The sequence below is a fragment of the Phenylobacterium sp. genome, from assembly GCF_004297125.1.
Classification (GTDB): Bacteria; Pseudomonadota; Alphaproteobacteria; order Caulobacterales; family Caulobacteraceae; genus Phenylobacterium.
The window spans coordinates 1-112,432 of the sequence record NZ_SCVD01000006.1 but is presented as its reverse complement, the minus strand read 5'-3'; the positions used below and the strand labels follow the sequence as shown (position 1 = coordinate 112,432).

General features: G+C 69.1%; 110 protein-coding genes, 1 tRNA gene and 1 pseudogene (1 of these 112 cut by a window edge). 75 read left to right on the top strand and 37 right to left on the bottom strand.

The features are described 5' to 3' along the window. The 3 genes in view from EPO51_RS03565 to EPO51_RS03555 are tightly spaced (at most 55 nt apart) and all read right to left on the bottom strand, a layout consistent with a single transcriptional unit that may run on beyond the window. Positions 1-962 carry the 5' portion of a TonB-dependent receptor gene (locus EPO51_RS03565; protein WP_293346063.1) on the bottom strand. Its footprint begins 1,444 nt before the window's first position, so 962 of the gene's 2,406 nt are visible here — the first part of the coding sequence; the start codon lies at positions 960-962; the stop codon falls past the left edge of the window. 22 nt (positions 963-984) lie between these two features. Beyond that, the gene (locus EPO51_RS03560; RefSeq protein WP_293346061.1) at positions 985-1,959 is read right to left on the bottom strand and encodes a FecR family protein; all 975 of its coding nucleotides are present in this window, start codon (positions 1,957-1,959) and stop codon (positions 985-987) included. A 55-nt stretch (positions 1,960-2,014) separates the two neighbouring features. Then, positions 2,015-2,530, bottom strand: a complete 516-nt coding sequence (locus EPO51_RS03555) for an RNA polymerase sigma factor (protein WP_293346059.1) — start codon at positions 2,528-2,530, stop codon at positions 2,015-2,017. 222 nt (positions 2,531-2,752) lie between these two features. Between EPO51_RS03555 and EPO51_RS03550 the strand changes: the two genes are divergently transcribed. From EPO51_RS03550 to EPO51_RS03515, 8 genes are all read left to right on the top strand, one after another. Next, positions 2,753-3,376, top strand: a complete 624-nt coding sequence (locus EPO51_RS03550) for a thermostable hemolysin (protein ID WP_293346057.1) — start codon at positions 2,753-2,755, stop codon at positions 3,374-3,376. Then, positions 3,373-4,833: an AMP-binding protein gene (locus EPO51_RS03545; RefSeq protein ID WP_293346055.1), complete on the top strand. Its 1,461-nt coding sequence runs from the start codon at positions 3,373-3,375 to the stop codon at positions 4,831-4,833. Before EPO51_RS03550 ends, EPO51_RS03545 begins: the two co-directional genes overlap by 4 nt. Positions 4,834-4,843: 10 nt before the next feature. Beyond that, on the top strand, positions 4,844-5,515 hold the full coding sequence (locus EPO51_RS03540; RefSeq protein ID WP_293346053.1) for a TenA family transcriptional regulator: 672 nt from the start codon (positions 4,844-4,846) through the stop codon (positions 5,513-5,515). Continuing rightward, positions 5,505-6,260, top strand: coding sequence for an SDR family NAD(P)-dependent oxidoreductase (locus EPO51_RS03535; RefSeq protein WP_293346051.1), 756 nt, complete (start codon positions 5,505-5,507; stop codon positions 6,258-6,260). The genes EPO51_RS03540 and EPO51_RS03535 overlap by 11 nt, the downstream gene beginning before the upstream one ends. Positions 6,261-6,278: 18 nt before the next feature. After that, positions 6,279-6,926: a tetratricopeptide repeat protein gene (locus EPO51_RS03530; protein WP_293346049.1), complete on the top strand. Its 648-nt coding sequence runs from the start codon at positions 6,279-6,281 to the stop codon at positions 6,924-6,926. Positions 6,927-7,122: 196 nt separating this feature from the next. After that, positions 7,123-8,334 (top strand): hypothetical protein, encoded by a 1,212-nt coding sequence (locus EPO51_RS03525; protein WP_293346047.1) that lies wholly within the window; start codon positions 7,123-7,125, stop codon positions 8,332-8,334. Continuing rightward, a complete protein-coding gene (locus EPO51_RS03520) occupies positions 8,327-9,655 on the top strand; it encodes a lipopolysaccharide biosynthesis protein (protein ID WP_293346045.1) in 1,329 nt (442 codons plus the stop codon). Before EPO51_RS03525 ends, EPO51_RS03520 begins: the two co-directional genes overlap by 8 nt. Beyond that, complete coding sequence (locus EPO51_RS03515) at positions 9,655-10,803, top strand: glycosyltransferase family 4 protein (protein ID WP_293346043.1); 1,149 nt, start codon at positions 9,655-9,657, stop codon at positions 10,801-10,803. The genes EPO51_RS03520 and EPO51_RS03515 overlap by 1 nt, the downstream gene beginning before the upstream one ends. Here the strand turns inward: EPO51_RS03515 and EPO51_RS03510 are convergent. Then, positions 10,730-11,626, bottom strand: a complete 897-nt coding sequence (locus tag EPO51_RS03510) for a glucosamine inositolphosphorylceramide transferase family protein (RefSeq protein WP_293346041.1) — start codon at positions 11,624-11,626, stop codon at positions 10,730-10,732. The two genes, EPO51_RS03515 and EPO51_RS03510, sit on opposite strands and share 74 nt — an antisense overlap. Positions 11,627-11,748: 122 nt before the next feature. On the opposite strand from EPO51_RS03510, the gene EPO51_RS03505 reads away from it, so the two are divergent. The 4 genes from EPO51_RS03505 (at position 11,749) to EPO51_RS03490 (ending at position 17,563) form a co-directional block, all read left to right on the top strand. Continuing rightward, a complete protein-coding gene (locus EPO51_RS03505) occupies positions 11,749-12,705 on the top strand; it encodes a purple acid phosphatase family protein (RefSeq protein ID WP_293346039.1) in 957 nt (318 codons plus the stop codon). 251 nt (positions 12,706-12,956) lie between these two features. Next, positions 12,957-14,588: a hypothetical protein gene (locus EPO51_RS03500; protein ID WP_293346037.1), complete on the top strand. Its 1,632-nt coding sequence runs from the start codon at positions 12,957-12,959 to the stop codon at positions 14,586-14,588. Next, positions 14,585-14,866, top strand: a complete 282-nt coding sequence (locus EPO51_RS03495) for a hypothetical protein (RefSeq protein ID WP_293346035.1) — start codon at positions 14,585-14,587, stop codon at positions 14,864-14,866. Before EPO51_RS03500 ends, EPO51_RS03495 begins: the two co-directional genes overlap by 4 nt. Positions 14,867-15,076: 210 nt before the next feature. Beyond that, positions 15,077-17,563 carry a PAS domain S-box protein gene (locus EPO51_RS03490; protein ID WP_293346033.1) on the top strand — a complete coding sequence of 829 codons (2,487 nt, stop codon included), beginning with the start codon at positions 15,077-15,079 and terminating at the stop codon, positions 17,561-17,563. On the opposite strand, the gene EPO51_RS03485 is transcribed toward EPO51_RS03490, so the two are convergent. Together EPO51_RS03485 and EPO51_RS03480 are read right to left on the bottom strand one after the other, a co-directional pair. Next, positions 17,517-18,011, bottom strand: a complete 495-nt coding sequence (locus EPO51_RS03485) for a globin domain-containing protein (RefSeq protein ID WP_293346031.1) — start codon at positions 18,009-18,011, stop codon at positions 17,517-17,519. The two genes, EPO51_RS03490 and EPO51_RS03485, sit on opposite strands and share 47 nt — an antisense overlap. 107 nt (positions 18,012-18,118) lie before the next feature. Further along, a complete protein-coding gene (locus tag EPO51_RS03480) occupies positions 18,119-18,853 on the bottom strand; it encodes a response regulator (RefSeq protein WP_293346029.1) in 735 nt (244 codons plus the stop codon). A gap of 515 nt (positions 18,854-19,368) precedes the next feature. Between EPO51_RS03480 and EPO51_RS03475 the strand changes: the two genes are divergently transcribed. Next, a complete protein-coding gene (locus tag EPO51_RS03475; protein ID WP_293346027.1) occupies positions 19,369-20,256 on the top strand; it encodes a PEPxxWA-CTERM sorting domain-containing protein in 888 nt (295 codons plus the stop codon). Positions 20,257-20,679: 423 nt separating this feature from the next. Here EPO51_RS03475 and EPO51_RS03470 read toward each other — a convergent pair whose 3' ends face one another. Both EPO51_RS03470 and EPO51_RS03465 read right to left on the bottom strand, forming a co-directional pair. After that, positions 20,680-22,332, bottom strand: coding sequence for a serine hydrolase domain-containing protein (locus EPO51_RS03470; RefSeq protein ID WP_293346025.1), 1,653 nt, complete (start codon positions 22,330-22,332; stop codon positions 20,680-20,682). A 13-nt stretch (positions 22,333-22,345) separates the two neighbouring features. Further along, complete coding sequence (locus EPO51_RS03465) at positions 22,346-23,470, bottom strand: DSD1 family PLP-dependent enzyme (RefSeq protein WP_293346023.1); 1,125 nt, start codon at positions 23,468-23,470, stop codon at positions 22,346-22,348. A gap of 190 nt (positions 23,471-23,660) precedes the next feature. On the opposite strand from EPO51_RS03465, the gene EPO51_RS03460 reads away from it, so the two are divergent. From EPO51_RS03460 to EPO51_RS03380, 17 genes and pseudogenes are all read left to right on the top strand, one after another. Next, positions 23,661-25,046 (top strand): peptide MFS transporter, encoded by a 1,386-nt coding sequence (locus EPO51_RS03460; RefSeq protein ID WP_293346021.1) that lies wholly within the window; start codon positions 23,661-23,663, stop codon positions 25,044-25,046. A gap of 17 nt (positions 25,047-25,063) precedes the next feature. After that, entirely contained in the window at positions 25,064-26,434 is a 1,371-nt protein-coding gene (locus EPO51_RS03455; protein WP_293346019.1) for a leucyl aminopeptidase family protein, read from the top strand. Continuing rightward, positions 26,431-28,038: a serine hydrolase gene (locus tag EPO51_RS03450; RefSeq protein ID WP_293346017.1), complete on the top strand. Its 1,608-nt coding sequence runs from the start codon at positions 26,431-26,433 to the stop codon at positions 28,036-28,038. The genes EPO51_RS03455 and EPO51_RS03450 overlap by 4 nt, the downstream gene beginning before the upstream one ends. Next, a complete protein-coding gene (locus EPO51_RS03445; RefSeq protein WP_293346015.1) occupies positions 28,035-29,378 on the top strand; it encodes an alpha/beta hydrolase in 1,344 nt (447 codons plus the stop codon). The genes EPO51_RS03450 and EPO51_RS03445 overlap by 4 nt, the downstream gene beginning before the upstream one ends. Before the next feature lie 6 nt (positions 29,379-29,384). Continuing rightward, a complete protein-coding gene (locus tag EPO51_RS03440; protein WP_293346013.1) occupies positions 29,385-30,434 on the top strand; it encodes a LysR family transcriptional regulator in 1,050 nt (349 codons plus the stop codon). Positions 30,435-30,491: 57 nt separating this feature from the next. After that, a complete protein-coding gene (locus EPO51_RS03435; protein WP_293346011.1) occupies positions 30,492-31,451 on the top strand; it encodes an ornithine cyclodeaminase family protein in 960 nt (319 codons plus the stop codon). A 34-nt stretch (positions 31,452-31,485) separates the two neighbouring features. Next, positions 31,486-32,460 carry a pyridoxal-phosphate dependent enzyme gene (locus tag EPO51_RS03430; protein ID WP_293346009.1) on the top strand — a complete coding sequence of 325 codons (975 nt, stop codon included), beginning with the start codon at positions 31,486-31,488 and terminating at the stop codon, positions 32,458-32,460. Beyond that, positions 32,460-33,725 carry a D-serine ammonia-lyase gene (locus tag EPO51_RS03425; RefSeq protein WP_293346007.1) on the top strand — a complete coding sequence of 422 codons (1,266 nt, stop codon included), beginning with the start codon at positions 32,460-32,462 and terminating at the stop codon, positions 33,723-33,725. The genes EPO51_RS03430 and EPO51_RS03425 overlap by 1 nt, the downstream gene beginning before the upstream one ends. A 472-nt stretch (positions 33,726-34,197) precedes the next feature. Continuing rightward, positions 34,198-37,008 carry a TonB-dependent receptor domain-containing protein gene (locus tag EPO51_RS03420; protein WP_293346005.1) on the top strand — a complete coding sequence of 937 codons (2,811 nt, stop codon included), beginning with the start codon at positions 34,198-34,200 and terminating at the stop codon, positions 37,006-37,008. A 78-nt stretch (positions 37,009-37,086) separates the two neighbouring features. Next, positions 37,087-38,547 (top strand): alpha/beta hydrolase, encoded by a 1,461-nt coding sequence (locus EPO51_RS03415; protein ID WP_293346003.1) that lies wholly within the window; start codon positions 37,087-37,089, stop codon positions 38,545-38,547. After that, positions 38,544-39,851 carry a peptide MFS transporter gene (locus EPO51_RS03410; protein ID WP_293346001.1) on the top strand — a complete coding sequence of 436 codons (1,308 nt, stop codon included), beginning with the start codon at positions 38,544-38,546 and terminating at the stop codon, positions 39,849-39,851. Before EPO51_RS03415 ends, EPO51_RS03410 begins: the two co-directional genes overlap by 4 nt. A gap of 1,269 nt (positions 39,852-41,120) precedes the next feature. Then, positions 41,121-41,225 (top strand): annotated as a pseudogene (locus tag EPO51_RS28125) (PEPxxWA-CTERM sorting domain-containing protein); the annotation flags it as partial. Positions 41,226-41,257: 32 nt separating this feature from the next. Further along, positions 41,258-41,974 carry a PEPxxWA-CTERM sorting domain-containing protein gene (locus tag EPO51_RS03400; protein ID WP_293345997.1) on the top strand — a complete coding sequence of 239 codons (717 nt, stop codon included), beginning with the start codon at positions 41,258-41,260 and terminating at the stop codon, positions 41,972-41,974. 25 nt (positions 41,975-41,999) lie between these two features. Further along, positions 42,000-42,827, top strand: coding sequence for a PEPxxWA-CTERM sorting domain-containing protein (locus tag EPO51_RS03395; protein WP_293345995.1), 828 nt, complete (start codon positions 42,000-42,002; stop codon positions 42,825-42,827). 77 nt (positions 42,828-42,904) lie between these two features. Beyond that, positions 42,905-43,558, top strand: coding sequence for a PEPxxWA-CTERM sorting domain-containing protein (locus EPO51_RS03390; RefSeq protein ID WP_293345993.1), 654 nt, complete (start codon positions 42,905-42,907; stop codon positions 43,556-43,558). 216 nt (positions 43,559-43,774) lie between these two features. Next, positions 43,775-45,010, top strand: coding sequence for a DUF6880 family protein (locus tag EPO51_RS03385; RefSeq protein WP_293345991.1), 1,236 nt, complete (start codon positions 43,775-43,777; stop codon positions 45,008-45,010). A 110-nt stretch (positions 45,011-45,120) separates the two neighbouring features. After that, positions 45,121-45,894, top strand: coding sequence for an SDR family NAD(P)-dependent oxidoreductase (locus EPO51_RS03380; protein WP_293345989.1), 774 nt, complete (start codon positions 45,121-45,123; stop codon positions 45,892-45,894). 10 nt (positions 45,895-45,904) lie between these two features. Here EPO51_RS03380 and msrA read toward each other — a convergent pair whose 3' ends face one another. Together msrA and EPO51_RS03370 are read right to left on the bottom strand one after the other, a co-directional pair. Further along, positions 45,905-46,417 carry a peptide-methionine (S)-S-oxide reductase MsrA gene (gene msrA / locus EPO51_RS03375; protein WP_293345987.1) on the bottom strand — a complete coding sequence of 171 codons (513 nt, stop codon included), beginning with the start codon at positions 46,415-46,417 and terminating at the stop codon, positions 45,905-45,907. A 99-nt stretch (positions 46,418-46,516) separates the two neighbouring features. Continuing rightward, positions 46,517-46,906 (bottom strand): DUF3597 family protein, encoded by a 390-nt coding sequence (locus EPO51_RS03370; RefSeq protein WP_293345985.1) that lies wholly within the window; start codon positions 46,904-46,906, stop codon positions 46,517-46,519. A gap of 94 nt (positions 46,907-47,000) precedes the next feature. Here EPO51_RS03370 and EPO51_RS03365 point away from each other — a divergent pair, with 94 nt between their 5' ends. After that, the gene (locus tag EPO51_RS03365; RefSeq protein ID WP_293345983.1) at positions 47,001-47,546 is read left to right on the top strand and encodes a 2'-5' RNA ligase family protein; all 546 of its coding nucleotides are present in this window, start codon (positions 47,001-47,003) and stop codon (positions 47,544-47,546) included. On the opposite strand, the gene EPO51_RS03360 is transcribed toward EPO51_RS03365, so the two are convergent. Next, complete coding sequence (locus EPO51_RS03360) at positions 47,536-47,790, bottom strand: DUF2164 domain-containing protein (protein ID WP_293345981.1); 255 nt, start codon at positions 47,788-47,790, stop codon at positions 47,536-47,538. The two genes, EPO51_RS03365 and EPO51_RS03360, sit on opposite strands and share 11 nt — an antisense overlap. A gap of 12 nt (positions 47,791-47,802) precedes the next feature. Here EPO51_RS03360 and EPO51_RS03355 point away from each other — a divergent pair, with 12 nt between their 5' ends. The 7 genes from EPO51_RS03355 (at position 47,803) to der (ending at position 53,555) form a co-directional block, all read left to right on the top strand. Continuing rightward, positions 47,803-48,150 carry an ArsC family reductase gene (locus EPO51_RS03355; protein WP_293345979.1) on the top strand — a complete coding sequence of 116 codons (348 nt, stop codon included), beginning with the start codon at positions 47,803-47,805 and terminating at the stop codon, positions 48,148-48,150. Between the two features lie 188 nt (positions 48,151-48,338). Next, a complete protein-coding gene (locus EPO51_RS03350) occupies positions 48,339-48,719 on the top strand; it encodes a DUF6249 domain-containing protein (protein ID WP_293345977.1) in 381 nt (126 codons plus the stop codon). 25 nt (positions 48,720-48,744) lie between these two features. Then, positions 48,745-49,332, top strand: a complete 588-nt coding sequence (locus EPO51_RS03345) for an RNA polymerase sigma factor (protein WP_293345975.1) — start codon at positions 48,745-48,747, stop codon at positions 49,330-49,332. After that, on the top strand, positions 49,325-49,699 hold the full coding sequence (locus tag EPO51_RS03340; protein ID WP_293345973.1) for a hypothetical protein: 375 nt from the start codon (positions 49,325-49,327) through the stop codon (positions 49,697-49,699). Before EPO51_RS03345 ends, EPO51_RS03340 begins: the two co-directional genes overlap by 8 nt. 97 nt (positions 49,700-49,796) lie before the next feature. Further along, the gene (locus tag EPO51_RS03335; protein ID WP_293345971.1) at positions 49,797-50,570 is read left to right on the top strand and encodes a tetratricopeptide repeat protein; all 774 of its coding nucleotides are present in this window, start codon (positions 49,797-49,799) and stop codon (positions 50,568-50,570) included. Next, complete coding sequence (locus tag EPO51_RS03330) at positions 50,567-51,952, top strand: PQQ-like beta-propeller repeat protein (protein WP_293345969.1); 1,386 nt, start codon at positions 50,567-50,569, stop codon at positions 51,950-51,952. The genes EPO51_RS03335 and EPO51_RS03330 overlap by 4 nt, the downstream gene beginning before the upstream one ends. Positions 51,953-51,974: 22 nt before the next feature. Next, complete coding sequence (gene der / locus EPO51_RS03325; protein ID WP_293345967.1) at positions 51,975-53,555, top strand: ribosome biogenesis GTPase Der; 1,581 nt, start codon at positions 51,975-51,977, stop codon at positions 53,553-53,555. On the opposite strand, the gene EPO51_RS03320 is transcribed toward der, so the two are convergent. The 5 genes from EPO51_RS03320 to radA are packed head-to-tail and all read right to left on the bottom strand — an operon-like array spanning position 53,503 to position 58,706. After that, entirely contained in the window at positions 53,503-54,249 is a 747-nt protein-coding gene (locus EPO51_RS03320) for an SDR family NAD(P)-dependent oxidoreductase (protein WP_293345965.1), read from the bottom strand. The two genes, der and EPO51_RS03320, sit on opposite strands and share 53 nt — an antisense overlap. Before the next feature lie 11 nt (positions 54,250-54,260). After that, a complete protein-coding gene (locus tag EPO51_RS03315; RefSeq protein ID WP_293345963.1) occupies positions 54,261-55,247 on the bottom strand; it encodes a bile acid:sodium symporter family protein in 987 nt (328 codons plus the stop codon). Continuing rightward, on the bottom strand, positions 55,244-56,731 hold the full coding sequence (purF, locus tag EPO51_RS03310) for an amidophosphoribosyltransferase (protein WP_293345961.1): 1,488 nt from the start codon (positions 56,729-56,731) through the stop codon (positions 55,244-55,246). Before purF ends, EPO51_RS03315 begins: the two co-directional genes overlap by 4 nt. Continuing rightward, entirely contained in the window at positions 56,728-57,333 is a 606-nt protein-coding gene (locus EPO51_RS03305; RefSeq protein ID WP_293345959.1) for a CvpA family protein, read from the bottom strand. Before EPO51_RS03305 ends, purF begins: the two co-directional genes overlap by 4 nt. Then, positions 57,330-58,706, bottom strand: coding sequence for a DNA repair protein RadA (gene radA / locus EPO51_RS03300; RefSeq protein ID WP_293345957.1), 1,377 nt, complete (start codon positions 58,704-58,706; stop codon positions 57,330-57,332). Before radA ends, EPO51_RS03305 begins: the two co-directional genes overlap by 4 nt. A gap of 136 nt (positions 58,707-58,842) precedes the next feature. On the opposite strand from radA, the gene EPO51_RS03295 reads away from it, so the two are divergent. Continuing rightward, a complete protein-coding gene (locus EPO51_RS03295) occupies positions 58,843-60,030 on the top strand; it encodes a Yip1 family protein (RefSeq protein ID WP_293345955.1) in 1,188 nt (395 codons plus the stop codon). Positions 60,031-60,060: 30 nt separating this feature from the next. After that, positions 60,061-60,684 carry a Yip1 family protein gene (locus EPO51_RS03290; protein WP_293345953.1) on the top strand — a complete coding sequence of 208 codons (624 nt, stop codon included), beginning with the start codon at positions 60,061-60,063 and terminating at the stop codon, positions 60,682-60,684. On the opposite strand, the gene alr is transcribed toward EPO51_RS03290, so the two are convergent. The 7 genes from alr to EPO51_RS03255 all read right to left on the bottom strand — a co-directional run bounded on the left by alr (position 60,669) and on the right by EPO51_RS03255 (position 66,870). Beyond that, a complete protein-coding gene (gene alr / locus EPO51_RS03285) occupies positions 60,669-61,754 on the bottom strand; it encodes an alanine racemase (RefSeq protein ID WP_293345951.1) in 1,086 nt (361 codons plus the stop codon). The genes EPO51_RS03290 and alr overlap by 16 nt on opposite strands. A gap of 115 nt (positions 61,755-61,869) precedes the next feature. Continuing rightward, positions 61,870-63,357, bottom strand: coding sequence for a replicative DNA helicase (locus tag EPO51_RS03280; protein WP_293345949.1), 1,488 nt, complete (start codon positions 63,355-63,357; stop codon positions 61,870-61,872). A gap of 308 nt (positions 63,358-63,665) precedes the next feature. Next, positions 63,666-64,250, bottom strand: coding sequence for a 50S ribosomal protein L9 (gene rplI / locus EPO51_RS03275; RefSeq protein WP_293345947.1), 585 nt, complete (start codon positions 64,248-64,250; stop codon positions 63,666-63,668). A gap of 13 nt (positions 64,251-64,263) precedes the next feature. Beyond that, complete coding sequence (rpsR, locus tag EPO51_RS03270; RefSeq protein ID WP_293345945.1) at positions 64,264-64,545, bottom strand: 30S ribosomal protein S18; 282 nt, start codon at positions 64,543-64,545, stop codon at positions 64,264-64,266. An 18-nt stretch (positions 64,546-64,563) separates the two neighbouring features. Next, positions 64,564-64,926, bottom strand: coding sequence for a 30S ribosomal protein S6 (gene rpsF, locus EPO51_RS03265; RefSeq protein ID WP_293345943.1), 363 nt, complete (start codon positions 64,924-64,926; stop codon positions 64,564-64,566). Positions 64,927-65,129: 203 nt separating this feature from the next. Beyond that, positions 65,130-65,669, bottom strand: a complete 540-nt coding sequence (locus tag EPO51_RS03260; protein WP_293345941.1) for a peroxiredoxin — start codon at positions 65,667-65,669, stop codon at positions 65,130-65,132. A 121-nt stretch (positions 65,670-65,790) separates the two neighbouring features. Further along, the gene (locus tag EPO51_RS03255; RefSeq protein ID WP_293345939.1) at positions 65,791-66,870 is read right to left on the bottom strand and encodes a zinc-binding dehydrogenase; all 1,080 of its coding nucleotides are present in this window, start codon (positions 66,868-66,870) and stop codon (positions 65,791-65,793) included. 86 nt (positions 66,871-66,956) lie between these two features. Here EPO51_RS03255 and fabD point away from each other — a divergent pair, with 86 nt between their 5' ends. The 8 genes from fabD (at position 66,957) to EPO51_RS03215 (ending at position 73,840) form a co-directional block, all read left to right on the top strand. Then, positions 66,957-67,901, top strand: a complete 945-nt coding sequence (gene fabD / locus EPO51_RS03250) for an ACP S-malonyltransferase (protein WP_293345937.1) — start codon at positions 66,957-66,959, stop codon at positions 67,899-67,901. 8 nt (positions 67,902-67,909) lie between these two features. After that, positions 67,910-68,650, top strand: a complete 741-nt coding sequence (gene fabG / locus EPO51_RS03245; protein ID WP_293345935.1) for a 3-oxoacyl-[acyl-carrier-protein] reductase — start codon at positions 67,910-67,912, stop codon at positions 68,648-68,650. 121 nt (positions 68,651-68,771) lie between these two features. After that, positions 68,772-69,011 carry an acyl carrier protein gene (locus EPO51_RS03240; RefSeq protein WP_293345933.1) on the top strand — a complete coding sequence of 80 codons (240 nt, stop codon included), beginning with the start codon at positions 68,772-68,774 and terminating at the stop codon, positions 69,009-69,011. Between the two features lie 91 nt (positions 69,012-69,102). Then, positions 69,103-70,386: a beta-ketoacyl-ACP synthase II gene (gene fabF, locus EPO51_RS03235; protein WP_293345931.1), complete on the top strand. Its 1,284-nt coding sequence runs from the start codon at positions 69,103-69,105 to the stop codon at positions 70,384-70,386. Next, complete coding sequence (gene mltG / locus EPO51_RS03230) at positions 70,383-71,387, top strand: endolytic transglycosylase MltG (RefSeq protein ID WP_293345929.1); 1,005 nt, start codon at positions 70,383-70,385, stop codon at positions 71,385-71,387. The genes fabF and mltG overlap by 4 nt, the downstream gene beginning before the upstream one ends. A gap of 172 nt (positions 71,388-71,559) precedes the next feature. Further along, positions 71,560-72,441: a YicC/YloC family endoribonuclease gene (locus EPO51_RS03225; RefSeq protein WP_293345927.1), complete on the top strand. Its 882-nt coding sequence runs from the start codon at positions 71,560-71,562 to the stop codon at positions 72,439-72,441. Positions 72,442-72,493: 52 nt separating this feature from the next. After that, positions 72,494-73,204, top strand: coding sequence for a guanylate kinase (gene gmk, locus EPO51_RS03220; protein ID WP_293345925.1), 711 nt, complete (start codon positions 72,494-72,496; stop codon positions 73,202-73,204). A 177-nt stretch (positions 73,205-73,381) separates the two neighbouring features. Further along, positions 73,382-73,840, top strand: a complete 459-nt coding sequence (locus EPO51_RS03215) for a GFA family protein (protein ID WP_293345923.1) — start codon at positions 73,382-73,384, stop codon at positions 73,838-73,840. Positions 73,841-74,000: 160 nt separating this feature from the next. Here EPO51_RS03215 and EPO51_RS03210 read toward each other — a convergent pair whose 3' ends face one another. From EPO51_RS03210 to EPO51_RS03200, 3 genes are all read right to left on the bottom strand, one after another. Further along, positions 74,001-75,923, bottom strand: a complete 1,923-nt coding sequence (locus EPO51_RS03210) for a PAS domain-containing hybrid sensor histidine kinase/response regulator (protein WP_293345921.1) — start codon at positions 75,921-75,923, stop codon at positions 74,001-74,003. Between the two features lie 303 nt (positions 75,924-76,226). Continuing rightward, positions 76,227-76,415 carry a hypothetical protein gene (locus EPO51_RS03205; RefSeq protein ID WP_293345919.1) on the bottom strand — a complete coding sequence of 63 codons (189 nt, stop codon included), beginning with the start codon at positions 76,413-76,415 and terminating at the stop codon, positions 76,227-76,229. A gap of 40 nt (positions 76,416-76,455) precedes the next feature. Continuing rightward, the gene (locus EPO51_RS03200) at positions 76,456-76,857 is read right to left on the bottom strand and encodes a hypothetical protein (RefSeq protein WP_293345917.1); all 402 of its coding nucleotides are present in this window, start codon (positions 76,855-76,857) and stop codon (positions 76,456-76,458) included. 132 nt (positions 76,858-76,989) lie between these two features. On the opposite strand from EPO51_RS03200, the gene EPO51_RS03195 reads away from it, so the two are divergent. Then, positions 76,990-77,883: a terminase small subunit-like protein gene (locus tag EPO51_RS03195; protein ID WP_293345915.1), complete on the top strand. Its 894-nt coding sequence runs from the start codon at positions 76,990-76,992 to the stop codon at positions 77,881-77,883. Positions 77,884-77,931: 48 nt separating this feature from the next. Continuing rightward, entirely contained in the window at positions 77,932-78,252 is a 321-nt protein-coding gene (locus EPO51_RS03190; protein WP_293345913.1) for a DUF1905 domain-containing protein, read from the top strand. Positions 78,253-78,269: 17 nt separating this feature from the next. Here the strand turns inward: EPO51_RS03190 and EPO51_RS03185 are convergent, their stop codons facing one another. From EPO51_RS03185 to EPO51_RS03170, 4 genes are all read right to left on the bottom strand, one after another. Beyond that, positions 78,270-79,292 (bottom strand): hypothetical protein, encoded by a 1,023-nt coding sequence (locus tag EPO51_RS03185; protein ID WP_293345911.1) that lies wholly within the window; start codon positions 79,290-79,292, stop codon positions 78,270-78,272. A gap of 52 nt (positions 79,293-79,344) precedes the next feature. After that, positions 79,345-79,467 (bottom strand): hypothetical protein, encoded by a 123-nt coding sequence (locus EPO51_RS03180; protein WP_293345909.1) that lies wholly within the window; start codon positions 79,465-79,467, stop codon positions 79,345-79,347. Positions 79,468-79,487: 20 nt separating this feature from the next. Beyond that, positions 79,488-80,405 carry an EamA family transporter gene (locus EPO51_RS03175; protein ID WP_293345907.1) on the bottom strand — a complete coding sequence of 306 codons (918 nt, stop codon included), beginning with the start codon at positions 80,403-80,405 and terminating at the stop codon, positions 79,488-79,490. 63 nt (positions 80,406-80,468) lie between these two features. After that, positions 80,469-80,855 carry an excalibur calcium-binding domain-containing protein gene (locus EPO51_RS03170; RefSeq protein ID WP_293345905.1) on the bottom strand — a complete coding sequence of 129 codons (387 nt, stop codon included), beginning with the start codon at positions 80,853-80,855 and terminating at the stop codon, positions 80,469-80,471. A gap of 192 nt (positions 80,856-81,047) precedes the next feature. Between EPO51_RS03170 and fghA the strand changes: the two genes are divergently transcribed. Then, on the top strand, positions 81,048-81,887 hold the full coding sequence (gene fghA / locus EPO51_RS03165; protein ID WP_293345903.1) for an S-formylglutathione hydrolase: 840 nt from the start codon (positions 81,048-81,050) through the stop codon (positions 81,885-81,887). Positions 81,888-81,910: 23 nt separating this feature from the next. On the opposite strand, the gene EPO51_RS03160 is transcribed toward fghA, so the two are convergent. Genes EPO51_RS03160 through EPO51_RS03140 form a run of 5 tightly spaced genes read right to left on the bottom strand, consistent with a single transcriptional unit; the run spans position 81,911 to position 88,089 of the window. Further along, positions 81,911-82,894, bottom strand: a complete 984-nt coding sequence (locus tag EPO51_RS03160) for an NADP-dependent oxidoreductase (protein WP_293345901.1) — start codon at positions 82,892-82,894, stop codon at positions 81,911-81,913. A gap of 12 nt (positions 82,895-82,906) precedes the next feature. After that, entirely contained in the window at positions 82,907-83,707 is an 801-nt protein-coding gene (locus EPO51_RS03155) for a glutathione S-transferase family protein (RefSeq protein ID WP_293345899.1), read from the bottom strand. 54 nt (positions 83,708-83,761) lie between these two features. Next, entirely contained in the window at positions 83,762-84,352 is a 591-nt protein-coding gene (locus EPO51_RS03150) for a TetR/AcrR family transcriptional regulator (protein WP_293345898.1), read from the bottom strand. Positions 84,353-84,370: 18 nt separating this feature from the next. Then, a complete protein-coding gene (locus EPO51_RS03145; RefSeq protein WP_293345896.1) occupies positions 84,371-84,763 on the bottom strand; it encodes a hypothetical protein in 393 nt (130 codons plus the stop codon). Further along, entirely contained in the window at positions 84,760-88,089 is a 3,330-nt protein-coding gene (locus tag EPO51_RS03140; RefSeq protein WP_293345894.1) for an amidohydrolase family protein, read from the bottom strand. Before EPO51_RS03140 ends, EPO51_RS03145 begins: the two co-directional genes overlap by 4 nt. Before the next feature lie 131 nt (positions 88,090-88,220). On the opposite strand from EPO51_RS03140, the gene EPO51_RS03135 reads away from it, so the two are divergent. The 3 genes from EPO51_RS03135 to EPO51_RS03125 all read left to right on the top strand — a co-directional run bounded on the left by EPO51_RS03135 (position 88,221) and on the right by EPO51_RS03125 (position 90,396). Beyond that, positions 88,221-88,391: a hypothetical protein gene (locus EPO51_RS03135; protein WP_293345892.1), complete on the top strand. Its 171-nt coding sequence runs from the start codon at positions 88,221-88,223 to the stop codon at positions 88,389-88,391. Between the two features lie 143 nt (positions 88,392-88,534). Then, entirely contained in the window at positions 88,535-89,557 is a 1,023-nt protein-coding gene (locus EPO51_RS03130) for a sensor histidine kinase (protein ID WP_293345890.1), read from the top strand. A 44-nt stretch (positions 89,558-89,601) separates the two neighbouring features. Next, the gene (locus EPO51_RS03125; protein ID WP_293345888.1) at positions 89,602-90,396 is read left to right on the top strand and encodes an MliC family protein; all 795 of its coding nucleotides are present in this window, start codon (positions 89,602-89,604) and stop codon (positions 90,394-90,396) included. Here EPO51_RS03125 and EPO51_RS03120 read toward each other — a convergent pair. After that, entirely contained in the window at positions 90,371-90,571 is a 201-nt protein-coding gene (locus EPO51_RS03120) for a hypothetical protein (RefSeq protein WP_293345886.1), read from the bottom strand. The genes EPO51_RS03125 and EPO51_RS03120 overlap by 26 nt on opposite strands. A gap of 149 nt (positions 90,572-90,720) precedes the next feature. Here EPO51_RS03120 and EPO51_RS03115 point away from each other — a divergent pair, with 149 nt between their 5' ends. Then, entirely contained in the window at positions 90,721-92,901 is a 2,181-nt protein-coding gene (locus EPO51_RS03115; protein ID WP_293345884.1) for a penicillin acylase family protein, read from the top strand. 54 nt (positions 92,902-92,955) lie between these two features. On the opposite strand, the gene EPO51_RS03110 is transcribed toward EPO51_RS03115, so the two are convergent. After that, positions 92,956-93,648, bottom strand: a complete 693-nt coding sequence (locus EPO51_RS03110; protein ID WP_293345882.1) for a response regulator transcription factor — start codon at positions 93,646-93,648, stop codon at positions 92,956-92,958. 238 nt (positions 93,649-93,886) lie between these two features. Here EPO51_RS03110 and EPO51_RS03105 point away from each other — a divergent pair, with 238 nt between their 5' ends. The 20 genes from EPO51_RS03105 (at position 93,887) to nuoN (ending at position 112,397) form a co-directional block, all read left to right on the top strand. Beyond that, on the top strand, positions 93,887-95,938 hold the full coding sequence (locus EPO51_RS03105) for a hybrid sensor histidine kinase/response regulator (RefSeq protein WP_293345880.1): 2,052 nt from the start codon (positions 93,887-93,889) through the stop codon (positions 95,936-95,938). A 107-nt stretch (positions 95,939-96,045) separates the two neighbouring features. After that, positions 96,046-96,122, top strand: a tRNA-Asp gene (locus EPO51_RS03100). Positions 96,123-96,329: 207 nt separating this feature from the next. After that, entirely contained in the window at positions 96,330-96,707 is a 378-nt protein-coding gene (locus tag EPO51_RS03095; RefSeq protein ID WP_293345878.1) for an NADH-quinone oxidoreductase subunit A, read from the top strand. Continuing rightward, positions 96,677-97,294, top strand: a complete 618-nt coding sequence (locus EPO51_RS03090) for a NuoB/complex I 20 kDa subunit family protein (RefSeq protein WP_293345876.1) — start codon at positions 96,677-96,679, stop codon at positions 97,292-97,294. The genes EPO51_RS03095 and EPO51_RS03090 overlap by 31 nt, the downstream gene beginning before the upstream one ends. Then, positions 97,291-97,911 carry an NADH-quinone oxidoreductase subunit C gene (locus EPO51_RS03085; protein ID WP_293345874.1) on the top strand — a complete coding sequence of 207 codons (621 nt, stop codon included), beginning with the start codon at positions 97,291-97,293 and terminating at the stop codon, positions 97,909-97,911. Before EPO51_RS03090 ends, EPO51_RS03085 begins: the two co-directional genes overlap by 4 nt. Continuing rightward, complete coding sequence (locus EPO51_RS03080; protein WP_293345872.1) at positions 97,908-99,146, top strand: NADH-quinone oxidoreductase subunit D; 1,239 nt, start codon at positions 97,908-97,910, stop codon at positions 99,144-99,146. The genes EPO51_RS03085 and EPO51_RS03080 overlap by 4 nt, the downstream gene beginning before the upstream one ends. After that, positions 99,143-99,493 carry a nuclear transport factor 2 family protein gene (locus EPO51_RS03075; protein ID WP_293345870.1) on the top strand — a complete coding sequence of 117 codons (351 nt, stop codon included), beginning with the start codon at positions 99,143-99,145 and terminating at the stop codon, positions 99,491-99,493. The genes EPO51_RS03080 and EPO51_RS03075 overlap by 4 nt, the downstream gene beginning before the upstream one ends. Positions 99,494-99,500: 7 nt before the next feature. Continuing rightward, positions 99,501-100,181 carry an NADH-quinone oxidoreductase subunit NuoE gene (gene nuoE / locus EPO51_RS03070; protein WP_293345868.1) on the top strand — a complete coding sequence of 227 codons (681 nt, stop codon included), beginning with the start codon at positions 99,501-99,503 and terminating at the stop codon, positions 100,179-100,181. Further along, on the top strand, positions 100,178-100,390 hold the full coding sequence (locus EPO51_RS03065) for a hypothetical protein (protein ID WP_293345866.1): 213 nt from the start codon (positions 100,178-100,180) through the stop codon (positions 100,388-100,390). The genes nuoE and EPO51_RS03065 overlap by 4 nt, the downstream gene beginning before the upstream one ends. A 2-nt stretch (positions 100,391-100,392) precedes the next feature. Continuing rightward, positions 100,393-101,706: an NADH-quinone oxidoreductase subunit NuoF gene (gene nuoF, locus EPO51_RS03060; RefSeq protein ID WP_293345864.1), complete on the top strand. Its 1,314-nt coding sequence runs from the start codon at positions 100,393-100,395 to the stop codon at positions 101,704-101,706. Between the two features lie 3 nt (positions 101,707-101,709). After that, entirely contained in the window at positions 101,710-102,501 is a 792-nt protein-coding gene (locus tag EPO51_RS03055; protein WP_293345862.1) for a hypothetical protein, read from the top strand. After that, positions 102,501-104,540 carry an NADH-quinone oxidoreductase subunit NuoG gene (gene nuoG / locus EPO51_RS03050; protein WP_293345860.1) on the top strand — a complete coding sequence of 680 codons (2,040 nt, stop codon included), beginning with the start codon at positions 102,501-102,503 and terminating at the stop codon, positions 104,538-104,540. Before EPO51_RS03055 ends, nuoG begins: the two co-directional genes overlap by 1 nt. A gap of 6 nt (positions 104,541-104,546) precedes the next feature. Continuing rightward, positions 104,547-105,623, top strand: coding sequence for an NADH-quinone oxidoreductase subunit NuoH (nuoH, locus tag EPO51_RS03045; RefSeq protein WP_293345858.1), 1,077 nt, complete (start codon positions 104,547-104,549; stop codon positions 105,621-105,623). Beyond that, complete coding sequence (locus tag EPO51_RS03040; RefSeq protein WP_293345856.1) at positions 105,620-105,823, top strand: hypothetical protein; 204 nt, start codon at positions 105,620-105,622, stop codon at positions 105,821-105,823. Before nuoH ends, EPO51_RS03040 begins: the two co-directional genes overlap by 4 nt. Next, positions 105,823-106,314 carry an NADH-quinone oxidoreductase subunit NuoI gene (nuoI, locus tag EPO51_RS03035; RefSeq protein WP_293345854.1) on the top strand — a complete coding sequence of 164 codons (492 nt, stop codon included), beginning with the start codon at positions 105,823-105,825 and terminating at the stop codon, positions 106,312-106,314. Before EPO51_RS03040 ends, nuoI begins: the two co-directional genes overlap by 1 nt. Positions 106,315-106,410: 96 nt before the next feature. Then, positions 106,411-107,034, top strand: coding sequence for an NADH-quinone oxidoreductase subunit J (locus tag EPO51_RS03030; RefSeq protein WP_293345852.1), 624 nt, complete (start codon positions 106,411-106,413; stop codon positions 107,032-107,034). Beyond that, positions 107,031-107,339 (top strand): NADH-quinone oxidoreductase subunit NuoK, encoded by a 309-nt coding sequence (gene nuoK / locus EPO51_RS03025; RefSeq protein WP_293345850.1) that lies wholly within the window; start codon positions 107,031-107,033, stop codon positions 107,337-107,339. Before EPO51_RS03030 ends, nuoK begins: the two co-directional genes overlap by 4 nt. Before the next feature lie 6 nt (positions 107,340-107,345). Continuing rightward, complete coding sequence (gene nuoL, locus EPO51_RS03020) at positions 107,346-109,460, top strand: NADH-quinone oxidoreductase subunit L (protein WP_293345848.1); 2,115 nt, start codon at positions 107,346-107,348, stop codon at positions 109,458-109,460. After that, positions 109,457-110,956, top strand: coding sequence for an NADH-quinone oxidoreductase subunit M (locus EPO51_RS03015; RefSeq protein WP_293346201.1), 1,500 nt, complete (start codon positions 109,457-109,459; stop codon positions 110,954-110,956). The genes nuoL and EPO51_RS03015 overlap by 4 nt, the downstream gene beginning before the upstream one ends. A 10-nt stretch (positions 110,957-110,966) precedes the next feature. Then, positions 110,967-112,397 (top strand): NADH-quinone oxidoreductase subunit NuoN, encoded by a 1,431-nt coding sequence (gene nuoN, locus EPO51_RS03010; protein WP_293345846.1) that lies wholly within the window; start codon positions 110,967-110,969, stop codon positions 112,395-112,397. Positions 112,398-112,432: the final 35 nt, after the last annotated feature.

Genomic DNA, 112,432 nt, shown 5'->3' with positions numbered 1-112,432 from the left:
CGCGATCGGTCGACATTGCGCTCGCCTAGGTTCGGGTTGTCGATGTAGCCGCCTGCGATCTCCGACCAGGCGGCGATGCGGATCGCGGCGGCGGTTCCGAGGGGCTGGTTCAGGACGCCCTCCACGCCGCTGGACGCAGCGCCATGCGCCGTCGTGGCCAAGCTCGCGGAGACTCGGCCAGATCTCACGCCGGGGTCCGGCGCGTTGGGGATGACCTGCAGGATGCCGCCGATGGAACCCGCGCCGTAGAGCGACCCCTGCGGGCCGCGCAGCACCTCGACGCGGGCGACGTCGATCAGCGGCAGGTCGGGGTCCGGCGCGTTGTAGGTGAGGCGCAGGTCGCCGAGGTAGAGGCCGACCGTGGATTGCGTGTGCCCGGTCAGCGGTCCGTCAGAAAGCCCCCGCAGCAGCACCTTGTCCCGACCCGGTCCGAGGTTGGTGACGGTGACCCCGGCGGCGATCAGCGAGAGGTCGGCGACATCGGTCACGCCGCGCCGTTCCAGTTCGGCGCCGCTCATCGCGGTCAGGCCGTAGGGCGAGGCGGACAGCAGGCTCTCGGTCTTGTCCGCGGTCACGACGAGTTCGCCCAGGTCGGTCGGCGCACGCACGGTGGGCGCCGAGGACGGCGTGGGAACTGGCGGTGCGGGCGCGGGCTTTGAGCGGATCACCACGGTGCGGACATCGGGTCGGACCGCGACGCAGGCCGAGCCCGCAAGAAGCCGTCCAAGGGCCTCGTCCAGGCTCATCCGTCCGCTGACGCCCGCCCGGCCTGCGCAACGCGCGCCGGGCGCGAACCCGAGGGACAGGCCCGCCTCGCGGCCCAGGGCCATCAAGGCGCTCTCGCGGGCCTGGAGCGGGATATCGAGGGTCAGGTCGGTGGCGCGCGCGGGCGCGCTGGCGGCCGTGGCGCCGAGTGCCGCAAGCAGCCCGGCCAGGCGCCGGCGGCGTCGTGTGCGGCCCATGACCCCTGCCGACTCAGCGCGTCTAGCGACGCAGGCTCAACCGCACACTATCTGGTCGCCGCTCCACATGCACCGGCAGGAACGCCGCGAGACTGCGCAGCATGTCGTCTTCGGCCCCCAGATTGAGCGTCGCGGTCACCGGCAGGTTCTGCGCGTCCGGCGCCACCTGGATCGGCGTCTTCAAGTAGCGGTTGAGGGTGACTGCCACATCGGCGAGGCGCTGGCCCTTGAAAACCAAGCGTCCCTCGGTCCAGGCGAAGGCTGCGTCCGGGTCGGCGGGGCCGACAACGTCTCCGGCGCGGCCTTCCTTGTGTGAAAGCGACTGACCCTTGCGGAGCCGCGCCAGGGGGGCAGCCGTCGGCCGTCCGGCCGGTCGCACCTCGACAACGCCACGTCGCACGGTCACCTGCACGTCGCCGTCGTGATGCAGGACGTTGAACTCGGTCCCGACCACGCGGATCTCACGGTCCCCCGCCTGGATGAAGAATGGCCGGGCAGGGTCCTTGGCGACGTCGAAAACGGCTTCGGCGTCGGCCATGACGACGCGGCGTTCCCGGCGGCCGATGGTCGCCTCGATGTGCGATCCGCCGTTCAGGGTGATGTGGCTGCCGTCGGACAGGGCGATGACCTGCCGCTGACCGATGGCCGTGTCGTAGCTCTGGGTGGTCGGGTTGTTGGCGAGGAAGGTGACGCCGAGCAGCACCGCCGCGACGAGGCTCGCCGCGATCGCACCCAGCCACGCCAGGGAAGGCCGGCCCTTGCGCGGCCTCAGGGGGACGACGTTGGTCGCGGCGGCGAGCGGTGGAGCCTCGAGGTCGGCCCAGACCTGTTCCACCGCCTCGTAGGCGCGGCCATGGTCGGGCGATTCCGCCAACCAGGCTTCAAACGCCAGCCAGTCGGCCTCGTCCGCGGCGTCCGACGCCAGGCGCACGTGCCAGCTCACCGCGCGGTCGCGCAGCGGGTCGTCGGGCGGCAGGTTGTCGGACGGGGCGCTCATAGCCTTCTGGACTTCTCCTGGCTGATAGACGCCGCGGCCGGCGGGGGTCCACAAGTCATCGCTCGATCTCCGCCATCAGCGTCTTCAGCGCGGTCATGATGTACTTCTCGACCGAGCTGCGCGAGACGCCGAGCCGCGCCGCCACCTCGCCATGCGTCAGGCCGTCGAACTTGTGCAGCCGGAAGGCGACCGCGACCTGCGGCGGCAGCTTGTCGATCCCTGCCATCAGGCGTTCTAGCCGCTGGCGCGCCGCCATCGCCTCGTCGGCCGCCGGCTCCTGGGCGACGGGTTCAAGACCGTCGCCGACGCCTTCGCGGCTCCAGGCGTGGTCGCGCGCGACCTGCCGGCGCTGCTGCTTGGCGCGATCCAGCATCAGGTTCGAACCGATCCGGTAGAGGAAGGCTTCCGGACTGCGCAGGTCCGACGGCGTCTCCATCTCGCTGATCTTGAGGAAGAGATCCTGGACCACGTCCTCGGCCGTGGCGGCCGATCCGGTCCGCAGCGTGAAGAACCGCAGCAGGTCGGTTCGCTTACGCAGATAGGCCGCGATCAGCGGTGGCGGATCGGCCATGTCCGAGGCGGCTCCCGACGGCAGCGAAGCCCGACTGTTCGACCATCCTCCGCCGATGCGCAACGGGCCTCTTGGCCGCAACCGATCGGAAAATCTGTCGACCGCGGTTGAGGAGCTCCGCGGGGGGCGTCGTCTCAGCTTGCAGGGGCCGACCTCTGGAGACCCGAGTTGACCGAGTTATCGCCGCACCATCCCGCCGCCGCGCCGATCATGTCGCCCACGATGCCGCGCATCACGGTGGCTGACGCCAAACACCCGCAGCGACGGGCTTTCGAGCAGTTCATCGAGTCGCGTTTCGAGGCCGCGTATGGCGCCCAGCTTCCCGGACATTATCCGACCCTGATGGGCCTTTCGGCGACGGACGGAACGGTGCTGGCCGTCGCCGGCGTGCGCTTTCCCGAAGGGGGACGGCTGTTTCTGGAACAGTACCTGGACGGGCCCGTCGAGCAGCTGGTCGCCGGCGCTTTCGAGCGGCCGGTCTCGCGGGAGAGCGTCGTCGAGATCGGCTCCCTCGCCGCCGGTACGCCGGGGGCGTCGCTGGAGCTCTTCGGTGCGCTGGCGTGCTGGCTGGCCGCCGTTTGCGGGCGGCGCTACGCGGTCGCGACCGTCAGGCCGGAGCTCACACGCCTGTTGAGTCGGGCCGGATTCGGGATGCGCAGGCTTGGCGCCGCGGACCGCTCGCGTCTCGGCCGGGCCTCCGAGAGTTGGGGCAGCTACTACGACCAGCGTCCCGAGGTCTTCGTCGGGGAGATCGGTGTGTCCGGCGCGCTGCCGCTCCTGCGTCAGCGGCTGCGCGCGAAGGTCATCGAGCGAGCGGTTCGCCGGCTGCGGAGGATCGCGCCTTGAGCCTGGTCCTCGAAGCGATCCGGGCGAACGCCGCCGCGAGGCCTAACGGGCCGGCGCTGACCGGCGCCGGGGTCCATCTGACCTGGCCGGACCTTCAGCGCGAGATCGAGGCGGCGGCTGCCTGGATGCAGACCTGCCTGCGCGATCTGCCCCCTGGCGCGCCGGTCGCCGTGGCCCTCGACAACGGCCCCGCCTGGGTCGTCATCGACCTGGCCCTCGTCTTCCTCAACCGCCCCAGCCTGCCGCTGCCGCCCTTCCTGACGGCGGCGCAGCGGGACCACGCCCTCGCCGATGCGGGCGCTTGCCTGCTGGTGGGGCCGTCCGCCACGACCACCGACCCCATCTCGGCCGTCGTGGCGGGCGCCGTCGTCTCCGCCCGGGTTCTCTCTGGCGCCGAAAAGCTGCTTCACGCCGGGACGGCCAAGATCACCTACACCTCCGGATCGACGGCCGCGCCCAAGGGCGTGTGCCTGTCCCAGGCCCAGATGGAGGCCGTCGCCGCGTCGCTGGTCGAGACCATCGGAGCTGAGTTCGCAGGCCGCCACCTGGGCGTCCTGCCGCTGGGCGTCCTGCTTGAGAATGTCGCGGGGCTATATCCGACGCTGCTGGCGGGCGGCGAGTATCACGCGCGGAGCCTTTCCGATCTGGGCTTCGCCAATCCCTTTCGGCCAGACATCTCGCGTCTGGCGGATGCGGTCGAAGCGGTCGACGCCTCCAGCATCATCCTCGTGCCCGAACTGCTGCGCGGACTGATCGGATTTCTGGCCTTCACCGGCCGAAGGCTGCCGTCTCTCAAGCTGGTGGCCGTCGGCGGCGCCAAGGTTTCACCGCAGCTGATCGCCGCCGCGCGGGCCGTCGGCCTGCCGGCCTACGAAGGCTACGGCCTCAGCGAATGCGCCTCCGTCGTTGCGGTGAACACGCCGGCGGCGGATCGGCCTGGCGCGGTCGGGCGGGTTCTGCCGCACCTTCGCCTGGAGACCGCGCCCGATGGGGAGGTCATGGTCTCCCCGCGGCCCTTCCTTGGCTATGTCGGGGCCAAACCACACGAAGGCGCGCTGCGCACCGGTGACCTCGGGGTCGTGGACAGCGACGGCTTCCTCACGATCACCGGCCGAAAGTCCAACGTCATCATCACCGCCTTCGGCCGCAACGTCGCGCCGGAGTGGGTCGAGAGCGAACTGCTGGCCCAGCCGGAGATCGCGCAGGCCGCCGTATTCGGGGAGGCCGCGGCCGGCCTCTGCGCCCTGATCGTCCCGTCGCGGGCCGACCTTCCGGGGACGGCCCTGGAGGCCGCTGTCGCCGGGGCCAACGCCCGTCTGCCCGACTACGCCAAGGTCGATCGATGGCGGCTTGTTCCCCCCTTCGACCCGTCTCGCGGCGAGCTGACCGGCAATGGCCGTCCACGGCGAGCCGCCCTGCACCAGTCGCACCGCGACTTCATCGACCAACCTGCCTGAGGTGACCCAGATGTCCTTCTTCGACCGGCTCGAGCGGGAAACCGCCGCGGAGCGGCAAGCCCTCTATGCCGTGCCCCAGATCCTCGACGGTCTCGCCGGCAAGATCTCGCGCGAGACCTATGTCGCCTACCTGGCGGAGGCCTATCACCACGTCAGCCACACCGTGCCGTTGCTCAGCCTGGCCCGCGACGGCATGGACGAGGCGCACGCACGGTTCCGTGACGCCCTGGTCGAGTATGTCGCCGAGGAGACCGGTCACGAGCGCTGGATCCTGGCCGACATCGGCCACTGCGGCGGCGACGCCGAAGCGGTGAGGGCTGGCCAACCGGGCGAGGCCACCGCGCGCATGGTTGATTTCGCCTACGAGTACGTCGGCTTCGTCAATCCCATGGGGATGTTCGGCATGGTCTTCGTGCTGGAGGGCACGAGCAGCGCGCTTGCGACCTACGGCGCATCGGCGGTGGCGACCTCGCTGGGCCTGGGCCCCGAATGCTTCTCCTACCTGTCGTCGCACGGTTCGCTAGACCAGGAGCACATGGCCTTCTTCACGCACCTGATGGAGACGGTCGACGATCCGAACGACCAGGAGGCGATCATTCACGTCGCCAAGACGGTCTTCGGTCTGTTCGCGGATATGTTCCGCAGCATCCCGCATCGGACGGAGCTGGCCGATGCGGTTTAGCGCGCGGCACATCGCCATCACCGGCGGCTCCGGCGAGATGGGGCGGCGGATCACGGCGCGGCTGATCGAGGAGGGGGCAAGTGTCACGGTCTTCGATCGCCTGGCCCCCGACGGCGTGCAGGCGCGCTACATGGCCTGCGATCTGGCGGAGCCCGAAGGCCTGCAGGCTGCGGGAGAGCGGCTGGCGAGCGAGCCCTTCGACACGCTGATCAACCTGGCCGGCGTGCAGTACTTCGGACCGATCGAGGACGAGCCGCCGGCGCAGCTCGCGCGGACTCTGGCGATCAACCTGCTGGCGCCGATCCGGCTGACCCAGGCGGTGCTACCGGGCATGAAGGCGCGGGGACGGGGCCAGATCGTGAATGTCGGCTCGATCTTCGGGTCGATCAACTTCGCCCATTTCGCCAGCTATTCCAGTTCCAAGGCCGGCCTGCGCGCCTTCAGCCAGGCGCTGCGGCGCGAGGTGGCCGGGTCAGGCGTCGACGTCACCTATGTGGCCCCGCGGGCCGTGAAGACGGCGTTCAACTCGGCCAAGGTCGAGCAGTTCGCGGCCCTGACCAAGATGGCGATGGACGATCCCGGTCAGGTCGCGGCCCGGATCGTCGAGGCCGTCGCCCGCCGCCGGCGCGACGTCTACCTGGGCTTCCCGGAGGCCTTCTTCGTTCGGCTGAACGCCATCGCCCCAAACCTCGTCGACCGCGCGCTCGCCTCGGATGACCGTCGCGTCGCGCGGCTCTTCGCCTGATCCAAAGGACAGACTCCCATGCGCAAACTCCTTGTCACCACCGTCGCCCTGACCCTGCTAGCCGGGGCCGCCGCGGCCGAACCGCCGGCGCTCGACGCGCGGATCGACGCGCTCGCCCGCACCTGGGACCACGTGAACTATGAGGTTCAAGGGCCCGCCAAGGTGAACCAGCTCGCCGCCATCGCTGCCCAGGCCGACGCGCTGGCGAAGCAGTATCCGGGTCGCGCGGAGCCGCTGATCTGGGTGGGAATCGCGCTCAGCACCGAGGCCGGCGCGAAGGGGGGCATGGGCGCGCTGGGACTTGCGAAGGAGGCCCGGGCGAGTCTCGAGCGGGCCGAGAAGATCAACCCCAACGCCTTGAACGGCTCGGTCTACACGAGCCTCGGATCCCTCTATTATCAGGTGCCCGGCTTCCCGGTCGCCTTCGGCGACAAGGCCAAGGCTCGCGCCTACCTCACCAAGGCGCTCGCGGCCAATCCGAAGGGCGTCGACCCGAACTACTTCTATGGCGACTTCCTCTTCAAGGAGGGACAGTACGCGGACGCCGAGCGGGTGCTTCAGACTGCGCTCGCCGCGCCCGCGCGTCCTGGTCGTGAGGTCGCGGACCGGGGCCGTCACGCCGAAGCCGCGGCCTTGCTGGCCCGGGTGCGGGCTAAGCGCGGCTGAGCCGAGTTGACTGGCGGGACTTGCGCGCGGGCGATCGCGCGCACGGTCCTCCGCCGACCGGGGAGCGACCGTTCGTCCGCTGTGATCGCCGTGGCGATGGTTGCTCGGGGCTTGCTGACGGTCCGCTTCGAGCGTCGGACTCCGGAAATTCGCCCCGCCGTTTGAGGACCCCGCCCCGCCGCGTCGTCGGTGAGATATGCGGATCGGATTCCTCTTCAACCACGACCAGGTCCACCAGGTGGCGCACAGCCTGCCCATCGCGCTTGCCTTGGCGCGAGGCGGCATCGACGCCGAGATCGTGGTCGCCACCACCAACCCCCGCCTCAGCGCGGAGGTGATCCGGCTCGGCCAGGGCCTGATCGGGCCGTCGATCCGGCTGGCGGAACTGGGCCTCAAGCGTCGCGCCAGCCGCCTGGCCCGACAAGCGCTGGAGGCGGTCCTGCCGGCGACGAAGCTGCTGGTCTACGGCGACAACCTGGACTTCTTCCGCGACCTCGACGTCCTCGTCGTCGCCGAGAAGACGTCCCTGATCCTGAAGACCCGCTACGGCCTGAAGGACCTAAAGATCGTCCACACGCGCCACGGCGCGGGAGACCGGGCCATCGGATTCGACGCCGCCAGCGCGCGCTTCGACCATGTGTTGGTGTCGGGGCCCAAGCTGCGTCGGCGGCTGGTCGAAGAGGCCGGCGTTGATCCCGCGACCATCTCCGTGGTCGGCTATCCCAAGTTCGACTTGTCGCTCGCCCCCGCCAACCTTCACCCGCTGATCGACGACGGCCGTCCGGTGGTGCTCTACAACCCGCACGTTTCGCCGCATCTGTCGTCCTGGTACGCGATGGGCCGGCAGGTGTTGGACTGGTTCGTTGAGCATGACGACCACCACCTGATCTTCGCGCCGCATGTGATGCTATTCGAGCGACCCTTCGTGGCGACGATCGACCGGCTGCGCATCGACCGGCCAGGCCGGATCGAGGAACGCTATCTGCGGGCGCCCAACATCCACATCGACCTGGGCAGCCGCGCCTGCACGACCATGGCCTACACCAACCGCGCCGACGTCTACGTCGGCGACGCGAGCAGCCAGGTCTACGAGTTCCTGCTGCGCCCGCGCCCGTGCCTGTTCCTCAATCCTCACCGGCTGTCCTGGGAGGAGGACCCCAACTTCCTCCATTGGACCGCGGGACCGGTCATCCAGAACGCAGCCGACCTTGGCGTCGGCCTGGACCTCGCGCGAAACGACCATGGCCCGCGCCATCGACGGATCCAGCAGGCGCTGTTCGATGACAGTTTCGACCTGACGGATGAGCCTTCCGCGATCCGCGCCGCCCGCGCTGTGGCCGCGTTCGCCGGCATCGCGGCGCCGCTTCTGAAGCCCGCCGCTGTCCTGCCGATGGCCGCCCATGGCTGAGACTTCAAAGGGCGTGGTCGGCCGCATCTACGGCAACCTTGGCCGCCTGCTGGGCGGCAAGGTCGCGGCCGGCGTGCTGAGCCTGGCCTACATGGCCATCGCCGCTCGTGCGCTTGGCCCGGCCGACTACGGGGTCCTGATCCTTGTCCACGCCTATGTGATGACGGTTGGCGGGATCGTCGAGTTTCCCGGCTGGCAGGCCATCGTACGCTACGGCGCCCAGGCCCTGTCGTCAGGCGATCGGCCGCGCCTCACGCGTCTGCTGGCGTTTGCCGGGCTGGTCGAGGGCGCCGGCGGTATGCTGGCTGTGCTGGTCGCCTTCGTGGCGGGGCCCTGGATTGGCCCACGCCTGGGCTGGTCGCCGACCGCCATCGCCTTCGCGGGGCCCTACAGCCTGGCGGTGCTGGCCTCCATCCGATCGATGCCCGCCGGCTACCTCCAGCTCAGCGGCCGGTTCGACCTCCTGGGCGCTCACAACGTCGTCGCGCCGGCGGTTCGGCTGGCTGGATCGATCGTCGCCCTGATCGGCGGGGCCGGGCTGACGGGATTCCTGGTCGTCTGGCTGGCGGCGGCGCTCGCGGAGTGGTTCGCCATGTGGGCCCTGGGCGCCTACGCCGCCTGGGGCCGGCTCTCCCATCGCGATCTTGTGGGCGGTCTGCGCTCGGTCCCGCGCGAGAACCCGGGGCTGTGGCGCTTCATGCTGACGACCAACGCCGACGTGACCATCTCGGAGTTGTCGGGGCGAATGGCGCCGCTGGCGGTCGGCTGGATGCTCGGCCCCGCCGCGGCCGGCCTCTACGCCATAGCCCAGCGGGCGACCGCGGTCCTCTCCCAGCCGGCCCAGATTCTGGGCCAGGCAGCCTACGCCGAGCTCGCGCGGCTGGTGGCGAGCGGAGAGGGCGGGCTGATCCGGGGCGCGGTCTCACGCACGGTCGGCATCGGGCTGCTGGCGGCCGTGCCGGTGTGCGTCCTCGTCGGTCTGTTCGGCGGCCGGTTGGCCGTCCTGATCGCCGGGGACAGGTTCGCCCGGGCCGGTTCAGTCATGCTTTGGCTGGCGCTGGCCCGAACGCTGCTACTGGCCGGCCCGCCGATCAGCGCGGCCCTGACGGCGCTGGGCCGGCCCGGCCTTTCGGTCTCGGCCAATCTCGTGAGCAGCGTCGGCCTGATCCTGTTGCTGCCGCCATTGCTGGACTGGCAGGGGCTGACCGGCGCCGGTCTTCACGCGCTCGTCCAGGCCGTCGCCAGCGTTACGTTGCTGACGATCTGCGTCCGCTGCGAGACCGAAGCCCTTCCTGCCGCCGTCGCGAGGATTCAGGCCTGATGCGCATAGCCTACGTGATCAATTCCACCGAAGGGGGAGGCGCGGCGTCCCCGGTGCCGGCGGTGGCGAGGGTGCTTGCCGCGCAGGGCGCAACCGTGGAGGTGTTCGCCCTGACCCGCCGTGACGGCCGCGGCATCCCGGCCATGCTGGCCTCCGGTCTCCAGGTTCATGTCCGCCCCGGAGGCGAGAAGGACCACCTGGCGGCCCTGGCCTGGCTAGACGCCAGTCTCGCCGGCTGGCGGCCTGACATCATCTGGACCTCGCTCACCCGCGCGACGTTGCTGGGGCAGCTTGTCGGGCTGCGCCGCAACGTACCCGTCGTGAGTTGGCAGCACGCAGCCTTCCTGAAGCCTGCCAACCGGATGCTCCTGCGCGCCAGTCAAGGGCTGTCGCAGCTCTGGATCGGCGATTCCCACAGCGTCACGGCGCTGACCGCCGAACGGCTACGCGTGCCGTTCGAGCGTCTCGCCTGCTGGCCGCTCTTCGCCGCCGACGCCGCGGCTCCGCAGGCCCGGCCCTGGAGCCCGGGAGAGCCTGTGCGGATCGGCATGCTCGGACGGCTGCATCCGGTGAAGGGCCATGACGTTCTCATCGAGGCGCTCGTGCGACTGCGCGCACAGGGCTGCTGTGCGCTCACGCCGTTCGAAGTCCGGATCGCCGGCGATGGCGCCGGGCGCGAGGCTTTGGCGGGGGCTAGTGCGATGGCGGGCCTCGACAACGTCCGCCTGGTGGGATTTTCGGACAGCCCACGCGAATTCCTGGCGGGGCTACATCTCTACTTGCAGCCGTCCCGCTCCGAAGGCCTGTGCATCGCCGCCCACGAGGCGATGCAGGCGGGCCTGCCGGTGATCGTCTCCGCGGTTGGCGAACTACCCTATACGGTGCGCGACGGGGATACCGGGCTGATCGTGCCGCCGGGCGACGCGGACGCCCTCGCGCACGCGCTGGCCTGGATGCTGTCGCATCCGGATCGTTTGGCGCGCATGGGCGCCGCTGCGCGCGGGCGCGTGCTGGATAGGTTCGGCGCCGCAGCCTTCGCCAAGGCCGGCGCCGATATCGTTTCGCGTTTGCCGATCAGGTCCGCCAACGGCCTAGCCGCCGTCCCGCATCAATCGCGAGACCACCAAACGAGCGGTCAATCCGCTTGACGTCGATGAGGGTGACCTCTCCGCAGCCGGCCAGCGTATGCAGGCCGTCGAGGTACGGCGTGGCCGATGCCGGCGCGGTCAGCGGCGGGCCCGCCTCGGCCTCGAAGCGGCCCGGCGCAAGCTCGAGAATCCGCAGCGGGCGGATTGCGCCGCCATAGGTTCGGCTGCAGTCCTGAACCGGCAGGGTGAGGACGCCATCCTGCAGGAACGGTGTCCCGCCTGGCCGGCTGCTGGACCGGTCGATTCGCACCGGATTGCCGGAATGGGTTCGCCAAGGTCCCGCGAGGTGCTCCGACCAGGCCAGGTGCAAACGGCCCTGCTTGAAGCTCTGCGACCCTGCCGGCGAATAGGCCATCCACCAAACATCGCCATGCCGGAAGATCGTGGGGTCGATCGCCGGCGTGTCGAGATCGAGTGTGACCGCCCTCTCCCAGAGATCTGGAAACCTCGCGGCGCGATAGAGCGTGAACCTTCCCGATCGATGCGCCTCGGGCGCCATCCAGGTTTCGCCCTCCGCCTCGAAGACGAAGGGGTAGGAGAGGTGCCACGTTTCCCGCAGCACCGTGCGCCGCTCGGCGAGGTTCTGACCACCTTGGAAGCGCAGCCATTCGATCACGCCGTGGCGCGTGCGGTAGTCGTAGGCCTCGGCGAAGAGGTGCAGGTCGCCGTCCCGCCACAGGCCGAATGGATCGGCGAGGAAGGTGAAGGGCGGCTCCGGCTCCAGCCAGCGGATCGTCGCGCGTTCCAGCCCACCCGTCGCCGCTACGGCCGCGATCGGCGCATCCGCCAGACCGATACGCCAGAGGTCGGAACGCCAGGGCATGTCTTGAACTAGGGCGCCCGTCCGACCGCGGCAATGGCTCCGGGGCTTGAGGGAGCGAGGGTCCGGTGTCGTCTTCTGAACACGAGGCCTCGCTAGGGCCGGTAGATTGACCAGGAGGCCCCGTGCCCGTCTTGCCGTTGGATCGTCGCGCCGTGCTGCGGAGCTTGGCGGCGGGCGCCGCCTGGCCGGCGCAGGCCGCCGCGAAGCCCGATGACGGCGCCATCAGCTTTGTGGCCGTCGGCGATTGGGGACGCGACGGCGAGCCGTCGCAACGCGCCGTTGCAGGCGCCATGGCGCGGGCCGCGAACGAGATCGGGAGCCGGTTCGTGATCTCGGCCGGCGACAACTTCTACCCAGCCGGCGTCCAGTCGGTGAGCGACCCGCACTGGAAGCGCTCCTTCGAGGACGTCTACACTGCGCCCGCCCTGCATACGCCGTGGTATATCGCCCTCGGCAACCACGACTACCGCGGCGTTGCGCAGGCCCAGGTGGATTACAGCCGGCTGAGTCACCGGTGGCGGATGCCCGACCGCTATTTCAAGGTCGGGGGCGAGGTGCTCGGGACCCACCTCCTCGACCTCTTCGTGATCGACACCTCGCCGCTGGTCGACGGCCACAACTACGGAGAGATGTTCGAGCAGGCGATTCGGGGCCATGTCGAAGCGCGCCAGGACGCCCGGCAGATCGCTTGGCTGGAATCCGAGCTCCGTCGCTCAAGGGCGCCGTGGAAGATCGTCATGGGCCACCACCCGATCTATTCCGGCGGCCACGGGGACTCGCCCGAACTCATCGCCCAGGCGGCGCCCCTGTTGGAGCGGTACGGCGTGCAGGCCTACATCAACGGCCACGACCACGACTTGCAGCATATCCGGCGTGGGCGGGTCGACTACATCTGCGCCGGCGCCGGCGCCGAGGCGGGCCGCGTCGAGCCGATCAGCGGGACGCGCTACTGCATCTCCCGTCCCGGCTTCGCGACGTTCCGCCTCGAGCCGCAAGTGCTGCGCCTCGATTTTCGCGACCTCACGGGTCGCGTGCTCTACCGAGCGAACATCGACCAACGCACTGGTCGAATGGCGTAGCGACAACTGCCTCACGTCGGCCGCAGGCGTCCTCGGGCGAGCAAGGTTTGCACCGAGCGCCTCTGCATCCAAGCAGGAGGCCGCGGTCCATCAGCTGTGCCAATGAGAGGATTAGCGGGTCTGGGGCGAAGCGGTGGGCGTGATCGTCCAGACTTCCCGCGCCCGCGTTGGCCGGCTCGATCGCGAGGTTTGGATCGCAGTCCGGCCCGGACGGGTCCACGGCCTTCGGGTTGCGATAGGATGGACCGCCGGTGACATTGGAACTGGGATTGTTGGCGGCCGCCGTCGTCGTTCCCTCGCTCCTCATCGCCGTCACGCCGCGTCGGTGGACTGGCCGCGCGATGCTCGGGTGGGTGGTCTCGCCCTTGATCGCCTATGTCGGCGTGGTGGCCTGGGAGGGACTGACCCGCCCGGCGCAGACGATTTCCGCCCAGAATTTCCTTCTCGGCTTCTCGCTCCTCAGCGCGATCTTCATCGTCCCTTGGGGCCTCGCCTGTGCGGCCGGGTTCGCGATCGGATTCGGACTTCGACCGTTGATCCGACGCCCCGGGTCGGGCGCCGGGCCGACGCTCCAAGGGCGAACCCCGCCGGCAGGGCCCTCGAGCCGCGCGCCGGCGCCCGAAACGCCGCCGCCGAGTCTCCCGCCTGACGTCTCGCCCGACGCGGCGGAATGGCGGCCCGCGCATGTCGGCTTTGAGAACGATGGCCTGGAGATCGGCGGGCTGGGGGTCTGGACGCACACCTGGCGCGCCGTCGACGCCGCGCCCCTGCACCTCGCTCACCCGGCCCACCCCGACGAAACGCACCGCTTCCGCGTTCAGGAAATCGTGGAAGGCTCCAACCTTGTCCGCTTCGCGGTCAGCGAGGTCTCCAACGGCGTTTGGGGATTCTACGTGCCCCGATATGACGTTGTCGAAGCCTGGGGTTCGTCGGCGGATGGCTCACTGCGGTATGAACACCGCAAGCGCGAGCATGCTGAGCGCAAAGAAGAGGCGCCTGCCAGTTGGGCTGTCCTGCTCGACGCGGCGACCGGACACGTTCTGGCCGATGGCTCGGCCTGGACGGAGAGCAGGATCAGCGGCAATGCGGACGGCAGCCTGTTCCTGCGACTGCGGGATGATCCCGGCGAGACCCTGTTCCGGATCGATCCGACCGCCCGGACCTATCGGAACCAGGGCGAACCGAGGGGGGATTTTCCCCTCCTGACGCTCCCCGACGCCATCGAGCACGCCCGAAGGGAGGGCGCCCGTCCGGGGCCTGGCGCGCGTTATCGGCACATCTCACCGGACGGCGCGATCCGGGTCGACTCCGAGGCGGTCGAATGGGGCAACTCGCATTGGGTGCATACCCCGCGGGTCATAGACACGGCGAGTGGGCGCGTCCTTCTCGACCTGTGGAACACCGATTGGGACGCCACGGTGTCCTGGTCCGGTCCGCGCCGCGTCTCGCTCGACTTCAGCCGCTATCACTTCAGTGGCGACCTTACGATCGAACTCGACCTTGCGAACGAGAGCTACCGGATCACGCGCGAGCCAGGCGGGGACGCCGAACTGCCATCCGGACCGTTGGCCGAGGCGGCGAGCGCCATGGAGGCCTCGGGGCGGCGGGTCGCGGCGTTCGCGGCCGGGCACGGCGCGGCCCGTCCGGTCTGGGATGACGGCAAGCCCGGCCCCTTTGCGGCATTGCGGACGGCGCTGGTGATCCTGGTGACGGCGGCCGTCCTCATCGCCGCGGCGACGTGGCTGTCGATGACCACCGGGTCGCAACCCCCAGGCCGGCCGAAGGTGCTGCGGTCCATCCCGAGCGCGCCCGTGGCGCCTGCAAGGCCCAAGGTGCAGGCCGAACCGATCCGCGACCCCGGCGAACCTGGGGCGACGCGATGACAGCCTTCCGGATACTCTTCGCGTTCGATGCGCTGGTCGTGCTCGTTCTGGCGTACTTTTTCGTTGAAGGTCTGCAGTACGGCCGACCCGGGACGGTCCTGGCGATATGGCTCCCGGTCCTCGGCCTTCCGACCATCCTGCTCGCCGCGGCCTGGGCGTTGCGCGCGAAGGGCAGAACCCGCGTGGCGTGCTGGCTGCTTGTCGTCCTCGCGATCCCGCCGGCGGCCTTCGCGCTGCTTTTCGGTGCGCTCATCGCGGCCAATCCGCATTGGCAGTGAGGCCGGCGCAATCGGGGGCGCGGCAGGCGCGCTCCCGGCTTCCGGTCCGATCGGCTGAAACAAACGAAACGGAGTTTCAGCTCCGATAAAACATCGCCGCCATGTGAGTATGGAAGGCTCACCGCCGGGACGCGGCGGGACAAGGGGCTGGCGCGATCCAGGTCACAGGAAGGCGCCAGGACGTGTCGAACGAGGGCAGGCGGGGAGCGGATGTCTCAGGCGAGTGAAGAAGTCCTCGATGCGATCCTGCGGCATGCCCGGGAGGCTTGGGTGCTGGCGGACAGCGAGGGGCACGCCATCCGGCTGAGCGCCTCGGCCGAGGCGCTGATCGGCCACGCACCCCGTCCGACGCTTGAAGCCGCCCTCGCGGACCCGGGTGACAAGGTGACGTTTGCGGGCGTCGACAGCGACCTGACCGCTCAGGTCTGGCCGGTCGGCGGGTCTGGCCTGCGCCTCCTGCGTATCGATGCGCCATCGCGTTCGAGCGACGCGCAGCTCCGCGATTTCATCGACCACCTTCCGGCGCCCGTGGTGTTGCAGGACTCCGCCGCCAGGGTCGTCGCCGCCAATCCCCAAGCCAAGCGGCTGCTCGGGGCGGCCGCGGCGATCGGGGCTTCCCTCGCCGCCGATCCACGCTTTGCGGACCTTGAAGCCGAACGCGACGCCTGGGCCCAGGATGGTGCGATCACGACCGACGAGACCTGGGCCGTCGGCGGGGCGTCGCGTCGCTACCAGGTCGCCCGCTTCCGCATAGGGTCGGACCATGCCTCAGGGCCCGTGCTCGCCACGATCCTGCTGGATGTCACCGCGCGGCGCGACGCCGAGCAGAGGCTACGGGAGAGCGAGTCGCGCCTGGCCGCCTTCATGAACCATGCGCCCGTCGCGATGTACCTGAAGGAGGTCGGCGGGCGCTATGTGGTGGTCAACCGGCGGATGGAAGAGGTCGTGGTCAGTGGGGTAGGGGAGGTTCTAGGCCGAACGACCCGGGAGGTGTTCAACCCGATCGCCGCCGAGTTCATCGAAGCCGCCGACCGACGGGTCGTGGAGACGGGAAACGCGGAGGTGGGCGAGGAACACTACGCGGGCGCGGACGACTTCCAGTACACGTTCACGACCCGCTTTCCAGTGCGGAACGGCGATGGGCGGGTCACGCATATCGGCGGCGTGCTGATCGACACGACGCCCCTGAAACGGGCCGAGCGACGCACCATCGAGACCGAGCGACGCCTGAGCGCCTTCCTGACGCACGCGCCGTTCGGCATGTTCCTGAAGGACGCCCAGGGAACGATGCTGATCACGAACCCCGAGATGGCGCGCCTCGCCGCGGACGGCGAAGCCTTTGTCGATGGCGAGGACGCCGCGGCCGTGGCGAGGCGGGAAGCCGAGGTCATCGCCAGCGGTGAGCCCAGCGTCACCGAGTGGTTCCGTCCCGGACGCGATGCGTATGGCTCGACGCTGGCGATCCGCTTTCCGGCGCCGGGGGACGGCGGCCAGCCCCACCTCGGCGGGTTTGTGCTCGACCTCTCCGAGCGCAAGGCGGCGGAGGCCGACCTCGCCCGCTCGCAGGAAGCGCTGCATCAGTCAGAGAAGATCCGGGCCCTCGGCTCGCTGCTGGCCGGGGTCAGTCACGAACTGAACAACCCGCTGTCGGCCGTTCTCGGCAATGCGATCATGCTCGAAGAGGACCTCGTGGACGCCACCCACGTGGTGCGAGCGCAGCGGATCCGGATCGCCGCGGAGCGCTGCGCGCGCATCGTGCAGGTCTTCCTGGCCATGGCGCGGCAGAAGCCGCCCCACCGCGGCTGGACGCGGTTGGACGAGGTCGTCGCGGACGCCCTGGAAATCACGAGCTACGGCCTGCGCGTGGCGGGTATCGCCGCCAAGGCGGAACTGCCGGAGGGGTTGCCGGAGGTTTGGGCGGACGCCGACCAACTCCACCAGGTGATCGTGAATCTGATCGTCAACGCCCAGCAGGCGTTGGAGGACCAGCCGGACCCTCGCACCATCCGCCTCCGAGGCGGCGCGAGCGCGGAGGATCTGTGGCTGGAGGTCGAAGACTCCGGCCCGGGCGTGCCCGGAAACGTGGCGCCGCGGATCTTCGAGCCGTTCTACACCAGCAAGCCGCAAGGGGTGGGGACCGGGCTTGGCCTGTCGGTGTCATTGGGGATCATGGAGGCGCACGGTGGCGCGCTGGAGCTGTTGCCGTCCAACCGTGGCGCGCGGTTCCGCCTCCGGTTGCCACGCCGCGCGCCCGCGGACGAGGTTCGCCTACCGCCTAACGCCCCGGAGTCCGCCATGGGGTCCGGGCGGGTTCTGATTGTCGAAGACGATCCCGACGTGGCCGATGCGCTTGCGGGCTTTTTGCGGCGAGACGGATTCGAGGTGGAGTGGACGTCGGGCGCGGAGAGCATGACCCGTCTCACCGAGGCGGATCACGACCTCATCCTGTGTGACCTGAAGATGCCGGCGCACGACGGCCCGGCCACCCTGGCCTGGCTGAGCGGGGTGCGCCCGGACCTGCTGGACCGGATCGGCTTCGTGACAGCCGATGTGGTGGGACGGGCGGCCAGCGACTTCTTCGTCCAGTGTGGACGCCCGTACGCCGAGAAGCCGTTCACGCGCAAATCGATCCGGCGGTTGATCGCCGAACTCAGGGCGTTGGGTTCGGAGCGGCAGAACGCGCCGCCCGCATCATGACCGTGCTCAGGAACCCGTAGACCTCGATCCAGGCCTCGCGTTCCTCGGGCAGGAGGCTTCCGGTCTCGGCCTCTAGGCTCCAGATGAGTGCGGCGCCCACGGCGGCGTAGTGCGCTTCGCTGACGCCGTACGCGACGTGGCCGCGACCGAGCGCCGACACCGCGCCGCGGAGCGCCTCGAAGTCGTCGAGACCACCCACGACGACCGCCAGGGTGCTGGCCAACTTGTGCTGCTGGTCCGCCAGGCTGGATGCGAACAGGGGCCGCACGTCGGGGCGCAGGGCGAAAAGCCTGTCATAGAAGCGAGCTGTAAGCGCCTCGGCCTGTGCGACGCGGGCGAAGCTACGTTTCACCCTGTAGACGGCTTCGGAGGTGGGGAGGGCCGGCTCGTTGCCGTCCTGCGCCGGGGCACAAGGCGTATCCGCGCCGCCGCAGAGCGCGACGGCCATTTCGCGGTATGTCACGTAGGACCTGCTTCTGTGCATCGTGGACGCTATGATGCGCCGGCGAGGTTCCCGGCCGATGTCGTGGGGAGCGGCCCGCCGTTTCCTCTGTTTCAGTCAGCCGGCGCGGCGGCGGCCGGAGCGTGCAGCGCGCCGCCGGCAGGCGTGCGTTGGGGGACGAAAATGTAACCAGCCCCTCGCACCGTCTTGATCGACTGGGGCGTGGTCGGATCCAGCTCGATCTTCCTGCGGAGCCGCGTGATCCGCACATCGATCGACCGATCGAACCCGTCAAACTCCTTGTGATGCGCGAGGTCCAGCAGCCGGTCTCGCGTCAGCACGCGGTTCGGATTGTCGGCAAATGCCCGCAACAGGTCGAATTCCATGGCGGTCAGGGGGATGTCGCGTCCGTCGAGGTCGAACATCCGCCGGCTCTCGAGGTTGAGCATGCACCGCCCCATGCGGACCTCCGAGCCTACCGTCGCCGCCGGTGCGTCGGAGGTAATGCGGCGAAGCACCGCGCGAACCCGCGCCAGAAGCTCGCGCGGGTCGAACGGCTTGGCCACATAGTCGTCGGCCCCGATTTCGAGGCCGACCACCTTGTCGACGTTGTCGGTGTTGGCCGTCAGCATGATGATGCCGATAGGGCCTCGCTGGCGCAGCCGGCGTGCGATCGACAGGCCGTTCTCACCTGGCATGTTGATGTCGAGAAGGACGAGGTCCACGGCCCGCTCGGCCATCAGGGCGTCGAGCGCTGCGCCGCCGTCGACGGCGGTGACGGCGAGCCCCTGACGCGTGAGATAGTCCTGGACCGTCTCCCGGACGATCGCCTCGTCGTCGACGACCACGATGTGCGCGCTGGATGTCACGTTCGTTCCCCCGGGACGTCCTGGCCTGCGACCAGCCGTAAGCTCAGCATCCGGCCGAAGCGCCGTCGGCGGCAAGCGCGAACGCGAAATATCTGCCGCCCCCGACGGGATGCAACGTGCGCCATTCTCCAACCTCGAGGTTTCACGAGGTCGCCGCCCCAGGGCGCCGAGCGTTTCATTTGTTTCAGGGACCGCCCGCTGCTTGCTGGAACAATTGCAACACCTTTCGACGCGGCGCGACCTCTTCACGGAATATCGTGCGGCCAGACTGGCGACATGGAAACGCTGTCTCTGAACTTGGCCGCGAAGGATAGCGACGCGTCTCGACGCGTCGACGCCGCGGATGTGGCGGCGTGCCTGTCGGCCGTGCGCGAGCTGCTGTTCGATGACCACCATGTCCCGTGTCAGCGCGCACGGGCCGCGCGTGCCGACGCCGCCGAGGCGCAGGCACGGGGCGACGAGCTTAGGGCCAGGTCGCGCCGGACCTGGATGACATGGCGATGATCGCTCTCGGGAAGCAGCCTGGCCATGGGTCGGCGCATGTCCTCCCTGGGGCTTTCTCCGCACAACTGGCTTTCAAGGCGCCGAGGCGACCGCTCGGCGCTGAAACGGAAGAAACGCGTTTGCAGCGCGCACAACATACGACGGCGACGCGGGCGGTGGACACTGCAATGCACATCAACGCGGCCGAAAGCTCGGCGGCCAGAGTTCAAGAGAAGACGCCAATGATCCGGTTCCTCCGACCGTTGCTTGCCGCCACGTCCGCCGCCGCGGCCATGAGCGCGGCCGGCCCGTCCGCCGCACTGGCGATCTCGTTCCAGCCCACGGATGGCCCCCTGCCGATCGGCCAGGTCATGATCGCCGACTTCGACTCGGCCGTGGCGGCGGGCTTTCAGTTCGTCGAGGGGCCCAATACCTTCGTGCGCAGCGGCGCCCTGGGCCTCGATCCCGGCGTGAGCGCCCCGCCGCCGGGCGACACCTCCAACCATTTCACCATCACCAAAGGCGGCTTCGCGACCTTGACCGCCACCAAGGCGCTCGGCGCCTTCAGTTTCTTCCTCGGATCGCCGGACACCTTCAACAGCGTCACCTTCAGCGGCGAAGGCTTCAGCTTCACGCTTGCAGGCGATGAGATTTGGGGCGGCGCGCCGGCCGGCGCGACCGGTGATCAAAGCATCGGTCGTCGCGTCATCTACGATTTTGAAGGCCAGGCCGTGAAGGCGATCACCTTCGCCTCGAGCGGCAACGCCTTCGAGTTCGACGGCCTGGCCGGCGCCTACGCCGCCGTCCCCGAGCCTGCGGCTTGGGCGATGATGCTGATCGGCTTCGGCGGCGCCGGAGTCATCCTGCGTCGCCGTCGCGCCGTCCCCCGGTTCGCCTAGCTCCAATTCCCATACCGGGCGAATCGAACCCTCGCCGCCCCAGGCGGGGGCGCCTCCTTGCCACCCGAAGCGCGAGCCTCTCATGCCGACCTTCATCAGACCCGCGCCCTCGCGGCGTCTCCGGGCGACCGCGGCGCGGCCCTGCTCGGTCACAGATCTTCTTGTCCACACCTGGCGACGCGGCGCTGTCGGAGCGCTCACGCTTGCCATGCTGTCGATCGTCGTCATCTTCGGCGCCGCGATGATCTCAGGGGCCGGCGCGCGAACCGCTGAGACGGTCGTGAGGGCGCCGGCCAGGCTGTCCGCCGCCCTCATAGTGCGTTCGAGCTGACGGAACACGCCGTCGGGCTTCCGCAGGCGGTTCCGATGATCCCGCACATCGCGCTGACCGCATCAGGTTCGATCGACGGTCATGCCTCCGCGTCAGTCCTCCAGCCTCGCGAGCGCGAGGTTCAGGATGCGGCCGCCGCTGGCGTCGAGCAGGATAGCGACGGGTCGTCCCGAGGGATCGCGCCGGACCTTCAAACGGGCGAAGCTGGAGTCGAACATGTCCTTTGCCGAGGGCAGGAACACTACGGGATCGGGATGGCGGAGGCTGTTCATCGCCAGTCGTCCGTCGCGCACGCGGAGCTCGTAGGTGAGGTCCAGCTCCTCGCTACGATAGCTGCCTGCCAATGCGGCGAGTTCGGTAGGCGAGGGAGCCTCAATCGTGGCGCGGCGGTGAACCAGGCCATGCCCCCCCCAACGCGTGGTCTCCTCAAGGCCGGCGACCTGGCGGTTTGGGCCGTAGATGACGCGATAGCTCGTGCCGGCGGCGCCGAAGTCGAAGCGATCGTTGGCTCGAAAGACCGCCTTGGCCTCCGGCGCGTCGAAGGCGTGGCGCACCAGCGCGCCGTCGCGCAGCTCTAGCCGCATTCCCGTGCGCCAATCGTTGACGTAGTCGCCGGCCAAGGCCGTCAGCACGGCGGGAGCTGGCGTTACGATCGGCCGTGCGACCGACGTGCGGCTATTGAGGGCGAGGTCGGCCGCGCCCACCGCAAGGTCGTTGGCCGGGGCCTGGCCGCTGGCCACGAGGGCGACCACGGTGTCGTCGTCGGGGAAGGTCAGGAAGGCCGAACGGAACCCTGCGTCGGAACCGCCATGGCCGATGGACCGATGTCCGGCATCCTCGCCAATCAGCAGCCCCAGTCCGTAGTTGATCGGCGTGTCGTCCTTCAGGCGTCCCGGAACTTTCATCCGGGCGATGATCTTAGGGTCGAGGATCTTGGGGTTCATCAGCTCGCGGCCCCAGATCGCCAAATCCTCCGCGGTGGTCAGCAGGCTGGTCGCGCCCACGGTCTCGAAGTTCAGCCGGGCCAGTTCGGGCGCGCCGCCCTGGCCGGGAGCGTATGAGCTGGCGCGTCCCGGCACGAGCTCGCGGGCGTTGTCGTAGAAGAATGTCCGCTCCATACCCAGCGGCTGGAAGATCCGCTCGGTCGTGAACTCGCGCAGCGTCCGGCCGGAGGTCGCCTTCACGATCTCGGCCAGCAGGGTGTAGCCGGTGTTGGAGTAAGAGAACTGGGTCCCGGGCGCGAAGTTCAGCGCCGTCTGGCGTCGAACCATCTCCAACACCACGCCCTGGCGGCGCATGCCCTGGCCATCGTTGCCGCTGAGGGTGAAGAGACTCCACTGGTCGCGCAGCCCGCTGGTGTGATGCAGGAGGTCCAAGACCGTGATCGTCGCGCCGAAGTCCGGGACGTACGGCAGGTAGCGCCGGATGTCGGCGTCCAGGTCGACCTTGCCCTCCGCGGCCAGCATCGCGATGGCCAGCGCGGTGAATTCCTTCGAGATGCTCGCGGCGTGGAACCGGGTCTGCGGCGTTGCGGGATCGCCATGCTCGATGTCCGCGGCGCCGAACGCCCGGCTGTACGTCGTCTTGCCGCCCTGCGAGACCGCGACCGAGAGGCCCGGTCCGTCCTTGGCGAAGGCGGTGAACAGGCGGTCGAGGCGGGCGGGGTCGACGGCGGCCTGCGCCGTCGCGCTGGCCGCCAGGGTCAGGGTCATGCCGAGTAGCGGCGCGCGCATCCACCGAACCATTGTCTTCATTCCCTCAGTAGGACCGCCCCCGGGCCTCGATCGGCCAGATGTCGACCAGGGTCTCGCCGCGCATCACATGATAGGCGTCGTAGAGGTTCACGGTCGGATCGCAATGCGGCGTGACCAGGCGAACCGTATCGCCGAGCCCCAGTTGCGCGTCGCCCTGGAAGCGGACCGAGCCCTGCTCGTCGCCGACGAAGGTGTAGTCGCCTCGTATGCCGGGCGTCCGGATCAGCGGCGCGCCGTCGTCGGTGGCGAAGGCCTTCAGTCCGGCGTCTGTGGTCACGCGGCCCGGCCGGTTGGCGGAGATCACGGTGGTTTCGACGAACAGAGCCGTCTCGAACGGCGGCCCTTGGCCCGCGTGGGCGATCTCGTTGTACTGGCGATCCATGAACACGTACGAGCCGGCCTGCAACTCGGTGAGAGCGCCGGCGGGTGGGTCGATGTCGAAGGTGCCGGTCCCGCCGCCGGACAGCACGCCCGTTGCGAATCCCGCCTGCCGGAACGCGTCGCGCGCATGAGCCAGCACGGTCATGGCCGCCAGCGAGCGGGCCTTGCGGTCGTTGAACACCGCCACGTGCTGGACGTCGCCGTCGTAGCACTGGATCCCGACCAACCTCAGGCCGGCCAGAGGCGCGATCGTAGCGGCCAGGGCCAGGGCGGCGGCGCCGGGTTGCACGCCGCTGCGCCCCATGCCGGGATCGATATCCACCAGCACGTCGATCGGCTTGCCGGTCGCCAAGGCCGCCGCGGAGAGGGCCGCGGCGCTCTCGGCATGGTCGACGACCACGATCAGGCCCGACGACGTCAGGTTCAGGGCCGCCAGGCGAGCCAGGGCCTGGCGCGCCACGACAGGGGAGGTGATCAGGATCCCGCCGACGCCGCCGGCCCCCAAGGCTTCCGCCTCGCCCACCTTGGCGCAGCAGATCCCGATGGCGCCGGCGGCGATCTGGGCCTTCGCCACCGTCACCGACTTGTGCGTCTTGGCATGCGGACGCAGGGCGATCCCGTGCTCGCGGCAATGGGCGGCCATCTTCGCCACGTTCCGCTGGAAGGCGTCCAGGTCGAGGATCAGCACCGGCGTGGCGAGGCCGCGCGCGGCCTGCTGGTCGCCGATGAGATGGTGGTTGATGGACAAGGGGCCGGCCCGCCTGCAGCTTGATCGCGGCCTCGAAGGAGCGCCGGGCCGCCCGCTCACGGCAAGGCTCCTTTGGTAGGGCGCGCATTAGGCAGCCTAATGGTCCCCGCGCCGCCGCCCGGATTAGCCGGCCTAATGCGCGGATGACTTCTTATGCCTTGCCGATCGGGGTCTCGGATTGCTGACCTGAGTGTCCCGCTCAGGCGTGGCCGGCGCGGCCGTCGCCGTTGCGCGGCGCAGTATCGGGGCAGGCTTGTTGCGGGGTGCGGGATCGAGCGTCGGACCGGCGGCGGAGCGCGAGTGGTTCGGCCATCCCGCCGGCTTGTCCGTCCTGTTCCTGACCGAGACCTGGGAGCGGTTCTCCTACATCGCGATCCGGGTGCTGCTGGTCTACTACATGGTCAAAGGCCTGGGCTTTCACCCAGCCAAGGCTTCGATGATCTACGGCCTCTATTCCGGCTTCGCCTATCTGACGCCGATCGTCGGCGGGATCCTGTCGGACCGTTGGCTGGGCGCGCGGCGCTCGGTGATCCTGGGCTGTTCGATCATGGCCCTGGGCCATTTCATGATGATCTCGGAGGCGTTGTTCTACCCGGCGCTGGCCGCCATTTGCTTCGGCAACGGCCTGTTCCTGCCGAACCTGCTGAGCCAGGTGCGGCAGATCTACAAGCCTGGCGATCCGCGGGGGGCGTCGGCCTATAACGTCTACTATGTGGGCGCGAACCTCGGCGCACTCCTCGCCCCGATCGTCTGCGGCTACCTGGGCGAGACCTACGGCTGGCACTACGGCTTCGCGGCCGCGGGCGTCGGCATGCTGATCGGCATCGGGATCTACGCCGGCGGCGCTCGACACCTGCCGGTGGAGCAACCCCCGGCGGTCCACATCGCCGTACAGGCGACGCCGGCTTGGCGCGCCGATACCGCCACACGCTTCCGTCTGCTGGGCGCGGTGGCCGTGCTGATGGTGCTGTTCCGCACCGCTTATGAGCAGATCGGCAACACCGTGGCCTTGTGGGCCGACGAGGGCGTGGACCGCTCTCTGGGCGCCCTCACGATCCCGATGACCTGGCTGCAGGCGATCAATCCGCTGCTGGTCTGCTTCGCCATGCCGCTGGTGATCCTGACCTGGACCCGGCTGCGGGCCGCGGGCCGCGAGCCCGACGCCCTGGCCAAGATGGCGATCGGGTGCGCCGGCCTAGCCGCGGCCTACCTGATGTTGGCTGCGGTGGCCGCCGTCGCGGGGCCGGGGACGAAGGTCAGCTGGGTCTGGATCGCCGCCTACATCACCCTGTTGACGCTGGCGGAGATGTGGGTCTTCCCGATCGGGATGTCCCTGTTTGGCCGCTTGGCGCCGCTGGGGCTGGGCGCAACGACCATGGCGGTGTGGGGCCTGGGATCGTTCGCCGGCAACTTCATGGGCGGCCTCGTCGGCACGCTCTGGACCCGCATCGACCACGCGACCTTCTTCGCCCTCATCGCGACCTTGCCGGCCCTGGCCGCGGTGCTGTTCCTCGCGCTCGGACGGCCGGCGCGGAAAATCGAGGACGCCGCCGCCTTGGCTGCGGCCGCCACGTGAACGGGATCCGCCACACCATGCCGCTCTCCGCGCTCGCCGATCCGGATTCCAACGCCACGCCGATCCTGCTGCTAGGACCGCAGAACCTCGCCGCGTGGCGCGAGGCCCAGCCGCCAGCGGTCCAGGGCCTGCTCGCCGCCACGGGCTTCACGGGCGCCGAGGGCGAGCGCGCCTGGGCCCCGCTGGCGACGCCCACGCTCCTGGTGGGATCAGGCGGCCGCGTCCATCGCTGGATCCTCGCGGACATCCCTTCGAATGTGGAGGCGGGCGCCTATCGCCTGCTCAACGACCTGGATGCGGCGCAAGCCACCGAGGTCGCCGTCGGTTGGGCCCTGGGCGCCTACCGGTTCGACCGCTACCGGTCGCGGACGCGCGCGCCCGGCCGGCTCTGTTGGCCACAGGCGTCCGACCGGACTCAGGCCGCGCGCGAGATTTCCGCCGTCGCGCTGGCGCGCGATCTGATCAACACGCCCGCCAACGACATGGGGCCGGTCGAACTGGCCCAGGCGGTCCAGGACCTTGCGGCGCGGCACGGGGCCACCTGCCGCGTGGTGGTGGGCGAGGCGCTGTTGGACGAGGGCTATCGGCTGATCCACGCCGTCGGACGCGCCAGCGCCCGCCAGCCCCGCCTGATCGACCTGACCTGGGGCGACGAGGCCGCGCCGAAGGTCACCATCGTCGGCAAGGGCGTGTGCTTCGATACCGGCGGCCTGGACCTCAAGGCGCCCAACTTCATGCTGGAGATGAAGAAGGACATGGGCGGGGCCGCCCACGCCCTGGCCCTGACCCAGATGATCCTGGAGGCCGGCCTGCGCGTCCGTGTGCGGCTGCTGATCGCGGCGGTGGAGAACGCCATCGGCGCCGACGCCTTCCGGCCGCTGGACGTGATCGAGGCCCGGAATGGCCTGACCGTCGAGATCGGCAACACCGACGCCGAGGGGCGCCTGATCCTGGCCGACGCCCTGGTCGAGGCCTCCAGCGACCAGCCGGACCTGTTGATCGACTTCGCCACCCTGACCGGCGCGGCTCGGATCGCGCTGGGCGCCGATCTGCCCGCGGTGTTCTGCAACGACGAGGCCGTGGCGGCGGCGTTCCTGCGGCTCACCGAGGCGAACGACGAGCCGGCCTGGCGCATGCCGCTCTGGCGCCCCTACCTGGGCGACCTCAAGGGCAAGGTCGCCGACCTGCGCAACATCAGCGGCACGACCTTCGCCGGAGCCATCTATGCGGCGGTGTTCATGGAGCAGTTCGTGCGCCCCGGCACGCCCTGGCTGCACATCGACACCTATGCCTGGAACGACAAGGCCCGACCGGGCAGGCCGGAAGGCGGTGAGGCGCGCAACCTGCGCTCGGCCTTCGACTTGATCGTCGAGCGGCTGTGCGCATGAGACGGGTGGGGGTGCGGATGAAGCGGGGGTGGCGCGTGTTGCTGGCGGCGCTTGTGCTGAGCGCCCAGCCGGCCGCGGCGGCTCCGTCCGCCAAGGCGCTGTCGGCGCTGGACGCCCGCCTGCAGCAGATCATGCAGGCCTGGAATCCGGCGGGCATGGCGGTCGCCGTGATCGCGGACGACAAGGTCGTGTTCCTGCAGGGCTATGGCGTCACCTCCACCACCCGCGACGGAAGCAAGGTCGATGGCGACACGCTGTTCCAGCTGGCCTCGATCTCCAAGCCGCTGTCGTCGGCCCTGATCGGGACCTATGTCGACCAGGGCCGCCTGGCGTGGAGCGACCGGATTGTGGATCGGTTGCCCTGGTTCCGCGTGGGCGACGACGCCGTCACGGCGGACCTGCGGCTCGAGGACGCGCTGTCGCACCGGTCGGACGTGGAGGCCACGAACTGGCTGATCGACGTGCCTGGCATGACGTGGCGCGGCGCGGCCGAGCGCCTGCGCACCCTGCCACAGCAGGCGCCTGTGCGCTCGACGATGATCTACGACAACGTCATGTACTCGACCGGCGGGCTCATGCTGGTCGAGCAGGGCGAGGACTACGCCAAGGCGCTGAGCGGCCGGTTGTTCGCGCCTCTGGGCATGCGCCGCAGCCTCGGCGACTTCGAAGCCCTCCTCCAGCGCGAGGGCGTGGCGGCCTGCCACGAGTGCGAACTGGCCGACGGCCCGGGGCCGGTGGAGTCCGTGATGGCCACGCCGAACGTCGCGGTCCCCCACGTCCGAGTGCGCGACCTCCCGTCCACCCCGATCCGCTGGCGTCACGTGGCCACCACCGCGGCCAGCTCCGGCATGTCGAGCGCGGCCGACATGGCGCGCTTCCTTCGCATGATGCTGAACGGCGGGACATTGGACGGCGTGCGGGTGTTGAAGCCCGAGACCGTCGCCGAGATCCTGCGCCTCCACAGTCTCGCTAGGCCCGGCCGGACGCAGCCCATCGCCGGCTTCCTGGTAGAGCAGGCGCGGATCGCCGACTGGAGCCAGGGCTATGCGCTGGGCTGGTACGCCGCCCGCTACGCCGGCGTGGATATCCGCCACCATGGGGGCGGCCTGCTGGGCGTCGGCGGCAGCGTCATCATGGCGCCGGACCGCAAGGTGGCCGTGGTCGTGCTGACCAACGACCGGCTCTACAGCAGCAACCATGTGCTGGCCGCCGCCTACAGCGCCCTGGACACCGCCCTGGGCCTGCCGGCGGCGGACTGGACCGGCTACATGCGGATCCAGGACCAGCGCGCGGCGGCCGAGGCCGAGGCCTCGATCCCCGCGCGCGAAGGGACGTCCCTGAACCCGCCGGCTCGGCTGGCCGGTCGCTACTGCCACCCGGCCTATGGGGAGCTGACGGTCGCGGCGGACGCCGCGGGCCTCGCCATTTCCCAGGGCGAACAACGGCATGGCCGGCTGTTGCGCGTCTCGGGCGACCGCTTCGCCCTGCGCTGGGACGGCCCCCGTTTCGGCGGCCGACCCCTGGCGTTCCAGATCGGACCGGACGGCGCGGCGTCAGCCCTGGACGTCGACGCCATGCGCTTCGCCGCCTGCGGGGCGCCGTGACGCCGGACGGGCTCTCCCGCCGCCGCGCCCTGCTGGGCGGCGGTGGGCTGGCCCTGACCGCAGGCGCCGCGCGGGCCGCCGACCCGGATCCGGCCGACGGCGTCGAGGATCGCGCGCTGATCGCAGCCGCACGGCGGGGCCAGCCTCCCGTCGAGCTGCTCGAACGCACGGCCGGGGTGAAGCCGGGCGAGGGGACCTGCCTCGTCTGGGGGCGGGAGTTCCTGTTTGTCGCCCGGAGCGCCGACGCCGCGAGCCTCTCCCTCAACGACGGGCCCGCCCGACCCATGCGCGCCGTCGTGGCCTCGGACTACTGGACGCGCCTCGAGCGGCTGCCGCTGGGGACGACGCACAACTTCGCCTTCGTGGCCGCTGGCCGGCGGTTCGGCGTCGGCTCGGTCGCCGGCTTCACCCCCGACAGCCACCGCCTGCCGCAGGTGCCGCGCGGAAGTCTCGGCCCCATGCGCAGCGTGGCGAGCTTGCTCTATGGCGGCGCGGTCTCGGACTACTGGCTCTACGTCAACGCCGGCGCCGACGAACGTCGCGGCGCGCCGCTGATGGTGTGGTTCGACGGGGCGATGCATGTCGGCTGGCGCGACTACCGCGCCTTCCGGCTGCAGGCGGTCAGCGACAACCTGGTCCACCGCGGTGCGATCCCCCCGATGGTCCACCTGCTGATCCAGCCCGGCCGTGGCGGCCCCGGGCTCCCGTTACAGTTTCCGGGTCAGCAGCGGGACAACGCCATGCGCAGCCTGCAGTACGACGCCTTCTCCGACCTCTTCGCCCGCCACATCGAGACCGAGGTGCTGCCCCGGGTCGAGGCCGAGGTAAAGCTGCGCCAGGACGCCTATTCGCGCGGCGCGGCGGGGCAATCCTCTGGCGCGGTGGCGGCGTTCAAGCTGGGCTGGTTTCGACCGCACGAGTTCAGCCGCGTTCATTCGACCATCGGCAGCTTCACGGGGCTGCAACCCGAGGGCGCCGACGCCGCGCCGCTGGCGATCCGGCGCGAGGCCCGACGCAACTTGCGCATCTGGCTGTCGGACGGGGCGAACGACATCGACCTCGCTCAGGACGGGCGCGCCGATCTCTACGCCGCGGGCAGCTGGCCGCTGGGCAACATCGCCATGGCCCAGGCGCTGAAGACCCGGCTTTACGATTTCCATTTTCGGTTCGGGAACGCGGCGCACAACCCGGCCCAGGGGGGACTGGACCTTCCGGAGTCCCTGGCCTGGCTCTGGCGGGGCTACGATCCGGGCCGTACGCGCCAGACCTACGAACCGGATGCCGCCGAACGGGCACGCCCGCTCTACCGCGTGCGAATTTCGAACCGCGACGCCTGGTGAGCCTCAATGAACCCTGATCGATTGCGGTGGCTGGAGCTCGCCGTTAAGCCGGACGGCATGAGCATGCCGCACGACGACGAGCCGGACGCCTATCGGCTCGACGCCCAGCTGTTGTCGGATCTCTGGATCTTCCGCGCGGCGGCGCGCCTGGGCTCGATCACCGCCGCGGCGCGGCGTCTCGGCGTGACCCAGGGCGCGGTGAGCCAACGGGTGCTGCGCCTGGAAGCCCGCCTGGGGGCGCCGCTGTTCGTCCGCCACAAGAGCCGCATCGCCCTGACGGACGCCGGCACGACTCTGCTGGGCGCCATGACCCAGGTGGCGCTCGTGCTGAACGACTCCCTCAGCCGCATCAACCGCCTGCAGCGCAAGGCGATCGTGGTGAGCTGCGTGCCGTCGCTGGCCACCGAGTGGCTGGTGCCGCACCTGGACGAGTTCTACCGGCAGCACCCGGGCATCGAGGTGTTCGTGCGCTCCGAGCTCGCGCCCTCCACGCCTGAGCGGATGGAGGACGACGGCATCGATCTGGCCATAGACTACCTGCCGACCGCGCCCGCCGACCTGCACGAACTGGCCTCGCTGCAGGAGATGATCTTCCCCGTGTGCGCGCCGACCTATCGCCAGATGCTGGCCGGGCCGGACGCCGACACCATGCCCATCGTCCTGCTGCACGACGACGTGCCGTGGATCGGCGGGTCGGCGGAGTCGGAGTGGGGCGCCTGGCGCAAGGCGGCCGTCTCGACCTGGCCGGACCGGGCGACCGGCGCGCGCCATTTCAACCTGGCGCACCTAGCCTATCACGCCGCTATGGGGGACCAGGGCGTGGCGGTGGGCCGCTCGGTAATCGTCAACCGCCTGCTGATGAAGGGCGAGTTGGTCGCCGCCGTCGATCGCGCGCCGGTTCCGGGGCCCAGCTACCGCGTGTTGACCAGCCATCCGGGAGACGCCCGTTCGCCGGTCCGGCAGTTCGCGAACTGGTGGGGCAAGGCCATGGCCGAGACCCAGGCCCAGACGCTGTCTCTGCTCACTGCCGAGGCAGGGAGTGGGCTCGCCCTCTAATGGGTTCAATAGCAGTTCTTGGTTGCCTGTCAGGCGGCCGGTTCCGATCATCGGCTGATGAAGATTACGGTGGTCACGGAAACGGCTGCGCGGCGGCTCGTCACCCTGGCTGACGCGATCGCGGTGGTCGAGGCGGCGTTCGTCTCGCTCCATAGGGGCGAGTCGCTGGTGTTCCCGTCGGTGCGGGGCCACGGGTCCGATCCGATGACCCGGTTCGGCGTGAAGGCCGGCTACGACGGCGCCCGCAGGCTTCCCGGCCTGAAGGTCGGCAGCTACTGGGCGGGAAATCCCGCCAAGGGGCTGGAAGCGCACGGCTCGACGACCCTCCTGCTCGACGACGAGACCGGCTTCCCCAAGGCCCTGGTGGCCGCCAGCTACCTGAATGCCTTGCGCACCGCCGCGTCCGACGCGGTCGCCGTGCGGCGGCTCGCGCGGCCCGACGCCAAGGTCCTCACAGTCGTGGGAACCGGAAGCCAAGCTTACTGGGATGCGCTGGCGGTCGCCCAGGTCCGCGACCTCGCGAAGGTCTGGGTGTGCGGTCGTAACGCCGACGGCGCGACCAGGCTGGCCGCGCGTCTGGCGGAGGCCGGGCTCGCGGCCGAGGCGGGACCTGTCGAGGCGGCCGTCGCCGCCGCTGACATCATCTGCACGGTAACCGCCTCGCGCGAGCCCTTGTTCGCCGCCAGGCTGGTGTCGCCGGGGGCGCACATCTCGGCGATGGGAGCGGATGGTCCCGGCAAACAGGAACTGGATCCGGCGCTGCTCGCCCAATCCCCACTCTGGGCGGACGCGCCGGAACAGTCCGTGCTGATCGGAGAGTTTCAGCACGCGCCCAGGACGCGCGACGTGCGCGCCCTGGGCGCCTCGCTCGCAGGTGAGGGTCCCGGTCGCGCGCGCGACAACGAGATCACCGTCTACGACAGCTCCGGCATCGCCCTGCAGGACCTCGCCATCGCAGCCTTCGCTCTCGATCGCGCCCAGGCGGCCGGCGCCGACCTGGCGTTGGACCTGGGCTGATCCAAACCCTCAATTCCGCGGACCTCCAGCCGTCATGACCGACCTCGACCGACTGCCCGTCACGCCCGACGACATCCGCCAGGCCGCCCAGCGCATCGCGCCGTTCGTGCACCGCACGCCCGTGCTCAGCTCTCGTCGCCTGAACGAGATGCTGGGGGCCGAGGTGGTCTTCAAGTGCGAGAACCTGCAGCGCATCGGCGCCTTCAAGGCGCGCGGCGCGCACAATGCGGTCTTCCAGCTGGACGACGCGGCCGCCGCGCGCGGGGTCGTCACCCACTCGTCTGGCAACCATGCCGCGGCGCTCAGTCTGGCGGCGCGCAACCGGGGCGTCCCGGCGTTCATCGTCATGCCGACCAATGCGCCCACCGCCAAGATCGAGTCCGTCGTCCGGCTGGGCGGGGACGTCACCTTCTGTGAGCCGACGATCGCCGCGCGGGAGGCCGCCGCCGCAAGGATCGAAGCCGAACGGGGCGCGACCCTCGTCCACCCCTATGACGACGTACGGGTTATCGCGGGGCAGGGGACGGCGGCGCTGGAACTGCTGGCCGACCATCCGGACCTGGGCGCGATCCTGGCGCCCGTCGGCGGGGGCGGCCTGATGAGCGGCACGGCGGTGGCCGCGCGCGCGGCGTCCCAAACGATCCGCATCCTGGCGGTCGAGCCGGCGCAGGCAGACGACGCCTGGCGGTCCTGGTCGACGGGGGTCCTGACCGCCGGCGATCCGCCCGACACTATCGCCGATGGCCTGCGCACGACGCTGGGCGGGAATGGCTTCGTCATCCTGCGCGCCCTGCTGGACGACTTCGCGACCGTCAGCGAGGCGGCCATCGTCGAGGCCATGCGTCTCGTCTGGGAAGTCCTGAAGGTCGTCATCGAGCCCAGCAGCGCCGTGCCTGTCGCCGCCCTGCTGGAGCGGAGGTTCGACCTCGGCGGCCGCAAGGCGGGTGTCATCCTCACCGGCGGCAACGTCGACCTGGCCATGCTGCCGTGGCAGGCGAAGGCGTCCTGATGCCCGTGGCCCCGGAGACGACGTCCGCGATCGAGGCGCACAACGCGGCCGCCCTTTCGGCGCTCAAGCGCCGCGGGCCGGCGGTGTGGCTCAGGCCTGACGCTCTGTCGGCGGCCGCGCCGCGCGCTCCGGTCATCACCCTCTCCGACGTCGCCGAGGCCACGGCCCGCCTTGAGCGGTTCCAGCCCGCGCTCCGGAAACTCTTCCCGGAAAGCGGCTGGAACGGTCGGATCACATCCGCGCTGCTCGACTATCCGCACGGCGTGGGCGGCGCGCTGCTGGTCAAGGCGGATCACACGCTTCCCCTGACCGGTTCGATCAAGGCGCGCGGCGGGGTCTATGAGCTGCTGTGCCGGATCGAGCGGATGGCCCTGGCGGACGGCGTCCTGGCCGCAGGCGAGGGCTACGAGGCGCTCGCGACGCCGGAGGCCGCCCGTGCCTTCGGCCATCGCAAGGTCGTGGTCGCCAGCACTGGGAACCTGGGGTTCAGCATCGGCCTCGTTGCGCGCGCCTTCGGCCTCGCCGCCGACGTCCACATGTCGCATGACGCCAAGGCCTGGAAGAAGGACCGCCTGCTGCAATTGGGCGCGCGGGTCGTCGAGCACGACTGTGATTACACCCTGACGGTCGAGCGGGCGCGCGCAGCAGCGGCGGGCAGCGGCGACGACTTCATCGACGACGAGAGCTCGCGGGAACTGCTGATCGGCTACGCGACCGCCGCGGATGAATTGATCGGCCAGCTGAGCGCGCGCGGCATCGTCCCCACGGCGCGGAAGCCGGTGATCGTCTACCTGCCGTGCGGCGTGGGCGGCGCGCCCGGCGGCGTGACCTTCGGGCTGAAGGCGCGACTGGGCGATGCGGTCATCTGCGTGTTCGTGGAGCCCGTGGCTTCGGCCTGCGTCTTCGCGGCCCTGGCGACGGAGCAGGGCGCCGCGACCTCGGTCTATGACCTGGGCCTCGACAACCTGACCGTGGCTGATGGCCTGGCCGTCCCTCGCGCCTCGGCGCTGGTGCTGGAGGCCGTCGGCGATCAGATCGACGCCGTGGTGGCCGTCAGCGACGATCAGATGCTGGGCTGGGTCGGACGCGCGTGGCGCGAAGCCGGCCTGCGCCTGGAGCCCTCCGCCGCCGCCGCCCTGGCCGCCATCGCCCCATTTCGCGAGGCCATGGGGGGGCGTCCGGACATCGAGGCGGCGACCCATGTCGCCTGGACCACGGGAGGTTCGCTGCTGCCGGACGCCGAGTTCGAGCGGCTGCTGGCCTAGGCTGGGCGCCCGGCGCCCGCCGATTGGGCGCCTCGCCCGGAGCGGGGAACGTCATCGGCCGCCATGGCTCGGGGGTCTGCGGGCGGCGGTCTCGCGATCTCGACGGCTCGGGCCGCAGATCGACATCTTCATAAATAAAATCAACTGGAACGAGGCGATTTTGGATCGCGAGGCCCGCGACCGAGCAGGTCTAATGACCCCATAACGCGTCCCATAGGCACAGCTAATGCCTCCGGTAGTTTTTACGCTTTGGCCTTTCACCGGCCGGGTGCTCGGATCGCGTTGTCAAATACTTGTCGTGACGACGCGACCGCTTCCAGAACCCCTCCGGAATCTCCGGCGAAGACATCGGGCCCCACGCTCGTGGCGGACCTCGGGGTGCAGCGGATCTCGGGGTCAAAGAGGGGGTTCTACGTTGTCCATCATTCAGTTTCGAACGACTTCGGCGCGCCCGGTGCTCAGGCGCACGAGCATGGTTTTGCTGCTGGGGGCAAGCGTTCTGACGCCTGCGGCCGCCCATGCAGCCGACGCTGCCGAGCAACTTCAGGAAGTCGTGGTCACCGGCTCGCGGATCACCCGTGCAGGCTTCTCCGCGCCGACGCCGGTCAGCACCGTCACGACCGAGGATCTGGCGAAGCAGGGCGTGACCAACGTTGCGACCTATCTGACCAACCTGCCTTCGTTCGTCCCGACCAACTCGCCGCAAGGCACAGGCAACAATGGCACCGGCTCAGGCGCCAACTTCCTGAACCTGCGTGGCTTGGGTGCGCAACGAACCCTTGTGCTGGTGAACGGCGAGCGGCACGTGGCGACCAACGCCGCCGGCGTCGTCGACCTTAACGTGATCCCGTCGATCGCGCTGGAGCGGGTCGACGTGGTGACCGGCGGCGCGTCCGCGGCCTGGGGCTCGAACGCCGTCTCGGGCGTGGTCAACCTGATCACCGCCGACAAGATGCAGGGCCTGAAGGCTGAGGCGCAGGCGGGCGTCTCCAAGTACGGCGACAGCAAGGATTACCGCGTCGGCGTCGCCGGCGGCACGTCCTTCGCCGATGGCCGCGGCCACATCATGCTGTCGGCGGAATATCAGCGAAACGAGGGTATCCCCACGCCCAACGGCCGCAAATGGGCCGAGGCCGGCTGGGCCCAGCTCAACAACGTCAATGCCGCCGTCGCGGGCCAGGCTGCGGCGATCATCCGCCCCAACGTCCAGCAGTCGACCTCAACCATCAACGGCTTGATCCGCACCGGCGTCCTGGCCGGCAACGAGTTCGTCCTCGGCGGCACGGTTAAGCCCTTCCAGTACGGGACCCTGAACAACGGCTCCTACATGGTCGGCGGCGGCGGCCAGAACATCGTCGACGTCATGGGCGTGCCCTACGACCGCAAGACCCTCTACATGGCCACGTCGTACGATGTGACCGACAATCTGGAACTCTACTTCCGGGGCTTCTACGGCCGGGCCGAGGCCACCAACCCGATCCAGCCGAACTACGCCAACAGCGTCACGATCCGCAGCGACAACGCCTATCTGTCGGCGGAGGCGAAGGCGCGGCTGGCGGCCGCCAACGAGACCAGCTTCACCATGGGGCGCATCTTCTACGACATGCCTCTGGTGACGAACTACAACAACGGCGACAGCTACGACATCACGCTGGGGTTGAAGGGCAAGCTGGGCAAGACGTGGACCTGGAACGCCGCGTACAAGTCGGGCTCCACCACCCTGACCCAGCGCCAGACCACCGACCTCATCACGCCCAACCTGACGGCCGCGCTGGACGCGGTCGTCAACCCGGCGAACGGCCAGATCGTCTGTCGTTCGAGCATCGCCGGCCAGCCGCAAGTGGCCGGGGCCACGACCGGCTGCGTGCCGATCAACATCTTCGGCGCCGGTGCGCCGACCGCGGCGGCGATCGGCTATGTGACCGGGACAGCCTTCGCCACGGTCAACATCGACCAGTACTCGTTCGCCGGTTCGGCGCAGGGCGAGGTTTTCGACCTGCCGGCGGGGGCCATCTCGATCGTGGTGGGCGGCGAATACCGCAACGAGAAGGTCGCCAACTCGGCCGATCCGCTCAGCGATAAGGGTGGGGCCTTCCTATTCCCGTACGCCGCCTCGTTCGGCGGCGAGTCCACCGTCAAGGAGGTGTTCGGCGAAGCGGTCGTACCGTTGCTGAAGGATATGGCCTTTGCCCAGTCCTTGGATCTGAACGGCGCCGTCCGCTACACCGACTATGACCTGGCCGGGAACGTCACGACCTGGAAGTACGGCGCCACCTGGAAGCCGGTCAGCAGCGTGCTGCTGCGGGCCACCAGCTCCCGCGACATCCGTGCGCCCAGCCTGACCGAGCTGTTCACCGCCGCCTCGACCAGCTTCACCCAGATCATTGACCCCTGCCTCACCGCAAGCCAGGCGGCCAATGCGACGGTGCGCGCGAACTGCGCCGCGGCCGGCGTCCCGGCGACCTTCGCCGGCACGACGGGCGTGGTCACCATCAAGAGCGGCGGCAACAAGGACCTCATTCCAGAGACCGCCAAGACCTATACCGCCGGGATCGTGTTCTCGCCCGCCGGAGACTGGGGCGCGCTGAACGTGTCGGTCGACTGGTACAGCATCGACATCAAGGACCGGATCGGCACGATCAACACCGCGACCTTGCTGACCAACTGCTACACGACGGGAGTGGGCTGCCAGGCGATCACCCGCGGTCCGGACAGCCAGATCAGCCTGCTGTCGGTGCAGCAGATGAACATCGCCACCTCCAAGCAGAAGGGTTTCGACTTCGAGGCGGGCTACAGTGTGCAGGCCGCCAATCTGGGCCTGCCGCTGGGCGGCCGCATCGAGGCGCGCCTCTACGGCACCTACATCTACGACATCAAGCTCTCGTCGGATGGGGTGACGGTCCGCGACCTGACCGGCGGTGTCGGCCAGGGCGACGGCGGCGCGCCCAAGTGGAAGTTCAACGCCAACCTCAGCTACGCCGAGGGACCACTGACCCTGTTCACCCAGATGCGCTACACCGGCGGCGGCTTCGCCTACTACCGGCCGTCCGAGAACAAGATCGACGACCCCACCGTGAAATCCCTGACCCTCTTCGATGCTTCGGCCGCCTACAAGTTCGAGGTCGCGGGCGCCCGGATGGAGGGCTTCGGCGGGATCAACAATCTCTTCAACACCGACCCGCCGCGCGCGGTGAAGAGCGGCACCATCCCACTCTACACCAACGCCGGGCTCTACGAGATGATCGGCCGCTACTTCTACGCCGGCCTGCGGATGAAGTTCTAAGCCTCCCCGCGCGGCCGCCCCGCTTCCCCCGGATGTTCCCCGCGGGGCGGCCGCAACCTTTTCCTGGAGATTTTCGGCATGCGGCGGCTGTGGGGTCTGGCGCTGGTCGCCCTGGCGCTGGTCGCCGGGCCCGTGCAGGCGAGCGACCATCGGCCCGGCGATCTCGTGCTGGAGCCGGGCTCGGTGACCGCGCCAGACGGCCGCCTGATCCGCTTCGAGCTGGGCACGCTCTATGTGCCCGAGAACCGCGCGTCTCCCGGCAGCCGGATCATCGGCGTCGGGTTCGCCCGCATCCGGGCCACGACACCCGGTGACGCGCCGCCAGTGTTCCTGCTGCCGGGCGGGCCGGGCAACAGCTATCTAAACGCCTTCACCGACCGCGACGCCGCCGCCGCCGCCCAGCTCACCGGCATCCTGCCCTACACGGCTGCGGCGGACGTGGTGATCGTCGATCAGCGAGGCTTCTCGCGGCGCGGCGAGGTGCTGGAGCTGACGCCGGCGCCGATGGCGCTGGACCGGGCAGGGGCTCCCGCGACGGAGGCCGAAGCGGCCATCGCCTTCGCCCGCGGGGCGGTGGCGGCGAACCCGGGCCGCGACCTGGCCGGCTACACGGTCACGCAGTGCGCCGAGGACGTGAACGACCTGCGCCGCGCGCTGGGGTACGCGCGGCTCACGCTCTCCGGCCAGAGCTTTGGCTCCCAGTGGAGCTTCGCCGTCATGCGCCTGCACCCGGAGATCGTGGCGCGGGCGCTGATCTCGGGCGCCGAGCCGCTGGCTAAGAACTACGACATGCCCTCGCAGGTGTTCGCGGCCTTCCAGCGGATCGCCTGGGAGGCCGACCATGACCAAGGACTTGCGCCCCACCTTCCTTCGGGCGGTGTGATGGCCGCGCTGACGGCGGTCCGCGACCGCTTCGCCGCCGGCCCCATCACCGCACAGGTTCCGGGCGAGGCGGCGTCAGTCGTCCTGGGGCTGACCGATCTGCAGGCCGCGTTGATCCGGCCGGCCGCCGACTGGCCGGCCTTCGTGCTGGAAGTCTATCGCGGCCGCTATGAGACCCTGGCGCGCGAGACCCTGGCCCGCCGGCGCGGATCGCCGGTCCGGCTGATCCAGCCGCTGATCGACAGCAGCGTCGGCGTGTCGCCGGGTCGCGAGCACCTCCTCCGGACCGACCCTGCCGTCTCCTATCTTGGCGTCGGCGATTTCGATCCGCTGATCGCGGCCGCGTCCGCCTGGCCGACGCCTGACGCCGGCGACGATTTCCGCAACCCCTTCCAGTCGCCGATCCCCATGCTGTTCATCCACGGCGACTGGGATACCTCGACGCCGCTCGAGAACATGCTGGGAGCGCTGCCCTATTTCCCGAAGGCCCGCGCCGTAGTGGCGCATCGCGCCGGCCATCAGAGCCGCGCCGCGGTCTTCGCCCGAGCGCCGGAGGTTCTCGCCGCCGTGATCGGCTTCCTGCGCACCGGCGAGGTCCGCGATTTGCCCAGCGAGGTCTGGCTGCCCGCGCCGACGTTCCGCGTCCCCGCGCCTTGAGCCGGTCCCGCACGGCCAGCTTCTTCGGCCATCCGCCCGGCCTGGCGATCCTGTTCTTCGCGGAGGCGTGGGAGCGGTTCTCGTTCTACGGCCTGCGCGCGCTCCTGGTCTTCTATCTGATCAAGCATCTGGGCTTCTCGCAGCCCGATGCGTCGCAGATCTACGGGACCTACACGGCGGCGGTCTATTTCACCCCCCTTATCGGCGGCTACATAGCCGACCGCTGGCTGGGACCTAGGCGCGCCGTCGTGATCGGCGCGGTCATCATGGCGGCCGGTCACTTCCTGATGGCGTTCGAGCCGATGGTGTTTCCAGCACTGGCCCTGGTGGCCATCGGCAACGGCGCCTTCAAGCCCTCGATCTCCGCCCAGGTAGGGCGGCTGTATGCGCGGGACGATCCCCGGCGCGATGGCGGCTACAGCCTCTTTTACATGGGCATCAATCTGGGCGGACTAATCGCACCGCTGATCTGCGGAACGGCTGGCGCGCTCTATGGCTGGCACTGGGGCTTCGCGCTGGCCGGGCTGGGAATGCTGGCGGCGACCGCGATCTACGTGTTCGGTCAGCCGCTGATCCTGGAAGCCGAGCAGGAGGCCCATAGCGTGGCGCCTCCCGGGCCCACCTCGGCAGGCGGCGCGCGGCGCAGCGTTATGGGCCTGCTGGTCCTGGCCCTGGTCGCGGTGTTCTTCTGGACGGCCGTCGAGCAGATGGGCAACACCGTCGCGCTCTGGATCGACAGCGACGTGGACCGCACCTTGGCGGTCGGGACGCAGACCTTCGAAATTCCGACAGTCTGGTTTCAGTCGCTCAATCCGCTACTCGTCATCGCGCTCACGCCTCTGCTGGCGACGGCGTGGACGCGCGGCGTCAAGCCGGGACGACACGACAGTTCGCTGTCCAAGATGATCGTCGGCTGTCTGTTGGCGGCCCTTGCCTACGCGCCGCTCGCGGTCGCGGCGGCGGCCGGGGTGACGGGTGACCTGAGCCTGCTGCTGGCGGTGCTGTTCTTCGTGCCGCTGACACTGGGCGAACTCTGCCTGTCACCCATGGGCCAATCGATGTTCAGCCGTCGCGCGCCGGTCCGATACGCCACGCTGATGATGGGCGCCTGGTTCTTCGCGCACACGATTGGCAACTATGTCGCGGGCTACCTTGGCGGCTTCTGGTCGGTGATGCCCAAGGCCGCGTTCTTCGCGATGGTCGGGGCGATCCCGCTGTCCTGTGGCCTGACCCTGGTCGTGTTCCGCACCGGCCTGGAGAGGCTGTTCGATACCTCGCTTCCTCCGACGCCGCCGAGGCATTAGCCGGGCTAATGCGATCCCTATGGATGCAACCTTGCCGGGCCTTTCCCGGCGAGGTCTGTCGTCAGCGACCTTAACGCACGTGTCCGGCGCCCCGAATGCTCAACCTCCCTGTCCGAGGATCTCGGCCCTGTGATCGGCGCCCGCCGCGCCCTTGCCGGAAACAATTGAAACCTGGCGCGCGGACGGCCGCCGTCGTCGGGAAATGTCGGTCGCGCATCCTCGTCGTCGGGGCCAGACGGTCCGGGACAACGGGGTGGCGCATGCCGCAACAACGAGCCGCGAGCCTGCGCGATGGCGCGCCTCCCTGGGGCCCAAACCATCCGTCGAATTCAGTCTGAGAGTCGCTTCATGTTGAACCTGCGAAAATTGAACCTGGCCCTCGGCGCTGCGGCCATGACCATGACCTTCGCCGTGGCCTTGCCCAGCCAGGCCGGAACGATCTACGGCGCGGCCTCCAACGGCGGGCCGCTCAACTTCCTGCTCCAGCTCCACCCGGACGGCGCCGGGGCGGTCACGTCGAACCGGGGGTATCTCACGATAAGGCAGACCGATGACATCGACGTCATACCGGTCACCGCCATGGCGGGCGTCAACGGCGTGCTCAAGGGAACCAGCCTCAGCGCCGGTGGGACCTTCGACTACTATTCGGACCTGGTCCCGGCGCCGAACGGCGGCGCCGGCGGCTACAGCACGAACAGCGGCGACATCCGGACCCAACACGAGGGGGGCGACGTCTACGACGACCCGATCTCCGCCATGACCCCGATGGGTGGCGACCTTTATGGCGCGAGCTGGGACGGCGATAGCAACTACTTCTTCCAGCTCCTGGAAAACACCAACAGCCCCGGCGCCTACGCGGACAATATTGGTGGGATCACCTATGGCGATAGCGAGAGGCCCTTCGGCTACGCGATCGATACGCTCGCCACCTACGACGGCCAGATGTACGGCACCGCCTTCGATGGCGAGTACAACCTGTTCTTCCGCATCAACCTGGACCCCGACGGCGCCGGAGCGCAGGTCGAGGGCATCGGCTACCTGCTGGCGAACAGTGTGCCCGACACCTTCCGTGTCACGGCCATGGTCGGCACGGACGACGGGATCTACGCCAGCTATTGGAACGAGGCTCACCAGTTCAACTACTTCTCGAAGATCACGCCCGGCCTGAACGGCTTCGGCGGCTTCGAGACCGAGATCGGCGACGTGCGGATCCAGGCCGGCGACCGCCTGAACTATAAGATCACCAGCCTCGGCTACCTGCCTGACGCGGCCGTCGGCGGGGTGCCTGAACCGGCCACCTGGGCGCTGATGATTGTGGGTTTCGGCCTGGCCGGGGCGCAGATGCGCCGCCGCGCCGCCGCGGTCTCCCAGTGAGCACCCCTCAAGCCGAACTTCAGGAGGGCGCCATGCGTCGAATTCTGCTCATGACCGGACTGGCGGTCGCCAGCGGCTTCCTGATCTTGGCGCCCGTGGCGGCCCAGGCCGCCATCACCCTGGACTTCGAGGGTGTCGACACCAATCCGCCGAGCCAGCAGCCCATCGTCTATCTCGGCGACTTCTACAACGGCGGCAGCAGCACCCTCGGCACGGTCGGCGTCGACCATGGCGTGACGTTCGGCAACAAGGGCGCCCTGGTGTGCCTGAACACCACCAGCAACTTCTGCTCCAACGTCTCGCGTGGCGGGCAGGGCGATCCCGCCTCCCAGGCCGGCGGCCTGGCCTTCTACGACGACGACAGCTTCATCAATTTCGCCGATGGCTTCGACACCCAGCTGTCGTTCGTCTACGCGGCCCTGGGTTTCGGGACTGGCAGCGGCGGGATCTATGACGGCGAGAAGGGGACAGGGAACCTCCTGGCCAGCTTCACCCTGCCGGTCCTGGCGCCTGGGTGCGGGCCGGCCTATGGCTCCGCCAGCTTCTGCCCCTTCGAGGAGCTCCAGGTCTCGTTCGCCGGCACGGCCAAGTCCATCTGGTTCACCGGCGTTACCGGCTACGTGGTCTTCGACGACATCACCGTGGGCGGCGGCAGTGCGGCGCCGGAACCCGCCACCTGGGCGCTGATGATCGCGGGCTTCGGCCTCGCCGGTCTGCGGATGCGCCGCCGCGCCGCCGTCCGGTCATAGCGACAACCCCTGAAGGATTGAACCCATGCTCAGAACCTTCGCCCGGAGACGCTCCGGCAACGCCGCGGCTACGACGCCGTCCGTGGAGATCGGCCAAGCCCCGAGGGGCGTCTCAGGCGGATATCGTCGATGGCTCGCCGCCCTTTCGGTCCTCCTGCTGACGGCCTCGGCGTCGGCCGCGCATGCGGCTTACTACACGCTCATGTTCGAAGACATCGCGCCCTACCCGAACAACAACGACGTCCAGATCCTCGACTTCTACGCGGGCGGCGCGAGCAGCATCGGTACGATGGGCACGAACTATCACGTGCGCTTCGGTGAAAACGCGAGGTTGCTTTGCCTGAATTCCCAGACCGTCGACTGTTCCGGCACCTCCAGAGGCGGCGTGACGGATTTCCCGGAGTCGCTTCAGGGCGGGCTCACCTTCAAGACCGTCGGGACGGACTACGTCAACTTCGACGACGGCTTCACCGGCAACATGTCGTTCAACTACGCGATCAATCTGGGGGGCGCCCCAATCGTGGGCTACTCCATCGCCCTCTATTCCGGCCTGGACGGAACGGGGGACCAGCTCGCGTTCTACGACCTCACCGTTCCGGCGGTGGGATGTCCCGAGTACAACGCGTTGTTCTGTCCGATGAAGTATTCCGCCCTCGCGTTCGAGGGCGTCGCCAAGTCGATCGCCTTCACCAGCGGGGGGCCTTACGCCCTGGCCATCGACGACATCACGATCGTGAACGGCCTTGAGAGTCCCGTGCCGGAGCCCGCCGCCTGGGCCCTGATGATCGCAGGCTTCGGCCTGGCGGGCACACGCCTGCGCAACGGTCGAAATGCGCTTCCCGGGCGAACCTAAGGATCTCGTTTCGCCCGACCCCGCTCGTCCTAGAGCGAATGCCTGCAGAACCATCCACCGAGTTCGGGAATGTATTCATGAAGTTGCTGTCTCTCGCCGCCGGACTTCTCGTCGCCGTAATGGGCATGCCCGCTTGGGCGGCGACGCTCGGCCCGAACCTGATCGTCAACGGCGATTTCGAGAGCGATGTGGGCAACGTCGAGCAGCCGAGCGGATGGACGTTGACGCCGGCGCCGAACGAACCGCGTGCGGCTGCTGTTGGAGGGATAGGGCGCAACCAAAGTCGCGGCTACTTCTTCGGCAGCACGGACGGCTACGACCAGCTCTCGCAGGTTGTGCCAACCTTGAGCCTGCACGAATATCAAATCGATATGTGGATCCAAGTAGACAATTTCCTCGACGTGTCGAACCCCGACAACAGCTTTTTCTCGCAGTTTCTGCCCTACAGCTTCAACCTCACGCAGGACGCTGGGGATACCGATTATTACTTGCTGAGTGTCACGCGGTTGGCCTTCAGCTCGGAGACGACGTTCAACATCCTTGGGAACAGTCGCTCCGGGAATATCTACATCGACGACATCAGCGTCCGCGAAGTCTTGCCGGACGGGCCGGCTGGCGTCGTCCCGGAGCCGGCTACATGGGCGCTGATGATCGCGGGGTTCGGCCTGGCCGGGATGCGAATGCGTCGCCGGTCGGCCTCGACAACGGCCAGCGGCCTGCTGGCGGCTTGACTTAGGTCGTGCCGGCTCCCGGCTTGGAGGGTGGGCATCGTAGGCCAGCAGGGCTTTGCCATCGGTGATCCCGCCGGGCGAGCCCCGTCGCCGGCCGCCGCGCCTACGGCGTCTAGGTTTAAGCGGGGCCGCCACGTCCCGATGGGACTTGCGTCGTGCGCGAAAGGGAGCAGATGAACCCTCGGCCGCGCACGGCCCAAGCCGCTCCCGGACGCCATGAAGCCGCCCACCGTCGCCAGCCTGAAGAAGGTCACCCCTGAGAACCTCGCGCGCCTCGGCCCCGAGCGGCTCGCGGCGATCGTCGCCGACGCGGCCGACAGCCGGCCTGACCTCAAGCGGCGGCTGCGGATGGAGTTGGCCGCGGAGCAGGGGCCCGAGCATCTGGCGCTCGAACTCGACAAGCGGCTGACAACCCTGGAGGGGAGCCGTTCCAAGGTCTCCTGGCGCAAGCGGCCGAGCTTCGTGGCCGACCTCGAGGCGCTGCGGACGCTGATCGCCGGCCGGCTGGCAGAACTCGATGCCGTCGCGGCGCTCGCGCGGATGTGGCCGTTCATGGACCTGGCGCGGCGTCTGGGAACGCGCGTTCGCGACAAAGACGGCGGGGTCGCAGCGGTCTTCGACCGGGCGGCGGCCGATATCGGGCGGCTCCTGGAAGAGCGAAGCGACGCGAGGGCCATCGACGGGCTGGCGGAGGCGATCTCCCGCAATCCGACCGCGTGGGCGGACTGGCTGCCGGCGGCGCTGAACTCGGCGCCCAAATCCGCCCTTGAGATGCTGCTGGCGCGCTTGCGGGACCGGGAGGGCGGTTCGCCAGGGTGGGCGGCGATCATCCGTCAGGTCGCCGACGCCGGCGGCGACGTCGACGCCTTCCTGGGCACATTCACGGCCAAGGCGATACGCATGCCCGGCGTCGCCGCCGAGGCCGCGCAGCGGCTGCTCTCCGCCGGCCGGGTGGCGGAAGCCGGGCGCCTGCTGGAGGCCGCCGCCAAGTCCGCCGAGCCCGACTTCGACTGGGAGACGGCTTGGATCGACTACCTCGACGCGGCTGGCGAGGCCGAGGCGGCGCAGGCGACGCGATGGGCCTCCTTCGAGCGCACGCTTTCCGCCGAACGGGCGCGGGCGTTCACCCGTCGCCTGCCGGACTTCGAGGACGTCGAGGCCGAGAACCGGGCGTTCGAACATGCCGCGCGCCACGCGGACACCGCGCGCGGCCTGCAGTTCCTGATGGACTGGCCGGCCCTGCCGGAGGCCGCGACGATGATCGAGGCCCGCGCCGACGAGCTGCAGGTCGCGGCCGAGCAGGCGGAACTCTGGGCCGGAAAGCTCCGCGCCCGCCAGCCCCGCGCGGCGCATACCCTCCTGCGCAAGACCGCGGCGGTCGCCTTCCGCCGCCGCGACTTCACCACCTGCGACCGCCTCACCGAAGAGGCGGACACCATCGCGCTCGGGTAGGACGTTCCGGCGCCGGCGAGCCGTCGGGGATGCGGACGCTGGACTCACGCCGGGTCAAGCCGGGTGACCTGCACAGTCGCGCCAACGCGGCGCGCGCAAAGGATCCGCCGATGTCATTTCCGCTTCCGAACGCTTCCACCGACCTGACCGGGCAGGTCGCGCTGGTCACGGGCGCTTCTTCGGGCCTGGGCTATCGCTTCGCCAGGGTGTTGGCCAGCCAGGGGGCCAAGGTCGCCATCGCCGCCCGGCGTATCGACAAGCTGGAGGCTCTCGCGACAGAGATCCGCGCCGCCGGCGGGACGGCCCTGCCGATCGAGATGGACGCCACCGACGCCGGGCAGCTCGTCGCCGCGGTCGCCAAGGCCGAGGCCGAGCTGGGCCTGGTCACCATCCTGGTGAACAACGCCGGCATCCCCGACGCCCAACGAGCCCACAAGATGTCGCTGGAGCTGATCGACCGGGTGCTCGACATCAACGTCCGCGCGCCCTTCGTCCTGGCCTGCGAGGTGGCGCGGCGGCTGATCGCGGCGGAGAAGCCCGGGCGGATCGTGAATATCGCCTCGGTGGCCGCCTTCAGCTACTCGGGCGGCGGGGCCGCGCTGTACTCCGTCAGCAAGGCGGCGGTCGCCCGGAGCGCCGAGGTGCTCGCCGTGGAATGGGCCCGATACAACATCAACGTCAACGCCATCGCGCCCGGCGCCTTCGCATCGGAGATGATGGACGGGATGCTCGCGCGCGTCGGCGACCTAACCCAGCACTTTCCGCGCAAGCGCCTGGGCGACCCGGCGCAACTCGACTCAACGTTGCTCTACCTGGTCGGCCCGGCCTCCGACGCGGTGACCGGGACGGTCATCCGCGTCGACGACGGCCAGGGCGGCCGATAGGCGAGGGCGGTCAGGCTGTCGCGCGCACCGGGAGCTTCCAGTTCGGGCGGATGAAGTGGCAGGTGTAGCCGTTGGGGATGCGCTCCAGGTAGTCCTGGTGCTCCGGCTCAGCCTCCCAGAACGGTCCGACCTTCGTCACCTCGGTCACCACCTTGCCCGGCCACAGGCCCGAGGCGTCGACGTCGGCGATGGTGTCCAGCGCGACGCGCTTCTGTTCCTCGCTCGTGTAGAAGATCGCCGACCGGTAGCTCATCCCCAGGTCGTTGCCCTGGCGGTTCAGCGTGGTCGGATCGTGGATCTGGAAGAAGAACTCCAGGACCTGGCGGAACGAGATCACGGTTGGATCGAACACGATCTCAATGGCCTCGGCGTGGGTCCCGTGGTTGCGGTAGGTGGCGTTCGGCACGTCGCCGCCGGAATAGCCGACGCGGGTTTTCAAGACGCCGGGGTAGCGCCGCAACAGGTCCTGCACGCCCCAGAAGCAGCCTCCGGCGAGGATGGCGGTCTCGGTCTTGGCGGTCATGGGCGGGCTCCTTTGCGGCGGGTTGCACGCAACATAGGGAATGTGGTCCCAGTTTGAACCCATCGCCCGGGCTTGCGAAGCGCCTCGAGGCCGGCTCGCCTACTTGTAGAAGCTCTCCGGCGCGACGGCGCCGTTCTCGGCCAGACGCTGGATCAAGGCCTCGTACAGCGCCGCGTCGTGCGTGGAGCTGCCCGGCCTGCCGGCGCCGATATTGAGTTCGGCGGCCAGCTCCTTCCGCTCCGCCAGCGACGCATCCAAACCAAGCAGGGTCAGAAGCCCGTCCAGGGAATGCCGCCAAGCGTCGCCCAGGCCCGCCGCCTCCGCGCGGGCGTTCAGCAAGATCGCCACGTCCGACGGCGGCGCCATCGCCGTCCGCTCGATCGGCGGCGGCTGATGAGCGTCCCTGGCCGCGGGCGCAACCCAGTCGCGCGGCGCGAGGCCGTTGTCGCCGTGGAAGAGCCGCTCGATGATGCGGTCCATCAGGCTCATGTCTGCTCCTTGGGTGGATGCGGAACACGGGCCTATGGCCCCGGTTCCCTCAAGCGCGCCTTGGCATCGATCAAATGACCCGGCATGGGAGGACATGATCCGCGGCAAGCACGTCCTCTACTTCGCCCTGCAGCCGCCGCCTGAGGCGCAAGCCCTGGCGCTGGCCCTGGCCGAGGCCGCGCGAGCGAAACATCGGCTAGGCGCCAAGCCGGCGGCGCCGGCGCGCCTGCACGTCTCCCTCAACTACGTCGGCGACTTCAAGCGCCCGCCCGGCCCGGTGATCGACAAGGCGTTGGAGGCCGCCGGAAACGTGGCCGCCCGCCGCTTCGTCGTCGAATTCAATCGCCTGGGGACCTGGCCCGCCGGTGATCCCGCGCCGGTCGTCCTCTGGGGCGACGAGGGCGTCATCGGGGTGAACGCCCTCTACTCCACGATCCACAAGGCGCTGGCGAAACCCGGCATGGTCCCGCGTCGCGAGGCCGAGATCGTCCCGCACATGACCCTCATCTACGACAAGGCGCAGGTCCCGGAGACCTTCATCGAACCCCTGGGCTGGCGGGTCGAGGAGTTCGTCCTGATCCACGCGGTCCACGGCGAGGGCCGCTTCGACGTGGTCGGCCGCTTCCCTCTCAGCGGCTGAGCTTCACCGGCTGTTCGAGTTGGTAGATCGCCTCGACGATCTCGTCGGTCTTCCTGGACAGCAGGGCCTGGGCGTCGGCCACGCCCTGGTTGTAGAAATACGGTCCGAGGTTCTCCGTGATGAAGTCCGCGAGGAAGACGGCGTCGAATCCCTCCACCTCCAGGTCCAGTTCGTCCTTGAGATAGCGGCTGAGGGCCTTGGCCAGGGCGTCGCGGGTCTCTTTGGGGAGTTCGATCGGAGGCATGAGGGGATCACGATGACCGCGACGCTCTATGGCATCAAGAACTGCGACACGATGAAGAAGGCCTGGACTTTCCTGGACCAGGCCGGCGTCGCCTACGACTTCCACGACTACAAGAAGGCCGGCATCGACCGCGCCACCCTGGAGGGTTGGGTCCGCCAGCTCGGCTGGGAGGTGCTGCTGAACCGCGCCGGCACGACGTTCAAGAAGCTGCCCGACGCCGACAAGGCCGGGATCGACGAGGCGAAGGCGATCACGCTGATGCTGGCGCAACCCTCGATGATCAAGCGGCCCGTACTGCATCACGGCGGCAAGCTCTACGTGGGCTTCAAGCCGGAGACCTACGCCCAGCTCAGCGACTGAACTGCGGAGCCGGCATCCGATGGCGGAGGCGGCCGTGGTGCTGCTGGATCGGCGGCGTCATCCCGTTCGGTCAGCGGAATCATGGACAAGGTTTCATCCTCGCTGTTGCATCTGCGCGCGGTGGCCCAGGTCTCTAACCCTCAGAGACGGGACATCCCCGCCCACTGACCTGGAGAGGAGAACAACGAATGGAGATCCTGATCCCGCTGGGATTCTTCGCGATGATCGCGGCGCTGGTCATCGCGCCTCGCTATTTCAAGAGCCAGGAGCGGCAGAAGATGGCCGAGACGCTGCGTGTCGCCATCGAGAAGGGGCAGCCCCTCCCGGCCGAGGTGATCGATGCGATGTCGAGCAACGTCCGCAGCCCGGGCCTGCCGCCGTCGCCGCAACGCGACCTGCGAACCGGCATCATCTGGCTGGGCGTTGGGATCGGCTTCGCCGCCCTGGGCGCCGTGCTCAGCTTCGAGGAACCGGATGCGCTGTTCCCGTGCCTCGGTCTTGCCACCTTCCCGATCTTCATCGGGCTGGCGTTCATCGCCCTGGGCCTCCTCAACAAGAGCAGGTCCTAGGCGCGCCGGACGGGGGATCATGCCCATGCCGGGCGCCAATCATTCGAGCTACGCCAGCCTGCACGACGTGGAGCTCTGCTCCTACGCCGCGGCCGGCGAGCGGCGCGCCTTCGGGGAGCTGGTGCGCCGGCACAGCTCAGGGGTACGCCACCTGCTGCGCCGCATGGGCGCCCAGGCGGCCGAGTCCGACGACGTGGCCCAGGACGCGTTCCTGGCGGCGTTCGAGCGGATCGCCGAGTTCCGGGGGGAGGGGACCTTCGCGGGCTGGGTAAAGCGTATTGCGGCCAGACTCTATCTGCGCCGCCTGCAACGCGAGAAGCGCCTCAGTGCGCTCGCGGCGGAAGAAGGAATGGCCGATGAGGCCGACAACGGGACCCGCGACGCCGACCACCGCATCGACCTGGACGAGGCGATGAAGGGCCTCTCCGTGGCCGAGCGGCTGTGCGTCTCTATGTGCTACGGGGCGGGCCTGTCTCACGGCGAGGCGGCGGATGCCTTGAACCTGCCGCTTGGAACGGTCAAATCACATGTCAAACGTGGTCTGGATAAGCTCCGAGCGCGATTGGCGCCGGGGGGCGACGCGGTTCTTGAAGGGAGGCGCGGCAATGGCTGAGATCGATTTCGAGCGGCGGCTCGAGCGCCTGTTCTCGGACGCGCCGGAACTGCCGGACGCCGCGGCCTTCGCCCAGCGCATCGAGCGCCGGCTGGACCGCGGCTGGACGGCGCGGCGCTGGCTGCTGGGCGCCGCGGGCCTTGCCGGCGGCGTGATCGGCGCCAGCCAGCTCGTGATGTCCAACGTTTTCTCGCAGGTGGAGAACGCCGAGCAGTCGGCCCGCGTGCTCAGCCAGGGGCTTGCCCGCGTCACGCCCACCACCGACATGGTCTCGGCCCTGTCGGGCGGCTACGGCCTGTGGATCGCCGTCGGCGTGGCGGTCCTGACCATGGGTTTCGTGCTGGCGCGGGTGATCGAGGAGATCTGATCCTCCCCACCACTCCACCTGCACTTGAGGCGCGGGGCGGGCCGCTATAGGTTCCGCGCTCGTTTAAGCGACACCCCGCGGCCGGAGCCCCCCTGAAGTGACGGATCTATTCGAAGAGGTCGAAGAGCAGCTTCGCTCCGACCGCTACAAGCAGTTCGCCCGCAGGGCGCTGCCTTGGATGCTGGGGATCGCCGCCGCCGCGCTCATCGCCACCCTGGGCTACTGGGGCTACGACAGCTACCGCAACAAGCAGATCGCCACCGCGTCCGAGCAGTATTCCGCCGCCGTGGACGCCATGGTCGCCGGCGACAAGACCAAGGCCCAGCAGCTCTGGACCGAGGTCTCGAAGTCCCACGCCAAGGCCTACAAGGCGCTGTCGCTGATGCACCTCGGCGCCTTCGCGATGGAGGCCCGCAAGCCGGCCGAGGCCGTGAAGCTGTTCGACGAGGCCGCCGCCGCCGCGCCCGATCCGATCGTCGGAGACGCCGCCCGCCTCAAATCCGCCTTCGCGCTCCTCGACACCGCCTCTCTTAAGGACTTGGAGGGGCGCTTGAAGCCGCTGATGGAAGAGGGCCACCCCTATCGGGTGCAGGCCCGCGAGGCGCTGGCCTTCGCCAAGCTGAATGCCGGCGACCTGGCCGGCGCGCGCGGCGAGTTCGTGCTGATCTCGCAGTCCCTGGACGCTCAGCAGGGCGCCCAAGCTCGCGCACAGGCCGCAATCGGCCTGATCGATTCGGGTTCGGCCAAGGCCGTGCCAGCCGTGGTGAAGGCCGCCCAGGCGCTGCCGCCGCCGATGACCATCGACCCTGGCGCCGTGATCGGCCCGCCGCCGGGCGCCCAGCCGCAACCGCAAGGCCCCGCTCCGCAATGATCCGCCGCACGATCCTCGCCGCCGTCCTCATCGCGGCGCTCGGCGCGAGCGGATGCTCGACCGTCAGCAATCTCAATCCCTTCGGCAAGAAGGACAAGGGCCCCGCCGAGCTCGCCGGCGAAGGCCAGCGCATCTCGATCATCCCCGCCGATCAGCTGCTGGAGCCGGCCGAGGCCCTGAAGGGCGTCGACTTCGCCCTGCCGCCGGCCGAGACCGTCACGGCTTGGCCGCTGCCCGGCGGCAACGCGGAGCAGGCGGTCGGCAACGTGGCCGCGGGCGCCAACGTCTCCATCGCCTGGCGCAAGAGCTTCGGCCAAGGCCAGAAGCGCGGCCGCTACGTGACCGCCCCGCCGGTGGCCGCCGACGGCAAGGTGTTCCTGATGGACGCCGACGCCCGCGTGGTCGCGGTGGACGCACGCTCGGGCTCGCAGATCTGGCGCACGGCCACCAACCCCGGCGACAACAAGCGCGACAAGCTCGCTTTCGGCGGCGGCATGGCCTACGCCGACGGCAAGCTCTACGTTTCGTCGGGCTACCGCGAAGTCATGCAGATGGACGCCAAGACCGGCGCCGTCGGCTGGCGGACCAAGACCCCGGAATCCATCCATGGCGCGCCGAACGTCTCGGGCGGCCGGGTGTTCGTGGTCTCGCTCGACAACACCCTGATGACCTTCGATGCGGCGACGGGCACGCCGTCCTGGACCTACCAGGCGCTGTCCGAGACGGCCCGCATCCTGTCGGCCTCCAGCCCGGCGATCTCGGGCGACACGGTGGTGGCCGCCTTCGGCTCGGGCGAGCTTGTGGCGCTGCGCGCGTCCAACGGCAACGACCTGTGGAACGAGGCCCTGTCGCGCGCCAGCCGCACCAGCGCGCTGTCCGAGATCCGCGACATCCCCGGCCGCCCGGTGATCTACCAGGGCGACGTCTTCGCAGTCAGCCATTCGGGCGTGTTCGCCGCCACCGACCTGCGCACCGGCCAGGCGCGCTGGACCCTGCCGGTGGTGGGCGTGACCGCGCCCTGGCCCGCGGGGGATGTGGTCTATGTGGTTTCCAAGGCCGGCGATGTGATCTGCGCCAGCCGCGAGAACGGCCAGATCTACTGGATCCGCAACCTGAACGAGGGCTTCAAGGCCAAGAAGAAGGGCGGCATCCTCGGCATCGGCGGCCAGCGGCAGAACAAGCCGGTCTGGTCCGGTCCGCTGCTTGCCGGCGACAAGCTGCTGATCGTCGGCCAAACGGGCCAGATGGTGGCCCTGAACGCCAAGACGGGCGAGATCGCCAAGCGTATCGAGATCAAGGGCGCCTCGACGCTCTCGCCGATCGCCATGGGCGACACCGTTTATGTGGTCACAGAGGAGGCCGACCTGATCGCGATTCGCTGATCAGGCAGGTACAGTCCCCGGCATGGCGCTGAAACTCGCGATTGTCGGGCGACCGAACGTCGGCAAATCCACTTTGTTCAACCGGCTGGCGGGCCGAAAGCTCGCCATCGTCGACGACCAGCCGGGGGTTACCCGTGACCGCCGGTTTGGCACGGGCCGGCTGGGCGACCTCGACCTTGAGCTGATCGACACGGCCGGCTTCGAGGACGTCACCGACGAGAGCCTGGAGGCCCGCATGCGGGTCCAGACCGAGCTGGCCGTCGACGAGGCCGACGCGTCCCTCTTCGTCATCGACGCCCGCGAGGGCGTGACGCCGGCCGACGAGATCTTCGCCGACGTGCTGCGCCGCAAGGGCAAGCCGGTCGTGCTGTGCGCGAACAAGTCGGAGAGCAAGGCCTCGGAGTCCGGGGTGTTGGAAGCCTTCGGCCTGGGTCTGGGCGAGCCGATCCCGATCTCGGCCGAGCACGGCGAGGGGATGGCCGACCTCTACCAGGCCGTGGCCGCCCTGGCGCCCGACGAGGACGATGAGCCCGGCGAAGAGGCCGACAAGCCGATCAGCATCGCCATCGTCGGTCGCCCGAATGCGGGCAAGTCGACCTTGGTGAACCGGCTGATCGGCGAAGACCGGATGCTGACCGGCCCCGAGGCGGGGATCACCCGCGACGCCATTCCCGTGGACTGGACCTGGGACGACCGCGCTATCCGCCTGGTCGACACCGCTGGCCTGCGCCGCAAGGCGAGGGTCCAGGAGAAGCTGGAAAAGCTCTCCACCCACGACTCCATCCGCGCGATCACCTTCGCCGAGGTCGTGATCCTGGTGATGGACGCCACCCACCCGTTCGAGATCCAGGACCTGCAGATCGCCGACCTCGTCGAGCGCGAGGGCCGCGCCCTGGTCTACTGCCTGGCCAAGTGGGACCTCGTCGAGGATCCGCACTCCAAGCTGCAGGAGTTCGTGGAGGAGGCGGCCCGCCTGCTGCCGCAGCTCAAGGGCTCGCCCGTCGTGGCCCTGTCGGCCGAGACCGGCTACGGCCTGACCAAGCTGATGCCGGCGGTGATCAAGGCCCATACCGACTGGTCGACCAAGGTGAAGACCCGCGACCTGAACGACTGGCTGAAGATGGCCGTCGAGCGCCATCCGCCGCCAGCGGTGGGCGGCCGCCGCGTGAAGCCCAAGTACATGGCGCAGACCAAGGCGCGGCCCCCGACCTTCGTGCTGTTCGCCAGCCGGGCCGACCAGCTGCCCGACCACTACAAGCGCTACCTGGTGAACTCGATCCGCGAGAGCTTCGACCTGCCGGGCGTCCCGATCCGGCTGACCGTGCGCTCGAACAAGAATCCCTTCGCGGAGGGCGAGGAGAAAAGCGGTTCGGGCCTGACCCGCGCCAAGCCATCGGAAGCGAAGACCGGCCTGGCGGCTAGGACCCGCCGGACCGCCGCGGCCAAGGCCAAGGAGGGCGCCGAGGGCCGGCCCAAGGCTCCCTCGAAGCCCAAGAAGGTCAAGGCCGGCAATCCGCGCGGCCGGGCGGCCAAGCTTTCGCGTCCCGGCACTAAGCCGAAGCGAGCGTCCCGGCCATCTTCCACGTCGAAAAGGCCACGTTAGCCGCGGGCAGGCCCAGGTCCGCCTGGGCCAGCTCGACGATCAGCGGTCCGATCTCGGACGGGTCGGGCAGCGTGGAGGGATCCTCGCCCGGCATCGCTTCGGCCCGCATCCGCGTGCGCATAACGCCGGGGTCGAGCAGGATCGCGCGGACCTTGGTCTGCTCGAGCTCGTCCGCCCAGGTCCGCACCAGGTGCTCCAGCCCCGCCTTGGTGACCCCATAGGTTCCCCAGAACGCCTTGGGTCGGCCGGCACGGCCGCTGGTCAGGAAGATAGCCCGCGGATGCTCGGACGCCCGCAGCAGCGGCTCCACGCTGCGGATCAGGCGGAAGGACCCGGTCAGGTTCACGGCGACGACCCGGTCCCAGTGCTTGGGCTCGATGTGGGAGACCGGGGTAAGCGAACCCAGCAGGGCGGCGGCATGAACCAGGATATCCAGACGCCCGAAGCGGTCGTGGATGGCCCGGCCCAATTGGTCCAGGCCATCGACCTCGCCGATGTCCATGGGCACGAGGGTGGCCGGCTGGCCTGTGGCGGCACGGATCTCGTCGTCCAGGGCTTCCAGCGCGCCTGGCGTGCGGGCGACGGCCACGACGTGGGCGCCGGCGTTGGTGAGGGCCAGGGCGGCGGCCTTGCCGATCCCGCGGCTGGCGCCGGTGACGAGGGCGATGCGGTCTTTGAGAGGCAGTTCGGACATGGGCCGGCTCTCTAGCCGCTTTGGGCTTCCGTGTCAGGCCGCTGGGCGTAGCGCCGGGCGATGGCGGCGCAGGCCATGAGCTGGATCTGGTGGAAGATCATCAGCGGGATGAGGGCGACGCCGGCCACAGCGGGCGCGAAGATCGCCGCGGCCATCGGCGCCCCGCTGGCCAGCGACTTCTTCGAGCCGCAGAAGACGATGGCGATCTCGTCTTCCTTGGAGAAACCTAGGGCGCGGGCCGCGAAGGCCGTGGCGGCCAGGACCACGCCCAGCATCACCGCGCAGATCACCAGCAGCCGGACGAGGTCGAACACGCTAAGCATGCTCCAGACCCCGGCCACCACCGCACCAGAGAACGCGGTGTAGACCACCAGCAGGATCGAACCGCGATCCAGTCTGGACAGTACGCCGTGCTTGGCCTTCACCCAGTCCCCGATCCAGGGCCGCAGCAGCTGGCCGGCCACGAACGGGATCAGGAGCTGGGCCACGATAGCCCAGAAGGACGAGGCGCTGACTCCGCCCTGGGCGTGAAGCAGGACGCCCACCAGCAGCGGTGTCAGGAAGACGCCCAGCAGGTTCGAGGCGGACGCCGAGGCCACCGCGGCCGGGACGTCGCCGCGCGCGACGCTGACGAAGGCGACGGAGCTCTGGATGGTCGAGGGCAGGCACCCGAGGTAGATCAGGCCGGCGGCCAGCTCGGGCGGCGTGATCCAGGCGGGCAGGGCGACCACGCCCAACGCCAGCAGCGGAAACAGGCCGAACGTGCAGGCCAGCACCAGCAGGTGCAACCGCCAGTGGGCGAGGCCGCGCACCACCGCCTCGCGCGACAACCGCGCGCCGTGCAGGAAGAACACCAGCGCGATCGCCGCCTTGGTCACCCAGCCGAACCAGACCGCGGTCTCCCCCCGGGCCGGTAACACCGAGGCCACGACGGCGACCAGGATGATGAGGACGAGGTACCAGTCGGGCTTGAACCGCCCGAGCAGCCCTGGGCTCACGCGTCGACCAGGAACGAGAGCTGGCGCTCAACGAGCTCGTTGCGACCGAGCGCGATCTCCCGGTCCAGCAGCCGGGTGGGGTATTCGCCGGTGAAGTAGTGGTCTGTGTACTGCGGGTTCTTGGGGTCGCGCACGGTTTCCATGGCCCAATAGAGGCCGTCTACCGACAGGTAGCCCATCGAGTCGACGCCCAGGATCTCGGCGATCTCCTCCACCGAGTGATTGGCCGCCAGCAGCTTGTCGCGGTCCGGCATGTCGATGCCGTAGTAGTCGGGCCACTGGATCGGTGGCGAGGCCGAGCGCAAGTGGACCTCGGCGGCGCCGGCCTCGCGCACCATCTTCACCACGCGGATCGAGTTGGTCCCGCGCACGATGGAGTCGTCCACCAGCAGCACCTTCTTGCCCGCCAGCACAGCGCGGTTCGGCGCCAACTTCATGCGAACGCCTAGCTCCCGCTCGCCCTGGGTCGGCTGGATGAAGGTGCGGCCGACGTAGTGATTGCGGATGATGCCCATCTCGAAAGGCACGCCGGCTTCCTGGGCGAATCCGAGGGCGGCGGGCACGCCCGAGTCGGGCACCGGCACCACGACGTCGATGTCGGCGGGGGATTCCTGAGCCAGCCGGCGGCCCATGCGCTTGCGCACATCATAGACCGAGCGGCCGTTCACGACGGAGTCGGGGCGGGCGAAGTAGACGTACTCGAAGATGCAGGGCCGCGCCTGCTGGGCCGGGAAGGGCCGGAAGCTGCGGACGCCCTGGTGGTCGATGATCACCATCTCGCCGTGCTCGACGTCGCGCACGAACTTGGCGCCGATCATGTCCAGGGCGCAGGTCTCGGAGGCGAGCACCGACTTGCCATTCAGTTCGCCCAGCACCAGCGGGCGGATGCCGAGGGGATCGCGCACCCCGATCAGCTTCTTGTTGGTCATGGCGACCAGGGCGTAACCGCCCTCGATCTGTTGCAGCGCCTCGGTGAAGCGGTCGAGGAACTTGGGCCGGCGCGAGCGGGCGATCAGGTGCAGGATCGCCTCGCTGTCCGAGGTCGATTGGAAGATGGCGCCTTCCTGCACCAGTTGCTCGCGCAGGGTCAGGAAGTTGGTGAGGTTGCCGTTGTGGGCCAGCGCGATCCCGCCCGCCTCGAGGTCGGCGAACATCGGCTGTACGTTGCGGATGAAGCTGCCGCCGGCGGTGGAATAGCGGGTATGGCCGATGGCCACGTGACCGGGCAGGCGCTTGTTGAGGTCGCCGCCGCCGAACGCGTCGCCCACGTACCCCATATGGCGTTCGGTATGATAGCGCTGGCCGTCGAACGAGGCGATGCCGCAGGCCTCCTGTCCGCGGTGCTGCAGGGCATGCAGGCCGAGTGCGGTGATGCCAGAGGCCTCGGGCGCGTCGAAGATGCCGAAGACCCCGCACTCTAGACGCGGGGAATCGTCGTCGGGATCACGCGCCGGCGGGGACCAACGCTCGTGCGTGGGGCTCATCGGGATCGCTCCGGGCGGTCTTTGCTTGAAGGTTCGCGCGCCTCGTACCCGTCTGTCGTCGATCTGTCACCTGACCCTTCGCCAACGGCGCGGTCAAATGCGGGTTTCAGGCGGCCGGCGACGTCCAGGCCCTGGGGTGCGAGGGTCTCCAGCAGCCGGCCCATGTTGCTGGCGATGGGCCAGGTCCGCGCGCCGGTGATCCAACGGGGGCGGAGATCCTCGGGCGTGGCGGAGTTGAACATTAGATAGAGCGCGCCCAGCACGATCAGGCCGCGCCCCAGGCCGATCAGCAGCCCCAGGGAGCGGTCCAGGAAGCCCAGCATCTGGGTGTTCTGCACCTGGCGCGCGATACCTGCGCCGATCAGACGCAGGGCGATGAAGGCGACGCCGAAGACGACGACCAGGGCGCAGACCGTGCCGAGCCAGCCCGGCTGGACCACGCCGCGGAAGATCGGGGCGAATACGGGCAGGCCGAAGATCGCCAGGCCGGCGGCGACGACGAGGGCCACCAGGGCGAAGATCTCCCGCACCGCGCCGCGGGCGAAGCCCACGAAGGCCGAAATGGCCAGCAGGGCGAGGACCAGGAAATCGAACTGGGTCACGCGCGCTCGTCCCAGGCCGCGTCGTGGATCCGCTGGACGGCGTCGGCGAGGCGGTTGGCGCCGGTGTAGGCGAGCGCTGGCTTCTCCACGTCGGCCGGCCCCAGGGCCCGGCGGAAGCCCAGCTTGGCGGCCTCCTTCATGCGGCCGTCCATGCGGCTCACCGGGCGCACCTCGCCCGAGAGGCTGATCTCGCCGAACACGACGCAGTCCTGCGGCAGGGCCACGTCGAACGCGGAGGAAGCGAGGGCGGCGGCGGCGGCGAGGTCAGCGGCGGGTTCCGAAATGCGAAGCCCCCCGGCCACGTTGAGATAGACGTCCTTGTCCCCGAACCCAAGGCCGCAGCGCGCCTCCAGGACGGCGAGGATCATGGCCAGCCGGCCCGAATCCCAGCCCACCACCGCCCGGCGGGGCGTTCCGTAGGCCGAGGGCGCGACCAGCGCCTGGATCTCCACCAGGACGGGCCGTGAGCCTTCGATGCCGGCGAAGACCGCCGCGCCGGCGGCCCGCTCGCCCGAGGTGTTGAGGAACAGGGCCGAGGGGTTCTTCACCTCGGCGAGGCCCGCGTCGCCCATCTCAAAGACGCCGATCTCGTCCGTGGCGCCGAACCGGTTCTTGGCGCCCCGCAGGATGCGGAACGGGTAGCCGCGCTCGCCCTCGAAGGCGAAGACCGCGTCGACCATGTGCTCAACGACCCGCGGGCCGGCGATGGCGCCGTCCTTGGTGACATGGCCGACCAGGATCACCGCCAGCCCGCGCTTCTTGGCGAGCCGCACCAGCTCGCCGGCGGCGGCCCGCACCTGGGTCACTGATCCGGGTGCGGCCTCGTGGTTGTCGCTCCACATGGTCTGGATGGAATCGATCACCACCAGGTCGAACGGCTCGGCCTTCAACCCATCGACGATCGCGCGCAGGCTGGTCTCGGCGGCCAGTTTGACCGGCGCGTCCGCCAGGCCCATGCGCTGGGCGCGGCTGCGGACCTGCTCGATCGCCTCCTCGCCCGAGATGTAGGCGCAGCGTGAGCCTCGCCGCGCGGCCTCCGCGGCCACCTGGAGCAACAGGGTGGACTTGCCCACCCCAGGATCGCCACCGACCAGGATCGCCGAGCCGGGCACGACGCCGCCGCCGCACACTCGGTCCCATTCCCCGACCCCGGTGGCGATGCGCGGCGGGGCCGGCGTGGCCTCGTCCAGGCCCTCGAAGGCCAGGTGGCGGGTCTTGGCGCCTCGGGCCGGCTTCAGCGCGCCGGGCGGGCGGCTGCTGGTCAGCTCCTCGACGAGCGTGTTCCAGGCGCCGCAGGCCGGGCACTGGCCGGACCACTTCGTCTGCACGGCTCCGCAGGACTGGCAGGCATAGACGGCGCCGTCGCGGGCCATGGGGTCTCCTGATTCGAATGCGGTGAAGTCTAGCCGACCCGGGCGTGCGGGTCTGTGCGGTGGCTTGCCGTCACGGGCGGCTAGGCTAGGGTTACTTGGCGTCGGGGTTTGGCGGGACAAGGGCTGGAGGGACATTATGAGCGTGGTTGAACCGGGGTCCGCGAGCGCGGGCCTGGTGGCGCGAGTGAAGGGGATCCTCTTCAAGCCCACCGAAACCTGGGACGAGATCGACCGGGAGCAGCCGAGCATCGGCGGGCTCTACACCAGCTACGTGATGCCGCTGGCGGCGATCCCGGTGGTCTGCAGCCTGGTCGGCATGCTGGTCTTCGGGATCGGCGGGTTCGGGATCACGATCCGGCCCTCGCCCGTGTGGCTCGTGGTCCAGGCGATCGTCAGCTACGGGCTCAGCCTGGCCATGGTCTATGTCATGGCCCTCATCATCGAGACCCTGGCGCCGAACTTCGGCGGGACCAAGGACCGGATCCAGGCCTTCAAGGTGGCAGCCTACGCCCCGACGGCGTCGTGGGTGGCCGGCGTGTTCGGCCTCATCCCGGCGCTGGGCGTCATCGCCATCCTGGGCGGCCTCTACAGCCTGTTCCTGCTCTACAAGGGCCTGCCGAAGCTGATGAAGACGCCCGAGGACAAGGCGCTGCCCTATGCGGCGGTGGTCATCGTCGTGGCCATCGTGGCGGCGATCATCATCGGCATGGTCAGCGGCAGCGTGATGGCGCTCAGCGGCGCGATGAACCCCGCCGCAACCCTCGGCTCGGTTTCCGGTACGGTGAAGGTTCCCGGCGGCGGCGAGATGGACCTCGCCAAGCTGGAAGCCGCCTCCAAGCGCATGGAAGCCGCGGCGAAGCAGGCGGAGGCCGGCACCGCCACCGCCACCGACCCGGAAGCGCTGAAGGCCTATCTGCCGGCCAGCGTGGCCGGCTTCACGCGCGAAGAAGTCAGCGCCTCAAGCGGCGGGGCGGGCGGCTACCAGGGCTCGCAGGCGGAGGCCCGCTACGCCAAGGGCGACGCCAGCCTGCGCCTGGAGGTCACCGACATGGGCGCCGCCGGCGCCCTCGCCGGAATGGCCAGCGCCTTCAACGTGAAGTCCTCCAAGGAGACCGCCACCGGCTACGAGAAGGTCGGCGTGGTCGGCGGGCGGATGACGCAGGAGAACTATGACCGCCAGGCCAGGAGCGGCGAGTACAGCGTGCTGGTCGGTGAGCGCTTCATGGTGCAGGCCCGCGGCGACGGGGTCAGCATGGAAGAGCTCAAGGCCGCCGTCGGTTCGGTCGACCAGCGCCGGCTGGAAGGACTCGCCAAGGCGGGCTAGTGCCGTCGTGTGGCGTTGAAGGGGCAGGGGATGGACGTGGCGCGCGGGGCGGGCGGCATTTCGCGCGCCGTCGGCATGCTGCTGAGACCCGGCCGGACGTGGGACGCGATCGCCGAGGCTCCGGCCGAGGCGCGGCCGCTGTTCCTCCGCTATGCCTTGCCGTTGGCGGCAGTCCCGCCGCTCTGCGGAATCTTCGGCGTCCTGGTCTTCGGCTTCAACATCGCCAACATCGGCGTCCATATGAGCGTCGTCGGCCTGATCCTGGGCGCGATGGTGAGCTTCGGGCTGACGCTGGCGGCGGTCTGGGCGCTGGCGGTCTTCATCGACCTGACGGCGCCGGCGTTCGGCGGCCTGCGCGGACGGCAGGCGGCGCTGAACCTGGTGGTCTATGCGGCCACGGCGAGCTGGATCGGCGGCCTGGCGGAGATCTATCCCAGCCTCGGCATTCCCGTGGGCATCCTGGCGGGGCTCTATAGCCTCTATGCGCTCTACCTCGGTCTGCCGAGGCTGATGGGCGTGCCGGAGGACCGCAAGTTGACCGCCTTCGCCGCTGTGCTGATCGCGATCCTACTGTTGGCGGTGGGACGCGGGATGATCACCGCGAAGGCGGCGGAGATCGGTGGGCCGCTCTCGGCCTCCTATGCGCCCAGGTAGACACGCTTGGCGCGTGAGCTCAGCCGCACTAGGACTTCGTGTGCGACGGTGCCGGCCGCCTTTGCCAGGTCGTCGAGGAGGGCGCGGGCGCCCAGAAGCTCTACTGGATCGCCGGGCGACGCCGAGGCGTCTCCCAGGTCGATCACCAGGAGGTCCATGTTCACGACCAGCAGGGCTCGGCGGCCGCCGGCGGCCCAGGCGTAGCCCTTGCCCATAGCCGCGCGGATCACGCCGTCCGAATAGCCGGCCGCGACCACCGCCACGCGCGTGGGGCGGTCCGCCGTGAAGGCCGAGCCGTAGCCCACCCGGTCACCCGGCCGCAGGTCGCGAATGTCGAGGATCGGGGCGGTAAGGGTCGCCACCGCCTTCAGTCGCGGGTCGGGCCGTTCCTCGGGGCCGCCGCCGTACAGGCTGATGCCGGCCCGGACCATGTCGTAGCGATAGTCGGGGCCGAGGAAGCCGCCGGCCGAGGCGGCCAGGCTGGCCCGACTGTCGGGAAACAGGCTGCGAACCTCGCGAAAGCGGGCGAGCTGCTGGGGATTGCGGGCCTCGCCCGGATCGGTGGCCGAGCCCAGGTGGCTCACCAGCAGCGGGACGTCGAGGGCGCGCAGGCAGCCCGGCGCCGACGTCAAGGCGCGAGCCTCCTCCAGGGTCAGGCCCTGGCGGTTCATGCCGGTGTCGATGTGCAGGGCGGCCTCATACCGCCCGCGGGCGGCCGCCAGGGCAAGGGCGGCGTGGGCCTGGGGCAGGGTCGAGAGTACGGGGATCAGCCGGGCGGCCGCCAGCCGATCGGCCGTTCCGGGCGCCAGGCCGTCCAGGACGTAGATCGCCGCCTCGCGCTCGCCCATGGCGGCGCGCAGGGCCTCGCCCTCGGTGACACGGGCGACGAAGAAGCTCCGGGCGCCCTCGGCGTGCAGCCGGCGCGAGACGGGGCCGGCGCCCAGGCCGTAGCCGTCCGACTTCACCACGGCCGCCACCTCCGCCCCGGCGGCTTCGGCGGCGATGACGGCCCGGTTGTGGGCCAGGGCGTCGAGATCGATGGTGAGAAGGGCTTGGTCGGGCGGCGTCATCGCGCCACCCCGCCTTCAGGCGATGTGATTTTCGGTTCGCCGCCCGGAAGGCGCGCTGCTTTTGACTTTGGCGCGGTCGGACGCAAAACCGGCCTCCACTTTTGCTGACCGCGCCTTAGTGCTGTTCGTAGCGGCTGCTGTCACGGGCCAGATTGCCGAACTTGGTCGTGTCGGAGTGGAACGATAGCTTCACGGTGCCGATGGGACCGTGACGTTGCTTGCCGATGATGAGTTCCGCCAGCCCTTTCACCTGGTCGACCTGCTCCTGCCAAGTGAAGTGCTCCGGCGTGCCCTCTCGAGGCTCCAGGCGGCTCAGGTAGTACTCTTCCCGGTAGACGAACATGACCATGTCGGCGTCCTGCTCGATCGACCCGGATTCCCGCAGGTCGGAGAGCTGGGGCTTCTTGTCCTCGCGGTTCTCGACCTGGCGACTGAGCTGGCTCAGCGCCAGGACGGGGACGTTAAGTTCCTTGGCCAAGGCCTTGAGACCTTGGGTGATCATCGAGACTTCCTGCACCCGGTTGTCCGAGCCGCCGGCGCCAGTGGTGATGAGCTGCAGGTAGTCGATAATCACCAGGTCCAGTCCCACCATCCGCTTCAAGCGGCGCGCGCGGGCGACCAGCTTGGCGAGCGTGATGCCGCCGGTGGCGTCGATGTAGAGCGGGGCCTCCTGGATCTCGAGCGCGGCGTCGCGGATGCGGCCGAACTCCATGGCGTCGATCTCGCCCTTGCGGAGACGGTCGCCCGACACGCCGGAGGCCTCGGCCAGCAGGCGCATGGCCAGCTGTTCGGAGGACATTTCCAGCGAGAAGAATGCCACCACGCCGCCGCGCACCGTCTTTTTCGATCCGTCGGGCTGTGGCTCCCAGGCGTAGTTGCGCGCCACGTCGAAGGCGATGTTGCACGCCAGCGAGGTCTTCCCCATCGAGGGGCGGGCCGCCAGGATCATCAAGTCGGACGGGTGCATGCCGCCGATCTTCTGGTCTAGGTCGATCAGGCCGGTGGAGAGACCGGCCAGACCGCCGTCGCGGCTGTGGGCCTCGGCCGCCATGGCGACCGCCCCGCGAAGGGCGTCGGCGAAGTTCACGAAGCCCGAAGAGACGCCGCCGGTCTCGGCCAACTGATAGAGCTGTTGTTCGGCCGCTTCGATCTGGTCGCGGGCGTCCATCTCGGCGTCGCCCTGCTGGGCGGTGGTGGTGATCTCTCCGCCGATGCGGATCAGGTCGCGGCGCAGGGCTAGGTCGTAGATGGCGCTGGCGTAGTCCGGGGCGTTCGCCGCCGGCGGCGCGCGGTCGACCAGATCGGCCAGGTAGCGCACGCCCCCCAGTTCCTCGAACGCCGGATCGCGGTTGAACTGCTCGGCCAGCAGAATCGGCTCGGCCAGCTGGCCCTTGCGGATGTTGTTCGAGATCGCCTGGAACAGCCGCTGGTGGAATGGCTCGTAGAAGTGCTGCGGCTGCAGGTGGTCGCCCAGCCGCTCGAAGGCGGCGTTGTCGTAGAGCAGGGCGCCCAGCAGCGCCTGTTCGGCCTCCACGTTGGAAGGCGCGTGTGGGATCGCGATGTCGTTGGAGGGGCGGAGGTCGAGGGCCGGAACGAGTGCCATGGGTTTACGGATAGCCAACGACGGGCCCTAGAGCACCGCGGACGTGACACATTTGTGGACCTGTCCACACACGATTTCTGCCCTGTGGAAAAGCGGCGCCGTGACGTTCCGCCGCATACGAAAACGGCGCGGCAAGGATCCCGCACTGCTTCGTCAGAAACGGACGTAGGCCTACCACGTGACGCCGACGCGCCGGTAGAGGACCGCCCGTTGAAACCAAAGGGCGAATAGCTCGGGAAGCCGATCGGGAAAAAGAAACGGCGCGGAACCGTGGTCCCGCGCCGTTAATACTGTCGAGTACCCGACGCTTAAGCGTCGTACCCGGACATCTCGTGAGTTCCGGCGCCGCCTTCGAGCATATCCGCGGCAGCCTGTTCGGCGGCTTCGCGTTCTTCCTCGAACTGGGCGTTGATCACGTTCTCGCCGCGGGCTTGGCGCTCGGCCTCGTCCTGGCTGCGCGCGATGTTCAGGGTGACGGAGACCGTCACTTCGGCGTGCAGGCGCACCTTCACCTCGTGCAGGCCGAGCGTCTTGATCGGCTTGTCCAGCACGACCATCGAGCGTTCGATCTTGCCGCCTTCGGCGTTGACTGCGTCGGCCACGTCACGACCCGCGACCGAGCCGTAGAGCTGACCGCTCTCGCCCGCTTGCCGGATCATGATGTAGGACGTGCCGTCCAGCTTCTCACCGGACTTGCCGGCGGCTTCCTTGGCCTTGGCGTTGCGGGCTTCGATATCCGCGCGCTGAGCTTCGAAAACCTTGAGATTGCCGGCGTTGGCGCGCAGCGCCTTCTGGCGGGGCAGGAGGTAGTTGCGGGCGAAGCCGTCCTTGACGGTGACCACATCGCCGAGCGTGCCCCAGCCTTCCAGCCGTTCGAGCAGAATGACTTTCATCTGTGCCTCTCCCTTACTTCACGACGTAGGGGAGGAGCGCCAGGAAACGGGCGCGCTTGATGGCCTTGGCCAGTTCGCGCTGCTTCTTGGCCGACACGGCGGTGATGCGCGAGGGCACGATCTTGCCGCGCTCGGAGACGTAGCGCTGCAGCAGCTTCACGTCCTTGTAGTCGATCTTCGGGGCGTTGGCGCCGGAGAACGGGCAGACCTTGCGGCGGCGGAAGAACGGGCGGCGCTGGCCACCCGCGGCGGCGCCGGCGGCGGGAGCCGGGGCGGCGGAGGTTTCGTCAGTCATCTGATGATCCTCCCTTTCTTAGAACTGAGGAACGTCGTCGCGGCGTTCGCGGTCGCGATCGCGGCGGGCGAGGATCGGCGAGAGCTCCAGATCGAGCTCGTCGACGCGCACGGTCATGTAGCGCAGCACGTCTTCGTTGATCGACAGCTGACGCTCCATCTCCTTCACGATGTCCGACGGGGCATCGATCGCGAGCAGGGAGTAATGACCCTTGCGGTTCTTGTTGATCCGGTAGGTGAGGTTGCGCAGGCCCCAGTACTCGATCTTCGCGACGTTGCCGCCGCCTTCCTCGATGAGGACTTTCAGCTGATCGTTGAGGGCTTCGGCTTGCTGCGGCGAGATATCCTGCCGCGAGATAACGACGTGCTCGTAGAGCGCCATGTTTTCCTTCTTCCGCTATGGAGGGCGGCGCGGCCGACGGCGGAAGTCCGTCGGACGTGATGGATCTCAGGCGCGGCGACCGGGAGTTTCCCGACCCATTTGCGTTCCGCGAAGAGACCGCCTTCCGTGAAGAGGCGCGCAAATAGGGGAAAAGCCGAGCGCGGGCAAGGGTTTTCGCCCCCCGCCCGGCTTGGCGGCGGGGCTTACTTCTTGGCCTTGAAAGACTTCACGGCGGCCAGGGTCTCGGACACGTGCTCGGTGGGGTCCATCTTGGTGTAGGCGTGCAGCACCGTGCCGTTCGGCGCGATCACATAGGACGTGCGGTCCGACCAGTCGGGCTTCATGGCCAGGACGCTGTCGTACTGCTTGGCGATCTTGGCGCCCGGATCGGCGGCCACCGGGAACTTGCCCGAGCACTTCTCGGTGTCGGCGGAGAAGCTGGCCAGCTTGTCCAGGTTGCCCGCGGTGACGCCGATCAGCGTCGCGCCGGCGGCCTTGAACTGGTCGGAGGCGTCGGCGAACATTTTCGCCTCGATGTTGCAGCCCTTCGTCTCGGCGGCCGGGAAGAAGTACAGCACGACGGGCCCCTTCTTGCGGGCGTCGGCGAGCGAGAAGTGCAGGGCCTTGCCGGCCTGGTAGCCGTCGGCGGTGAAGTCGGGGGCCTTGTCGCCGTTCTTCAGGGCGGCGAAGGCGGGGGTCGCGCAAAGCGCGGCGAGCGTGGCGGCGGCGAGGACGAGGCGCATGGGGTCGTTTCCTTGGGGACGCAGAAAAGCGGCACAGTTGAATACCCGCGTTTCGAACCGCGCAAGGGGCGATGGTTATCGCCGGTCACGATGGGCGTGCGACGGGCGAAGTCTCCGGATCCTAGCCGTTCGGCCGCACCAGGATCTTCACATGCGCCTCCGGGTCGCCCAGGGCCGTGAAGGCTCCGGCCACGCCCTCCAGCCCGACCGTGCCGGTCACCAGGCCCGACACGTCGATGACTCCCTCCGCGAGCTGGCGCAGCGTCAGGCCGAACTCCTCGGGCGTGTAGCCGAACACGAAGGTGAGCTCGATCTCCTTGGTGATGGCCATGGACGGTTCGATCCTGTCGGTCTCCATGCAGACCCCGGCCACGACGATCTGGGCGCCCGCGGGCGCGGCCTCGATCAGCGCCTGCAGCACGCCGGGTGAGCCGACGCACTCGAAGACGACAGGCTGGGCGATCGCGTTCCCCATCATCCGCATCATGGCCTGGGCGGCGCGGGACTTGGGGACGCCGAGGGCTTCCCAACGCTCGTGCGGGTTCTCCACGCCCGGATCGATCACGATGTCGGCGCCCAGCCGTTCCGCGGCCGCGCGACGACGCGGGGAGAAGTCCGCGGCGATGACAGGGCCATGGCCTTGCGCCTTCAGCGCCCCGATCACCGCCAGACCCACGGGCCCGCAGCCGACGACCAGCGACACGGACCTGGGCTCCAGCTTCGCCTTGGCCACGGCGTGCGCGCCGACGGCGAAGGGTTCGGTCAGGGCCGCCTTGTCGGTGGGCAGGCCGTTCGGGACTTCCAAGATCAGGGCCTCGCTCAGGATCATCTGCTCGGCGAATCCGCCCGGCAGGCGATTGGAGAAGCCCAGGGCTTCCATCCCCGCGCCATGCATGGTCAGGGGAACGCTCACGACCCGTGTCCCAGCCTTCAGCGCCCGGGGCGAGCCAGGTCCGTGATCAAGGATCTCAGCGCAGAACTCATGGCCGAAGACGGTGTCGGCGGTGGGATCGAACCCGCTGTCCGGCGCGCCGGCCCGCCGCGACAGGTCGATCAGGTGCTCCATGTGGTGCAGGGCGTGCAGGTCGGACCCGCAGATCCCGCAGGCCAGGGTCTTCACCAGCACCTGGCCCTCCGCGGGCTTCAGGTCGGCGATCTCGTCGCAGACCAGGCGCTTGTCGCGTCGGATCACGGCCTTCATGCGTTACTCCCCAACTGGTCATTCTTGTTCTTGGCGGTTCTATCCCCTAACCCTCGCGCCTCGGAATCACTAGGAGCGGCGTCGTCATGACCCTCGCCTTTCTCTTCCCCGGACAGGGCAGCCAGGCCGTCGGCATGGGCCAGGACCTCGCCCAGGCCTTCGCGTCGGCGCGCGAGGTGTTCCAGGAGGTGGACGAGGCGCTGGAGCAGAAGCTGTCGGCGCTCATGCAGGATGGGCCTGAGGACCAGCTCACCCTGACGGAAAATGCCCAGCCGGCCCTGATGGCCGTGAGCGTGGCGGTGATGCGGACGCTGGAGAAGGAATTCGGCGTCGGGATCGAGAAGGCTGCCTTCGTGGCCGGCCACAGCCTCGGCGAATATTCCGCTCTGGCGTCGGCCGGCGCGATCAGCCTGTCCGACACGGCGCGCCTGCTCAAGCTGCGTGGCCAGGCCATGCAAAGGGCCGTACCGGTGGGGCAGGGCGCCATGGCGTCCCTGATCGGGCCCAAGACCGACCTGGCGCTGGCCGAGGAGGCCGCGAAGGCCGGGTCCGAGGTGGGCGTCTGCGTCGTGGCCAACGACAACAACAACGGCAACGTCGTCATCTCGGGCGACAAGGCCGCCGTGGACAAGGCCATCGAGAAGGCCAAGGAGCTCGGCGCGCGGGCGATTCCGCTGAACGTCTCGGCGCCCTTCCACTGCCCGCTGATGCAGCCTGCGGCCGACGAGATGGCCGAGGCGCTGGCCGGCGCGACCATCGTCAGCCCGCGCGCGCCGCTGGTGGCCAATGTCATCGCCGGGCCGACCAACGATCCGGAAGCGATCCGCCGGATGCTGGTGGAGCAGGTCACCGGCCGCGTCCGCTGGCGCGAAAGCATGATCTGGATGGCGGAAAGCGGCGGCGTCACCCGGTTCGCCGAGGCCGGCGCCGGCAAGGTATTGTCCGGCATGGCCAAGCGGATCGCCCCCGATGCGGAAGCCGTTCCCCTGAACGGCCCCGCCGACCTCGAAGCCTTCGCCAAGTTGCTCTGAGAGGCATGATGTTCGACCTGACCGGCAAGACCGCCCTCGTCACCGGCGCCACCGGCGGCATCGGCGCCGAGATCGCCAAGACCCTGCACGCCCAGGGCGCCCACGTGGTCTTGTCCGGGACCCGCGAGCCCGTGCTGCAGGCATTGGCGGCGTCGATGGGCGGCCGTGTGTCGACCGCGGCCGCGAACCTCGCCGATTCGGGGGCGGTCGACGGATTGGTCGAGGCCGCTGAGACCGCCGCGGGGAACCCGTTGGACATCCTGGTGGCCAACGCGGGCATCACCAGGGACGGCCTGCTCCTGCGGATGAAGGACGAGGACTGGGAAACGGTCCTGAAGGTCAATCTGGAGAGCTATTTCCGCCTGAGCCGGGCGGCGATGCGCGGGATGATGAAGCGCCGTTTCGGCCGCATCATCGGCATCACCTCCGTTGTGGGCGTGACCGGCAACGGGGGCCAGAGCAACTATGCGGCGTCGAAGGCCGGAATGATCGGCTTTTCCAAGGCCTTGGCCCAGGAAGTGGCCACCCGGGGAATTACCGTGAACTGCGTGGCCCCGGGCTTCATCGCGAGCCCGATGACCGACAGCCTGAACGAGCAGCAGAGGTCGCAGATCCTGTCGACGATTCCAGCCGCGCGGCTGGGCTCGGGGGGTGACGTGGCGGCGGCTTGCGCCTATCTGGCGTCTGACGAGGCCGGCTACGTCACCGGCCAGACCCTGCACGTGAATGGCGGCATGGCGATGATCTGACTATCGCCAAGCCAGGGGAACATGCTACCCGGCCCCCGAATTTGATCACCAAGGCGATGGTTGACTTCACCGTCCTCGTCGCCGATGCAAAGCACTGACTGAGCCTGAGGGACCTACTCAAATGTCCGACGTCCTCGAACGCGTCCGTAAGATCGTTATTGAACACCTGGACGCCGATCCAGAGAAGGTCACCGAGAAGGCCTCCTTCATCGACGACCTGGGCGCCGACAGCCTCGACAACGTCGAGCTGGTCATGGCGTTCGAAGAAGAGTTTGACATTGAAATCCCCGACGACGCGGCTGAGCACATTCAGACCGTCGGCGACGCCGTGAAGTTTATCGGCGAGCGGCTGGGCGGCTAAGGCCGTTTCTTCACGCACTGGATCAAGAGCCGCCGCGTCCCTGGGTCATTCGAGCCCGATGGCGCGGCGGTTTCGTTTCTGAGGTAGGGCCATGCGTCGAGTCGTCGTCACCGGCATCGGGCTTCTCACCCCGCTGGGGCAGGGAACCGAGCTGACCTGGAAGAAGATCCTGGAGGGCAAGTCCGGGGCGGGGAACATCACCGCCTTCGACGTGTCCGACTATGCCTGCAAGGTGGCCTGCGAGGTGCCGCGGGTGGATGGCCGGGGCGGCGGCGGGCCGGACATCCCGGGCTCGTTCGACCCCGACCTGACCATGTCGCCCAAGGACCGTCGGCGGGTCGACGATTTCATACTTTATGGCGTCGCGGCCGCGGACGAGGCGGTCAAGGATAGCGGCTGGCAGCCCGAAGACGACGAGGGCCGCGAGCGGACCGGCGTCATCATCGGCTCCGGCATCGGCGGCCTGGGCACCATCGCCGAGACGGCCATCGAGCTGCACGAGAAGGGCCCCCGTCGGGTCAGCCCGTTCTTCATCCCCTCGGCGCTGATCAACCTGGTCTCGGGCCAGGTCTCGATCCGCTACGGCTTCAAGGGCCCGAACCACGCGGTGGTCACCGCCTGCGCCACGGGCGCCCACGCCATCGGCGACGCCTGCCGGCTGATCAAGTACGGCGACGCCGATGTGATGGTCGCGGGCGGCGCGGAGGCCAGCGTGGTGCCGGTGGGCATCGCCGGCTTCATCGCCTGCCGCGCCATGTCGACCGGCTTCAACGACGAGCCCACCCGCGCCAGCCGCCCCTACGACAAGGACCGCGACGGCTTCGTCATGGGCGAGGGCGCCGGCATGCTGGTGCTGGAGGAGCTGGAGCACGCCAAGGCGCGCGGGGCCAAGATCTACGCCGAGGTGATCGGCTACGGCCTGGCCGGCGACGCCTACCACATCACGGCTCCCGCCGAGGACGGTTCCGGCGGCTTCCGGGCCATGCAGGCGGCCATCAAGGACGCCGGCATCGACCCCTCGGAGATCGACTACATCAACGCCCACGGCACCTCGACGCCGCTGGGCGACGAGATCGAGCTGGGCGCGGTCGAGCGGCTGCTGGGCGACGCGGCGGCCAAGGCCACCATGAGCTCCACCAAGTCGGCCACCGGCCACCTGCTGGGCGCGGCCGGGGCGATCGAGGCGGCGTTCAGCTGCCTGGCCATCCGCGACCAGATCGCGCCGCCGACGATCAACCTGGACAACCCCTCCGTCGAGACGAAGATCGACCTGGTGCCGCACAAGGCCAAGCCGATGAAGATCGACGTGGCGCTGTCGAACAGCTTCGGCTTCGGCGGCACCAACGCCTCGGTGATCTTCAAGAAATACGCGTGAGCCGCCGGCGCATCTCCAAGCGCGCGGCGGGCGGGGGCGCCCTGATCGCCCTGGGCCTGGCGATCCTGGTCGCCCTGGCCGGGGTCTGGAGCTACGTGGGCCCGGGGCCCAAGGCGCGGTCCGGCGAGACCACGGTGGTGGTGCTGGAGCGCGGCTCCGGCGTCGGCCAGATCGGCCACACGCTCAGGACCGCCGGCGTCATCTCCTCCGCCGGGTTCTTCGCCCTGGCGGCCCGAATGACCGGGGCCGCGGCCGACCTGAAGGCCGGCGAATACGAGATCCGCTCCGGCGCCTCGATGGCCCGGGTGCTGGCCGACATCCGCGCGGGCAAGGTGGTCCGCCGCGTGATCACCATCCCGGAGGGCTGGACCAGCGGCATGGCGCTGGACGCGGTCAACGCCTCGCCGGTGCTGACCGGGACCGCGGAGGAGCCGCCCGAGGGCTCGCTCCTGCCCGACACCTACGACATCCAGCGCGGAGAGCCGCGGGCGGCCGTGTTGCAGCGGATGCGCGACGCGCACGACAAGGTGCTGGCGCAGCTGTGGGCCTCGCGCCAGCCCGGCCTGCCGCTCAACTCGCCGCAGGAGGCCGTGACCCTGGCCTCCATCGTCGAGAAGGAGACCGGCGTCCCGGCCGAGCGGCCGCGGGTGGCGGCGATCTTCATCAACCGCCTCCGGGCCGGAATGCTGCTGCAGAGCGACCCGACGATCATCTACGGCCTCACCAAGGGCCGGCCGCTGGGTCGCGGCATCCGCGCCTCGGAACTGGCGGCGGACAGTCCGTGGAACTCGTACAAGGTCGCCGGTCTGCCGCCGGGGCCGATCGCCAACCCAGGCCGCGACGCCCTGGCCGCCGTGCTCGATCCGCCGAAGACCGACGAGCTCTATTTCGTCGCCGACGGCTCGGGCGGCCACGCCTTCGCCTCGACCTACGACGAGCACGCCAGGAACGTCGAACGCTGGCGCGCCATCGAGCGCCAGCGCGCGACCGGGGGGCAGTAGCGATGCGCCTCGTCGCCGTGGCGCGTCAGCGCCGATTGAATCGTCCACGAACCACACGAACCACACGAACGCGGGCCGTGGGCGCGACTGTTGCCCTCTTCGCTTCCTGTTTGTGTGGTTCGTGTGGTTCGTGGACGAATATGACAGCGCCTGCGGCGCGGGGACGAAGCTGATGCCGATTTCGGGGATGACCGGGTTCGGGCGGGCCGAGGGAGCGCTGGGCGGCTGGACCTGGGCGGTCGAGGCCCGGAGCGTGAACGGGCGGAACCTGGAGGTGCGCTTCAAGGGGCCGCCGGGGTTCGAGGGCCTGGAGCGGGCGGCCCGGGAGGGCGCGCAGAGCCGCTTCCAGCGCGGCAACATCACGGTGGGCGTGACCGCCAAGCGTAGCGAGGGCGCCGTCCAGGTCCGGGTGAACGTCGCCCAGCTCGAGCGCTATCTCACGCTGGGCGCGCCGCTGATGAAGGACGGGCGGGTCAAGGCGCCGCGGCTGGACGGCCTGCTGGCGCTGCGCGGGGTGGTCGAGGCCGACGACTCCGGCCTGGAGCCGGAAGCCCAGGCCGAGCTGGAGGCCGCCATCTCGGGCTCGATCGGCGCGGCGCTGAACGGCCTGGCCGTGGCGCGGCTGGAGGAGGGCGCGGCGCTCTCGGGCGTGCTGGCGGGCCAGGTGGACCGGATCGGCGAACTGACCGGCCAGGCGGGCGCGGTCGCGGCGGGCCAGCCCCAGGCGATCAAGGCCCGCTTCGAGGCGCGGCTGAAGGAACTGGCGGGCGAGGCGGCCACCGAGGAGCGCATCGTCCAGGAGGCCGCGGCCATGGCGGTGAAGGCCGACGTGCGCGAGGAACTGGACCGGCTGTCCGGCCACGTGGACGCTGCGCGGACGCTCTTGGCGAGCGACAGCGCCGTTGGACGACGGCTGGACTTCCTGACCCAGGAATTCATGCGCGAGGCCAACACCCTGTGCTCGAAGTCGCAGCTCTCGGCCTTGACGACGGTGGGCCTGGACCTCAAGGCCACCATCGAGCAGTTCCGCGAACAGGTTCAGAATGTCGAATAGGGCGCCGCAGGCGTGGTTATCTTGATGGCGCCTCGCGCGGGGAGTGCGGACCTTGACGGCTGACGATCATTCGAAGCCCTGGGAGACGACGCGGCGGGGGCTGCTGCTGCTGGTGTCGAGCCCGGCCGGGGCGGGGAAGACCTCGCTGACGCGCAGCCTGGTGGCCGACCACTCGGACCTGACGCTGTCGATCTCGGCCACCACCCGCGAGCCGCGTCCCGGCGAGGCGGAGGGGCGCGAGTACTTCTTCAAGTCGCGCGCCGAGTTCGAGGCCATGATCGCCGCCGGCGAGTTCCTGGAATGGGCGACGGTCAACGGCAACTACTACGGCACCCCCAAGCAGCCGGTGATGGCGGCGCTGGAGGCCGGTCACGACGTGCTGTTCGACATCGACTGGCAGGGCGCCGCCCAGATCGCCGAGAAGGCCCCGGAGGACAGCGTACGCCTGTTCATCCTGCCCCCGGCCTGGGACGACCTGGAGCGGCGCCTGCGCGCCCGGGCCCAGGACACCGAGGAGACGATCAAGGCGCGGCTGGAGCTGGGCCGGGAGGAGATCCTCCACTGGACGAACTACGACTACGTGATCGTGAACAAGAACTTCGACCGCGCCTATGCGGACCTGGGCCACATCTATCGCGCCGAGCGGATGAAGCCGGGGCGGAACTCATGGCTGCCGGGGTTCGTGGAGGACCTGCTTAGGGATGCGGCCGGTGAGGCCGCCGAGCCGCCGAAGACGCCGTTGCTGCGGCCAGTGCAGAAATAGCGCTGCGGCGGTTTGGGCGCGTCAGCGCCGATTCGATTGTCCACGAACCACACGAACCACACGAACGCGGGCTATCGGCGGGCGTGGCGCCGGCGTGGATTCCCGTTTGTGTGGTTCGTGTGGTTCGTGGACGAATATGACAGCGCCTGCGGCGCGCGGTGGAGCGAGGAGATGTCGATGAGCCAGCCGAGCTTGCCCTGGACGGGCGGATGCCGGTGCGGACAGGTGCGGTTCAAGGTGACCGCCGGGCCGCTGATCACCATGGCCTGCCACTGCACCGGCTGTCAGAAGATGACCGCCAGCGCGTTCTCGCTGAGCGCCCTGTTCCCGGCCGAGGCGTTCGAGGTGACGGCCGGCGAGCCGGTGATCGGCGGGCTGCACGGCGCCGAGGCCCAGCACTTCTTCTGTCCGTACTGCATGAGCTGGATGTTCACCCGGCCGTCCCAGCCGCCGGGGTTCGTGAACGTGCGCTCGACCATGTTCGACGGGGTGGAAGGCCTGGAGCCGTTCGTCGAGACCTATGTGAGCGAGAAGCTGCCGTGGGCGACCACGCCGGCGGTGCGGAGCTTTGCGGAGTTCCCGCCCGCGGAAGCGTGGGGGGAGCTGAGCGGGGCCTATGCGAGGCGGGAGGGATAGGGGCGATTCTGACTCATCTCGGAAGTTGGGAAGGTCCGCACTAGGCGTGGATGTCACTCCCTCACGGTCCGTCCGACGGTGAGCAGCCGGCCGATCATGACGGGAAGCCTCTTGGGATGCCTCGCTGCACCACGCGCCGGAGTCCTCGGGGGGACAGCCTCTAAGTCTGTGGCGCCAAGGGCTTGGGGCGGTGCTCGGCCAGGAGCGAAACGAGGTCTCGGCCGACGATCGGCTTGCCGAGTATTGCATCGAAATGTCCGCGCCAGGTCGGCGGCATGCCGCCGCCGATGTCCGCCGTGAAGGCGACGATGGGGGGCGTCACCTTGCGCCCCGCCCTAGAGCGGATGAGCTGAGCCGCCGTCGGGCCGTCGATGTTCGGCATCCGCACGTCCATGAGGATGACGTCGAACACGCCGGAGCGCGCGGCGGCGACCGCCTCGGCGCCACCTTCCGCTTCCGTCACCAGGACGCCGAGCGGCTCGACCATGTGGCGCACCAGTTCCCGGTTCGCCGCCTCGTCGTCGACCACCAGCACACGCAGACCCCGCAAGGCGTCGGGATGGGGAAGCGAGTGCTCCAGATCCTCCCGTTGCAGGACCTCAAGGGTGGTGGGCTCGCACGGGACCTGGACCCAGAAACAGCTTCCCTCGCCGGCGATGCTCAGCACGCCCACCTCGCCGCCCATGGCCTGCGCAAGGCCCCTGCAGATGGCCAGGCCCAGGCCGGTTCCGCCGTAGATGCGGCTTGTCGAGGCGTCCATCTGCGAGAAGCGCTGGAAAAGCTGGGCCTGGCTGTCCGCGGGAATGCCGGGGCCGGTGTCGATCACCTCGTAGCGCAGCAGGTGGGCCGTTCGGTCATAGAGGCAACGCACCGACACGCTGCCCTCAGCGGTGAACTTCACCGCGTTGCCGATCAGGTTGGCCAGGATCTGGCGAAGGCGCGTGTCGTCCGCGACCACAAGGGCGGGCACGTCCGCCGCTTCAAGGCTGCGCGCCAACCCCTTGCGATCCATCTGCGGCTCGAACATTTCCAGCGCGGCCCGCCCGATGGCGAGCGGGTCGACCACGCGCCGCTCGATCACCACTTCGCCGGCCTCCAGCTTGGAGAAGTCGAGGACATCGTTGACCGTCATCAGCAGGGCGGCGCTCGCGTCCTGAAGTCGGATCAGGTACTTTCGCTGGGTCTCATCCAGGGAGCCCTTCTTCGCCAGGAGTTCGGCGTAGCCGATGATGGCCGTCAGCGGGTTCCTGAGCTCGTGGCTCATATTGGAGAGGAACGCGCTCTTTACAGCCGTGGCGACCTGCGCCTCGTCGCGGGCAAGCTGGAGTTCCGCGTTGATGGTGCGAAGGCTCTCCTCGACCTGCTTGAGCGGCGTCACATCCGTCACCATCGCGTAGAAGCCGCGGACGCGGGCGTGATCATCCAGGTCCGGGATGTATTGCGCCCAGCTGTGCGCGACTTCGCCCGACGGCTTGGTAAGTGTGCGTTCGAAGGCTTGGCGACGCCCCTGCAGCGCGCCGCGGATGTAGGGCTCGTTCTTCAGGAAGAGGGCCTCGCCCATCAGATCCTGTATCGACAGCCCGATCATGTCTTCTGCCGTGCGACCGAACCACTCCAAGTAGCTGTCATTCGCGAACGTGCATTTCAGGTCACTGTCCCAGTGGGCGATCATCGCCGGCACATGGCTGATCACCGTGCGGAGCTCTCGCATGGCGTCTTCGCGGGCCTCGATCGCCTCGGCCAACTGGGCCTGCTGCTGCTTCTCCCGAGTGATGTCGCGCCAGTTTGCGACGATGCCGCCCTCGGTGAGGGGAAATATGCGGGTGTCTGTCCAGCGGCCCGTACTGGGGCTGAGGACTTCAAGATGCGCGGGCTTGCGGCTCCGCATCACCTCCTCGAGCAGATGGGCGAGCTCGGTCCCCCTCGCTGCAGGGAAGCAATCCCAGACCGAGCGTCCGAGAACCTCTTTCCGATCCCGCCCGAAGAATTGCTCGGCCTGGTTGTTGAAGAGTGTGAACCGCCAATCGGTATCGAGCGCGTAGATCGCATCGCCGATCTCATCGAGTATCGGGCTGGTGATCACAGTTTCGGACCTTCAGACGACCCCTCAATTGTTGATAGGTACGCTGAGCCGACGAACTATCAATTGATGGCGCGCAAATCTCGAATAGGGGGCTTCAGCGGCGACGGCGACCACATGGCCGAAGTTGCTGGGTGAACAGCTAAACTCTCCCGCCGGAGCGGCGCCGCTTCGGCAGGCTGGGGTCGGACTTCGGAAAATGGTCTTTGGCCCCACCGTACTTCGCCAGCCTCTTCCGCTTCCTCTAGGAAGGCGTGGGCGCGCGGGAGTCGATGACGGCTCCGACGTTGCAGCGGTGGTCCGGCGCTATCGGAAGAGGGCGAACAGGAGCGTCAGCAGCAGCAACAGGACTGTGGCGAGGGCGAAGGCCAGGACGATCCAGGCGGCCACGAGGACGATCCGCAGCCAGAGGGGGCGGCCTTCGATCGCTCGGGGCAGGAACAGTTCGGCGCCGAGACCGGCGACCAGCTCGAAGAGGGTCGGGAGCCAGCTCATCGCGGCGGGGCGGGTCGGAAAGGGGCGGGGACGGCCGCGGTCACAGGCAGCCCTCCTCACGATAGGCGCCGCGGGCGCGCAGGATCTTGCCGGCATGGTCGGCGCGCCAGGAGACCCGCGCGGCGATGTTGCAGATCAACGAGGCCTGGCGACGGACCATTTCCCGTTCGGCCTGGCCCTCGTGGAAGCCCTGCCGCGAGAGCTCGGCGATCAACTGGGCCTCGCTCGCGCCAGGCGGGAAGCGGGCCTGGACGCGGGCGTCGAACACCTGGCTCGCCGCGGGGGACGCGCCGGGCAGGTCGCGGGTCAGCGGCGACGGCGGCCGAATGAAGCCGACGTGGAGCAGCCAGGGCGTCACGGCGAGCGCGATCAGGACGGCCAGGCCGAGGGCGAGGGCGCCGTTGCGGCGGACGGGCCTGTGGGGCGGCGGGAGCGTGGTCACGCGCTGAGGTTGCGGGCATGACGGGTAAGGGCGGGTGAACAGGTTGGGTTAAGGGCGGGAGCAGGCGGCCTTTATGTTCCACATTTGTTCTTGACATTTCCTCGGGAATTTGAGATGGTTCAGGCAGCGTTGATGACTGCGCCCGCGGGTCGGGTGGGGGTCTCCGCGAACTTTCCGGACGATCATTTCGAGGGGTGTGCGATGGCGGAGGCGGGCGCGGGAGCGGCTGTGTGCGCGGGTGAGGGGCGCCGGCCCTATGAGCGGCGGGTCTATGCGCAGAAGGTGGCGGCGGTGGAGGCGGTGTGCCGGCGGATCGAGGCGGGGGTGACCCTGGCCGAGGCGTGCCGCTGCCCCACGGCGCCGCCGTGGTCGACGATGCAGTGGTGGCTGGGCCGGTATCCGGAGCTGCGGGCCATGGTGGATGCGGCTCAGGCGGTGGCGGCCAACGTCTTCCCGCCACGGCGGGCGTACCACCGCTGGAACCCGAAGGTGGCGGCCGAGGTGCTGAGCCGGGTCGAGGACGGCCGGGGGCTGGACGAGGTGTGCGCAGCGCCCGACATGCCGGCCTATTCGACGGTGATGCGCTGGATCAAGGAGCGACCGGACTATTTCGACGCCTACATGCTGGCGCGGGACGCGCAGGCGGACCGGCTGTTCGACCTGGCCTGGCGGCTGGCGCTGGAGGCGACGGAGGCGACCACGAAGACGGCGCGGCTGAAGATCCAGACCCTGAAGTGGCGGTGCGCGAAGCTGGCGCCGCGGCGCTATGGGACGATCAAGGCGCAGGCGCCGGAGGACGAGGCGGACGCGGCGCCTGAGCCGGTCACGCGCTTCGAGGTGCGCCACTTCGCGGTGACGCCGGACAACGAGGTGGTGGAGACCACGCGCGCGGTGCGCGGCATGTCCCCGGCGGAGAACACGGCGTTCCGGCAGGCGATCCGCGAGGGGCGGATCACCCTGGACGAGCTGGAGGCGCTGAACGCGGCGGGCGAGCCGGTGAACGGGCCGCGCCGGCGGCCGGGCTGAGGCCGCCGCGCCCTTCAGCTATTGTTTCCGGTCCGGTACGATCGGCGTATGTCCGCCGCCGCAGAACCCCTGGCCGAGTTCAGCTTCGAGGCCGAGGTCGTCCACTGGCGCGGCCCCTCGCCGTACTTCTTCGCACCCTTGCCGGCGCAGGTGGCGGCGGAGGTGCGGCGGCTGGCCAGGGCGGCGAGCTATGGGTGGGGGGTGATCCCGGTCGACGCGCGGATCGGCGAGGTGGACTTCACGACCTCGCTGTTCCCCAGGCAGGAGACCTACTATCTGCCGCTGAAGGACGTGGTGCGGCGTAAGGCGAACGTCACGGCGGGGGATGTCGTCTCGGCGGAGATGACGGTGCGGCTTGGGCGGCGATAGGTACGCTCAGGGCCGGCTCAGGCGGTCCGGGCGATGGCGGCCGTTCCGGCCAGCCGCCGGTTGATGTCGTGGGCGGCGGCCATGGCGCGGTTGAAGGACGCGGCGCAGTCGAAGCGGCCCTCGGCGCGCCAGGCGCGGCAGCGGGCGAGCGCCGCCTCGCGGCCCTGCTCGGCGCTGGCCGCCACGGGGACCGGGCCGCCGCGCATCGCCGCGCCCAGGCTGGCGAAGGTGTCGGGCGGCAGGGGCGAGGCGCACAGGGCCTGCTCGCTGGACTGGAACCGTCCGGCGAGGGTGACGCCCAGCATGTAGGTGTCCAGCGGCCCGACGCGCATCCCGCCGTCCGCGGCGATGTGGATCAATGGGAAGTAAGGCGCGAGGTCCGGCAGGAAATGGTTGGGCAGGAACCGCAGGTTCCAGTAGCGCGTCGCGATGCGGACGAAATGGAGGTGGTCGGCGATCGGCTTGAAGTCAGCCTCGGCGAAGGGGCGGATCTCCACCGGCGGCTTGGTGACCACGACGGCGTCGTTGGAGACATCGACGTAGAGGGCGCCGACGATCAGCGCGTTCTGGAAATACTCGCCCCTGAGGTCGCCCCAGGCGCGCCGCAGGTCGCCGCCGGCGGCGCGGAAGTCGCGCAGGGCCGCGAAGGCCCGGGCGGCGGGGCCGGAAAGCCCGGCGGGATCGAGGCCTTCCAGCCGCGCCTGGACCGCCTGGGTGATCTCCAGGCACTGGCCGATCGGATAGGGTTCCGAGCCGCGAGCCGGCTTCGCCTGCCGCAGGACGGGATCGAGTTCGGCGCGCAGCTGTAGGAACAGGGCGTGCAGCGCCGGAAGGACCGGCGTCAGGAACCTGTCGGTCAGGGACTGCTGGCGCGAGTCATGCACCTGCGGCCGCCATGCCAGGGCATGGCGGACATACTCCGGCATGGAGCCGGCCAGCGCGAGGCGGTCGGCGGAGATGTCGAGGTTCCTGGCGATCGCGCCGAGCACGGCGCGGTCCGGATGGTCCGGGGGCAGTTCGAGGTCGGGGACGCGGAACATCGGCGGGTTGTAGCGGCTCGACGGGGAAGGCGCACCGTCGGCGCGCGAACCGTCAGCGCATCAGGCTGAGGAACATCGGGACCAGGTAGACGGCGATCAGCAGGCCGAGGGCTATGACGACCAGGCGGCCGATGAGCTTCTTGCGGCGGTCGGGGTCGGGAGGTGTGGCGGACATGGCGGGCTTCTAGCACCGTTTCAGGTGGGGGGAATGTCGGAAGCCAGGTCTTCCGGGGCGCGCGGCTTGCTGGACCAGGCGGCGCCGGCCGCGGCGGCCATGACGGCGCAGACGCCGGCGAGCTGGGCCGGGGCCAGGCGCTCGTGCAGCAGGAACAGGCCGGCCAGGGCGCCGAAGGCCGGCTCCAGGCTGGTGAGTACGGCGAAGGTGCGGGCCGGCATCCGCGGCAGGGCGTACATCTCGAGGCTGAACGGGATCGCCGTGGAGACCAGGGCGACCAGCAGGGCCAGCGGGATGAGGCCGGGCTGGAGCAGGGCCGGCAGGCCCGCGTGGTGGACGCCCACCGGCACGACCACGACCGTGGCGATGCCGACGGCCAGCGCCGGCGTGGCGCCCTTGAAGGCCCGGCTGGCCGCTTGGCCCCAGACGATGTAGGCGGCCCAGGAGGCGGCCGCCGCGAGTGCGAAGCCGACCCCCACGAGGTCGAGCCGTCCGGGCCCGTCCGACATCAGGTCGCGTCCGACGAGGCCCCAGACCCCGGCGGCGGCCAGGGCCGTCCAGACCAGGTCGGAGGCGCGGCGCGAGCCGGCGATGGCGACCCCCAGGGGCCCGAGGAACTGCAGGGCGATGGCGACGCCCTGCGGCAGGCGGCCGATCGCCAGGTAGAAGAACAGGATGGCGCCGGCGGTGGCGAGGCCCAGGCCGAGCATCGGCAGCAGCGGCGCGGGCCTGGGCCAGTTGCGCCAGGGGCGGAGGACGGCGAACAGCATGGCCGCGCCCAGGATCAGGCGAAGGGCCGACGCGCCCTGCGGCCCCACGGCGGGGAACAGGCCCTTGGCGAGCGAGGCGCCGACCTGGAAGGCGCAGGTGGCCCCGACGACCGCCGCGAACGGCAGTGCGGCGACGAGCGCATTCCTGCGGGTTCGAGCTGCGTCCACCCCATCCTCCGACTCAAGGCCGCCAGGATGAGGAGCCTGAGGGATCGGCGATAGGGCCAGTTCTCAGCCGCGCTCGCAGGCCAATCCGTCGCGGTCGCGGTCCTGGTCGACGGTGTAGGCCGCGGCGCCGACCGGGATATCGAACACGCCGGCCGCGTGGGCGTCGGCGCAGTCGGGGTAGGGGCGCACCGGCAGGTCGTCGTACAGGGCGTGGGCCAGGCTGGGGCGGACCAGCGGGTACATGCGGTCGAGGCCCACGCCGAGGCCGAGCATGGTCACGGCGAGGCAGGCGACCAGCACCCAGTCGACCGGGGTGAGGACGACCCGAAGCCGGCGCGGGTCTTCGCCATGCCGCCGCCAGGCCCGGTAGAGCCGGCGCTGCATCCGGGCGGCGCGCTCCAGGCTTTCGCGGCCCTCGAGGGCGGGTATGGGGAAGGTCGGCGTGGTCACACCGGCAACATCGCCGGCGATGGGAAAGGCGTGGTGAAGGTCTTAGGTTAAACGCCCTGGTGCGACGTCGCACCGCATCGGCAGGTTGCGTCCGCCCGGCGCGCCCCGAGCGTAGTTCAGCGCCCCGTCGGGCGTTGCGGGCCGCCTTCGAGCTGCTACACGGTCGCGACGCGGCCGCAGGGGGTGAGTTTCATGTTCGAGATCCTTCAGCAGCATCGGACCCAGGGCGGGACGCTGACCTACGGTCGTCACCACAGCGCCGCCACGGGCGGGCCGATGAAGCTTTCGGTGTTCGTCCCGCCGGGCGAGGGGCCGCATCCCGTGCTCTATTGGCTGTCCGGCCTGACCTGCACCGAGGACAATTTCACCACCAAGGCCGGCGCCTATGCCGCCGCCGCCCGGCATGGCGTGATCATCGTCGCGCCGGACACCAGCCCACGAGGCGAGGGCGTGGCCGACGACCCGGCCTACGACCTGGGTCAGGGCGCGGGCTTCTATGTGGACGCCACGCAGCCGCCGTGGGCGCCGCACTTCCGGATGGAGACCTATGTCACGGAGGACCTGATCGCGGCGGTGGAAGGCGCCTTCCCGGCGGCAGTCGGCCGGCGCGGGATCTTCGGCCACTCCATGGGCGGCCATGGGGCGCTCACGCTGGCGCTGCGCTACCCCGACCTCTATCGCTCGGTCTCGGCCTTCGCGCCGATCGTCTCGCCGACGCGGTGCGACTGGGGGAGAAAGGCGTTCGCGGCCTATCTGGGCGGGGACGAGGCCGCGTGGGCGGAGCACGACGCGTCGCGGCTGGTCGAGGCCGGCGCCGCCAAGGGGCGGTTCGACGACATCCTGATCGACCAGGGCGGGGCGGACAGCTTCCTGGAGGGCCAGCTCAAGCCCGAGCTGTTCGCGGCGGCCTGCGCGGCCGCGGGGCAGAAGCTCACGCTGCGGATGCAGGACGGGTACGACCACTCGTACTTCTTCATCGCCAGTTTCGTGGCCGAGCACGTGGCGTGGCATGCGGAGCGGTTGCGAGGGTAGCCCGGCCGCTCGCTCCCCAGCGGTCAGGCTGCGACGCGGATCAGCATCTTGCCGGCGTTGCGGCCTTCGAACAGGCCGATGAGGCCCTCGGGCGCGCGCTCGAAGCCGTCGAGGATGGTCTCCTGGTACCTGATCCGCCCGGCCTTGAGCCAGCCGGTCACGTCGGCCTCGAACCGCTCGCGCAGGTGGCCGAAGTCGCTGGCCACGAAGCCCTCCATGCGGACCCGGCTGTAGATGATGGCGGAGAGGTTGCGCACGCCCTCGCGGTCGCCGTTGTAGGTGGAGATCATCCCGCAGACGGGGATCCGGCCGCGGACGTTCATGCGGGGCAGGGCCGCGTCCAGGTGGGCGCCGCCGACGTTCTCGAAATAGACGTCGATCCCCTTGGGCGTCGCGGCCTTGAGGGCCGGCGCCAGCGGGCCGGACTTGTAGTTGATCACCGCGTCCAGGCCGGCGACGTCGCGGAGCCAGGCGACCTTGTCGTCGGAGCCGGTCGTGCCGACCACGTAGCAGCCCTTGATCTTGGCGATCTGGGCCGCGACCGAGCCCACCGCGCCGCCGGCGGTGGAGACGAAGACCTGCTCCCCGTCCTTCAGCGCCCCGACTTCGAGCAGGCCGCCGTAGGCCGTCAGGCCCGTGCCGCCCAGGGCGTGCATGTAGACGCTGAGCGGCAGGTCGGGGTCGGGCTTGAGCGGGGTCAAACCACGGCCGTCCGAGACGAAGCGCTCGCGCATGCCGGACATGTGGCGCACCAGGTCGCCTTCGCGGAAGCCGTCGTGGCGCGACTGGACCACGCGGGCGATACCGCCGCCCAGCAGGGCGGTGTCCAGGGGCTGGTCGGCGTCCAGCCGCGGCCGCATGTAGGGGTCCACCGACATCAGCAGGGTCTGGAGCTGGACCTCGCCTGAGGCCGCGTCGGGGATGTCGACCGGGACCACGGCGAAGTCCGCCGCGACGGGGACGCCCTGGGGCCGGCGGACGAGGTGAACCTGGCGGCTCTCGGTCATGGCGGGGTGTTCCTAACGGGGCGGGTTGAGCGGCGCGCGCGGACCGGAGGGCGCGTGCTGGGGCAGGGCCGGAAGGGCGCCGATCAGGCCATCGGGCCGCGCCTTGGCGAGCATGCGCTGGTAGGCGGGACGCGCCTCGACCTTGGCCTTCCAGGCGGCGACCTTGGGAAACTGGCCGGCGTCCACGAGGTTGAGGCTGGTCGCCACGTTGAGCGGGAACAGCATCATGATGTCGGCGGTGGAGAAGTCGGCGCCGCCGAACCAGGGATGGGCGGCCAGATGGTCCTCGGCGAACTGGACGGTGGCCTCGGAGTCGACCAGGGGCGAGCGCGTCTTCGGCGGCTGCGCCCGCCAGGCGCGGTAGTCGGAGAACAGGCGCGCGGCCAGGCTGCCCTCGGCGTAGTGCATGAAGATCAGGTGGTTCGGGAAGTCGCGGCTGGACTCGGCCGGGCGCAACCGGTCGGGGGCGTGCCGCGTGACGATCAGGTCCATGATCGCGCCGGATTCCACCAGGATCTGGTCGCCGTACTTCACGGTGGGGGCCATGGGCACGACCGGGTTGATCGCGCGGATCGCGGCCATCGAGCCCATGAGGTCGCCGCGCTTGAACTCCAGCCTGTAGGGGAACCCGAGCTCCTCCATCAGCCAGACGATCCGCTCCGAGCGGCGGCCTTCCAGGTGGTAGATGGTGACGTCCGGCAGCGGGGTCCCGCCCTTCCGGCTGTTGGGGCGGGGCGCGGCCTGGGCCGTGGCGCCGAACGCCAGCCCGGCGAGCACCGCCATCGAGCCTCGGCGGCCAACCTTCATCGTCATGATCTCGCTCCCCTGTCGCGCCTCGGGTCGGGCGCTTGTTAAGTCACGCTAGCGTTACATCTTGCGATCCGCAAGGGCCCGCGCCTTGAGCGCCTCGGCCGCCGCCAGGATGGACACGGTGATGGTCTCGATGACATCGTCGTCGTCCTGGCCGTTGCGGACCGCCAGGGCGCCGGCGGTCCCGGCGACCAGGAAGGCGGCGAGGTGCTGGGCGGGCCGCTCGGCGATGCCGAACACCCGCTGCAGGCCCTGGGCCCAGGCGGCGGCGTCGGCCTGGCGGCGCGCGGCGGCCTTGGCGGCCAGGGGCCCTTTGTCGCTGGTCAGGCGCAGGAACAGCTCGCCGCTCTCGTCCATGCGGCGGAACCAGTGGCGCAGGCCATAGCGCACCCAGTCCTCAAAGCTGGCGTCGCGGGAGATCTCGTGTTCCACGCGGCTTTCGTGGCGCTCGACCTCCCGGTCGAAGAGCGCGGCCAGCAGGTCGTCGCGGCCGCAGAAGTAGCGGTAGCCGAGGGCCTTGTTGACCCCGCTGCGCGCAGCCACGCCGTCCATGGTGACGGCGGAGACGCCTTGCTCGATGACGATCGCGGCGGCCGCGTCCAGGAACCGGTCCCGCCGCTCGTGACCCTTGAGCCGCATCTGCTTCATGTCCGGCGCCGAGGGAGGCTAATCCTCGTCTCCTGTCTCGTCGCCGACGGCGGCCTCGACCAGCCCGCGCCAGGTGGGGTCGGTGTCGTCGACGAGATCGACGTCCTCGAGCAGGGCCACGGCGCCCTCGCCGTCGGGCAGGATGAGGCCGAGGACCTCCATGGTCTCGCCCTCTTCGCTGTCGTGGGCCTCGGCCTGGACGGCGACGGCGGCCTGTTCGCCGTCGTCGGCCCACCAGATCACCGGCTGGGGCAGGTCCATGTCGATGGGCTTGCCGTTGCGGGTGTCGCTGAGCGCGAAGATGGCCTTGCGGGCCTGGACGTCGTCGAGGTTGGCGACGCGGCCGGTGAAGGGGATCAGGCGCTGCCAGTCGTCGGTGTCGAAGCCGGCGTCGATGGGGTCGTCGCTCATTTGGATTCCCACCACCAGGGACTGCGCTTGCGGTCGCCGGTGACCACCTCGTTCAGGGTGAGGGGATCGTACATGCGGCCGCCCACCATGACACGGCTGACCTTTTCGGAATTCCGGATGTCGGCCGTGGGATCGGCGTCGAGGACCACGAGGTCGGCCAGCTTGCCCGGTTCCAGGCTGCCGATGTCGGCGTCCATGCCCAGGGACCTGGCGGGCACGATGGTGCCGGCCTGAAGGGCCTCGATCGGAGTCATGCCGCCACGGACGAACGACCACAGCTCCCAGTGCGGGCCGATGCCGGCCTGCTGGCCGTGGGCGCCGATGGAGACCAGGACGCCGCGCCTGGCCAGCTTGTGGGCTTCGCGGGCGCTGTCGTCGTCGACGTAGTTGTCATCGGGCGCGATGGCGCGGCGCGCGTTGTCGGCCGCGAGCTGGGCCGGGGGGATATGGGCCTTGAGGACCGGCTGGTTGAAGACGTCGGTGTGGGCGCGCCAGTAGGGGTCGCCGGCGAGGCCGCCGAAGGTGACCACCAGGGTCGGGGTGTAGTTGGTCTTGGACTGGCTGAAGAAGCTGAGCACGTCCTCGTACAGCGTGAGCTGGGGGATGTTGTGCTCCAGCGTCGAGTTGCCGTCGGCGATGATGTTGATGTCCTGGCCGAACAGGGCGCCGCCCTCGGCCACCACCTGCATGCCTTCGGCGCGGGCGGCCTGGATGAGCTGCTGGCGCTGGTCACGCCGGGGCTGGTTGTAGTTCTTGATGCTGTAGGCGCCCTGGGCCTTCAGCCGGCGCACGTGGGCCAGCGCGTCGTCGTAGCTGTCGATCTGGGCGTAGTTCCGGGCGGCCTTGGCGCCGTAGACCACCTCGCCGGTGGAGAAGATGTGGGGGCCCACGATCTTGCCGGTGCGCTGCAGCTCGGCGGCGGCGAAGATCTCGGCGGCGCGGCTGGACGGATCGTGGATCGTGGTCGTGCCCAGCGCCAGGTTGACCATCAGCGACCAGTTCTGCTGCGGCACAAGCTCGTCAACGCCCTGCGGTCCGTGGGCGTGGGCGTCGACAAGGCCGGGGATGATGGTCTTGCCGGCGACGTCGACGACCCTGGCGCCGGCGGGGACCTGGACCTCGCCCTTGCGGCCGACCGCGACGATGCGGGCGCCGTCGATGACGATGACGCCGTCGTCGATCACCCCGCCATCGGCCTTGGCCATGGTGACGATGCGGGCGCCGGTGAGCGCGACCACGCCGGTCGGGCGGTCGGCGGCCACCTCCATGGAGAGCGGGACCCCGGTCCTGGGAGGCTCGAACTTCGGGGCGCCCTCGGCGGCCGGGGCGTCACGGAACAGGGCGTCGGTCCTGGCGGTGTAGACCGTGGGCCCCATGGACCAGTGCAGCTCCGCGCCGCCGTTGGACCAGTGGATCCAGTCCGCCCCGCCGGAGGAGGCGCGGGTGACCGGCATGGGCCCGCCCTTGAGGTCCACCGGCACGTCCTGGCCGCCCGGCATCAGGGGCATGACCAGGGCCTCGTAGTTCTGGCGGAAGGCGAAGAGCTGGCCGGTGGGCGAGACGGCGAAGTCGGTGACCAGCTCGCCCTCGGCGTGGACGCGCCTGGCCTCGCCGCTGAGGTCGGTGGAGATCAGCTGCTGCTTGCCGCCCTCGGAGGCGGTCATGAAGACCCGGTCGTTGGAGGCGCCGAACTGGGGCGCGGCGGTGTCCTTGGCGATGCGCACGGCCACGCCGCCGGCGGTGGGCACGCGGTAGACGCCGGGGTTCTCGGACCAGTTGCGGGAGGTCAGGAACCCACCCTGGCCCTTCTCGAACACGAGGGTCCGGCCGTCGGGGGAGAAGGCGGGCCGGGCGTAGTGGCCAGGGTCCTTGGTGACGTCGCGGGCGGTCCCGCCGCCGGCCGCCACCGTGCGGATGCGGCCCAGGCCCGCGTCGGTCCAGGCGACGAAGGCGATGGTCCTGCCGTCGCGCGACCAGGCGGGGAAGAGTTCGAAACTGGCCTCGTCGCCCTTGGTCAGGCGCTTCGGCTCGCCGCCGGCCATGGGCTTCAGATAGAGCTTGCCCAGGCTCTCGAAGACCACCTGGCGGCCGTCCGGCGAGACGGCGGCGAAGCGGGTCATCTTGGTCGTGAACCGGTCAGGCGAGACCTGGACCTTGGGGTGCGGGCCGTCGATCAGGTTACGGGTGTCGGAGACGCGGAAGGGGATGACGGCGGCATTGGCGCCGTCGGCGTCGACGCGGCGCAGCTTGCCGCCGGCCCAGAACACGACGGTCTTGTTGTCGGGCGTCCAGTCCATGTTGGGATAGAGGCCCTGGACGGCCCAGGTTTCCTGAACGTCCTGGTCGAGGGCGTCGTAGACCTTGCGCTCCACGCCGGAGACCAGGTCCTTCACATAGAGCTTGGAGCGGGTGTTCTCGCGGCGGACGAAGGCGATCTTGCGGCCATCGGGCGAGGGGGTCGGACGGACCGAGCCGCCGGGGCCCGAGGCGACGGTGGTCACCTCGCCGGTGTCGATCTCGTAGCGCTCGATGTTGAAGAGGTCGGTGTTGGAGTCCTGGGCGTATTCGAAGATCGGCCCGGGCGTGATGTTGCGGGTGTAGAGGATCGACTTGCCGTCGGGAGCGTAGGTGGGCTCGCCCAGTTCCTTCTGATGGCGCTCGTTCGGCTTCTTGACCAGGGGCACGCCCGCGCCGCCCGACACGTGGTAGAGCCAGACCTCGCCGGTCCCCAGCGAGCGGCCGGTGGTGAAGTGCTTCTTGGCGGCGATGAAGCGGCCGTCCGGGCTCCAGGTCGGCTGGTTGAGGAGGCGGAAGTCCTCCTTGGTCACCTGGCGCTTGTCCGATCCGTCGGCGTTCATGATCCAGATATTGTCGCCGCCGCCCCGGTCCGAGGTGAAGGCGATGCGCCGGCCGTCGGGCGAGAAGCGCGGCTGGACGTCCCAGGCCAGACCCTCGGCGATGCGCGTCGGCGCGCCGCCGGCGATCGGCATGACGTAGATGTCGCCCAGCAGGTCGAAGGCGATCGTCCTGCCGTCGGGGCTGACGTCGACGTTCATCCAGGTGCCCTCGTCCACATCGATCGGGACCCGGCGGATGGCGGCGCCGGGGGGATCGTTGACGTCCCACTTGGCGGGCTTGGCCGGGGCGGCGGTGGGCGCGGGGCCGGCGGTCGGCGCGGGGGCGGCGGTCTTCGATTCGGGCTTGAGCGCCTGATCCTCGGGCGCTTGCGTCCTGGCCACGGGCGGCTGGGGCGAAGGCGGCGTCTGGGCGAGTGCGGGGGCGACGGCCACGGACGCGAGAAGGATGGCGGCGAGCTTCAGGTTCATGACGGCCCCTATGTTGCGGCCATGACTAGCAAGCCGGAGGCGAAGCGCAACGTCCGCGCGGCGGGCGGCGTTTCTGCGCGACATGCGCGCCGGACGCGCTAGGCTCGGGGGCGGATTCCAGGAGCGAGATTATGGCCGACACCAAGGACGATGCTCCAGAAGGCGAGACCCCGATGCAGAAGGCGTTGCGCCTGAAGAAGGCGGCCCAGGCCAAGGGCGGGCCGCCCGGCGGCCGGCTGGAGCACGAAAGCGCGGCGGCGGCGCGCTCGCAGTCGAAATCCAAGCCCTGGATGAAGAAGTAGGCGGAAATCCCCCCTGTTTAGCTTAAGGTTGGCGGGCGCGGTCCCACGACCGCAAGGGTCGCGTTAGCCGCGGCCCGGATCGGTCAAAGTTGCTCACCAGCCCGCCAGGACTCGAAAACGACCAGACGCTGGCGCAGGCGATCGTGAACACCATTCACGAGCCGCTGCTGGTCCTGGATGCGCGGTTCAACGTGGTGGGGGCCAGCCGCTCGTTCTACGAGACGTTCAAGGTCGATCCCGCGCAGACGCAGGGGCGGCTGCTCTACAGCCTGGGCGACGGGCAGTGGGACATCCCGGCGCTTCGGCTGCTGCTGGAAACCATCATCCCGGAACACACGGCGATGGACGGCTTCGAGGTCATCCACGACTTCCCGACGATCGGCCCCCGGACCATGCTGCTGAACGCGCGCAAGGTGCTGTACGAGACCAGCTCGGACATCGCGATCCTGCTGGCCTTCACCGACGTCACCGACCGCCGGGCGCTGGAGCAGGCCCGCGATGTCCGATACGAACGAGCCGAGGAACTGCTGAGGCAAAAGCAGATCCTGCTCCAGGAGATGGAGCACCGGGTCGCCAACAGCCTGCAGATCATCGCCAGCATCCTGATGCTCAAGGCCCGGCTGGTGACGTCCGAAGAAACCCGCCGGCACCTGCGCGACGCGCATCAAAGGGTGATGTCGGTGGCCAGCGTCCAGTCGCACCTGCACGCGTCGGACGGCGTCGAGCAGATCGAAGTGGGCTCCTACCTCGTGAAGCTGTGCGACAGCCTGGCCGCCTCGATGATCGGAGAGAGCCAGCCCATCGTGCTGCAGGTGATGGCCGACGAGGGGATGGCGGGCTCCGCCCAGGCGGTCAGCATGGGCCTGATCGTCACCGAGCTGGTGATCAACGCCCTCAAGTACGCCTTCCCCGTCGACAAGGCGGGTTCGCTGGTGATGGTCACCTACGAAAGCAAGGGCGAGGACTGGAAGCTCATCGTCTCCGACAACGGGGTCGGCAAGGACCTGAGCGCGGCCTCGGAAATCGTCGGCGGGCTGGGGACGGTGATCGTCCAGGCGCTGGTGAAGCAGCTGGGCGCCAAGATGGAGGTGGTCAGTTCGCCGGCCGGGCTCAGCGTGGCCATCACCCGCGCCAGCTTCGCCTCCAACATGCCACAGGCGGCTTGAGGCCGACGGCGACGCTTGGCCGCCTCGTGCGTTATGGTGGGATGATGACCTCCCGCCTGACCGTGATCCCGTTCCTGGCCCTGGCGGCCTGTTCGCAGCCCGCCTCGCAACCCGCCGCGCCGAAGCCCGAGCCGAAGACGGTGGCGATGGCCTGGGTGCATTACGTCTGCGAGGACGGGCGGATCCTGAGCGCCCTCTACGCCGACAACGAGACCGCGCAGCTCAAGCTGGGCGACACGACCCACCTGCTGCGGATCGTGCGGTCGGGGAGCGGCGCGCGCTACACGGGCGATGCGCTGCAGTGGTGGACCAAGGGCGACGAAGGGATGCTGGCGCCGCTGAAGCCCGGAGAGGACGTGGCCAGCGCACCGGGCGTGACCTGCGTGCCCCCGGCCCGGGCGCCGGTGGACCCGCCCGCGCCCGGGACGCCAGGCGGCCTGCCGGACGACCGCACGCCGCTGGACGAGCGGCCGTTCACGCCGGAAAGCGCGCAGGGGGCGGCGAACGTGCTGCAGACCTACTACGCCCTGGTGGAGAGCGGCCGGGCGGCGGAGGCGGCGAAGCTGCGGACCGACGGGAGGCCGGAGGACCTGAAGCCGTTCGCCAGCCTGCACGCCCAGATCGGCGCGCCGGGACGGGTCGAGGGCGCGGCGGGGTCGCTGTTCGTGGAGGTCCCGGTGGTGCTGTACGGGCGTTATGCGACGGGGGCGGAATACCACGCCTCGGGCACGGCGACGCTGCGGCGGGTCAACGACGTGCCGGGCGCGACGGCCGAACAGCTCAGGTGGCGGATCGAGAAGATCGAGGCGACGCCTAGTGCGTCACGACCCACTGGCTGATGTAGGCGTGGGTGGCGCGGGCGAGCTTGGGCGGGCCCGAGAAGTAGAACTCGCTGCCGAACATGACCTTGCGCTCGCGCCAGGTCAGCGCGCCGGTGTCCTCGGCCTCAAGCACGGAGCGCAGCTTGGCGCTTTTGCCGTTGGGCACGAAGGCGACGTAAGTGGCCTCGGTCATCGGGTGAACTCCAATATGCCCCTCTGACAAAAAGACCTTGAGTCTCCGACAGTTCCAAGCGGGTGCGGGACGGACAGGGCGTCGCAGGCTGGACAAGCTGTGGACGAGTGGGCGAGGTGCGGCCCATTCGGAGTCGGGGAGTGATGGTGGTGCGGTTCGGATCCCTTGCGATTGCGCTGTCGCTGCTGGCGACGCCAGCCTTGTTCGCCACACCCGCCCGGGCCGACGAAATGGGGGACTGGCGGGCCCAGGCGGCCAGGATCAGCATCGTGCGCGACGACTGGGGCGTCGCCCACGTGAAGGGCAGGACCGACGCCGACGCGGTGTTCGGCATGGCCTACGCCCAGGCCGAGGACGACTTCAACCGCGTCGAGACCAACTACATCACCAACCTGGGCCGGACGGCCGAGGCGGAGGGGGCGGGCGCGATCTGGGCCGACCTGCGGGCGAAGCTTTACGTGACGCCGGAGCGGCTCAAGGCCGACTACGCCCGGAGCCCGGCCTGGCTGAAGGCGTTGATGGACGCCTGGGCCGACGGGCTGAACTTCTACCTGGCGACCCATCCGGAGGTGAAGCCGCGGGTGATCGCGCGCTTCGAGCCGTGGATGGCGCTGTCGTTCACCGAAGGCAGCATCGGCGGCGACATCGAGCGGATCTCGCTGAAGGAGCTGGAGGCGTTCTACGGCGGCGCGCGCACCGTGGCGGTCGAGGAGGCGCTGGCGTTCAAGGAACCGAGCGGGTCGAACGGGATCGCCATCGCGCCGAAGATCACCAAGGACGGCCATGCCCTGTTGCTGATCAACCCGCACACCTCGTTCTTCTTCCGCTCGGAGCTGCAGATGACGAGCGACGAGGGTCTGAACGCCTATGGCGCGGTGACCTGGGGGCAGTTCTTCGTCTACCAGGGCTTCAACGCCCACGCGGGCTGGATGCACACCTCCAGCGGCGTCGACGTGGTGGACGAGTTCGCCGAGACGATCATCCGGACGCCCGGCACGTTGATGTACCGCTATGGCAAGGAAGCGCGGCCGGTCACGACGCAGACCGTGGTCGTGCCCTTCAAGGGCGCCGACGGGACGATGCAGAGCCGCAGCTTCACGGTCTATCGTACCCACCACGGGCCGATCGTGCGGGCCGAGGGCGACAGGTGGATCGCGTTCTCGATGATGAACAAGCCGGTCGAGGCGCTGCAGCAGTCGTTCCTGCGCACCAAGCAGACCGACCTGGCGTCGTTCCTGAAGGTGGCGGACACCTTCAAGGCCAATTCGTCGAACAACACCCTGTTCGCGGACGACAAGGGCCAGACGGCCTACCTGCACCCGCAGTTCATCCCGAGGCGCGACGACCGCTTCGACTATACGAAGCCGGTGGACGGCGCGAACCCGGCGACGGCCTGGCAGGGGCTGCACGCGCTGACCGAGGCTCCGCGGGTGATCAGTCCGGGCGTGGGCTGGGTCTACAACACCAACGACTGGCCCTATGCGGCGGCGGGGCCGGACAGCCCGAAGCGCGAGGCGTTCCCGAAGTACATGGACGAGGCGGGCGAGAACCCGCGGGGGCCCCATGCGATCCGCGTGCTGGAGGGCCGCAAGGACTTCACGCTGGAAGGACTGGTGGCGGCGGCCTACGACCCGTACCTCACGGCTTTCGCCCGGCTGATCCCGACCTTGACCAAGGCCTATGACGCCGCGCCGGGGGACGATCCGGCGAAAGCGAAGCTGGCGGAACAGGTCGCGGCGCTCAGGGCCTGGGATTTCAAATGGTCCGCGGCCTCGACCGAGACCTCGCTGGCGGTGTTCTGGGGCGAGGCGCTGTGGGCCAAGGCGGCGCCGGCGGCCAAGGCCGCGAAGATGAGCGTCTGGGACTACATGGCGACCCGGAGCTCCGACTCCGACCGGCTGGCGGCGCTGGCCGAGGCGTCGGACCGGCTGGCGGCGGATTTCGGGACCTGGCGGACGCCCTGGGGCGAGATCAACCGCTTCCAGCGGCTGAACGGCGACATCGTCCAGAAATTCCGCGACGACGGTCCGTCGATCCCCGTGCCGTTCACCTCGGCGCAGTGGGGCTCGCTGGCCTCGTTCGGGGCGAAACGCTACCCGGGGACCAAGCGGTACTACGGGACCAGCGGCAACAGCTTCGTGGCGGCGGTGGAGTTCGGGCCGAAGGTGCGGGCGGTCGCGGTGACGGCCGGCGGCGAGAGCGGCCATCCGGACAGCAAGCACTTCGTGGACCAGCAGCACCGCTATGCGGCGGGCGACCTGCGGGAGGTCTATTTCTATCCGGAGCAGCTCACTGGCCACACGGAGCGGACCTACCGGCCCGGAGAATAAGAAAGCGGCCGCCCCTCGCGGGACGGCCGTAGTCGCACGGGGAAGGGAAGGGGATCAGGCGGCGAGGCGCTGCTCGGGCGTGTCGCGCAGCATGTAGCCGCCGCCCCAGACGGTCTCGATGCCGGCGTCGCCGTTGTTGGCTGCGGCGATCTTCTTGCGCAGCTTGCAGACGAAGACGTCGATGATCTTGGGCTCGGGCTCGGACATGCCGTTGTAGAGGTGGTTCAGGCACTGCTCCTTGGAGAGCGCGGTGTTCTTCCGCAGCGAGAAGAGCTCGAGGATCTTGTACTCGCTGGGGGTCAGGCGGACCGGCTGGCCGGCGACCTCGGCCTGGCGGGTGGCCAGGTTCAGGGCGATGGCGCCGGTGCGCAGGATCGATTCCGTGTGGCCCCGCGAGCGGCGGACGACGGCGGTGAGGCGGGCCAGCAGTTCGGCCTTGTGGAACGGCTTGGCCAGCACGTCGTCGGCGCCGGCGGCGAGCGCCTCGACCCGGGCCTCGACCTGGCTGTCGCCGAGCACGATGACCGGGGCGGCGATCTTGCGGGCGCGCAGCGCCCGGATGGCCTGCAGGCCGGTCATGTCGTCGAGGTCGGCGCCGAGGAAGATGGCGTCGTAGTCGTAGAGGCGGGCCAGGTCGCAGGCCTCTTCGCCGCTGTCGGTCACATAGGCCGTGTGGCCCTCGCCGGTCAGCAGCAGTTCCAGGCTCTTGGCCGCGGCGGCTTGGCTTTCAACGACGAGGACTTGCATCACCGATCTCCCATCTGGCTTCCGGGTGGCGGCGTGGGCCGCTCCGTTCCGGTTCACATTCGTTAACCGTGTTGAACCACGGAGATGGGGGTCGCCGAAATCCGTGCCGTTTACCTACGGGGATTCCCGTGTGACCGGCTGACGCAGGGGTGGGCAGGCTGCGGCAGATTGGCGCTCGCCCACCCACGGGGGCCCAAATCAACGAGCTCTTAGGCGCGTCGTGGACACCGTGAAGGCCATGACGGAGCTCGCCCCTCTCGACCGTTGGCGGTCGCCGAACGCGGTCATGGGCCTGGCGGTCGCCGCGGCCCTGATCGTGCTGGCGGCCTGCGTCGCGCTGGTGTTCTACGCCGACGAGGCGGTGAACCATCTGACGAGCACGCGCGAGGCGACGCTGATGCAACGGGCGATCGCGCACCGGCAGCTCGAAGTCGCCGAGGACGTCCGTATCGTCTCCATGTGGACCGACGGCTACGAGCGCACGGCGCGGCGCTTCGACGTCCGCTGGGTGGAGATCAACTACGGCCACGATCTGCAGCGGTCGCGCAAACACGACCTGACGGTGCTGTTCGACGCCCGCGACCGGCCGATCTATGCGGCCAAGGACGGCGACACCGTCCCGCCAGACGCCGTCGCGGCCTTCACCGCCGCCGCGCGCCCGGTGCTTGCCGCGGCCCGCCGGCAGTCCGAAGCCAAGGTCGCCGCCAATCCCGACGCCATGGGGTTCGACCGGCAGGGCTCGGCCATGGGCGCCGTGACGATCGGCGGCCGGGCCTATCTGGCGGCCGCGGCGACGGTAACCCCGGAACCGCATCACCGCGACCGCCTGCTCGCGACCCCGCTGCCGGTCATCGTGTCGGCCGTCGAGGTGAACGGCGAATTCCTGCGGTGGCTGGCCCAGGACTACGGGCTCAAGGATGCGCGCGTGATCATCGGGGAGGGGGCGGGGCCGTCGGCGCCGCTGGCCTCCGTGGACGGAGCGCCCGTGGCGGCCATCGGCTGGCGGCCCGACCTGCTGGGCCACGCGGTGTTTCGCCAGGCCGCACCGCAGATCCTGGGTTTCGGGGTGGCGGTGATCTGCGTGGCGGGCCTGCTGATCCTGCGTGTCCGGCGGTTGGCGCGCGAGGTGGTGACGGCCCGCGACCTGGCCGAGGCCGGGGGGCGGGCGAAGTCGGAATTCATCGCCAACATGAGCCACGAGATCCGCACGCCGCTGAACGGCGTGCTGGGGATGGCGCAGGCGATGGACATGCACGAGCTGAGCCCGGACCAGCGCGAGCGCCTGCGTGTGATCCGCGAATCCGGATCGACGCTGCTGGCCCTGCTGAACGACGTGCTGGACCTCTCGAAGCTGCAGGCTGGCAAGCTGGAGATGGAGGAGGCGATCTTCGACCTGGAGGCGGTGGGCCGCCAGGTCTGCGCCACCTTCGGCGGCCTGGCCGCGGAGAAGGGCCTGGCGCTGACGCTGGAGGTGGACGAGGCGGTCCGCGGCGCCTGGATCGGCGACGCGCTCAGGATCCGGCAGGTGCTGTCGAACCTGGTGGCCAACGCCGTGAAGTTCACGGCCTCCGGATCGGTGACCCTGGCCATGGAGCCGTGCGGGGCTCACGTCTGCTTCGCGGTGATCGACACCGGGATCGGCCTCGATGCTGCGAGCATCCCGCACCTGTTCGACAAGTTCGCCCAGGCCGACGCCTCCACGACGCGGCGCTATGGCGGCACGGGGCTGGGCCTGGCGATCTGCCAGGAACTCGTGGAGCTGATGGGCGGCGCCATAAAAGCCGTCAGCCAGCCGGGCAAGGGCTCGCGGTTCGCCTTCAGCCTCCCGCTGGTCCGGGGACCGGCGGGAGCCGAGGCGCTGGCGCCCGACGCCGCGCCCGCGGAGCCCCCGCGCCGGCTGCGCGTGCTGGCCGCCGAGGATAACCCTACCAACCAGCTTGTGCTGCGCGCCCTGCTGGAGCCGCTGGAGGCCGAGGTCACCCTGGCCGGCAACGGGCGCGAGGCGGTGGCGGCCTATGCCGCCGGCGCGTTCGACGTGGTGCTGATGGACGTGCAGATGCCGGAGATGAACGGCCTGGACGCCACGCGCGCGATCCGCGCCCTGGAGGCCCAGAGGGGCGTGGCGCCGACGCCGGTGCTGGCCCTGACCGCCAATGTGATGCGCCACCAGCTCGATTCGTACTTGGCGGCCGGGATGGACGGCCATATCGCCAAGCCCCTGGACATCGCCAGCCTGTACGCCGCCCTGGACGCCGCGCTCGGCTCGCCGGCGGCCGCACAGGCGGCTTAGCCGGCGCAACCATGCACAGGCACGGGCGTCGTGCCGCACACTCTTCCGTTGACACGATTCCGGCCCGCCCATATGAGAGCCGCCTTCGCACGACCGGACGGTCCTGCGCGGGTGTAGCTCAGTTGGTTAGAGCGCCGGCCTGTCACGCCGGAGGTCGCGGGTTCGAGTCCCGTCACTCGCGCCACCGTCCGGCGGCGGATTTTCCTGAAAACCAGATGGTCCAGCGCGCGGCGAGAAGCCGCGTCCGCCTCTCGTTTTCGAGGGGCGACGTAAGATATTGCGACGCATTCGCAAATCACGGCGACGGTGTCATTTCGCGTCGCACAAGGGCAGTTTGAAACGCCCGAATGATCGGTCTAGAAGGGCGCCGCGACTCCCGTCCGGAGACCCCATGAACGTCTTTTTGCTCGAGTACCTGCCCATCGCGATCTTCCTCGGGATCGCGGCGGTGTTGGGCATCGTCTTCATCTTCGCGGCCACCGTGCTCGCCCCCCGGGCGCCGGACCCGGAAAAGCTGTCGTCGTACGAATGCGGCTTCAACGCCTTCGACGATGCGCGGATGAAGTTCGACGTCCGATTCTACCTGGTCTCGATCCTGTTCATCATCTTCGACCTCGAGGTCGCGTTCCTGTTCCCATGGGCGGTGGCGCTAATGAAGCTGCCCCAGGACGTGGCCATCTACGCGTTCTGGTCGATGATGACGTTCCTGGGCGTGCTGACCGTCGGGTTCGTCTACGAGTGGAAGAAAGGCGCCCTGGAATGGGAGTAGTCGTTCCCCCCGCGCCCACCGGCGGCAAATCCCTGATCCTGCCTGCGGGCGCCGGCGGCCGCACCGCGGTCGAAGGGTATGATCCGCAGAAGCACGACCCGTTCTTCGACGGCGTCTCCCAGCGGCTGGCCGACAAGGGCTTCGTGACCGCCGGGGTCGACGACCTGATCACCTGGGCGCGCACCGGCTCGCTGATGTGGATGACCTTCGGCCTGGCCTGCTGCGCGGTCGAGATGATGCAGGCGTCCATGCCGCGCTACGACCTGGAGCGCTACGGCTTCGCGCCGCGCGCCAGCCCGCGCCAGAGCGACGTGATGATCGTGGCCGGCACCCTGGTGAACAAGATGGCTCCGGCGCTGCGCAAGGTCTACGACCAGATGCCCGAGCCGCGCTACGTGATCTCGATGGGCAGCTGCGCCAACGGCGGCGGCTACTACTACTTCAGCTATTCGACGGTGCGCGGCTGCGACCGGATCGTGCCGGTGGACATCTATGTCCCGGGCTGTCCGCCCACCGCCGAGGCGCTGGTCTACGGCGTGCTGCAACTGCAGAAGAAGATCCGCCGGACCGGGACCATCGTGCGATGACCTGGCCCGTTTCCGACACCGATCTTTCCAAGCTGGGCAAGGCGATCCTCAAGGAAGCCAAGGGCGTGGTCCTGGGCGCGGACGTGCAGTACGGCGAGCTGACCCTGACCGCGCCGGCCGGCAAGATCGTCGAGGCGCTGACCTACCTGCGCGACGTGCAGGGCTTCCACCAGCTCATCGACCTGTGCGGCGTGGACTATCCCGAGCGCGAGAAGCGCTTCGACGTGGTCTACCACCTGCTGTCGATGACCAAGAACCGGCGGGTGCGGATCAAGGTGCAGACGGACGAGGACACCGCCGTGCCGTCGGTGGTGGGCGTGTTCTCGGCCGCCGACTGGTTCGAGCGCGAGGCGTTCGACATGTACGGGATCTTCTTCGACGGGCACCCAGACCTGCGCCGGATCCTCACCGACTACGGCTTCCACGGCCATCCGCTGCGGAAGGACTTCCCGATGACCGGCTATGTCGAGGTCCGCTACGACGAGGAGCTGAAGCGGGTGGTGTACGAGCCCGTGAAGTCCGTGGAATGGCGCAACTGGGACTTCCTGAGCCCGTGGGAAGGCGCGGAGCGGGGCTTTGCCGCCCTGCTGCCCGGTGACGAGAAGAGCAAGTCATGACCGGCGACAACGCACCGGCCCAGGCCACCGACTATTTCCACGACCCCAAGGTCCCCGAGACCCCGGTCCGGAAGTTCAACATCAACTTCGGCCCGCAGCACCCCGCGGCCCACGGCGTGCTGCGCTTGGTGCTGGAGCTGGACGGCGAAGTCGTAGAGCGGGTCGATCCGCACATCGGCCTGCTGCACCGTGGCACCGAGAAGCTGATGGAGGCCCGGCCCTATCAGCAGACGATCCCGTACATGGACCGCCTCGACTACGTGGCGCCGATGAACCAGGAGCACGCCTATGTGCTCGCCATCGAGAAGCTGCTGGGCGTCGAGGCGCCGTACCGGGCGCAGCTGATCCGCACGCTGTACGACGAGATCGGCCGGATCCTGAACCACCTGCTGAACGTCACGACGCAGGCGATGGACGTGGGCGCGCTGACGCCGCCGCTGTGGGGCTTCGAGCCGCGCGAACAGCTGATGGTGTTCTACGAGCGGGCCTCGGGCGCGCGGATGCACGCCAACTACTACCGCGTCGGCGGCGTGCGGCAGGACCTTCCGGAAGCGCTGGTGCGGGATATCGCCGACTGGTGCGAGCTGTTCCCGCGCATCTGCGACGACATCGAAGGCCTGATCACCAACAACCGCATCTTCAAGCAGCGCAACGTCGACATCGGCGTGGTGACCGCCCAGGAGGCGATCGAGCGCAGCTTCTCGGGCGTGATGGTGCGCGGCTCGGGCATCGCCTGGGACCTGCGCCGCTCCCAGCCCTATGCCTGCTACAACGAGATGGAATTCGACATTCCGCTCGGCAAGAACGGCGACTGCTACGACCGCTATCTCTGCCGCATGCAGGAGATGCGCGAGTCCACGAAGATCATGAAGCAGTGCTGCGAGCGCCTGCTGAAGTCGCCGGGCCCGGTGCTGATCGAGGACAACAAGATCGCCGCCCCCCGCCGGGGCGAGATGAAGCGGTCGATGGAAGCCCTGATCCACCACTTCAAGATCTTCACCGAGGGCTATCGGACCCCGCCGGGCGAGGTCTATGCGGCCGTCGAAGCGCCGAAGGGCGAGTTCGGCGTCTATCTGGTGAGCGACGGGACCAACAAGCCATACCGCGCCAAGATCCGCGCCCCGGGCTATCCGCACCTGCAGGCCATGGACTGGATGAACCGCGGCCACATGCTGGCCGACGTCTCCGCCATCCTGGGCTCGCTGGACATCGTGTTCGGGGAGATCGACCGGTGACGGCGAACGGGACCCTCAAGCCGGCGGAGCTCGCCCAGGGCCAGCTCGACGCCTACAACCTCCAGGACCTGGACGCGCACTGCGCCTTCTTCGCCGACGACGTGGTCGTGGCCGACCTGAACGGCGACGTGACGATCCGGGGCATGGCCGCCTATCGGGCCAAGTACGTGCAGGTCTTCGCCGACTTCCCGCAGAACCGGGCCGAGCTCGTGAACCGGATCGTGGTGGGCGACACCGTCGTGGACCACGAACGGGTGTTCCGGGACGGCGTGAACGAGGCCTTCCAGGTCATCGCCATCTACACCCTCGCCGGCGGCAGGATCGCCCGCGTGGATTTCCGTAAGTGAGGCCCGCGTGAGCGTCCGTCGTCTCAGCCCGAACCAGCCGGCGAGCTTCGCCTTCAGCCCGGCGACCCTGAAGGCCGCCAAGGCCTGGATGGCCAATTTCCCGGCGGGCAAGCAGCAGTCGGCCGTGGTGCCGACCCTGTGGCTGGTCCAGAAGCAGGAAGGCTGGATCAGCGAGCCCGCGATCCGCGCCGTGGCCGAGCTGCTGGGCATGCCGGTGATCCGGGTGCTGGAGGTGGCGACCTTCTACACGATGTTCATGCTGGAGCCGGTGGGCGACGTGGCCCTGGTCCAGGTGTGCGGCACGACGCCGTGCCAGACCCGCGGCTCGGAAGGCCTGATGGCGGTCTGCAAGCGCAAGTTCGGCGCGCAGAACCATCGCTCCGCCGACGGCAAGTTCTACTGGCAGGAAGTCGAGTGCCTGGGCGCCTGCTCGAACGCCCCGATGGCGGCGATCAACGACTACTACTACGAGGACCTGACGCCGGAGAGCTTCGAGAAGCTGCTGGACGACTTCGCCGCCGGCAAGAAGCCGAAGCCCGGTTCCGCCATCGGCCGCCAAGGCTCGGCGCCGGAGGGCGGGCCCCTCACGCTGACGGACGCGAAGCTGTTCGACGGCTCGCTGGGCAAGAAGATCAAGATCCCCAACCTGCCGCCCAAGCCGGGCAAGCCGGCGAAGGCCCCGGCATGACGGTGGACGTGGCTGTCATCAAGAAGCGGCGGACCGTGATGATGGTCGTCAACGTGCTGGCCGCGCTGACGGCGCTGGCTGCGCTGGTCGGGTATTTCAAGCTGGCGCTCGACTGGGCGCTCATCGTTTTCGTCGCGGCCCTGGCGGGCGGTTTCGCGACGCAGATCTGGTTTATCGCCGGGCTCCGTGGCCCGGGCAAAGGAGCCTGAGCGTGGCTGGTATTCTGGCCGACAAGGACCGCATCTTCCTCAACCTCTACGGCCAGCGTGACTGGGGCCTGGAGGGGGCGAAGGCGCGCGGCGCCTGGAACGGCACGGCGGACATCGTCGCCCAGACCCCGGAGTGGATTTGCGACCAGATGAAGGCCTCGGGCCTGCGCGGCCGCGGCGGGGCAGGCTTCGCCACCGGCCTGAAGTGGACCTTCATGCCGAAGGTGGAGAGCGAGCGTCCGCACTACCTGCTGGTCAACGCCGATGAGTCCGAGCCGGGCGCGTGCAAGGACCGCGACATCCTGCGCAACGACCCGCACCTGCTGATCGAGGGCTGCGTGATCGCCTGCCGGGCGATGCGGTCGCGCCAGGCCTACATCTACATCCGCGGCGAGTACGTGCATGAGCGCGAGCGCCTGACGGCGGCGATCCGCCAGGCCTACGACGCCAAGCTGATCGGCAAGGGCAGCATCCTGGGGTACGACGTCGACGTCGGCCTGCAGCACGGGGGCGGGGCCTACATCTGCGGCGACGAAACCGCCCTGATGGAGAGCTTCGAGGGCAAGAAGGGCCAGCCGCGGCTGAAGCCGCCGTTCCCGGCGGGCGCCGGCATCTATGGCTGCCCGACCACGGTGAACAACGTCGAGACCATCGCGGTCGTCGGCACCATCCTTAGGCGAGGCGCCGACTGGTTCGCCCAGTTCGGCACCGAGAAATCCACCGGCACCAAGCTGTTCGCGGGCTCGGGCCACCTGAACAAGCCGTGCGTGGTCGAGGACGCGGTCGGCATCAGCGTCAAGCAGCTGATCGAGGACCACTTCGGCGGCGTGCGCGGCGGCTGGGGCAACCTGAAGGCCGTGATCCCGGGCGGGATCTCGGTGCGGATGATCCCGGCGGATCAGTGCGAAGACGCCCTGATGACCTATGAGGACCTGCAGGCGCGGGGCTCGGGCCTGGGCACCGGCACCATGATCGTGTTCGACAAGGACGCGGACCTGGTGAAGGCGATCGCGCGGGCGGCCTATTTCTACAAGCACGAGAGCTGCGGCCAGTGTACGCCGTGCCGCGAAGGCACTGGCTGGATGTGGCGGGTCATGGAACGGATGGTCACCGGCGAGGCCGAGATGTCCGAGATCGACCTGCTGCTGGACGTGGCCAGCCAGGTGGAAGGCCACACCATCTGCGGGCTCGGGGACGCGGCCGCCTGGCCGATCCAGGGCCTGTTCCGCCACTTCCGCCACGAGGTGGAGGATCGCATTACCCAGTACCGCGCGCGCAAAGGCGTCTACGCCGGCGCCTCGATCGCGGCGGAGTAGGGCGTGCCGTCAGAGCAAACATTTCTGGGGCAGACGGAGCTCGTTTGGATCGCCCTAACCGCGATCGGCACTTTCGTTTTAGCTGCCGTAACCGTCGCAACTCTGGTGGTACTCCGCGCTCAACTCATCGAAGGCCGGCATGCGCAGGCGTCGGGGATTATCGAGCGCTCGCTGACCGACCTCAGCCGCTGGCGCGTCGAGCTTTATGAGATGCGCGCCAAGGTCAAACGTCAGCTTGAGTTCTCCTGGGACGAACTCAGGGTGCTCCGCAACGTCGTCTTTGGGTATCAGAGTTTCGTCCCTGCATTGGAGGCAGGCATTCGTCACGGCGATAAGGCCAGTATGGTATCCGCGTCCGGCGGATATCTTGATGAGATCGGCGTTCTTTTGAATGTCGTGGGGTACGCGAACGACAAGGTAGGCAATAGAATTGTCGTTCTGCGCGCCGATGTCTTGAAGAGCAGAGATGCCCTTTTCGATCTCATGGAGACTAGTGCTGATGAGAGGTCGGAATATGTCAGGCTTCGAGAATCCGACTCCGAGGCTGCTTCGAGATATTTGAGTGCACTGCGCGCCAAGTTTCTCGTAAGCAAAGGTATCTCGGCGGCGGACCTTTCTGAAATGCTCAGGGAGAAGAGCGACGTCGCGGAATTTAGGTACTCTGACTATGCCGAGCACGGAGTGGATGTAGAGAATATGGCGCTGCTTGACTCCTGGGTCGACGAGATTGGCGAGATGCTCGAAAGAACCAAGTCGATGCTCAAGACAGTCCAAGTCGTGTTGGAGGCCGCCTGATGCCTATCGCCAAGGTCGACGGGGTCGAGGTCGAGTTCGAAGCCGGGATGAATGTCCTGCAAGTCGCTGAACTTGCTGGGAAAGAGATTCCGCGGTTCTGCTATCACGAGCGGCTGAGCATCGCGGGCAACTGCCGCATGTGCCTGGTCGAGGTGAAGCCCGGCCCGCCGAAGCCGCAGGCCTCGTGCGCGCTGCCGGCCGCCGAGAACATGGAGATCTTCACCGACACGCCGATGGTCCGGAAGGCCCGGCATGGGGTGATGGAGTTCCTGCTGATCAACCACCCGCTGGATTGCCCGATCTGCGACCAGGGCGGCGAGTGCGACCTGCAGGACCAGGCCATGGGCTATGGCCGCGACGACAGCCGCTATGCCGACAACAAGCGGGCCGTCGAAGAGAAGTACATGGGGCCGTTGATCAAGACGGTCATGACCCGCTGCATCCAATGCACGCGCTGCGTCCGCTTCATCACCGAAGTGGCCGGGGTTCCGGACATCGGCCTCATCTCCCGCGGCGAAGACGTTGAAATCACGACCTATCTCGACAAGGCTGTGGCGTCGGAGCTGTCGGCCAATGTGATCGACCTGTGCCCGGTGGGCGCGCTGACGTCGAAGCCCTACGCCTTCAACGCGCGGCCCTGGGAGCTGAAGAAGACCGAGAGCGTCGACGTGATGGACGCCCTGGGCTCGGCGATCCGGGTGGATGCGCGCGGGCCGGCGGTGTTGCGGGTGCTGCCGCGCACGAACGAGGCGATCAACGAGGAGTGGATCTCCGACAAGACCCGCTACGCGGTGGACGGGCTCTCCCGGCAACGGCTGGACCGGCCGTTCATCCGCGAGAACGGCAAGCTGCGCGCGGCGACCTGGGCGGAGGCGTTCGACGCCGTGGCGACCAAGGTGCAGGCGACCAGCCCCGACCGGATCGGCGTGATCGCCGGCGACCTGCAGGACGCGGAGTCCATGAAGGCCGCCAAGGACCTGTTCGGCGGAATGGGCGTGAAGAGCCTGGACTGCCGGCAGGACGGCATGGCGCTGGGCGCCGGCCAACGCGAGAGCTGGCTGTTCAACTCTTCGCTTCAAGGTATTGAAGACGCGGATTATATCCTGATCGTCGGCAGCAACCCGAGGCTCGAGGCCCCGGTGCTGAACGCCCGGCTGCGCAAGCGCTGGCTGGCGGGGGCGCTGAAGGTGGGCGTGGTCGGCGAGGCGGCGGACCTGACCTACGAGTACGCCTACTTCGGATCGGGTCCGGCGGCGCTGTCGGGCCTCGCCAAGGCCAAGGGCGACTTCGTCACGGGCCTGAAGACGGCCAAGGCGCCGGCGATCATCGTGGGCGCGGGCGCCCTGAACCGTCCGGACAGCGCCGCGGTGCTGCAGGCGGCGGCGGGGCTGGCCAAGGCCTTCGGCATGAGCTGGAACGTGCTGCACACGGCGGCCAGCCGCGTGGGCGGCCTGGACCTGGGCTTCACGCCCGCCGAGGGCGGCAAGACCGCCGGTGAGCTGGTGCAGAAGGGCGGGGCCGACCTGCTGGTCCTGCTGGGCGCCGACGAGATGGACCTGTCGAAGACCGGCGCCTTCGTCGTCTATGTGGGCACCCATGGCGACGCGGGCGCGCACCGGGCCGACGTGATCCTGCCGGGCGCGGCCTATACCGAGAAGAACGGCCTCTACGTCAACACCGAGGGCCGGGTGCAGATGGGCTTCCGCGCCGTGTTCCCGAAGGGCGAGGCCAAGGAAGACTGGTCGATCCTGCGGGCGCTGTCCGAGAAGCTGGGCGCCAAGCTGCCCTACGACACGCTGGACCAGCTGCGGGCGAAGCTGTTCGTCGACCACCCGACCTTCGGCCGCATCGACTATGTGCCGGAGACCCCGGCCGCGGTCGATTTCGCGGCGCTCGGCCGCAAGGGCGAGCTCTCGGACGCGCCGTTCGCGAGCGCGATGAAGAGCTTCTACCTGAGCAACCCCATCGCCCGCGCCAGCGTGACGATGGCCGAATGCGCCTCGCTCGCCTCGGGCGTCACCAAGATCGCGGCGGAGTAGGGGCCTATGGAATTCTGGAGCACCCCGGTCGGCTGGACGATCCTGACGGTCGCCCACATCCTGGCGATCACCGTCGTCCTGCTGCTGACCATCGCCTTCGTCATCTATGGCGACCGCAAGATCTTCGCCGGCGTCCAGGCGCGCAAGGGCCCCAACGTGGTGGGCCCGTTCGGCCTGCTGCAGTCCTTCGCCGACCTGGGCAAGTTCCTGATCAAGGAGCTGATCATCCCGGCGGGCGCCGACAAGGCGGTCTATCTGCTGGCCCCGCTGATCAGCGTGACCCTGGCGCTGGGCGCCTGGGCGGTGATGCCGATCGCGCCCGGCTGGGCGGTGTCGAACATCAATGTGGGCATCCTCTACCTGTTCGCCGTGAGCTCGATGGGCGTCTACGGCATCATCATGGGCGGGTGGGCCTCGAACTCGAAGTACCCGTTCCTGGGCTCGCTGCGGTCGGCGGCGCAGATGGTGAGCTACGAGGTCTCCATCGGCTTCGTGATCATCACCGTGATCCTGCTGGCCGGGACCATGAACCTGAACCAGATCACCGAGGCGCAGTCCGGGTGGTTCTGGAACTGGTACATGTTCGGGGGCGGCCTCAAGAACCTGCCGCTGATCCTGATCATGTTCCCGATGGGGGTGATCTTCTTCATCTCCGGCCTGGCGGAGACCAACCGCCCGCCCTTCGACCTCCCGGAAGCCGAATCCGAGCTCGTGGCCGGCTATGCGGTAGAATACGGCTCCACGCCGTACATGCTGTTCTACCTGGCCGAGACGTCGAACATCGTCCTGATGAGCGGCCTGATGGCCGTGCTGTTCCTGGGCGGATGGAACGCGCCCTGGCCGACGGGCTACCTGGAGAGCTGGCCCGCGTGGCTGGCCAGCCTGCACGGCCTGTTCTGGTACGCGATGAAGACCTTCTTCGTGTTCTTCATGAACGCCATGGTCCGCTCGATCGTGCCGCGCTACCGCTACGACCAACTGATGCGCCTGGGCTGGAAGGTGTTCCTGCCGACCTCGCTGGTGGCGGTGTTCGGGGTCGCCGGCTGGCTGGTCTACACGGGCTTCCCGGTGGCCGCCCCATGAAGCCGGCTCTCGTGATCCTCGCGGCGCTGTCCCTAAGCGCCTGCGCCAGCGGCGCCGGCTTCGGCAAGAGCGGCGGCATCGCGACCTATGACGACCTGAAGGCCGCCCAGCAGGCCTGCGCGGCCAAGGGCGGATCCCTGAAGCTCCAGAAGAACGGCGACGTCCAGTACCTGGACGACTACGCCTGCGAGAAGAAGTGATGCTGAACCGGATCGGACAGGCGCTGAAGGGCGCGGCGCTGATGGACTTCGTCGGCGCCTTCGGGCTCGGCATGAAGTACATGATCGCGCCGAAGAAGACGGTGCAGTACCCGCACGAGCGCGGCCCGCAGAGCCCGCGCTTCCGCGGCGAACACGCGCTGCGCCGCTATCCGAACGGCGAGGAACGCTGCATCGCCTGCAAGCTGTGCGAGGCGATCTGCCCGGCGCAGGCGATCACCATCGAGGCCGAACCGCGCGCCGACGGCAGCCGCCGGACGACCCGCTACGACATCGACATGGTGAAGTGCATCTACTGCGGCCTGTGCCAGGAGGCCTGCCCGGTGGACGCCATCGTGGAAGGCCCGAACACCGAGTTCGCCGTCGAGACCCGCGAGGAGCTCTACTACGACAAGGAGCGCCTGCTGGACAACGGCGACCGGTGGGAGCGCGAGATCGCGAAGAATCTGGAACTGGACGCGCCGTACCGCTAAGACCGCGGCGCGATTCCGAGCACTGCAATCGAACCGCCCAACGCCTCGTAGAGGCCGCCGGCGACCTGAGTAAACCGAGGGACAAAGAAGAGCCGAATGGCCCTGCAGGCGATCGCATTCTACCTCATGGCGGCGGTGACCGTGGCCGCCGGATTCTGCGTGGTTTCGGCCCGCAATCCGGTCCACTCGGTGCTGTGGCTGATCCTGGCCTTCTTCTCGGCGGCGGGGCTCTTCGTGCTTCTGGGCGCGGAGTTCCTGGCGATGCTGCTGGTGGTGGTCTACGTGGGCGCCGTCGCGGTGCTGTTCCTGTTCGTGGTGATGATGCTGGACGTGGACTTCGCGTCCCTGCGCCAGGGCTTCGCCCGCTACATGCCGATCGGCCTGCTGATCGCCGCCGTCCTGGCGGTCGAGATGGTGGTGGTGGCGACGACGGTGTCGACCCAGGGGGCGGCCAAGCACAGCCCGGGCCCGGCGGCCTCGGGAACGGACAGCGCCCTCTCCAACGCCGAGGCGATCGGGCGCGTGCTCTACACGGACTACATCTACTTCTTCCAGGCCGCCGGCCTGGTGCTGCTGGTGGCGATGATCGGGGCGATCGTGCTGACCCTGCGCCACAAGCCCGGCGTGAAGCGCCAGATCATCATGAACCAGGTCCTGCGCACGCCTGCGACCGGCATGAAGCTGGTCAACCCCAAGCAGGGCGAAGGGATCGACGCATGACCATCGGCCTGGCCCACTACCTCGCGGTCGCCGCGATCCTGTTCACCATCGGGGTCTTCGGGATCTTCGTGAACCGCAAGAACATCATCGTCATCCTGATGTCGGTCGAGCTGATGCTGCTCGCGGTGAACATCAACCTGGTGGCCTTCTCGGCCTACCTGGGCAACCTGACGGGGCAGATCTTCGCCATGTTCGTGCTGACCGTCGCCGCGGCCGAAGCCGCCGTGGGGTTGGCCATCCTCGTCACCTTCTTCCGCAACCGCGGCGACATCGCCGTGGACGACGCCTCGATGATGAAGGGCTAAGCGCAAGTGGATCCCAAGCTCCTCGTCACCGTCATCCTGTTCGGCCCGCTGATCGGCGCGGCCGTGGCGGGCCTGTTCGGCAAGCGCATCGGCGACAAGGCGTCGATGACCGTCACCACCGGCTTCCTGTTCCTGTCCGCGATCCTGTCGTGGGTGGTGTTCAGCCAGTGGACCTGGGGCGGCCTGGAGCCGTTCACGGTCACCTACGCGCCGTTCATCCACGTCGGGAATTTCATCTCGAACTGGTCGTTCCGCCTGGACGGCCTGTCGGCGGTGATGCTGGTGGTCGTGACCACCGTCTCGTCGCTCGTCCACCTCTATTCGTGGGGGTACATGGCGGACGATCCGAGCAAGCCCCGGTTCTTCGCCTACCTGTCGCTGTTCACCTTCGCCATGCTGAGCCTGATCAGCGCGGCCGACTTCATGCAGCTGTTCTTCGGCTGGGAGGGTGTGGGCCTGGCGTCCTACCTGCTGATCGGGTTCTGGCACCACAAGGCGACCGCCAACGCGGCCTCGATCAAGGCCTTCGTGGTCAACCGCGTCGGCGACTTCGGCTTCGCCCTGGGGATCATGACCGCTTACTGGGCCTTCGGCACCATCGAGTTCGCCAAGCTGTTCCCGCTGATCCAGGCCTCGGTTGGTCAGGGATGGGACTTCGCCGGCGGCCGCTTCAGCCTCATCGACCTGACCTGCTTCCTGCTGTTCATCGGCGCCATGGGCAAGTCGGCGCAGTTCTTCCTGCACACCTGGCTGCCCGACGCCATGGAAGGCCCGACCCCGGTGTCGGCCCTGATCCACGCGGCCACCATGGTGACCGCCGGCGTCTACATGGTCTGCCTGCTGTCGCCGATGTTCGAATACGCCCCGGTGGCGAAGAACATCGTGACGGTGATCGGGGCCGTGACCGCGCTGTTCGCCGCGACGGTCGGTCTGACCCAGAACGACATCAAGCGGGTGATCGCGTATTCGACCTGCTCGCAGCTGGGCTACATGTTCTTCGCCGCAGGCGTGGGCGCCTACCAGGCGGCGATGTTCCACCTGTTCACCCACGCCTTCTTCAAGGCGCTGCTGTTCCTGGGCGCCGGCTCGGTGATCCACGGCATGGCCCACGAGCAGGACATGCGCCGCTACGGCGCGCTGCAGAAGTACCTGCCGATCACCTATGCGGTGATGACCATCGGGACGATCGCCATCACCGGCCTGGGCATTCCGGGCATCGAGATCGGCTTCGCCGGCTTCTACTCCAAGGACGCCATCATCCACGCCGCCTACGAGGCCGGCGGAGCAGGTCACCCGCTGGGCTACTTCGCCTTCTTCATCGGCATCCTGGTGGCCGGCCTGACCGCCTTCTATTCCTGGCGCGTCGCCTTCTTCACGTTCAACGGCCACGCCCGCTGGACGCCGGAGGACCTCGAGCACCACTGGCACAACCGCGACCACGCGCACGACGCGGTGCATGACGACCATGCCCACGCCGCCGCGGCCGAGAGCCACAGCGAGCCGGAGACCGACCACGGCCACGCTGACCACGGTCATGGTCAAGGGCACGGCGAGTACAAGCCGCACGAGAGCCCCTGGACGATGCGCATCCCGCTGCTGGTGCTGTCGCTGGGCGCGATCTTCGCCGGCTTCCTCTTCCACCATCAGTTCATCGGCGAGCACAACGCCGAGTTCTGGCGCGGCGCGATCTTCCACGCGCCGGTCGAGCACGCCGGAGCGGAGCACCACGCCCCGCTGTGGGTGGTGTGGGCGCCGCTGGTGGTGTCGGTGGGCGGCCTGCTGGTCGCGGCCTACATGTACATCTGGCGCGAAGGCCTGGGCGCGAAGCTCGCGGCCAACCAGGGCCTGCTGTACGTCTTCTTCTACAACAAGTGGTTCTTCGACGAGATCTACAACGCCACCTTCGTCCGCGCGGCGAAGTTCCTGGGCGACCTGTTCTGGAAGGGCGGCGACCAGAAGATCATCGACGGGCTGGGCCCGGACGGGGTCTCGGCGCTCTCGGTCGAGGTGGGCAAGGGCGCCGGGCGCCTGCAGTCCGGCTATGTCTATCACTATGCCTTTGTCATGCTCCTCGGCGTCGCGGGTCTGCTGACCTACGCGCTGTGGGCGTGGGCCGTCTGAGGGGGACGACCGAGATGCCGCTGCTCTCCCTCATCACCTACGCGCCGCTGGCCGGCGTGGTCGCCATCCTGGCGCTGAAGCTGTTCGGCCAGAGCGAGGCCAAGTCCGCCGAGGCGTCGAAGTGGGTGGCGCTGGTCGTCACGCTCGTGACGCTGGCGCTGTCGGTCCTGCTGGTCGTCCAGTACGACCCCGCCAACCCCGGCTTCCAGTTCATGGAAGAGGCGCCCTGGTTCATGGGCCTCAGCTACCGGATGGGCGTCGACGGGATCTCGATCCTGTTCGTGCTGCTGACCGCGTTCCTGATGCCGATCTGTATCGCGGCCTCGTGGACCTCGATCGACAAGCGGGTGCACGAGTACCTGATCGCCTTCCTGGTCCTGGAGACCCTGGTGATCGGCGTGTTCTGCGCGCTGGACCTGGTGCTGTTCTACATCTTCTTCGAGTTCGGCCTGGTGCCGATGTTCCTGATCATCGGGATCTGGGGCGGACAGCGGCGCGTGTACGCGGCCTTCAAGTTCTTCCTCTACACGCTGCTGGGCTCGGTGCTCATGCTGGCGGCGATCCTGTTCATGATCGGCTCCAGTGGGACCAGCTCCATCCCCGAGCTGATGACCTACCACTTCAGCCCGCAGGCGCAGACCTGGCTGTGGCTGGCCTTCTTCGCCTCGTTCGCGGTGAAGATGCCGATGTGGCCGGTGCACACCTGGCTGCCCGACGCCCACGTGGAGGCCCCGACGGCCGGTTCGGTGATCCTGGCGGGGATTCTCCTGAAGATGGGCGGATACGGCTTCCTGCGGTTCTCGCTGCCGATGTTCCCGAACGCCTCGGACTATTTCGCGCCGCTGGTGTTCGCCCTGTCGGTGATCGCGGTGATCTACACCTCGCTGGTCGCCTTCCGGCAGACCGACGCCAAGAAGCTGATCGCCTATTCGTCGGTGGCCCACATGGGCCTGGTGACCATGGGCATCTTCTCGGGAAACGTCGAAGGCGAGCAGGGCGCGATCTACCAGATGCTGAGCCACGGGGTGATCTCCGGGGCGCTCTTCCTCTGCGTCGGGGTGATCTACGACCGCATGCATACTCGCGAGATCAAGTTCTACGGCGGGCTGGTGACGCGGATGCCGCTCTATGCGGCGGTGTTCATGCTGTTCACCATGGGCAACGTCGGCCTGCCGGGGACCAGCGGGTTCGTCGGCGAGATCCTGTCGATGACCGGCGTCTACCAGGTGTCCACCTGGACGGCGCTGCTGGCGGCCACGGGCGTGATCCTCTCGGCGGTCTACATGCTGACGCTCTACCGGGCCGTCGTGTTCGGTCCGCTGACCAACCCGAAGCTGGCGGCGATCGAAGACCTCAACTGGCGGGAGGTGGCGATCTTCGCGCCGCTGATCCTCTCGACCCTCTACATGGGCGTGCAGCCCAACTCCGTGTTCAACCTGACCTCGGCTTCGGTGGACCAGCTCGTGCGGGTCTACCAGGCGGCGATCGGCGGGTGAGGGGCCACTCATGACCATCTCCACCCACTTGGCCTACGCCTATCCTGAAGTGATCCTGGCGCTCGGGGCCCTGGCCCTGCTGGTGATCGGCGCGTTCGCGCCCAAGCAGACCACGCTGGTCGGCGGGGCCAGCGTGCTCGTGCTGCTGGCCGCCGCGGTCGCCTCGGCCACCCAGCCGTTCGGCGTGGCGTTCTCGGGCGCCCTGGTCTCGGACGCGGCGGCGACCTTCGCCAAGGTCGCGATCTACATCGCCTCGGCGGTGGCCATCCCGCTGGGCCAGCCGTGGTTCGAGCGGCGTGGCGTGAAGAACTTCGAGTTCCCGGTGCTGATCCTGCTGGCCGCGCTGGGCATGGGCATGATGGCCTCCTCGGGCGACCTGATCTCGCTCTACGTCGGCGTCGAGCTGCACAGCCTGGCGCTGTACGTGCTGGCGGCCATGCACCGCGACAACGCCAAGGCCTCGGAAGCCGGCCTCAAGTACTTCGTGCTGGGCGCGCTGTCGTCGGGCCTGCTGCTGTATGGCGCCAGCCTGATCTACGGCTTCGCGGGCTCCACGGCCTTCAGCGACATCGCCGTCGCCGCGGGCGACAAGGCCAACACCGGGCTGCTGTTCGGCCTGATCTTCCTGATCTGCGGCCTGGGCTTCAAGGTCTCGGCCGCTCCGTTCCACATGTGGACGCCGGACGTCTATGAAGGCGCGCCCACGCCCGTCGTGGCGTTCTTCGCCGCGGCCCCCAAGCTGGCCGCCATGGTGCTGTTCGCCCGCGTGCTGGCCGACGGCTTCGCCGGCGCGGCGGGGCAGTGGCAGCAGGTGCTGATGGCGCTGGCCCTGATCTCGGTGGCGGTGGGCGCGTTCGCGGGCCTGGTGCAGAAGAACCTGAAGCGCCTCTGGGCCTACTCCTCGATCGCCAACGTCGGCTACGCCCTGCTGGGCCTGGCGTCGGGCACCAGCGAGGGCGTGCAGGCCATGCTGGTGTTCATGGTCCTCTACATGATCGACGTGACGGGCTTCTTCGCCTGCCTGGCGGCGCTGTCGCGCGGCGGGCGGTCGATGGAGACGATCGACGACATGGCAGGCCTGATCAAGGAACGCCCCGGCATCGCGCTCGCCATGACCGTGTTCTCGCTCTCGGCGCTCGGCCTGCCGCCGTTCTCGGGCTTCTTCGCCAAGATCTTCGTGTTCAAGGCGGCGATCGACGCCGGCCTGTGGGGCCCGGCGGTGCTGGGCCTGGTGGGTTCGGTCGTGGCGGCGTTCTACTACCTGCGCCTGATCAAGGTGATGTGGTTCGACGGCAGCGTCGGGGTCACCGACAAGCCGCCGGTCGAGGCCAAGACCATCGCCATCGCCACGGCGCTGTTCGCCTTCCCGGTCGTGATCGTCGCCCTGGTCTGGCTGAACCCGCTGGCCGAGCGTGCGGCGCACGCCTTCGGCCTGGCATAATTCCTCTCCCCCGACGCGCAGCGCGAGGGGAGAGG

Excerpts from the sequence above, each read along its gene's own strand:
- EPO51_RS03560 (WP_293346061.1), bottom strand. The coding sequence starts at position 1,959 with ATGAGCGCCCCGTCCGACAACCTGCCGCCCGACGACCCGCTGCGCGAC.
- EPO51_RS03555 (WP_293346059.1), bottom strand. The coding sequence starts at position 2,530 with ATGGCCGATCCGCCACCGCTGATCGCGGCCTATCTGCGTAAGCGAACC.
- EPO51_RS03550 (WP_293346057.1), top strand. The coding sequence starts at position 2,753 with ATGCCGCGCATCACGGTGGCTGACGCCAAACACCCGCAGCGACGGGCT.
- EPO51_RS03540 (WP_293346053.1), top strand. The coding sequence starts at position 4,844 with ATGTCCTTCTTCGACCGGCTCGAGCGGGAAACCGCCGCGGAGCGGCAA.
- EPO51_RS03535 (WP_293346051.1), top strand. The coding sequence starts at position 5,505 with ATGCGGTTTAGCGCGCGGCACATCGCCATCACCGGCGGCTCCGGCGAG.
- EPO51_RS03530 (WP_293346049.1), top strand. The coding sequence starts at position 6,279 with ATGCGCAAACTCCTTGTCACCACCGTCGCCCTGACCCTGCTAGCCGGG.
- EPO51_RS03525 (WP_293346047.1), top strand. The coding sequence starts at position 7,123 with ATGCGGATCGGATTCCTCTTCAACCACGACCAGGTCCACCAGGTGGCG.
- EPO51_RS03520 (WP_293346045.1), top strand. The coding sequence starts at position 8,327 with ATGGCTGAGACTTCAAAGGGCGTGGTCGGCCGCATCTACGGCAACCTT.
- EPO51_RS03515 (WP_293346043.1), top strand. The coding sequence starts at position 9,655 with ATGCGCATAGCCTACGTGATCAATTCCACCGAAGGGGGAGGCGCGGCG.
- EPO51_RS03510 (WP_293346041.1), bottom strand. The coding sequence starts at position 11,626 with ATGCCCTGGCGTTCCGACCTCTGGCGTATCGGTCTGGCGGATGCGCCG.
- EPO51_RS03495 (WP_293346035.1), top strand. The coding sequence starts at position 14,585 with ATGACAGCCTTCCGGATACTCTTCGCGTTCGATGCGCTGGTCGTGCTC.
- EPO51_RS03490 (WP_293346033.1), top strand. The coding sequence starts at position 15,077 with ATGTCTCAGGCGAGTGAAGAAGTCCTCGATGCGATCCTGCGGCATGCC.
- EPO51_RS03485 (WP_293346031.1), bottom strand. The coding sequence starts at position 18,011 with ATGGCCGTCGCGCTCTGCGGCGGCGCGGATACGCCTTGTGCCCCGGCG.
- EPO51_RS03475 (WP_293346027.1), top strand. The coding sequence starts at position 19,369 with ATGGCGATGATCGCTCTCGGGAAGCAGCCTGGCCATGGGTCGGCGCAT.
- EPO51_RS03470 (WP_293346025.1), bottom strand. The coding sequence starts at position 22,332 with ATGGTTCGGTGGATGCGCGCGCCGCTACTCGGCATGACCCTGACCCTG.
- EPO51_RS03455 (WP_293346019.1), top strand. The coding sequence starts at position 25,064 with ATGCCGCTCTCCGCGCTCGCCGATCCGGATTCCAACGCCACGCCGATC.
- EPO51_RS03450 (WP_293346017.1), top strand. The coding sequence starts at position 26,431 with ATGAGACGGGTGGGGGTGCGGATGAAGCGGGGGTGGCGCGTGTTGCTG.
- EPO51_RS03440 (WP_293346013.1), top strand. The coding sequence starts at position 29,385 with ATGAACCCTGATCGATTGCGGTGGCTGGAGCTCGCCGTTAAGCCGGAC.
- EPO51_RS03435 (WP_293346011.1), top strand. The coding sequence starts at position 30,492 with ATGAAGATTACGGTGGTCACGGAAACGGCTGCGCGGCGGCTCGTCACC.
- EPO51_RS03430 (WP_293346009.1), top strand. The coding sequence starts at position 31,486 with ATGACCGACCTCGACCGACTGCCCGTCACGCCCGACGACATCCGCCAG.
- EPO51_RS03425 (WP_293346007.1), top strand. The coding sequence starts at position 32,460 with ATGCCCGTGGCCCCGGAGACGACGTCCGCGATCGAGGCGCACAACGCG.
- EPO51_RS03420 (WP_293346005.1), top strand. The coding sequence starts at position 34,198 with ATGGTTTTGCTGCTGGGGGCAAGCGTTCTGACGCCTGCGGCCGCCCAT.
- EPO51_RS03415 (WP_293346003.1), top strand. The coding sequence starts at position 37,087 with ATGCGGCGGCTGTGGGGTCTGGCGCTGGTCGCCCTGGCGCTGGTCGCC.
- EPO51_RS03400 (WP_293345997.1), top strand. The coding sequence starts at position 41,258 with ATGCGTCGAATTCTGCTCATGACCGGACTGGCGGTCGCCAGCGGCTTC.
- EPO51_RS03395 (WP_293345995.1), top strand. The coding sequence starts at position 42,000 with ATGCTCAGAACCTTCGCCCGGAGACGCTCCGGCAACGCCGCGGCTACG.
- EPO51_RS03390 (WP_293345993.1), top strand. The coding sequence starts at position 42,905 with ATGAAGTTGCTGTCTCTCGCCGCCGGACTTCTCGTCGCCGTAATGGGC.
- EPO51_RS03385 (WP_293345991.1), top strand. The coding sequence starts at position 43,775 with ATGAAGCCGCCCACCGTCGCCAGCCTGAAGAAGGTCACCCCTGAGAAC.
- EPO51_RS03380 (WP_293345989.1), top strand. The coding sequence starts at position 45,121 with ATGTCATTTCCGCTTCCGAACGCTTCCACCGACCTGACCGGGCAGGTC.
- msrA (WP_293345987.1), bottom strand. The coding sequence starts at position 46,417 with ATGACCGCCAAGACCGAGACCGCCATCCTCGCCGGAGGCTGCTTCTGG.
- EPO51_RS03370 (WP_293345985.1), bottom strand. The coding sequence starts at position 46,906 with ATGAGCCTGATGGACCGCATCATCGAGCGGCTCTTCCACGGCGACAAC.
- EPO51_RS03365 (WP_293345983.1), top strand. The coding sequence starts at position 47,001 with ATGATCCGCGGCAAGCACGTCCTCTACTTCGCCCTGCAGCCGCCGCCT.
- EPO51_RS03360 (WP_293345981.1), bottom strand. The coding sequence starts at position 47,790 with ATGCCTCCGATCGAACTCCCCAAAGAGACCCGCGACGCCCTGGCCAAG.
- EPO51_RS03355 (WP_293345979.1), top strand. The coding sequence starts at position 47,803 with ATGACCGCGACGCTCTATGGCATCAAGAACTGCGACACGATGAAGAAG.
- EPO51_RS03350 (WP_293345977.1), top strand. The coding sequence starts at position 48,339 with ATGGAGATCCTGATCCCGCTGGGATTCTTCGCGATGATCGCGGCGCTG.
- EPO51_RS03345 (WP_293345975.1), top strand. The coding sequence starts at position 48,745 with ATGCCGGGCGCCAATCATTCGAGCTACGCCAGCCTGCACGACGTGGAG.
- EPO51_RS03340 (WP_293345973.1), top strand. The coding sequence starts at position 49,325 with ATGGCTGAGATCGATTTCGAGCGGCGGCTCGAGCGCCTGTTCTCGGAC.
- EPO51_RS03330 (WP_293345969.1), top strand. The coding sequence starts at position 50,567 with ATGATCCGCCGCACGATCCTCGCCGCCGTCCTCATCGCGGCGCTCGGC.
- der (WP_293345967.1), top strand. The coding sequence starts at position 51,975 with ATGGCGCTGAAACTCGCGATTGTCGGGCGACCGAACGTCGGCAAATCC.
- EPO51_RS03320 (WP_293345965.1), bottom strand. The coding sequence starts at position 54,249 with ATGTCCGAACTGCCTCTCAAAGACCGCATCGCCCTCGTCACCGGCGCC.
- purF (WP_293345961.1), bottom strand. The coding sequence starts at position 56,731 with ATGAGCCCCACGCACGAGCGTTGGTCCCCGCCGGCGCGTGATCCCGAC.
- radA (WP_293345957.1), bottom strand. The coding sequence starts at position 58,706 with ATGGCCCGCGACGGCGCCGTCTATGCCTGCCAGTCCTGCGGAGCCGTG.
- EPO51_RS03295 (WP_293345955.1), top strand. The coding sequence starts at position 58,843 with ATGAGCGTGGTTGAACCGGGGTCCGCGAGCGCGGGCCTGGTGGCGCGA.
- EPO51_RS03290 (WP_293345953.1), top strand. The coding sequence starts at position 60,061 with ATGGACGTGGCGCGCGGGGCGGGCGGCATTTCGCGCGCCGTCGGCATG.
- alr (WP_293345951.1), bottom strand. The coding sequence starts at position 61,754 with ATGACGCCGCCCGACCAAGCCCTTCTCACCATCGATCTCGACGCCCTG.
- EPO51_RS03280 (WP_293345949.1), bottom strand. The coding sequence starts at position 63,357 with ATGGCACTCGTTCCGGCCCTCGACCTCCGCCCCTCCAACGACATCGCG.
- rplI (WP_293345947.1), bottom strand. The coding sequence starts at position 64,250 with ATGAAAGTCATTCTGCTCGAACGGCTGGAAGGCTGGGGCACGCTCGGC.
- rpsR (WP_293345945.1), bottom strand. The coding sequence starts at position 64,545 with ATGACTGACGAAACCTCCGCCGCCCCGGCTCCCGCCGCCGGCGCCGCC.
- rpsF (WP_293345943.1), bottom strand. The coding sequence starts at position 64,926 with ATGGCGCTCTACGAGCACGTCGTTATCTCGCGGCAGGATATCTCGCCG.
- EPO51_RS03260 (WP_293345941.1), bottom strand. The coding sequence starts at position 65,669 with ATGCGCCTCGTCCTCGCCGCCGCCACGCTCGCCGCGCTTTGCGCGACC.
- EPO51_RS03255 (WP_293345939.1), bottom strand. The coding sequence starts at position 66,870 with ATGAAGGCCGTGATCCGACGCGACAAGCGCCTGGTCTGCGACGAGATC.
- fabD (WP_293345937.1), top strand. The coding sequence starts at position 66,957 with ATGACCCTCGCCTTTCTCTTCCCCGGACAGGGCAGCCAGGCCGTCGGC.
- fabG (WP_293345935.1), top strand. The coding sequence starts at position 67,910 with ATGTTCGACCTGACCGGCAAGACCGCCCTCGTCACCGGCGCCACCGGC.
- EPO51_RS03240 (WP_293345933.1), top strand. The coding sequence starts at position 68,772 with ATGTCCGACGTCCTCGAACGCGTCCGTAAGATCGTTATTGAACACCTG.
- fabF (WP_293345931.1), top strand. The coding sequence starts at position 69,103 with ATGCGTCGAGTCGTCGTCACCGGCATCGGGCTTCTCACCCCGCTGGGG.
- EPO51_RS03225 (WP_293345927.1), top strand. The coding sequence starts at position 71,560 with ATGCCGATTTCGGGGATGACCGGGTTCGGGCGGGCCGAGGGAGCGCTG.
- EPO51_RS03215 (WP_293345923.1), top strand. The coding sequence starts at position 73,382 with ATGAGCCAGCCGAGCTTGCCCTGGACGGGCGGATGCCGGTGCGGACAG.
- EPO51_RS03205 (WP_293345919.1), bottom strand. The coding sequence starts at position 76,415 with ATGAGCTGGCTCCCGACCCTCTTCGAGCTGGTCGCCGGTCTCGGCGCC.
- EPO51_RS03195 (WP_293345915.1), top strand. The coding sequence starts at position 76,990 with ATGACTGCGCCCGCGGGTCGGGTGGGGGTCTCCGCGAACTTTCCGGAC.
- EPO51_RS03190 (WP_293345913.1), top strand. The coding sequence starts at position 77,932 with ATGTCCGCCGCCGCAGAACCCCTGGCCGAGTTCAGCTTCGAGGCCGAG.
- EPO51_RS03185 (WP_293345911.1), bottom strand. The coding sequence starts at position 79,292 with ATGTTCCGCGTCCCCGACCTCGAACTGCCCCCGGACCATCCGGACCGC.
- EPO51_RS03180 (WP_293345909.1), bottom strand. The coding sequence starts at position 79,467 with ATGTCCGCCACACCTCCCGACCCCGACCGCCGCAAGAAGCTCATCGGC.
- fghA (WP_293345903.1), top strand. The coding sequence starts at position 81,048 with ATGTTCGAGATCCTTCAGCAGCATCGGACCCAGGGCGGGACGCTGACC.
- EPO51_RS03160 (WP_293345901.1), bottom strand. The coding sequence starts at position 82,894 with ATGACCGAGAGCCGCCAGGTTCACCTCGTCCGCCGGCCCCAGGGCGTC.
- EPO51_RS03155 (WP_293345899.1), bottom strand. The coding sequence starts at position 83,707 with ATGACGATGAAGGTTGGCCGCCGAGGCTCGATGGCGGTGCTCGCCGGG.
- EPO51_RS03150 (WP_293345898.1), bottom strand. The coding sequence starts at position 84,352 with ATGAAGCAGATGCGGCTCAAGGGTCACGAGCGGCGGGACCGGTTCCTG.
- EPO51_RS03145 (WP_293345896.1), bottom strand. The coding sequence starts at position 84,763 with ATGAGCGACGACCCCATCGACGCCGGCTTCGACACCGACGACTGGCAG.
- EPO51_RS03140 (WP_293345894.1), bottom strand. The coding sequence starts at position 88,089 with ATGAACCTGAAGCTCGCCGCCATCCTTCTCGCGTCCGTGGCCGTCGCC.
- EPO51_RS03135 (WP_293345892.1), top strand. The coding sequence starts at position 88,221 with ATGGCCGACACCAAGGACGATGCTCCAGAAGGCGAGACCCCGATGCAG.
- EPO51_RS03125 (WP_293345888.1), top strand. The coding sequence starts at position 89,602 with ATGACCTCCCGCCTGACCGTGATCCCGTTCCTGGCCCTGGCGGCCTGT.
- EPO51_RS03120 (WP_293345886.1), bottom strand. The coding sequence starts at position 90,571 with ATGACCGAGGCCACTTACGTCGCCTTCGTGCCCAACGGCAAAAGCGCC.
- EPO51_RS03110 (WP_293345882.1), bottom strand. The coding sequence starts at position 93,648 with ATGCAAGTCCTCGTCGTTGAAAGCCAAGCCGCCGCGGCCAAGAGCCTG.
- EPO51_RS03105 (WP_293345880.1), top strand. The coding sequence starts at position 93,887 with ATGACGGAGCTCGCCCCTCTCGACCGTTGGCGGTCGCCGAACGCGGTC.
- EPO51_RS03095 (WP_293345878.1), top strand. The coding sequence starts at position 96,330 with ATGAACGTCTTTTTGCTCGAGTACCTGCCCATCGCGATCTTCCTCGGG.
- EPO51_RS03085 (WP_293345874.1), top strand. The coding sequence starts at position 97,291 with ATGACCTGGCCCGTTTCCGACACCGATCTTTCCAAGCTGGGCAAGGCG.
- EPO51_RS03080 (WP_293345872.1), top strand. The coding sequence starts at position 97,908 with ATGACCGGCGACAACGCACCGGCCCAGGCCACCGACTATTTCCACGAC.
- EPO51_RS03065 (WP_293345866.1), top strand. The coding sequence starts at position 100,178 with ATGACGGTGGACGTGGCTGTCATCAAGAAGCGGCGGACCGTGATGATG.
- nuoG (WP_293345860.1), top strand. The coding sequence starts at position 102,501 with ATGCCTATCGCCAAGGTCGACGGGGTCGAGGTCGAGTTCGAAGCCGGG.
- nuoH (WP_293345858.1), top strand. The coding sequence starts at position 104,547 with ATGGAATTCTGGAGCACCCCGGTCGGCTGGACGATCCTGACGGTCGCC.
- EPO51_RS03040 (WP_293345856.1), top strand. The coding sequence starts at position 105,620 with ATGAAGCCGGCTCTCGTGATCCTCGCGGCGCTGTCCCTAAGCGCCTGC.
- nuoI (WP_293345854.1), top strand. The coding sequence starts at position 105,823 with ATGCTGAACCGGATCGGACAGGCGCTGAAGGGCGCGGCGCTGATGGAC.
- EPO51_RS03030 (WP_293345852.1), top strand. The coding sequence starts at position 106,411 with ATGGCCCTGCAGGCGATCGCATTCTACCTCATGGCGGCGGTGACCGTG.
- nuoK (WP_293345850.1), top strand. The coding sequence starts at position 107,031 with ATGACCATCGGCCTGGCCCACTACCTCGCGGTCGCCGCGATCCTGTTC.
- nuoN (WP_293345846.1), top strand. The coding sequence starts at position 110,967 with ATGACCATCTCCACCCACTTGGCCTACGCCTATCCTGAAGTGATCCTG.